A 96,915-nucleotide genomic window follows, 5' to 3' on the forward strand; every position below is an offset into this window, starting at 1 on the left:
TTTGCCTTCGCTACCTCCGCACCCATCCTCACGGACTGAGCACTATGCGTCAGCTATGCACTTCCGCCACCTCGCGGCGTGCTGGAGACTTTCACTCCTTAGTCGATTGCGCTGCCAAGCGCACAAAGGGCCTCAACTTCCACTTTACAGTGGAAGTTGAGGCCCTTTTGGCGTGCAAAACGTGTTCAGCTGCGCATGGTCGAATCGCGATCGTCTACAACTTATATTTTTGAAGCAGTTCCTTGCCGAAGCCGTTCAACAGCTTGTCCAGCAGCGCCCAGCTTATGCGTTGACGGGCTGGCAGATGCCGGTCGTAGACGGCGCTGTATTCGATATCGGCAACCGCCCCACGATTCCGCTTAAACTGGGGAGCGCCCGAGCTTTCGTGGAGCAGCAGCCCTCTCTGTCCGGCGATTCCGATCAAGACGGCCGACAGCATCCGGTACAGTCCGGTCTCCTGGGGCAAGGCCGTATCGTAGCCGAACACCGGAGTCGTCATCACGCCGCTGCGGCAATAAAAGCCGAGCACCGCATCGATCCGGCCCGTATCGATATGTCGGATGGCGTGCAGCTCCAGCAGCTTTTGTCTCCAGGCCAGCTCCAGAAACGGCGCTCCAAACTGGGGATTGTAGGTAGAGTATTTATCCAGATACAGAAGGCGGTACAGCTCCGCCAGACGAGGCATATCGGCTTCGGTCAGCCTGTCCGGACCGACCGTCTCGTATCCGTGTTTCGCCAGCAGGCCGTAATCCCGCTTCACCAGCCAGCGGGCTTTGGAATTCGTCGCCGCCGGATCAGACGGATGGAGCAAATACACTTGCCGGCTGGGCACCATCCGAAAACCAAGCCCTACGAGCAGATCGATCAGCGGGCCGTTCGTCGTCCGGTTTAACGAGCGGAAAACCAGCGAATGCCCCGGATATTCGCGGAGCAGGAGACGGACGGCTTGCTCCACCCCGCTGTCCGGAAGCGGACCGTACAGGTTGGTCGATAACAGCCAATTATTGATATGGACCGTCCGGTTAATCCGGCTGAACCGCATCAAAAACCCCAGGGCGTGAAGCAAGCCCCCTAACGCAATCCGCGCGAATCGGGAGTTCAGCACGTACAGCTCTTCTCTGGCGTAGCTCACATAATGCGTGTATGGGGAACAAACGTAGCAATTTCCATATTCTTTATCGTTCACCGTAACGGGAAGCACGAGATCACCGACTTGCAGCACATGAAGGCTCGTATTCACATTCGGAATAAGCCGGTCTACCTGCTGCTCCAGCAACGAGACGATGTAACGCCTGGCGTAATCCCCGTCCTCTGTGGACGGCCAGTGTATTTCACGGATGGATTTCGGATCGAATAAACGTATGTCGCGGTTCAAGCTGGCAATCTCCTCCCTCCCACTGCCCCGTCCGCCGCCGATTGCTCGGTTTCTTACAGGCGCTTCTGTTCGCCCCAGTGCTCCATAACGCCGGTTTCGTATAACGTTTTTCCGTTTTTATCCGTTGCGCGAATCGTTATAGGCAATTGGGGCTGATCGTCCAGGAACGAAAACCATATCGTTGTCGAACCGTTTCTAATAATCGTAGCTCCTTTGCTTCGCTCGCTAATCAAAATAACTTGCGTGACCGCCGGATCGTATACGATCCCGTGCAGCAGATTAGGGTTCTCCTTGCCGTCTCCTCCGTTGCCGTTCCAGCTGATGGCTTTTGACTGCATCTCGTTCAATTCGTGTTTTAATAAATACTGGGCGATTTCATAGCCAAGCATCTTCTTGTGAAGCAAGACCGCCGCTACTTTATCGTTCGTCCGGTAATAAACGACCAGTTGATCCCCCCATGCCTGGAGGTGGATCATTTCCTGATAGGACGGATCTTGTTCGCGAATGCTCCGCTCCGCCAACTGATTGACCGGCGGCCGGACCCATTCGAAATAAGTCCAGAGAGCCGCCGCAAGGATCAAAACACTTACGATACCTAATCTACTCCGCTGTCCGATTCCGTTCACTCCTTTCCCGCTTCTTTACCGTTATTCAACAAGCAGATATTTTGTTGGCTCACAGCTCCCAGTCTTCCCGAAGCTGTTCATACATAGCGACAAGCACGTCCTCCGGAGGCAATGCCGGCAATTCGCCCGGCGCCAGCTCCAGCTTGGCGGTAAAATGAGCGACGATCTGAGGCGCAAGCGTCCGCAGCGAATAACTGTCCATCCATTCCAGCCGGTCGATAAACGTGCGCAGCAACAGCCAATCCTCACGGCCGACGAGCCGTTTGCAACGCTCATCCAGCGTAAAAGCCGGGAGATTCACCCTTTTGCGCTCAATCACCTTGTTAGTCCTTTTGTTGCGCCGTCCTCGCTCTCCTGCCGTATCGTAGACGACCACCGTACCGGCCAGCAAATCGCCGAGCCGCTTATCGGAAGGATGGAGGAAGCTGACTATCGCCCCCAGCGTGTAACCAACAGGCAAAAAGTCAAATATCCGAAGCAGGTTGCGAATCAGCGACGACAATACCGTAACCGGCTGACCGTTGTCCTGCAGCACCCGAAGGCCGACGATCCGCTTGCCGATCGTCCGACCGGCAACGTACTCGCTGACCGTAAAATATCCGTACTGCAGCAGGAAGGCAAGGACGATCGCTCCGGCCAGCGCGTATTCCGTCAGCAGACTCTCTCCGGTCCGGACTAGCACTTCGCCGAACAACGCGTACACGAGCAAAATAACGAGTCCCAGCAGCAGCATATCGATCGCTTGCGCTCCCGCCCGGCTACCAATGCCTGCCGTCTGAAATTTTAGACGGACCTGCTCGGGGGTTACAACATCCATTTCCCTTTGAAACGTTTGATTCATGTTGCCTCGATCTCCCTTTTGGAGCCTTAATATGGTAGCATTGGAGTATTGGATTGCTATAGCATACAATTTCATCTTTGTATTCTAAAAATCGAATGAACGAAAGGAAGTACATATGGACCTACAACAAAAGCTGCTGCGTCAACGCGGGAATTGGAAGCAGCTGGAGAAACTGATCGAGCTGTTCGACAAATCGCCGGGCCGGGTAAACGCAGAGAGCATTGAGCGGCTAACCGTCCTGTACAAGCAAGCTTCCTCGCATCTGGCCGTGATGCAGACCGAAGATCCCGGCGGCGAGCTTACCGCCTACTTGAATCAACTCGTCACCCGCGCCCATCATATGATGTACAGGCAGCAGCATAAAAGCAGCGGACAGCTGAAGCAGTTTTTCGGAACATACTTTATACGGCTGATCCGGGAAAGGCGGTGGTTTATCGTTGCGGCCGCCCTCTTATTTGTATTCGGCGGAGTCTCCGGATTTGCCTCCGTCCTGGTGGATGAACAAAATCTGTACGCCATTCTACCGCAGCAAATCGCCGGTCATATCGATCCGTCGCAGACAGGCAAAGGGCTCGAGGACGCGCCCCACTCCGTCCTGTCCACCCAGATCATGACCAACAATATTCGGGTCGCGATTCTCGCGTTCGCCGGCGGCATTACTTTCGGCATCTGGACCGTCTACCTGCTTGCTTATAACGGCATCATCATAGGTGCGCTCGCAGCCGTATACTGGAAAGCCGGGCAAACCTATTTATTTTGGGCATACATCCTGCCTCATGGGGTCATTGAACTGGCCGCGATCTTTATCGCCGGCGGCGCCGGCCTGTATATGGGTTACCGGATGTTCGTACCCGGCCGTTACGTATGGAGGCTACAGCTGCTCCGCTCGGCCAAGCAGTCCGTGCAGTTGCTGCTCGGAACCGTTCCATTATTCGTCATCGCCGGGATCATTGAAGGATATATAACCCCTTCGGCCCTCAGCCTCGAGATGAAATACGCGTTCGCCTTGCTCACCTTGCTCGCTTTGGCAGCCTACTACGTCTACGGCAGGCTGAAGCGCAATCAGATCGACTCCCTCGATTTGAGTTCCAGATAATGATTCACCGCCGCCAGCGCCAGCCTGTCGGCGGCTACATCCAGGACAGGAACGCCGATCCCGGCCATCCGGGCGGCGAACCGTCTCCGTTTCAGCTCGAACGACTGCGCCGTGCTGCGCACGTAAGCTTGCTGCACCGTCCGGATTTCGCTTCCGGCCCACCCGGCCAGAAGCGGGTCCTGCAGCGACAGCAAGACGAGCGGATGAATCCGCCGCAGCTTTAGAAGGTAAGGAGCAAGCTCCTCTTCGAACAAATAATTTTCCATATCCGAGAACAGCACGATCAAGCTTCGCTTGCGCTGTACGCGCAGCAGGTGGTCAAAAGCTCTGGCGTAATTCGTCTCCGCAGAGTCTCCCTTCAAATTGTACAAAGCTTCGAGAATCGTCTGCACATGCGCCATTCCACCCCCGGGAGGGACATACGCTTTCAAGCTGCCAGAGAACGCGAGCGCTGCGACCTGATCGCCTTGCCGTAATGCGACGGCCGCCAAGGTCAGCGCCGCCTCCAGCGACCGGTCGAGCACGGTCCGGCCGTCCAGCTCGACGGTCATAATCCTTCCGCAATCGATCAGTAGCGTGACGATTTTGCCCTTCTCCGGCTGCCGGATCGTCGTCATCATCCGGCCCGCCCGCGCCGTAGCTGCCCAGTTGATCGTGCGCGGGTCGTCATCGGGCGAATACTCGCGTATCGCGTGCAGCTCCATGCCCGACACCGTCTTGCGATGCAGCTTGCGCCCGTCCAGCACGAGACTGTCCTGCAAGGAAGCCATCACCCCGCGGACATTGGACAAGTCCGGGTAGACGCTCACGACTTGCTCCGCCTCCACCCTCGCCTGCTTGTACCAGAGCCCGATGATGCCGCCATATCTGACGTATATGTAACGCAGCGGAAAATCACCCCGTTCCGACGCTTCGGTCGTATACGGCAGCTGCAAATCTTCTCCTTCGAACCGTCCCTTCAACGGAGCGTGATCCCGGAAGGTCAGGGGCAGATCGTCCGCGACTTCGACCGATACCGGGAACCGCGGAGCCTGGCTGAACGATACGTCGATGCGAACATCGAACGGCCGCTTGTGTTCGGCCCGATCCGGCAGTATACGGCGGACGGCGAGCTTCCGCCGCTTCGGCAGCGTAGCCAGATCAACGATCGATACGGCGGCGAACAGCCCGTTGTAAAGCCAAAACCAGATCATCCCTCCGCCCCAGGCATAACCTGCGGGGATAATCGCAGCGCCGGTCAGCAGCACGGCAACCGCACGACGGGAAGGCAGCACGAACTGCCAGATCAGCCGGTCAACGAGGGACCGGAACGGACGCGAGCGCTTCCCGGACGGCTTCGTCACCGCTCATCCCCTCCAATTCCGCCTGCGGCGACAAGATCAGCCGATGCCGCAGCGCAGGAATGGCCACCAGCTTCACGTCGTCCGGCGTGACATAGGTACGGCCTTCCAGCACGGCCCATGCTTTGCTGGCCGCGAGCACCGCAATCCCCGCACGAGGACTCGCCCCGAGCCGCACGGACGACAGCTCGCGGGTCCGCCTGACGATCCGGGCGATATAGCCGAGCACCGCTTCCTCCGCGGTTACACCCGCCGCTTCCGCACGTTTGCTTCGAATCTCCTCAATCGTACTTACCAGAACCGGCTTATCCGGGCTTTGCACAGAAAGGGGAACATGCCCGCGCAGAATCGCCGTTTCCGCTTCCTCGGACGGATAATCCAGCGTCAGCTTGAACATAAATCGGTCGATTTGCGCTTCCGGCAGCGGATACGTTCCTTCGTACTCCACCGGATTCTGAGTGGCGACGACGAGGAACGGATCGGGTAGCGGGTAAGTGTGTCCATGGATCGTCACCTGTCGCTCCTCCATTGCTTCCAGCAAGGCCGCTTGCGTCTTCGGCCCGGCCCGGTTAATCTCATCGGCGAGCACGAGATGGGCGAATACCGGCCCTCGAACTGTGTCGAACTCACTCGTACGCGCATTCCAGACGACGTTGCCGGATATATCGCTCGGCATCATATCGGGCGTGAACTGAATGCGCTTGAACTCGCCCTCGATATTCTCCGCCAGCGTGCGGACCAGCTTCGTCTTGCCCAGTCCGGGAGCCCCTTCCAGCAGCACATGGCCGCCGGCGAGCAGTGCAGTTATTAGAAGACGGACGTTCATCGGCTGGCCGATAATTGTCTGTTCCATGCTTGCGATCAGTCGTTCCATAGTTAACGCGATCTCTCCTTATCCAGCTTCTCGATCCATTCAGCGATTTTTCCGCTTTCTTGCAAAAATTCGCGATCCGGAACGCTGTCCGAACCCGACAAACTCTCCAGCTTCTCCAAGATAACCTGCAGTTCCGACGCAGCCCGTTTTCCGGAGCGGGACCGCACCGTTTCCACCCATTCGGAGATGGATGCTTGCGCTCGTACTCCATACCGGTCCTGCAGCAGTTGTCTGACGTACATTTCCTGCTCGCGGAGCAAATGCCCGTTCAGCCGCCGTTTCCGGAACCAGCCGGATACCGCAAGCAGCGTCTCGTCCCCGCGCCGCACGATCCATTCCCTCGGCGTATGGACCGGGCCGAACCGTTTCCCGCGAATCCAGAGCCAGCCGAGAAATGCCAGCGCCAGCTGAGCGTAAACGGCCAGCAGCCAGCCCGGGTATACGGCGAACAGGCCGGGCTTTGAGGTGATCCCGTGATGATACTCGTCGATCCATACCGTCCGTCCGGCGGACAGCTCGCGCAGAATCGGCCATACTAGCTCGAAGTGACCGTGCCGGTCGATCGTATCGTTGCGCAGCCATTCCGGCGTCAGGACGATTGTGATCGTTCCTTCGCCATAACTGCGGCTCGCCGCCAGCGTGCCGAAATCGTCGGTCAGCAGTCGCTCCGACGGCTCCGCTCCCTGTAGTCTGTATCTCGTAACCGGCTTGTCCGTTAACGCTTCGACGGCTGGCGATCCGGGACGAAGCCGATTGACGGGAAAAGCACCGTCTGCGGTATCCGGAGTTTTCTCCAATCGCTCCCCGTTCATGCCGGCCCATTCGTCGGGCCGCTGCTGAAATAGCAGCAGATGGTTCCCTCGCTCCACCCATTGAAGAACCGAATCCCGCTCTTTCGGATCGATGCCGCCGGCCGCCGGCTGAATCGCCGCCAGCACGCCTCCGGTCACCGTCTCCGGCAGCTGCGTCCAAGGCTGCCGCCACTGGCGCACGTCGGCCGCGACTCCTTCGATCATCTCGGCAGTTGCCTTCGTTCCGTCCAGGTCGGCGGAGAGCGATAGATACGGAGCCTGATCCGGCGCCTTCTCCCGGACAAGAAACAAGCCGGCTGCGAGGAAGAGGACGACGGCTGCGGCCATAGCCGCTAGCGGGGACCACGGTTTGAGCCTTCCCCCTCCGCTATTCGCCCGTAGCATATTCATCCGCCTCCCCCGCCGTCAGCCTTGCTTCGATCTCCAGCCGCAGACGGACGACCGAATCTCGATCCGCCTCCATGCTGCCGTACCAGACACGCTCAAACAAGCTTGCCGTGCTGCGGAACAGCGGAAGCAGCTCCGGCTTGCTCGCCTTCAGCTCCAGCGCGTATTCACCGTTCGCTTTCCACCGTTCTGCCCGCAGCCATCCGCGTTCGTTCGCATCGATCAGCAGTGCGAGAAACAGATATCGCAAGCATTCTTTGTAGTCGGACGACCGTTCCGCTTGCAGCGCCTGTTCCATATATCGGCTGGAAGAAGCTCCTTTCAGCTCCTTCTCCGATAGCCCGATTTTACGCAGAACGGTACGGTTGCCGGCCAGCGAACGGCCAATCCACACCAGGAGCCAGATAAGCAGAGCCAGTCCGCCGAGGATTACCGCATAAGCGATCACATCGGCAAACGTACGGGGGACTGCCGTATCGGGCAGCCATCCCCGGATCGCTTCCCACAATTTGAGGAACAGCCGCTTGAGCGCATTTTCCCCTTCTGCCGCCACAGTCCGGTACGCCTCGTATTCGCTTCCCGACAAAATTTCATTCAGCTTCTCCCGGTCGGCGGCCAGCTCGGCAGGCGTTATCGCTCGTTCACTCGACAGTTCGGACCCCTCCATCCGGCTCCGCTTCACGCATCCGGGTAAGCATCGATTCCAGATCTGTGCCTTGCGTCCGCAGCGTCATATCGTAATAACTGACGGCATACACGGACAAAATCAGCGGCGAGAGCAAAATATAAAACAGCGCAGACAAAAGCACTTGCAAAATCGTGACCGGAATGAAACCGATCAGCAGCAAATTCAAAAACGAAAAAGCGGTCATGACCAAGCTAAGCACCAGGTATACGAAAAACAACCTCCAGAAGCTGCCTTTCGTCAGCCGCCAGCTCGGACCGAGTCCGATTCCTTCCCCTTGAACCGTCACCGCCGGAATGAAATAGCCCCAGCGGATCAGGAAAAACGAGATGGCCGCATAAACGAGCAGAATGACAGCGATGTACATCACGACCGCGGCAAAAATAAATCCAGCACTGCCGTTGAAACCGGCGCTGGACGTTAATCCGCCCATTATTCCAAGTACAAAAACCAATACGACGACAAGCATGACGATTGCAAAGACGAGCACCAGGTAGATGCCAAGCATAATAAGACCAAACAGCGCGCTGTTGCCGAATAGCGGCCAAAACCGGCGGAACGTTTGTTTGAAGGCTGTGCACAGATCCGGCGAATCCCCGTCGTACACTTGCCCGATAAGAAATACCGACGTAGAGAAAGCGACCGGCGTAAGGATGAGGAATGTGACGGGCAGCAACAAAAACACGAAAAACAATATAGCTCCAACACTGATGTTCTCGCCGATCTCGCTGTCCATTGGAGCGGTGAAGGAGCTGCCGAAATTGTCAAACGAAAAGCTCGGATTCGTATCGGCAAATATCCAGGAATACATCAAATACAAAGGACCGTACATCATCAACGCGAGCAGGGCGAACTTCGCGAAATGGCGTCGGTACAGTTGGAAGCTGCGGTCCAGCATCCGGCCGAAACTAAGGGGTTGTTGATGTGGCGTCAATTGGAATATTCCTCCTATAGTTCATGATCCTGATTATTATACCATCCGGTTACGAGGAAGCCGAAGCTTTTTTCTGAAAATCGATCGCACCGCCTGTTATACCAGACAAGCGGGAACGGAAACCCGCGATCCCGGTGCCGCCTCGTTCGCCTTGTAGTCCTTGAACAGCCACAGCTCCGGCGTATCCCGAATACCCGGGATCAGCAGCTCGAACGGACCCGCCGGGAATATCGGAGAACGCACGTAGAGCCGGTTGCCGTCCGTCTGCAGATGACTGATACCGGCAGGTCTGTGCTCCCCGGCCTCATATACTCCAAATAATTGCTGCAAATTTGTGCAGCTGTCGGGATCGATCCGCTTGTTAAAGGAGATCATCACCTCGGATAACGAGATCCGGATCGCTTTCCACGGAACCGGCCTCGTCTCGTACATCGTCCCGCCGATATGATATTCGTACGCGGTCCAAGTCGCGTAACCAAGCTGATTCGCCGTACCCGCAAACGTATGCAGCCATCTCCGGTCCTTGATCATCGTCTTCGCCGAGCCGATATCCGCTTGAACGCCAAGCGGCAATAAGGGATGCGATGCCCGGATATCACGTACGAACGGTTCGTAGCTGCGGATGTAATCGCCCGGCAGGCGGGCCTTCACCCAATCCGGCCAATGCGTCTGCAGCATATGCAGATCGGGACGCACACGGGCGATCATCGCAGGAGCGTCCAATCCCTGCATCTCTCTCAGCCGGTACGCGGAATCCGGGCCGTCGTCTACGGCCAGCGACCAGGTCGCGGTCCGGATATCCGGGCGTACGTCGCGGGCGCCCCCTTCCCCGTTGATCATCTCGTCGACGAACCCGTTTACCGCATCGACCCGGAACTCCACCCATTTGGTATAAGTCGCGGTATCTCTTTTGTAATATCGCGGCGATAACCGGTTGACAAAATCGGGCATCCGGCAGCCACACCGCTCCATAAACGCTTCCTGCGCCATCGGCCCCACATCCCCGTATACACCTCTGCGGATGCCGTCCCATTCCGGAAAATAAGGCTCGGCAATCTCGATTCCGTCGAAAGGATATCGCACCAGCAGCTCCGCGATCGTACGCTTTTTCCACCTTACATAGTCCCTGCTGAAATAAGAGAATCGCCGGTAGCCGTCCTCGACCGGCTTCAGCAGCTTCATCTCCCATTGCGTCCACTCCTTCGGATACCCTTCCGTGGAAAACGTTCCGTTGCCGAGCACGAGCGCCCATACGAATATGCCGCGCCGATGGAACGCCCGGATCAGTTCGGCGTTTATGTTGTTTTCGTTGACTACAAAATAGTGTACGATCCGATACCCCGCCAGTAAAATTTCCTCGGCTATACTATCCGCTGACCGGTCGGCGTAATAGGGAAACAGCGGGTCTACCTGAATGCTGGGTCCATATATGCCGTCTGTGATGCCGCTGCGGTTACTTCTTTCGTTCTGCTTTTCATTTTGCCTTTCGTTCTGTCTTTCGTTCATTCCTGCACCTTCCTTTCGGATTTGTCCGCTTGAAGGCAAGTGGCGCGATATCTAATGTTATGTACTCACCCATCTGTTCATCGTATGTTCGCTTAACCAAACATATAAATAAGAGACGTTGGTGGAGGCTGTCGATTCATTGAGTAGAAGTGTTAGCAGTCCGTTCCAAGTGAAAAGTTACCTTCTTCTGCCCAAACAGGTTGTCCGGAATCCCTTGATTGAATAAGGATTGTAAGGTAGGGGATTCCAGACAAAACTCGCCAGAAGGTAATCTTTTCCCTTTCCACTTGGTTGTCCACATTGAATCGACAGCCTCGTTGGTATGTTCTATTTTTGGTATAAATAGAAGACAGAAGTAAATAAAGGTGGTTTTATGCTCTCTTTTTTCCGTCCGGTACGTTATAATAATACCGACCAAGTTATTAAGGAGAGCCTATGTCAGACCACAAACGGATCGATTGTATGAAATGCGTCCACTATTATGTCACCTGGGACCCCCAATTTCCGAAAGGCTGCAAAGCGTTCGGCTTCAAGTCGCCGCAAATGCCGAGCGTCACCGTGCTGTCCTCGTCCGGCAAGCCTTGTATGAATTTCGAGGCGAAGCGAGTTTCCGGAACCCGGTAAGGACGCACCATAAGCCGAATCTGATCATTTACTTACTCGTCTCCCGAAACCAGATCGGAGGTCCCCCGTCGGCAAAATCGTGTCCTTCTATCGTCGTTTCAATTTTTTCAAGCGCTTGTTGAACGTTGCCGTTTGACAAACTTCCAAGCAGAGTAGCGTGCTGATTCAGGGCCACGAACAAATTGTACTTCTCCCAGAAACGATCGGATATTTTTCCATCGAAGTAACCGCTGATTTGACCTGCAGCAAATAATCGGCTGACGGCGCATGTGTATTTGGGCAGCTTAAAAAACTCTTCCCACGGGTCGCCCCAGTCAAACCGGCTGAAATCGATTACCCCTTTGAGTCGACCGTGCCGGAAGATCAAGTTCGACGGATGATAATCGTCATGCTGAAAACAGACCGGACTGTCGCGAAGCAAACCGAAGCTCCGCTCGATATAAGCTTCAAGCTCCGACTGCTTGTGGAAGCGAAGACCAAGCTCAGATCCGCAGTAAATAGGCCGGCAGCCCATCCCGGAATAAAGCCAGCTTCACCGCATCCGAGTGCCCTTTCGCCAAGTGTTCATGCCGGTCAAACTCCACTTGCTGACGGAGATGCTTCAGCAGCTTCCGAATCCGTTCCTCCATCATAACCTCACCCGCTCGTCTTTTCTCGTCTCCCCATCTATTCCCCCATCATATCAAAGACCCGCAGAAGTGTCTGCTTCTCCCCTTGCCCTGCCCTTTTCAAGGACATGAATCTCTCAAAAGGGAAAATAATTATACTCATCTTCCCCCTTGCCCCGGCCGCTTCCCTTGAGGACAATAGGATGTGCTGCAAAAAATCCATCGTTCCATAAAGGAGGCATGAGGTCAGTGATATCCGTAGAAGGTTTGCACAAATCGTTTAAAGTCGCCAAGCGTTCCACCGGACTGATGCAAGCGGCCAAAGCGTTGTTCGTCCGCGAGTTTACCGAAGTCCACGCCATAAACCACGTATCGTTTACGATTCAACCGGGCGAAATCGTAGGGTATATCGGACCTAATGGCGCCGGAAAGTCGACCACAATCAAAATGTTGAGCGGGATTCTCGTCCCGGACGGCGGCACCTGCAGCGTCATGGGGTATACGCCATGGAAGGAGCGCGTGCCGTATGTGAAGCACATCGGTGTCGTGTTCGGCCAGCGGACTCAATTATGGTGGGACGTTCCGGTGATGGACTCCTTCGAACTGCTCCGGGATATTTACAAAGTGCCGCAAAAGGAATATAAGGACAACGTCGAGCTGCTTATCGGTACGCTGGAGCTTCACAGTATCGTCCGGACGCCCGTCCGGCAATTGAGCCTCGGCCAGCGGATGCGATGCGAAATCGCCGCTTCCCTCCTGCACAGCCCCCAAATTTTGTTTCTCGACGAACCGACCATCGGGCTTGATGCCATTTCCAAAATCGCCGTCAGACAGTTCATCAAAACGATCAATAAAGAAAAAGGCGTGACCGTCATCCTGACGACACACGATATGAACGATATCGAAGCGCTGGCCGACCGGATTCTGCTCATCGGCAAGGGCAGCCTGCTGTTCGACGGCAAATTGAACTCGTTAAGAAGCCGGTTCGGCACGCGCAAAACGATCACCGCCGATTACCGGGAAACTTCCATACGGCCGGACATTCCGGGAACGGAGATCGTGTCCTGGACGCCCGAACGGGCAACGCTAAGCGTGAATACGGAGCAAGCGAACATCTCCGAAGTCATCGGCCAGCTATCCGCTCAAGTCGAACTGCTTGATCTCGCCGTGGAAGCGTACCCGGTCGAAGAGATTATCGTGCAGCTGTACCGGGAGTATCAAATATGAAGCCGTACTCGTCCGTATTAAAACTGCGGCTGCAAAACGGGATGCAATACCGGGCGGCCGCAATGGCTGGAGTCGCTACCCAATTTTTCTTCGGTTTCGTCTTTATTATGATATTTTCCGCGTTTTACAGCCAGTCCGTTGAAGTGCAGCCGATGTCTCTGCCGCAGCTGGTTACGTATGTTTGGCTGCAGCAGGCCTTTCTGGCGCTCGTCATGTTATGGTCCCGCGACAACGAGCTGTTTCAGCTTATTACAACAGGCAATATCGCCTACGAGCTGTGCCGGCCGGCCGGCATCTATGAATTTTGGTATTCCAAGCTGATCGCGCAGCGTCTGGCCAGCGCGATGCTTCGCTGTTTTCCGATACTGGCCGTCGTCTTTTTTATACCGGAGCCCTACAACTTGTCGCTGCCGAATGACGGCGCGGCCCTTATCTATTTCCTCATTACGATGATGCTCGGATTGCTGCTTGTCGTGGCGATTTCGATGCTCATCTACATTTCCGTATTCGTTACGATGTCGCCTACCGGCTCGATGATTATGTTCGGAATCGTCGGCGAATTTTTCTCGGGGCGCATTATCCCGATTCCGCTCATGCCGACCTGGCTGCAGGAAGTTACGTACCTGCTCCCGTTTCATCTGACGGCGGACTTTACGTTCCGGGTGTATACCGGTCACATCCCGCATGACCAGGCGCTGATCGGGATCGCCACGCAAATCGGCTGGCTGCTCGTACTGGTCGCGCTCGGTAAATGGCTGTTGAGCCGGGCGATGCGGAAAGTTATCGTACAAGGAGGTTGAGCGGGCGATGAAGCTGTATTTCAAATATATGGTAATCTTGTTCAAGTCTCAGATGCAATACCGCGCGTCGTTCTGGATGCTGACCGTCGGCCAGTGTCTCACCCCGTTTATGATGTTCGCGGGATTGTACTTTCTGTTCGAACGGTTCGGCCAGTTGAAGGGATGGACGTTTTTCGAGGTGGCGATGATCTTCGCGGTCACTCATATCGCCTTTGCCATCAGCGAATGTTTCGCCCGGGGCTTCGATACGTTCTCCTCGCTGGTTGCGGGAGGCGACTTCGACCGGCTGCTCGTCCGCCCGAGAAGCACCGTCGTGCAAGTGATGGGCTCCAAATTCGAATTCACCCGGGTCGGGCGGCTGACCCAGAGCCTGATCGTGCTGATCTGGGCGATTGTCAGCTTGCCCGTCGATTGGACCGCCTGGAAAATCGTTACGCTGATCCTGATGGTCGCGTGCGGCGTTCTCGTATTTACGGGAATTTTTATCCTTGCGGCCACCTTATGCTTCTGGACCATTCAAGGGCTGGAGGTCGCCAATATTTTTACGGACGGCGGCAGGGAGATGGCTCAATATCCGCTTAATATTTACGAGAAGTGGGTATCCCGTTTTTTTACGTTCGTCATTCCGTTCGCATGTATCAATTATTTGCCGATGCTGTACATTCTCGGTAAAACAGAAGGCAACGATCTGCTGTATATGATCTCCCCTTTGGCCGGGGTCGTCTTTATTATCCCGTGCCTGCTTGTGTGGCATTTCGGCGTGAAGCATTATCGTTCGACAGGCTCTTGATGGCTTCATGGGTGCGTTTCCGCGAACGGAACGTTACCGGCTGGGCAAAAAAAACCGATTACGGAACCGGCGGCGGCTTGGTTCTGCAATCGGTTTTTGCCGTTTATGGCGAAGTCACCGTCTTTTCACCTGATCGTGCATAATCCGGCGATCGCCAGCAGCCACTCTTTCTCGGCTTGGCGGGCTCGGATCTCGTATTGAAGCGGATAACCGGAAGCCGAATCTTCCTCAACCCAGATCAATTGATTCTGATACCCATCCGACAAGTAGAGGCCCTCTTGTCCGTTAACCGCCACCCGTTCGATGCGATGATCTTGTATATCCGGCACGTGTATCCGGCTTTTGGTTGTCGTCAGGATGTGATACTCAAATGATTGGCCACCGTACGTGTAATCCAGCTGTGCGCCTACGAGACGATCGTTCGGAACCAGGTCTCTGACGACTACCCTCTGTCCGGTATGTTCGCTCCGTTCGATCATTTCCGCTATTTCGTCGTCGGTTAAGTTATCGAATCCGTACATCACACTCGCTCGGATCAACTCGGCTCCTGCTGGCAATCGCGGATCATACGGCGAGGCTGCCGCCAGTAGCCCGTTCAGACTCCCTGTCCATTCGACCGGTTTGTAGCAGGTTTGCTGGCTGACTGCACCGTCTGCCGTACCGGCTATATACACTGCAATTCCCATGCCCGGCTTCAACTGCTGCAAGATCCGATCCATCGGATCGGACTCGTCCCACGAATCGACCCGTATCGCGGATACGGGATTTCCGCTTGCGCCGCGCAGCACCAGCTGCATCACTTTCCCTTTTAGCTCCGAAGGCGGTTCAATGGCGGCTGCTTTGTCGAGTATGGACCGGATCAGCTCGTCCCGGTTGCGCATCGGTATCCCTCCTTCCCAGTTCCCTTAGCTGTCTTAACGCCAGATTGATTCTCGACTTGACGGTACCGACCGGGATGCCCAGCAGATCGGCCACTTCCTGTTGAGTCAGGTCGCTTAGATAATGCAGGACGATTACCTGCCGAAGCTTATCCGACAGCAGGTCCAGCTGCTCCTTGATTTCTTCAGCCGGCGAATGGGATGCCCCGTCCGCGGCGATGATCCGGTCCGTGTCTCGAACCGAGCAGAGCCGCTCCCTCCTGCGCCGTTCCTTCCACTTTTGCCGTTTATAAGCTTGCTGCTGCCGCACAGTAATTCCCGACAACCACGCCGTGAATGAGCTGCACCTGTTGTAGTTCGACAGACAGCGGTACAGCTCCAAATATACATTTTGGACGATATCCTCGACGTCGCCCCGGTCCGCACCGCATAAGAAATATAAGATCCGGTATACGTTTCGGATCGTTAGGTTGTACAGCTGCTCAAAGGCACGGCCATCCCCATTCAGCACCCGATCGATTAATTCCGGTGTCGGATCGATTGCGCTCTCCTCCCTCCTTTTGCCTACACTATATTGGTCTTTTTTAGTGAAATCGTTCGGTTATTCTAAAAAAATCTAGATCAGGAAGATGCCGCAGCTGCACCTACAACCGTTTTTTCAGAAAATATTGCTTGATCCCGTCCGGGTACTCGTCCAATACGCCGAACACCTCATAACCCATCTGTTGGTAGAAATGAGGCGCCTGATAGCGTTCAAGTCCCTGTTTCCTCAGGTATCCATCCCATTATACATTTTTTGGGTATCCCAACAGAAACAACGTTTTTAATCAATTAGTATTGCCGCATTGTGGGAAATATAGGTTTGACAAAAAACGAAATGCGACATATCATATGAACATATAATCATATGTTATCGGAAAGAAGGTTTCGTCATGGCCGAGTACAAAGTAAAGGGACTTTCCTGCGGGGGCTGCGCCCAAAGACTCGAGGATGAAATCCGGCGGCTGGAGCACGGCAGCGATGCTAAGCTTAGCTATAACTCCGGCAAACTTACGCTTCATCCGCAAATCGATCTCGCCAGGGTCGAACAAATATTAAAAACGGACGGCGCCGCCTTGATCAGGCCGCAGCCCAGACCGCATCAACACGATCAAAATCACGCATCCGGCGGACATTCGCATAGTCACGGACACGATCACTCCCATGGTCACGACCACAGCCACGATCATTCGCACGGGCATGATCATCATGATCACGACGATTCGCAAGGGCACGACCATTCGCACGGCGGCTCCCATTCGCGAATCTGGGGGCTGCTGATCACATCGGGCGCTTTGTATGCGGCTGCCCTGCTGCTCGGCGGACAGATCGACGAACCGTATCTGATCGGCATGTATTTGCTGGCGACTGTTTTGAGCGGGTATACCACGTTTATGCGCGGCTTGAAAAACTTGTTCCGGCTCCGGTTCGATATCGACACGTTAATGACGGTAGCCTTGATCGGAGCGGTTTCAATCGGCGAATGGAAGGAAGCGACCCTGGTCGCCATTCTCTTCGGGTTAAACGAGCTGCTGGAAGGCATGGGCATGGAGAAAGCCAGGCGGACGATGGAAACGCTGCTGCAAGTCGCTCCCAAGGAAGCCGTCAAAGTGTTCAACGGCGTAGAAACGGTCATCCCGATCGAGGCGCTGGCGGTGGGCGATATCGTTCTGGTAAAGCCCGGCGAGAAAATTCCGTCCGACGGGACGATTGCGGAAGGAAGAAGCTCGGTAAACGAAGCGGCGATTACCGGAGAATCGATGCCGATCGAGAAAACGGCCGGCGAGTTCGTATTCGGAGGCAGTCTCAATAACGACGGCGTCCTGCGGGTTCGCATCGACAAGCCTTATAGCGATTCGTCGCTTGCAAAAATATTGCATTTGGTCGAAGAGGCCCAGGAGACGAAAACTCCAACGGAGCTGTTCATTAACAAATTCGCCAAAATCTATACGCCGCTTATTATGATCATCGCCGCACTTGTTATCGTCGTCCCTCCCCTGATGCTCGGGGGCGACTGGGGGAAATGGCTGTACCAGGGCTTGGCCGTATTAATCGTCGGTTGCCCGTGTGCGTTAATCTTGTCTTCGCCGATTGCGATCATCTCGGGAATTGCGCGGAACGCACGGAACGGTATTCTCGTCAAAGGCGGCGTGTTTTTGGAGCAGCTCGGCAAAATCGACATCCTCGCCTTCGACAAAACCGGAACGCTTACGAAAGGCGAGCCGCATGTGCAGCGTACGGTCGTATACGCCGAGGAACGTTTTTACCGGGTTGCGGGGGCTATGGAGAAATCTTCCTCCCATCCTCTGGCCAAAGCCATCATGAAGGAACTGGACCGATTAAGCATCGTGCCGCCTGATGCCGAGGAGATGCAAAATCAGACTGGAAAAGGCTTAACCGCAAAAGTGGAAGGTAGGACGTACTGGATCGGCAGCGAAAAAGCGATCGATCATATTACGCTTAACGACACCGTACGCGCTTCGATCGAGGAGTTAAAAAACGAAGGACTTACCCTCGTGCTGGTGGCGGATGCGGATCACATTCTGGGTATATTCGGAATCGCCGACGAGGTTCGCGAGGAAAGCCGCCATACAATCGCCGCCCTTCACCGGGCCGGCATCCGTGAAACCGTCATGCTAACCGGAGATCACCGGAAAACGGCCGAGAAAGTGGCGGCTGCCGTAGGCGTCAGCAATTACTACAGCAATCTCCTCCCGGAGGATAAGGTCGCTAAGATCAAGGAGCTTGAACAGTACGGCCGCGTAGCGATGATCGGGGACGGCATGAACGACGCTCCCGCTCTCGCCGCCGCCCAGCTCGGAATCGCCATGGGGAAAGGAACGGACAGCGCAATCGAGACGGCGGACATTGTCCTGATGCAGGACCATTTGGGCAAGCTGCCCGAGGCGATCCGCATCTCCAAAAAAGTGAACCGGATTATCAAGTTCAACATCTCCGTCTCGCTCGGCTTGAAGCTGCTGGCGATTCTGCTCACCATACCCGGCTGGCTGACCCTATGGATCGCCATCTTGTCCGATATGGGAGCGACGATATTCGTAACTATCGTCAGTTTAACGATTCTGCTCCAAACCAGACAGAAGCAGCCGAGCTAACGGCTTTTCATTGGAACCCTCCAGGAATTCGATTCCGGAGGGTTTTATGTTGTCAGCCCCGCCGCCACAAGCCCGACTCGATCTGTTCCTTTAAACAGCGGCTCCGATCCGCGAGAAACCGGGTCATGTAACGCTCCAGCACGACGAAATTGAAACACTTCCCGATGATTCCATACGGGGAATGAAACTCCAGCGTATCCTTCATCAGCGTTCCTTCCGGATGCTCTATAAAATCGTGAGCATGCCGGAGGTAAGCGAACGCTCCTTTCTGCATCTCGTCAACAAACCGATACGGCCGATCGAATTCCACGATCTTCGAAGTTAACCGCTGCCGGATGCCGAAGTGCGTCGCCTCGAACGTTACCGTCTCGCCGCAGCCGATCAGCCCGGACGTCACACCTGCTACCGCTTGTTCCCGCGTATGTTTCCATACCGTCTTCGTATGCAGGCCAATATCCCTTGAAGCATCAAAGCAGCTTTCCATGTCGCTGCGCACTACAATCTCCACATGAACGATTGGCATAATTCCTCCGGTCCGATAAAAAGCATCATCTATGTTCGTTTTCCGGATATCACTTCGCGCTCCACCGGCTGTCGCACAAGACGACGGACGTCTCGATTTGCCGTTCCGGCACGTTCCAGAACCGCTGAAGCAGGTTGCGCTTCTCATCCGGCGACACCAGCGCGAACCCGTTTTTCTGGTAAAACCGGATCGCCCACTCCGCCGCTTCCCAAGTTCCGATCAGCACCGGCTTCTCCGTCTGTCCCATCAAGTGCGACAGCAGTAGGGTACCGATCCCGCCGTTCCGTTCGGTCGTGCGGACATAAGCATGGCGGATTAACGCCACCTCTCCCTTGTCCTGAATACCCATTACACCGACTAAACTTCCGTTCCGCTCGACGCCCCAAAACAAGACGCCGTCCGCGATTTCCGCTTCCAGTTCCTCTACCGGCATATACGGCTCCCGATACCGGTCCTCCGGGATCGTCCCTTTATAGGCTGACGCGGCATCATTAATAATCTCATAAATCGTCGCAGCATCGTCCATCGTACACAATCGGATCAATGTCAGACCTCCTTCAGCCCCATAATCTTCTCTTCGCGATCAGCTCACCTTGCATGTCAAATTCAAGCTTGTAAATATCCGGCATTGTCGTGCTTTGCCAAAATTCGAAATCGCAGGACGGGTCGTACGTCTGCAGCATTAAAGTCATAATATCGCCATGAGTGCCGATCACGATCCGTTTGCCCGTATGCCGCTTCAGCAAATCTGCAATAACCGGACTCGCCCGCCGCCGCGCCTCGTTGCTCGATTCGCCGCCGGGGTAGGCGAAGTCTTGCTGCTCGAACAAGGTCCGCTTCGCATCGAAAAAACGATCCTTGCCCATTTCCGCACCTGACAATGCACGTTCACGCAGATCCTCCTCAAGCCGGATCTCGCATCCGCATGCTTGCGCCAAGGGTAGAATCGTATCGACCGCCCTCCGATAAGGGCTCGACACGAACAAGTCCGGCTGTTCGCCGGTCAGTAAATCCTTGACCCGCTCCGCGTCCCGTTTCCCCTGCTCCGTCAATCCCCGCGTCCGTTCGGAGCCTTCGACATATGCCGATTGGGCGTGCCTCACAAAATATATTATCGTATTGGGATTCTCCAAGCCGTCACCCGCCCTTCAAGCGAGAAATAGAATTCTTCTTTTATATAGTAGAATATCGAAAGCACATACCGATTTATACGTCGCAGCCTAACCGCTGCCCTGTACGACCAGCGGCTAACTCAACCGGCTGGTCGTGATCGCTTCCACTTCATCCAGCCAGGCGATCCGTTCCGGCTCCGTGCTTGAAGCTATAACCCGGAACACTTTCCGGTGTACGTTCAGGACACCGCAATATTTAAAGATGCAGTTTTTCCAGATCGTATCCAGCGGGTCGTGAAATTCCGCCCGTTCCCTTTCTTCAGGCGTGTCGGAAGTGTTCAAAATTTGAACAACGCCGGCTTGCAGCAGCCCTACCGGAACTCCGCCACCGTCCACTCCTTCCGGGAACTTATACGCCACACCTTCGAACAATACTTTATCGACCCAGCCTTTCAGTATGGCAGGTGGCTGCCCCCACCAGTTCGGATGAACGATAAAAACAGCGTCTGCTTCCTTCATATGACAGCGATGCCGAAGCACCAGCTCGTCCTTCTCATTTTCATGTTCGTTTATAAAAACAGGGTTGAATTTCTCTTCGTATAAATCGTGAAAAAACACTTCATGTCCGTTATTCTCCAAGGTCTGACGGACTCGGCCTGCAATCGCGTGATTAAAGCTGGCTTTGTTCGGATGAGCTACAATAACTATGGCTTTCATAACAATTCCCCCTCGAATAGTAAATTTTGAACCAGTACCGGACCGAACCGGTTATACGGGTAAAAAGACCGAGAATCGGCTTCCTTTCCCTGGTGTCGAGGTTACCTTGATGTAGCCGCCCTGCCTGGTAATCATTTTCCGGGCCAAATATAAACCGATACCGGCCCCTTCGACGTTCCTGGCGTTGTCTCCCCGGTAAAACCGCTGAAACAGCCGGTTTATCTCGTCTTCAGTGATCCCTTCGCCGTAATCCCGGACGTCTACTCTCGCAAAAAACTCATACACGTCGATTCCGACCTCGATGATTGCACCGGGCGGCGAATATTTTACGGCGTTGTCGATAACATTGTAAACCGCCTCACCGGTCCATTTGACGTCGTGACGGATCACGACCGGCTGTTCGCACTGAAACCGGATCTCCATCCCTTTCGACTCGGCGCCCGGGTAGGCCTGTTTAATCGCCGACAACACCGTATCGGCAAGACTTGCGCTTTCCTTGCGGATCTCGATCATCCCGGCCTCAAGCCGCGACATTTTGATCAGACTGTTCATAAGCCAGGTCATTTTCTCCAGCTGATTTTGCATGTGAAGCGTAAATTGTTCGCGTTTGCCGTCATCCAGACTTTCATCCAGCAGCAGACTATTGTACAAGTTCAGATTGGCCAGCGGCGTCTTCAGCTGATGGGAGATGTCGGAGATGAGCGCCTTCATTTCATCGCCTTCCTCCTGATACCGCTTCCTCTGCGATTTCAGCACGCGCGAGAGGTTCACGATTTGGGATTGAAGCTTCGACAACATCGTATCTTCCGTGACGGGAAACAGCTCCCGTTCTTCCAGCTCGATCAGCGATTGTATCGTCAGCGACAACTGGTGCAAAATCGTCGTCATCCGTTTGCGGATCGCCAGCACATAGCCGGTCCATATAAGCGCAGAAATCGCCATAAAGCCGGCCGTCAACACGATGACCCCACGTCCCGGTTCGAACAGCACGATGAGTATGATGAAGTAAACGGTACCGGACAGCAGAAACGCGCCGTAACAAAAGGCGATCATCCGAGTGAAAGCGCTTTTCATCCCGCTATTCTCCCCACGTATAACCGATGCCGAATACGGTTTTGATATAATCCGGGTTTTTGACGTCGTCCTCCAGCTTGTCCCTCAGCCTTTTGATGTTCACGCTCAGCGTGTTTTCGTCGACGAAGTTGCCGTCCAAATCCCACAGCTTCTCCAGGATGATCTGGCGGGTAAGCACCTGTCCGTTATGCCGGGTCAAAATCTCGAGCAGCTTGAATTCGTTGGCCGTCAGCTTCACTTCCCTGTCTCGTTTGTACACCTTCATCCTGGCATAATGCACCGCAATATCTCGGTCGGTAAACGTGTCGTCCGCGCCATCTTTACCGCTTCGCCGCAATATCGCTTTGACATGCTGACACAGTACCGCCATACTGAACGGCTTCGACACATAATCGTCGGCTCCCAGTTCGAAGCCTTCGACAATATCCCGCTCGCTGTCATTCGCCGTCAAGAAGACGATCGGAACCTGGGAGGTTTGCCGGATCGCCAGGCACAGCTCGGTCCCCTTCCGGTCTGGCAGATTAACGTCCAGGATGAGGAGATCCGGGGCAAACTTCCGAAAGGCGGACAACCCTTCGTCATAGCTGAACGCGCCGATTACGTCGTAATGCTGCTTGCCTAGCGCAAAGGTTAATCCTTCGTTCAGCAGTTTGTCGTCTTCCACTATGAGAATGGTGGTCATCCCTTCTCCCCTTCCTATAATTCCATTATAAGTATTATGGTCTGCATCGTCTAATCGGTCCGGCTGCACAGCATAACCAAAGAGAGGTACGCAGGGATACCTCTCCTCTTGCCCGTGGTCAGGCCGCTTCTCTTAACCGCTCCACGATCGTTTTTGTTTTCAATATTCGATAGAAAACGAGTGGAACAACCAGACATACCGCAAAAACAAGCATTAGCGATACTAGGAGCGGTACGAACGGAAATGTATATACCGCATACGTCGCTTCGATCCGGAACAACCGATAAGCTCCGTAGCTGATCAGCGTCCCGAGCGTCGAGAGGAGGAGAGCCGTCAACACGGCATACCAGACTCCTTCGTAGAGCAGGATCGTTCTCAACTGCTTCTTGCTCAACCCGATACTTTCCATAACCGTCAGCTCCTGCTGCCGGACCGTTATTCCCGTCAGCATCGTAATCATAAAGTTGAGTATGCCGATAAATGCCAGGATCACTGTAATACCGCCGCCGAGTATATAGAGCATTTGCTTGCCCGCTTTCAGATCCTCCGCCTGCTCCATTCTCGATTCCATATACCAGGCGTGATCTCCGTCAATAATCGCCTTGAGACGATCCTCGATTTGCGGATGCTTGGCGGGATCGGCTTGAATGTTCAGCTTGTAAATGAGCGGATCGGCCACCATTTGCTCGAAAGCCCGATGACTGACATATACATTCGGCGCCAGACTGCCGTAAGGAGCTTGAAACATCCAGTCGACGAACCCGCCGATTTGTACGGTTCTTTCGGCGTTATTCCCGGGCAGGCGAAACTGGATCGGACTGCCTGTCTCGTAATTTTCCGGCGAACCGCCGATCAAAGCGACTTCTCCTCGCTCAAATCCCCCGATATCAATCGGCTTCTCCAGCTTCTGATTCATCTCCCTTACATATTCCGTATCCAGCCCAATAAGCAGAGAACGGAACAAATCGTTCTGGGTGATAGCTTCGTCGCTCGGCCGTTCCGATTTGGTTTTCTCTACAAAAGCGTCGATATGTTTGCCGAACACACCCGGGTCATAGCGGATCGCCAGCTTGGACATGTACGTTGTTCGGATTTGACGTATCCCTTCGATCGATAGGATGTCCTTCAGCTTGTCCTCCGTTATTACGGACTTTACTTCATCCGGGTAGCCGATCCTCGTCGTATTGTTGTACAGATCAAAATCGTTTTCCGTGTAGCTGGCCAGAAAATGGTCCGTATCCATACTTAAGACGAGCGAATTCACGGTCAAAAACGTAGTTAGTCCGAGGAAAAGCGACAGGAACACAACCGCCGCGCGTTTCTTGTCCCTGAAGACGTTGCGCAGCGCCATCCGATACAGCTTCGAGCCTCCGGTGCTTTTTTTCACTTTCGTATTCATCGTTAATCCGGTATATTTCACCGCTTCGATCGGCGAAATGCTGCCCGCGATCGCGGCCGGTTTCATGCTGCTTGCCATTGTCGTCAGCCAAGTAAACAAGGCGGTTCCTATGAAGATGAACGGACTAAAGGACACCTCCACCCCGGCTTCCATGTCTAGACTGCCGAGCGCCAGCGGTACGGCCGCGAACGAGGTGACGGCCCCAAGCGCCATTCCGGCCGGTATTCCGGTCCATGCGAGCCTGTGAGCTTGACCGGTAACGATTGTACGAATCTGCCTCGGCGTCATTCCGATCGTTTTTAACAACCCGTAAAACCTCGTATCTTTGGATACGGATATATACAGCACATTGTAAATAAGCAGGTAGCCGCTGAATAAGATGAACCCGATCATCCCGGCGAACCCGGCACCCGTAGCCAGACTGCCTTCCGTTCCGCGCTCATACAGCGGGACGACTTTAACCTTCTGATCGCCAGTCAGCCCGATATCCCGCTCCAGCCTTTCCGCTAACGTTGAAATTCGCTTCTCGCTGCTGAAAACGATCGAGGCGCTGCCCGTCGTCCAGGGATAAGCGCCCAGCGACTCGGCAAATGGAGCAGAGATGAACATCGACCCGATATTGCCCGAACGGATATGCATCGTCTCCGAATACCAACCGCTTAATACGAAGCCGCTCTGTATCTCCTCCGACAGTTCCGTTCCCCGTATCGTCCTGTAAGCAAGCTCGATCGGCATCCCGAGCTGCGGATTCCGAATTCCCATCTTCTCCAGAATCCAGGTCGGCACTAGTATTTCGTTAACTTTCTGCGGATAAGTACCGGTGAACGAATCGACGAGAGGTTTTCTCATCTTCTCCCATTCCGTCTTGTCGTACCAATGCAGATTCACGGATATATGGCCCATTTCGGGCGTGTTGACCACATGTGCAACACTTGCGGACAAGCCTGCATCATCCACATAATCGAGCTTGCTCAGCTTATCGATCTGATCCTCCCTCGGGAGCGTAAGCGCGGCATGGCTTTTCGTCCCCATCATCTTCAACTGCTGCCTATCGATCGTTTTGACGTAACTCATTCCGATGCTGAATACCGAGGTAACCAAAAACGCCGTAAGAACGATCGCCAGCCATACAAACCGGTTGCGGAGCCGGTTTTGCTGTAACGAACGGATCGTCAGCCGTTTGACGATGCTGGAATTCGAGTTGGGGAACATCATAGCCGTTCACCGCCGGCGACGATGATGCCGTCTTCGATCCGGATGATCCGGTCGGCAAGCTGAGCGATTTCCTCATTGTGCGTGATCATCACAATCGTCTGATTATAGCTGCGGCTCGTTACTTTCAACAGCCCGATCACTTCCTGGCTTGTCCGGCTGTCCAGATTTCCGGTAGGCTCGTCGGCCAGAACGATCGACGGCTTCGTCGCCAGCGCCCTGGCGATCGCAACGCGCTGCTGCTGCCCGCCGGACAGATGGTTCGGCAAATGATGCAGCTTGTCTTGTAGCCCGAGCGTCTTTACAAGCTGTTCGATGAACGGAGTGTCGACACGGTTGCCGTCCAGCTCGATCGGCAGCACGATATTCTCGTAGACGTTTAAGATCGGAACCAGATTGTACTGTTGAAATATAAACCCGATTCTCCTTCTTCTGAACACCGTCAGCTCATCGTCATTCATATCGAAAATAGGCTTGCCGTCGACATACACCTGTCCGCTTGTAGCTCTGTCCAGGCCTCCCAGCATATGCAGCAGAGTCGATTTGCCGCTGCCGGAAGAGCCGACGATCGCAATGAATTCGCCTTCCTTGACTTCCAGACTAACACCGCCCAGCGCGACGACCCGGTTCGAATCGCTGCCGTAAATTTTCGTAATCTCCACCGTTTGTAATATGAGCATCCGTCATCACCACTTTCGTTAGCTTGAACGTATAAATTGGATTATAAACGGGACATCTTACAATCTGGTGACATCAGTGACAAATTACCTGCCGCTAAGTACTGGACTTATTTCTGTCGTCTGGTAAGATTTGAAGTAGACCTCTCCCGGGAGGTCTATTCGCACAACATCTCAAAGGAGGAGATTGTCTTGGAGTACTTAAGCGGTTGCGCAACTATTGTTCACAAAACTTGCATAGGAGGCGTTTCGTACAATGACCCATAGTTTTCATCACGAGATGTACCGCTTCTCCAGCAATCAGGAAAGGAGGGGCGCATCTTGAACATTAGAGAATCGGACTTGCCGGGGATCGGCCGTAAATTTTGCCTGGATACCCGCAGCGGCGACAAGCTCGTTATCGTTATTCATAATGACGACCGTCGCGAACTGTATCACTTGAATCCGGACGACCCCGACGAGGTCACATCGATGATTACGCTTGATGATGAGGAGGCACGGACGGTGTCCGGGATCTTATCCGGAATTACCTACAAGCCGAAACAGTTGGATACGCAGGAAATGATGCTGGACGGACTGCTGATCGAGTGGCTGCGGATCGAACCGTTGTCGTTATGTATCGGGAAGCGGATCGGGGAATTGGATATTCGGCGGAGAACAGGGGCAACGATCATCGCCGTCATTGAGAAAAATCATCAAAAATGTATGAATCCCGGGCCGGAGTATATGTTTGCAGCCGGATCGACCTTGGTCGTAGCCGGGGAACGGATGCATTTAAAGGAACTTAAGCAGCTGCTATTGAACGGGAGCTTGTAACGTATGGATATGCTTATTTTCGAAGTGGGTCTTGCCGTTGCCCTGATCACACTTGTCGGATTCATATCCACCAAGCTGCGCTTTTCCGTCATCCCCTTTTATATTCTGGTCGGGATGGCCGTCGGCCCGCACGCTCCGCATTTTTGGATTATCGACCTGAGATTTATCGAGAGCTCGATGTTTATCGATTTTATGGGGCGTCTCGGCATTTTATTTTTGCTGTTTTATTTGGGGCTTGAATTTTCCGTCGCCCGGCTGCTCAAGTCCGGCAAAGCGATTCTCGTCGGCGGCTCCTTTTATGTCGGGCTGAACTTCGTATCCGGCCTTCTACTTGGCTGGATGATGGATTTGCCGCTGAAGGAAACGCTGGTCGTCTGCGGGATTATGACTAGCTCTTCCACCGCCATCGTCGCCAAGGTGCTCGTTGATTTGAAGCGAACGGCCAATCCGGAGACGGAATTGATCATGGGCATGATCATGTTTGACGATTTGTTCATCGCCGTCCATATTTCCATCCTGACCGGTCTGGTCTTGAGCGGGGCGACCTCGCTCGGCGGAGTCGTGCTGATCTCCTTATCGGCCCTCCTGTTTATCGTCGTCTTTTTGATCATAGGAAGAAAAGTGATCAAATATCTCGATATTGCGCTTAATATCCAATCCTCCGAGCTATTTCTGCTCATGGTGATGACGATGCTGTTTCTCGTGGCCGGCTTCTCGGAGACGCTCCATGTAGCGGAAGCGATCGGAGCGTTAATGATCGGACTGGTGCTCGGAGAATCCGCCCATGTGAAGCGGATCGAACATCACGTATTGCCTTTCCGCGATTTTTTCGGCGCCGTCTTTTTCTTCGGATTCGGACTGACCATCGAGCCAGCAACGCTGGGCGGTGCAGTCGGCATGGCGTTAATCGCCGTCGTCCTGACGATCATCGGCAACCTGCTCGCAGGAGCGATTGCCGGACGACTATCCGGCGTTTCCCCGCGCGCATCGCTGAACGTTGGCTTTACGCTCGTATCCCGGGGTGAATTTTCGATCATAATGGCTAATATTGGAAAGGCCGGAGGGCTGATGCCGGCCATCCAATCCTTCGCCGTGTTATATGTGCTAATACTAGCTGTATTAGGACCTTTATTGACGAAAGAATCGAAATCGATCTACCTGCTGTATCAAAAATTAAAAACACGCTTCAACCGCGAGAAAAAGGAAAAACAGAAAGACACCGGGTAATCCCGTCGTTATCCGCCTCGCCAAACCGAAGAGGAGCTCCGGCTCCGTCCTGCCCGGACGGAATCAGAGCTCTTCTTTTTGCGCAGCGGCAACGCCGCTCTTCCTGCCGACGAACCGATCCGCTGCTGCCGCATATCCTGTTGGAAGAACAATTCCAGCTCCGAACGAGCTCGCCCGCTTGTCGGACAGACAGGAGAAAACTCTCGATGAAACCGAAACTCGATTATCTTTATAAGGACCCCCGGTATGGTTTCACGGTTCGTATACCCGGCTGGTGGGAACCGTATACCGTAATCGACCGATCGCGAAACGGCGGGGAGACCGAATACGACGTTCGCTTTCTCTTCAAGTACCGGGGCAAAACATACGGCGACGTGCTGACGATCTCCGTATTCAAGATGTCCCGCCGGGAATGGATCAGACAAGGCTATGACAGCTCCCCGTTTATTTTGATCGGGGAACGGAACGGCCGGCTGTTTGCCTACAGCACGCCCGGCGAGCTGCCGGACGAATTCCTTAACAAAAACAAGGACGATTACGACTACGTAAAATTCGGCCGCCCGATCCGCTTCATGAAAAGAATGGTTAACGACGATGTTCCCAAAATCATCGGCACGTTCCGTCTGCCCGGATTAAAGCCGGCCGCTCCCGCCCCCTATCTGGCGAAAGGCGTTGTCGGCATAATGGCAGGATGCGGCTGCCGGAATCGGATGACCCGGAGACGGATGAAGCGCGTCAATTGAAAATAAGCCCCATTGTCCGTTCAATCCGGCGATAACGGGGCCACGGCCTCAGGCTTGACCGGCTTGACCGCAGCGCCCGGTTCATCCCTGCCATCCGCTTCGACCAGATGTTTCAGTACGGATAGCCTGTTATCCCAGAACCGGTCATAAAAGGACAGCCACCGCTTCAGTTCGAGGAGCGGCTCGGGCTCCAGCCTGTAGCGGGTCTCCCGCCCGACCTTCCTCTCCTTGACGAGCCCGGCATCCGATAATACGCGCAGATGCTTCGACACCGCAGTCCGGGACATCGGAAAATGGCCGCTGATTACGGTGACCGGCATCTCCTGATCTACCAGCAAATGAAGCAGTCTGCGCCGCGTCGGATCGGCAATCGCCTGGAACACATCATGCTTCGGCGAAGTACCGGTCATCTCAGGACCCGACGTAAGCGCCGAGCTTCTGCACAATGCCCGTCCAGCCGTTGTTCATCCGGTCGCGCACGATCGTATGGGCTTCGCCGAATTCGGTTACTTTATTTAGATCCCATCCGGAGTGAACGAGCGTGAACTCGGTTTTGTCTCCTTGCTCGGCCAGTTCGAACGTAACCGACCATTGTTCGCCCCAATGGAACGTCAGCCGGTTCGGCGGGTCGATCTCCGTCACTTTGCATGGCGAACGGCCGAAAGGACCGGCCTCCAGATGAAATTCGTAGCCCATCTCCGGCTTGAAATCGTTAGGCATAAACCAGGCCGCGATTCCTTCGGCTGTGGCCACGGCGTCCCATACTTTGGCGATCGGCGCGTTCAACACCAGCGTTTTGCGAATGTCGGGGATGGATTCCGGTGTAAGATCACTCATTATTCAATTCCTCCTGGATAAACCGTTTATTTGGTTTGGATCAGACAAACTCGATGTTCAGATGCGAAACCGTTTGGTTTCGCATCTGATTATACGACACCGTTTGGTTTCGTGTCAAACGTACAAAGCTTCGCCGGACAAGACGGCCGGCAAAGCCGGGGAGCCGACAGACTCAAGGTCTTCTGCTCCCCTTTTTCATTTTGAAAATAACGAGTACAGCGATCAGGATGACCGCTACAAGCACGATTACGGCTCCCATCACCAACACGGGACCGTTCGCCTTCTCCGGAGGTACGGCCATTCCCGGCTGCTTTACCGGATCGGCAGACTGAGGCGATTGTGCCGGCGGCTGCTGGGCTTGATTTTGTCCGGACGCTTTCATCGTAAACGCGAATTTATTTTCGACCGGATGACCGTCTCTGCCTACAATTTTCCATACGACGGTATACTCCCCGTCGGCCAATCCCGCTTCCGGCTTGCCGCTCATCGTGGCTCCGTCCACCTTGCGGTCGGCGATTTTGACGCTTGTTCCGTCCGTAGCACGCAGCTCGAACGAGCTTAGCGATCCGATCTCGGTGTTAAACACCATCCTGATTTCGTTCAGAGGTTCGCTGACTGTCGCCCCGTTCGCCGGAGAGGACGACTGGAGGCCGGTGTGGGCGTACACGGCAGACGGCACCAGCAGCAGGACAAGCAGCACGAATAGGCTCATCGTTTGTTTCATCTTCGTTTGTTCCTTCCTCATCGATTCTTTTTCCCGGTTGATCCGGGAATACGTTCCCAGTATACCAAAACACGCTGGTTCTCCCTCTGCAAAGGATGGACAACTTTTCGAACTTTTGTCATATGAGCATACGATCAGATATCATTTGTGTGATATGATGGGGATTGAACGATTCCCTTACCGATTCTTTATAATTAAACGAGGTGCAGGATGAAGAAACGAACTATCGGCGTTCTGATCGCCGCCGCATCCCTGTTCGTCACGACCGCTTGCGGCAGCGGGGACAAGCCGTCATCGGCCGGAGAGCACGACGGTCACGATCACAGCACGGTCGTATCCGGGGATATTCAGGAGAAAACCGCTTCGCTTCAGCAGCTTCCTTCCTTTCTGGACAAGCAGCGCGAGGAGATCCGGATCGCTTACCGGGTAGCGGCGCAGGCGGCCGATGTGCTGCGGTCGATGCCGTGTTACTGCGGCTGCGGCGAAAGCGTCGGACACAAAAGCAATGAGGACTGCTTTATCCAGGAAATCGACAGCGACGGCTCGGTCGTGTGGGACGACCACGGGACGCGCTGCGGCGTCTGCATGCAGATCGCCGTCACGTCGTATCAGCTGAAGGAGCAGGGCAAGTCCGTGAAAGAAATCCGGCAGATCATCGACGAGACGTACCAGAAGGGATATGCCAAACCGACCCCGACACCTATGCCAAGCTGACGGCAAACAGCCGTCTCTATCTATTGGAGTGAAAACCGACCATGATCGTATATATTTCGGAAACGCTGCTGTACCTTTGCTTCGCGCTGGTTTGCGGAGCGATCCTGCTGAACTTCGTTCCCGTTTCTGCCAAGCCCGATATCCGAATACCGGGCTCTCTTTTGTTCAATGCGGTGATCGGGATTGCGGTATTATCGTTTGTGCCGGTCATCAAAAACACGATCTTTCTGACTCAATTCGCCGGGCCGTTCTGGGAGATTTTCGACGACGTGCTGCTCGATCTGGAATTCGGCAAAGCGTGGGTCTGGATGTTTATTTTGTGCACGCTGTTTCTTGCGCTGCTGTCGTTTCGCGATCCGGCCCGTTATCCGCTGGCGAACGCGGCGGCGGCTTTATTGACCCTCGGGCTGCTGTTTTCTTACGGCTGGGCCAGCCATGCCGCCGGACAATCCGAATCGTGGGGCTTTCTCGCCCAATCGTTTCACTTGACGGCGGCGAGCGTTTGGATCGGACTGCTGATCGCGGCGGGATGGTTCGCTCACGGTACGGCACGCTGGAGCGAATTTTTACGCTGGTTCCATCCGCTGGCGATGATTTGTGTGCTTGTCATTGTCGGCGCGGGATTCGTCATGATGGCTTTTATTGTGACCGACTATACGAATAGCTGGGTTGTCTCGTACGGCCAGGCGATGCTGATCAAACATCTGCTAATCATCCCGGTCGTAGCGTTCGGGATTTTGAACGGCTTCTGGTTCAAAAGCAAAGTCCGTACGAACCCGGGCTTCGATCCGCGCGGATGGCTTCGGGCGGAAAGCGTCATCCTCCTGCTCGTCTATGCCGCTACGGCGTTTATGGGCATGCAAAGACCGCCGCACGACGACCCGGAAAATCCCGAGCTTCCCGTTCCTTCCGCATTGTTCCGCATGATTCACGGCGATGGCGTCAGCGTCGACATGCAGGTGGGTCTCGGCTTCCAGCCGCTGGGGATTGGTTTGGCCGCTTTATCTTTGTTGTTACTGTATTTCATTTTCCGATCCGGGAAACGCAACTCGCCATGGGCGGCCGTATGCTTCGGCGTCTCGTTTACCGTAACGGCTTATTTGGCTGTCATGTTATCGATCCGATAGGACGAAGGATGCCTATGCCGAGATAGAAGTAACGGACGGTAAAGGGGTAGTCAAACAAACGTTAATACCTGAATTGCCTAACCGATTTTCCTCAAAAAAAAGGACCTCAACCCTCCACGCTGCAGTGGGATTTGAGGCCTTATTTGTAAAGCGGGACGTTCCCATGTCATGCTGACATTGGCGCTTTCGGGACATCCCCATCGTTATATCAGCGGGTTATTGCAGCACAGCCAGCCCCATCCCGCCCAGCGCCCCTGTTACGACAACGATCCATGGCGGTACTTTCCAGTAAGCAAGCATCGTGTACAGAACCGCAGCCCATGCGAAATCAGCGGTCGAGCCGATCGCCGACGTCCAGAGCGGATCATACAAGGCGGCCAGCAGCAGCCCTACGACCGCGGCGTTCACTCCGGCAAGCACTCCCTGCAACGCGGGACTCGTCCGTATCACATTCCAGAACGGAAGCGTCCCGGTGACGAGTAAATACGCGGGAAGGAATATTGCGAACGTGGCAACTGCCGCCCCGATCCATCCCCCGTCGATAGCCCCCAGATAAGAAGCGAACGTGAACAGCGGACCCGGTACAGCCTGCGTTGCCCCGTAACCGGCAAGAAACGCTTCCTTCGACACCCAGCCCGCTGCCACCGTCTCTTTCTCCAAAAAGGGAAGAACGACATGCCCGCCCCCGAATACGAGAGAACCGGACCGATAATAGCTGTCAAAGACGGCCAGCCAGTGAGAGGAGATCCATCCCCGAAGCAGCGGCAGTGCTGCAAGCAGTCCCAAGAAAAGGACCAGACAGACGATCGCCGTCCGCCGGCTTACCGGAACATCCAGAACCGGAACATCCGCCTCCGCTTGTCGCCGGAACCAGATCCAGCCGCACGCAGCAGCGAGCAGCAGCACGATAATTTGACCGGCTGCATTCGGAACAAGCAGGGTGACGACCGAAGCGGCTACCGCAATCGAGATTCTGCTGCGATCCGGCGTCAGCTTTTGCCCCATCCCCGCTATCGCATGAGCGACGATCGCTACCGCTACGATTTTCAAGCCGTGTATCCAGCTCTCGCCAGCCAGATCGAACGACTGGAGCAGCATCGCGAACAAAGCCAAAGCGATGACCGACGGCATCGTAAAGCCGATCCAGGCGGCGATTCCGCCAACGAGCCCTGCACGGACCGTCCCGATTCCGATTCCCACCTGACTGCTTGCAGGTCCGGGCAGAAACTGGCATAAGGCGACCAGGTCCGCATAGCTGCGTTCGTCCATCCATTTCCGCTTACGAACGTATTCCCCATGAAAATACCCTAAATGGGCGGCCGGTCCGCCAAATGAAGTAAGTCCCAGCTTCAAGGACACTTTTAATACTTCCAGCCACGAATTTCGTGTGCCGCTCTTACTGCTGCCTGCCATGTATCCTGCCTCCGCTGATTTCCCAATCTTCCCTTGCTCCATTATAGAAGATCGCCAGGAACTCTAACAATCCCGGCGATTGTTAATTTCTTGTGAATGCATAAGATTTCGCTTCCCGGTAATAATCTGGAGAGACGTTTCGTTCCGTATATCTTCCAAGAGAGGTAGGTTCTCCATGCCGAATTCCAATCAAGATCGGCGTATCGCCAAGCAAGAGAAGCGGTTGATCGTCCTCTGCCTTATTGTCGCTGCACTTATGCTGCTCTCGCTGTCCCGCCACCTGTTCGCCTGAATACGCTCAAGATGCAGTAACGAAGGGAGTATTGCTATGTCCGGCACGATCTACGATCCTGTCCTGCTAAGCCGACTGCTGACCTCGCTTACGCTCGGCTTTCATATTTTATTTGCCACCTTGGGAGTTGGCGTCCCGCTGCTGATCGCGCTCGCGGAATGGACCGGCATCCGCAGAAACGACCCGCACTACCTGCTGCTCGCCCGCCGCTGGGCCCGCGGGTATGTGATCACGGTTGCGGTCGGCGTCGTTACCGGAACGGCCATCGGCTTGCAGCTCAGCCTGCTGTGGCCGAGCTTCATGCGCGTCGCAGGCCAATCGATCGCGCTGCCGCTGTTTATGGAGACGTTCGCGTTTTTCTTTGAAGCTATTTTCCTCGGCATCTACTTATACACCTGGGACCGGTTCAAAAGCAAAACGGCTCATATCTGGCTGCTTGTCCCGGTCGTTATCGGCTCGTCGGCTTCCGCCCTGTTTATTACGATCGTCAACGCTTTTATGAACTATCCCGTCGGCTTAACGATGGAAGGCGGCACGATTACAAGCGTTCATCCGATCGCCGCCATGCTCAGTCCGGCGATGCCGACCAAGGTGGCGCACGTGCTCTCCTCCGCCTTCGTCACATGTGCCTTCGTGCTCGCTGCGATCGCGGTCTGGTCACTGATGAAAGGACGCCGACACATTTATTACAAAAAAGCATTAAAGCTGACGATGGGCTGCGCGGCCGTATTTACGATGTCCACCGCCCTGATCGGCGATTTGTCCGGAAAATATTTGGCGAACTACCAGCCGGAGAAGCTGGCGGCGATGGAGTGGCATTTCGAGACGACCGGACATGCGCCTCTGCTGTTCGGCGGCGTGCTGGGCGACGACAACGAGGTGAAGTACGGATTGACCGTCCCTTATGCGCTCAGCATATTGGCCCACGGCATCCCGAGTGCGGAAGTAACCGGACTGAACGACATTCCGAAGGACGAGCAGCCTCCGCTGTGGACCCATTATATATTCGATATTAAAATGATGTACGTCGCTTACATGACCCTCGTGGTGCTGCTGTTTCTTTGGTATATGTGGCAGGGAAAGGGGCGTTTGTACCGTAGCCGAAAGCTGCTGGCGCTTATCGTCGTCGCGGCTCCGGTGGCGATGCTGGCGATCGAGCACGGCTGGATCTTAAACGAGGTAGGCCGGCAGCCCTGGATATTGCGGGGGATTATGCGAACCGCCGAAGGCGCCACGACGTCCGGGCATGTCGATACGATGCTGATCGTATTTGCGCTGTTATATCTCGTGCTCGGCATCACGACGGTCCGCGTATTAAGCCGGATGTTCCGCTCCAACCGGGCGGAGGACGAGCTGCGTGCGCTCGGCATGGAAGGAGGCGATCATAGATGAGCTACGAAACGCTTGGAATTGGGGTATTGTGGCTATTTCTGTACGGCTATCTGATCATCGCCTCCATCGATTTCGGAGCCGGATTTTTCAGCTATTACAGCTCCGTCACCGGTACCCGCCATCTGATTCACAACGTTATCGAACGTTATTTGTCCCCGGTATGGGAAGTGACCAACGTTTTTCTCGTTTTTTTCTTTGTCGGGATCGTCGGCTTTTTCCCGGATACGGCTTATTATTTCGGGACGGCTCTGCTCGTTCCGGGAAGCATTGCGATCGTGCTGCTGGCGATCCGCGGCTCCTATTATGCGTTCAGCACGTACGGCTCCCGCTCCAACCGGGTCTATATGCTGCTGTACGGCGCGAGCGGTCTGCTCATTCCGGCCTCACTGTCCACTGTGCTTACGATATCCGAGGGCGGATTTATCGAGGTAACCGGCACCGGCGAAGTCCGCTTCCTGTTCGCAGCATTGTTCAGCAGTGCCTATTCATGGGCCGTCGTCCTGCTTTCACTTGTCAGCGTGCTGTACATCTCCGCGATGTTTCTCAGCTACTACGCCCATAAAGCCGGAGACCGTCAAGCGTTCGAGATTGTCCGCACCTACGCCCTGGCCTGGAGCCTGCCGACGATCTTCAGCAGCTTGCTTGTCTTCTTCGCCATACGCAGCCACAACTACGAGCATTATCAGAACATGTTGTCGCTGTCGTGGATGTTCGCGGCTTCCTTCATCTGCTTCGTAATCGCGATTACGCTGATCGCACGGAGAATCCGGCTCGGCTGGGCGTTTCTGTTCGTCATGCTGCAATTCGCTTTCGCCTTTTTCGGCTACGGGGCGGCTCATTTGCCGTACATTTTGTATCCGTTCCTGACGATCCACGATCATTTTACGAGCGACGCGATGGCGGCCGGGCTAATTACGGTATTCGTCCTCGGACTGCTGCTGCTGATTCCGTCGCTGTATTTGCTGCTGCGACTGTTTCTGTTCGATGCGTTGTACGTCCAGGGCAAACGAAGCAAGCATTAAATGTAACGGAAGGAGCGTTGCCGCATGATCTCGTTTCTCATAATGGGAGCCCCGCTGCTTGTCGTCGCGGCAGCCGTCGCCGGCGTGTTCGTCTGGGGGGCGTGGGGGAACGTAACGGTCGAGCCGGGGGATGACGAGGCGGCAAGCTGACCGTCAACCGGCGGCTGCGGATGCAGGAACAATGTCTACTTGCGCTGCTGGGCCGCTATTTCTTGATCATCCCTTTCTCGAACGCGTATCTCGCGAGCTGGACCCGGTTGTCCAGATGCAGCTTGTGTAAAATGTTTTTTAAATGGTTTTTGACCGTATGCTCCGAGATGTCCAGCCTGCCGGCGATGTCCCGGTTCGACATCCCTTTGGCGACGAGTCCAAGGATCTCCTGCTCCCTCGCCGTCAGCGGCGTCTGAACGGCTGCCGGTTCTTTGTGTTGGGAAAATTCGTGCAAAATCCGCAGCGCAAGCTCGCGGCTAAGTGGCGCTTCGTCCACCGCTACCGCCCGCAAGTAATGGTGCCATTCCTCGGGATGCAGATTTTTCAGCAAATACCCCTGCGCCCCTTTCTTAAGCGCCTCGAACAGATGAGTAATGTCGTCGGATACGGTGACCATGACGATTTTAATATACGGGTATTTGTCCTTGATCCACTTGGTCGCCTCCAGCCCGTCCATCTCCGGCATATGGATGTCCATCAGGATCATATCCGGCATATACCGGTCGGTCAGCTCCATCGCCTCCCGGCCGTTTTGCGCTTCCGCCACGATCGCGAAAGCCGGGTCCAGTTCGAGAATTGTCCGAATCCCTTCCCGGGCATGCTTATGGTCGTCTACGATCAATACCCGAAACGGCTGAGTCATCCATCTTCCCCCTTTCGTATGCGGACTACCGTCTCTCCCTGCTCCCTGACGATCTCAAACGTCCACCCCATCTCGTCCGCGCGGTCCTTCACCATGCTGAGCCCGAATTTGTTATCGCGCCTCAGCGGATCGCCCTCGAAGCCCTGGCCGTCGTCGCTGACGGCGCATACCCAGCCCCCGCCTCGTTCCGCAGCGTCGATGCTTACCCGCTCGGCCTTCGAATGTTTGCGCACGTTCAGCAGCGCCTCGCGTATGGAGGCGAACAGCTCCACCTTTTCCTTCGCCGTCAGCTTGTCCTCGGGCAGCTTCCAGCTCCACTCGACGTCGATCCCCGTATTCATCGTCAGATCTGCGGCCAGCGACTTCAGCATGTCCATCCAAGGGAGCGAATCCGATTCGGCCGGATAACGCAAGTTCGCGATCGCCTGCCGGACGTACCCGTTCACTTCATAGACCGTCTGCTTGAACCCCCGGATGTCGGCGGCTTCCCCGGCGTAACGCTTGTCGAGCTGATCCGCCTTGACCGATAGCAGAAACAGCGACTGGGCGATCCCGTCGTGCAGCTCGCGGGCGATTTTCTCGCGTTCCTCCAGCGCGGCTTTGGCGGCGCGGGCTTCCTTCAGCTCCTCCTGCATATCCTCCAGCATCGAGAACAGCTGCGTCAGGAAAATCATCGTCACGAGAAATACGATAACCGGAGCAAGCAGATTGCCCAGATCCATCGAAATGTACGGCAGCAGAAACTGGTGTCGGATATATTCCCACAGTCCGATCGTGACGGTAGGCAAAATCAGAATCAGCCATTTGATTTGCTTATAGGACATAGGCCCGTCTCTCCTTGGAAGCGATTCGTAAATGGTAACCGTCATGCCTTCCGCGCCGGGCATGACTATTTGGAGCTATATACAAGCGCAGGTCCGCTCTGGTATTGTACGGTTGAAAGGAGGTTGTCCACATGCAAAAATGGATCATGGCCGTACTGTTTTTCGGTGCCTGCACCTTCGGGCTCGTCATGCTGATCGTAACGTCGGCCCAGCCGAAACCCGAAGCGGAGCCGGAACCGCAAATCGCCGTACCTGCCGTCACGCTGGACAAAGTCGCTGCCGAGACGGTGTATAAGCAATCGTGCCTGTCGTGCCACGGCGACCAGCTCCAGGGCAAGATCGGCCCGAACCTGCAGAAGGCGGGAACCAAATTTACCGAGCAGCAGCTGTACAAGCTGATTCTGAACGGCAAAGGCGGAATGCCCGCATTCAAAAGCTCCTTGAAGGAAGAGGAGATTGCCAACCTGTCGTTATGGCTGGCCGAACATAAATAAATCGAGGAAACAAACGGCAGCCCGGTATCGCAGATGCCGGGCCGCGCTGCGTGCGGAGCAATCCAGCGGTCAATTCGCCGCCCTCTGAATGCCAAACATGGAAGCGAACGCGTCGTGAAGTCCCTTCGATCCGAGCCGTGTACGGATGTCCTCCACCGCTCCCTCCAGCTCGATCTGGCCTTGACGCAGGAAAGCTACCCGTTGGGCCAGCGCCTCGGCAATCTCCAGCTGGTGCGTCGAGAAAATAACCGCTTGGCCGGCCTCTCCCGCCGCCTGCACGAGCTTGACGAACGAATCCATCCAGTACGGGTCCAGCCCGTTGGTCGGCTCGTCCATGATCAGCACGGGCGGGCGCGCCAGCAGCGCTTGCGCGAACAACACCCTCTGCCGCATCCCTTTGGAGAACGATGCGACCGGCTTGCGTCCGGTTTCGGTCAGTCCGACGTCGGCGAGCACTTCCTCCACCCTGCTCTTCGGCAGACCGCGCAGCGACGCCCAGAACGTCAGCGTCTCCATGGCGGTCAGCCCGGGACCGAACCGGTAATCGTCCGGCATATAACCGATCTGCTCGGCGTATCGTCTCCGGTTCTCCTTCCACTTGATCCCGTTCACTTCGATCGTCCCGGAGGTGGGCTGCGTCATCCCCGCCACCATCCGGAGAATTGTGCTTTTGCCGGCCCCGTTCCCTCCGCATAACGCGAGCACCTGACCGGGCTGCACCGACAACTGCACCTGCTGTACGATCGTTTGTTTGCCAATCGTTTTCGCCACATCTTTCAATACTACCATCGGCTTATCCACGGGCGCGCCCCCTTTCCCAGATCCGGTTCGCCAGTCCGATCGAGATCACGATCCAGACGAGGCATATGCCAAGGAATGCCCATGTGCCGGAAGGCTCCCGAATCCACTGCACCCAATTGTAATACTCCGGTCCGAGCACCGCTCCGCCGCCCAGCTTGACGACGACGAACAGACGGACGAGCTCGGCCGGATTCAGGAAGGTCAGCACCGTAACCGCAGGTTTGATCCACATATAGGGGAGCATGCCTAATCCGGCAATCAGCAGCGCCTGCCAGCCGATTATCGCGAAAAACCAGATCGCCACCGCATACGTAAGCGCCTGCCAACGGTTGCCCGCAATTGTCCCGATCCCCAGAGCGACAGCCAAAAAGAGTAAGATAAGTCCGGCGGAGAACACGAGGAACAGCGCGCACGTGCCAGCGTCGAAACTTTGGCCCGCGATCGCGCCGAGCAAGCCGGTAATCCCGAAGCCGAAGGCGACGATCGTCAGCAGGACGACGGCAAGGCCGGCATATTTGCCGGAGATGAACGAAAACGTGCTCATCGGATACGTCGATAGCAGCTGCCAGCTCCCTTCCTCCTTCTCCGCCGTCAGGGAGAACGAGCCGAGCAGCAGCGTCATTAGCGGCAGCAAGTACAAGATCAGACTCAGCATCGTCCCCGTCGCAGCGGAGTAGCCCCGTACAACGTTTTGCGCCTGGATGAGCAGCAGCGCGAGGCTGAATACGGTAAAAAGGGCCATGAAGGAATAGGCCCAAGGATTGCGGAATCCGATCTTGACTTCCCGCAGCGCAACATGGATGACGTGGCTCAATGCGAGCTTCCTTTCTTGTCCGTCTCGGAATGGGCTTTCTGCTCATGTCCTTCGCCATGATGCATGTCCATGCCCGCCTTGTTCCGTTCCCACGCATGCGATTTCAGATCCGCTGCGCTCAGCAGTTTGCCTTTGCCCTGCTCGCTGATATACTTCTCGGCCGAAGCCTTATCCTTGAACGAGACAAGCCCGTATGCCATCGGCGTCTTGAATGAAGCGTCATAGGCGAAATACGCTTTCTCCAGGTCGATCCACATTTTGCTCGCATGATCCCGCACGAACTCGATCGTAACCGGTACGGAGAGGTTTTTCGTCTTCCATTCGTTCATGCAGCCGATGTCGTCGAACTTGTAAACCTTCCCTTCCTTGGTCAGCAGCTGCACTGCAAATTCGTCGTCCTTGATCAGCATATTGCAAATCTCGCATTTGTCGACCCCTTCTTGAATCGGGACTGCTTCATAGGTTTTCCCTCCGCAAGCGGCAAGCATCAGCATCGCGAGAATAATCGCAAGCGCCGTAAATCCGTTTTTTTTGTTCATGATCATGATCGTCTAACCCCCGTATAATAAATGATTACCAGCGACGCGGCCAGCAATAACGACGCCAGAATGCCCGTGGCCGCCGCATGCGGCGCTTCGCCTGCCTTCGTACCGTAAGAAGGCGGCTTCATAAGCGGTGCGGCATCCGTCGTCCACTCCTGGCGGCCGCCCTGAAACAAACTTTCGAGAAATGTCATTCCCGGAGACTGAAAAAACAATTGATACGCAGGCTTAGCCTTCGCCATTGCCTGAAAAAACGGATTGATGGCATACGCCGTATCGCTGCGCCCGTCACCGTCCGTATCGATTCCACGGAACGAATCCCAGTAATTGCCCGACACTGCATTGTTCCGGCTGTCCCTCGCCTCTGCGTCCACCACGCTGCCGATCAGCTCGTTCCCGCTAATCCGGTTGTTCTCGGAGTCTAGCAATTGAAAGCCGATAAAATTGCCTGTAAGCACATTGCCGGACAACTCGTTGTGCTGCGACTGTTCGACATAGATCCCGACGCGGTTCCCTTCCGCCGCGTTGTCAACTACGCGCGTCGATTGCACGTCGAACATCAATATGCCTTGCGAGTGGACGTTTTCGCTTTGCTTTGCAAACGAGTTGCCGGACAGCTCGGAATTTTTGACGCTCATGATCATCGCGCCGGTTACATTGTAGATTCCCGTATTGCCGCGTATAGTCGTACGGTCCGCGTACATGCAGTGAATCCCGTAGCGGGACTTTTCCACTTGATTGCTCTCGATCTTGTTGCCGTTGCTGCTCTCCAAGTAGATCGCGTCATGCATCGAGGATATCGTGTTGCCTGTCATTACGTTGTCGTCCGACTTGTATAAGTCGATTCCGTTCCGCTTCTCGGTCAGCTTCGCCGATTCCGGGCCGCCCCATGTAATATCCGCATTGCGGATCTCGGAGCGGTTCGCTCCCTCCAGCTTGATGCCAAAAGCCGATGTCCGGATTATTAGCCCGTACAGCTTGGCGTCATTGGCTGTCACGAGTACGGCGGACGAATCACCGGACGATTCGTTGACCAGCTGCAGCTCTCCGATCTGAACGCCGTCGGCGGTTATATGCACGGCCGGCTTGCCGGACCTCGCGACGATCGTTACGTCCCCGTCCGCCTCGATCCGAAGCGGCTTGTCGATGACGATCGAGCCTTCATACGTGCCCGGCGGAATCCGCACCGTCTCTCCGGCACGCGCCTCGTCCAGCAGCCTCTGGATAATCGCCGCTTCCATCGCCGCGTCGGCTGCCCGTGTCCGCTCCCCGGAAGCGATTCCGAGTCCAACCGAAAGGCATACAATCGCGAGAACTTTGCCAATTGCGGACATCCTCATGATACTTCCAGCTTTTTCAGTTTCGTCACGTGAAAATCTCCCTGGTACAGATGCACGTAGATGTCATAGGTCCCCGCCTTCGGGAACGTGAACTTGGCGGCGTAGCCCCCTTCGGGCGTCTTCGGCGCATCCACCAGCTTCATGCTGCCGTCGACCCGGATTTCGAGCACCGCCTTCGCCCATTCGGCCGGCTCCACCCCGCCGAACGTCGCGGTCAGCGTTACCGGCTGGGACGCTTTGGCAGGCGACGGATCGGACTTTAATCCCACTTCCACATCCGCCGGGTCGACAGAACGGATATCGCTTCCCGAACAGGCGGACAATACGCCTACGAGAAACACAAGCATCAACGCTGTCATTTTTATGGACCATCTGATTCTCATGTCGGCCGACTCCTTCCGGCTAGTCTTTTTCTCTGCTTCCTTATCTATCATATCCGACCAGGCCGATTTTAAAATGACTATAACGGGCTATAAACGGTCCGCAAATGTGAGCATTAGTTGACAAGTGGATCTCGACAACACAAACAGCCCGACTCTGCGAAGAGCGGGCCGCCGGATGTAAGCTGAATTTATTCAACTTTTATTGCTGACGCACTTACTGGCCGGGCAGCTTTTTCGGCTTACTGCCGAACCATTTCATATATAACGTTTCGTAGGTGCCGTTTTTGGATACTTGTTCGATGGCGCTGTTAATGTTGCCGATATATTTGTTTCGTTTCTTGGCGGCGATCGCATAGCTTTCTTTGTTCAGAACGTCGCCGACGATTTTGATTTTGCCCTGGCCTTTGGTTTGGATATAATCGTGAGCGTTCCGCTCGTCGAAAATGACGCAGTCGACTTTTTTGTTGGCCAAATCCTCATACGCCTGATTGATATCGGGATAACCCCGAACCTCCTTCAGCTTCGGCAGCATGCCCGCGTACGTATAAGCCGTGGAGCCGATACGCGTCGCCACCGTCTTGTCCTTCAGTTTATCTTTGCCCGTTATGTCCGTATTATCCTGCGCCGTCAGCATCACGAGCCCGGTCTGAAAATACGGATCGGAAAAAGCCAAATTGTCTTTGCGCGCTTTATTAACGGTCATGCCGGCAATGACTAGATCAACGTCACCGGATTTTAGCGCTGTGGACATATTCCCCATCTCCATCGGGACAAGTTCGTATTTGATATTCCCCTTCTTCGCGATCTCTTCCCACAGTTCGACCTCGAACCCTTTGTTTTCCCCGCCTTCCGTATAGGTGAACGGGCGAAAATCGCTTTCGATTCCGACCTTCAGCGTTTTCTGGTTCGCACAGCCGGATACCGTCAATGCAGCTGCCACCAGTCCCACACCCAAGCAGTAACGTATTGCACCTTTCACGAAGCGGCCTCCTTTTCCTTGCCAAACCTGTAGAATTAAAGGTAGTGTTTGTCGCAGGCCGGACGGTTATGCAGGTCCGGGAAATCCCGGCGCCTCTTTACAACAGCGGCCTATTCGGGATAAGTTTGTATAGGACAGGGTTGTACCCGCAAGTCAAGGAGGTTACCGGATGAGCCAAGCTCCGAATTTATATTTTAATTCCAGCACCGAAAAGCCTTATCTGATCATAACCGCCGTCGAGGCGGAAAAAGAAGCGCTGCAGCGCGGATTGGGCGGCGACAACCGGTTCGTACTGGCGGCGGCAGGCGTCGGAACGGCGGCAGCGGCAGCGGGAACGGCCGCGGCGCTTGCAGCGGGCGACTACCGACTGGTCATCAGCGCCGGAATTGGCGGCGGTTTTGTAGGCCGGGCGCCTGTCGGGTCGCTTGTCGTAGCCGACGCTCTGATTGCCGCCGACCTCGGCGCCGAGACGCCCGACGGTTTTATCAGCGTGGACGAGTTAGGATTCGGTTCCTCGCGTATTGCTGCAGAACCCGAATTATCTACGCGCCTTGCCGAAGCTTTGCACAACGCCGGACATCCCGTGACGACAGGTGCCGTCCTGACCGTGAGCACCGTTACCGGGACGGCCGAGACGGCGGAGAGACTCGTCCGCCGCATCCCCGGGGCGGCTGCCGAAGCGATGGAAGGTTACGGTGTCGCGGTTGCGGCTGCCGGCCGCGGACTGCCAGTGCTGGAGATCCGCGCCATCTCCAATCCGGTCGGGCCCCGCGACCGCTCCGCCTGGAATATCAAAGACGCCATGAAGACGCTGGAGTCTGCCGGCGCCCTACTAACGGAGGTACTGCCATGAAGATCGCTTATTCGCCTTGCCCGAACGATACATTCGTCTTTCACGCATGGGCGCACGGTTTGCTGCCCGGAGCGCCCACGCTCGATGTCACCTATGCGGATATCGACATCACCAACAATCTGGCCGCCGCTTCGAGCGGACCGGAGGTGCTTAAAATATCGTACGCCGCCCTCCCCTGGGTGCTGAACGACTACGCTTTGCTGCCTTGCGGAGGCGCCCTCGGCAGAGGCTGCGGCCCTCTCGTATTATCCGCCGGAGGCGATCGCGGCATTACAGCTCCGGCCGAACTCGCCGGCCGGCGCGTAGCCGTGCCGAGCGAACGGTCTACCGCGTATTTGCTGTTCCGCTTGTGGGCGGCCCAGCAAGTGCCCGGCGGCGTCAAGGACATTGTCGTAATGCCGTTTCATGAGATTATGCCGGCGGTCCGCGACGGCCGGATCGATGCCGGTCTGGTCATTCACGAGGCCCGCTTTACGTATCCGTCCTATGGGTTAAACATGCTGAGCGATCTCGGCAGCTGGTGGGAGACCGATACGGGACTTCCGATCCCGCTCGGAGCGATTATCGCCCGCCGTTCGCTCGATCTGGACGCGATCGCGCGCTGGACCCGCGCTTCAGTCGAATACGCCTGGGCGAACCCGGACGCGTCGCGGAGTTACGTCATGCAGCATGCCCAGGAGATGTCGCCGGAAGTCGCGAAGGCGCATATTGAGCTGTATGTAAACGAGTTTACGGCCAATTTAGGGGAAGACGGGTATAACGCCATTACCGCTTTGCTTACACGGGCCGCCAAGGAGGGGCTCGTGCCGGAGATCGATCCGGCTCTGCTGCGGTAATTTCTTTGCGCCGGTTCGTTTAAGCCGGTCAAGGAACGCCGTCGGGACGGCCTTTTCGGTGCGCGCTAATCCATTCAAGGAAGTGCGGGAGGGAACGGACGCCTTCGCTGCGGACGCTCTCTCATTATGTGGATCGTTTGGGCGGCAGCAACCGGCAGTAACCGGCGGCAGCAGCTACAGCCGCGACTTCCTTTGCAGCCCGAATAGCTTTCTTGCCAGCGGTTTATGCTCAGCCTTCGCTGGGAACGACGTGTGCGGCCCAATTGTGGATTACGAAATTGTTCGTACCGCAACGTAATTTCCAGCCCGTTGTTTCGCAACGTGACGATGTGACGGCGGTCGGTCGATCCCCATAAGGGTCTTTTGCCCCCTCTATTTTCGGCCTATTCGCAAAACCGAGGCGAATAAAAGCGGTTTGTACCTCCTATTTTCGCATACCGGCGGGGGCTGCACGCTTTTCACCGATTTTAACAGCTCCAAACCGCTCCTATTTCCCCATTCAAGCGGGTTTCGGACAAAATAAAGGCTGCAAACATATCTTATACGCTGCTCCATCCTCAAGCTATCCTATACAAACATACAAAAACGCCGCAGGCGCTGTCGGTTCCGAACTACCGACTTGCCAGCAGGCGTTTATTAATCGGGAGAGAACGCGTAATTGATTTGTTCCATCAGCCAAAGGCACCGAGGCATGTTCTCGCCTTTCTCGCCCCCTCTTTATAGATTACAGTCCATCAGTTGCTTTCTGTTTCCGAGTCATGCGCTTCCCTCCAATGAACTGCTGGATAAGCGGCAATGAGCAGCAGCGTCAAGAAAACGGAATGTACAAGCGCCATCCTGAATTTTTCTATCGACCATCGATCCTCGCCGATAATCCAATAAGCGACCGGATTTGTAATGCCGATCCCGTCTTGCGCTCCGGGAACTTGATTGTTCATATGGTTTTGCGCTTTCGAATAAGGTCTGGAAACACCGGCTCTCCGAATCGACAAGGTGAACGCCGCGACGAGAAACAAGTTAACTATAACGTAAACCAACTTCCCACCCGCCCCCTTCCCGCGTCCCCGCTTCTTTACAAATTAAGACTATAATAATCGACATTATGGAGTGCATCAATGTTCTCAAGCTGATGTATGGCTAATAACTCGGCAATATTCCACTGTTCGTTTATGGAACGGTTCCTGCGGGTCAAAACGTGTCCGCTAACTATGAAAAGCTTCTAAACTAAGCCTTTTCCACGACGAATGCCCCTTGTAAGAAACAACTTTTCTTGCAAGCGGATTATATTTGCTCAGCTCTAAGCTCCAAGCTCAAAGCAAAAAAACCGCCCGGCTGTTAACCGGCGGCTCTCTGCTTTTGCGATCCTATATCATTCTATGAAGTTTTCTTCCTCATTCTGCGAATCCAGAAGTAGACGACCGCCAGACCCGCGACGGCAATCAACGCATAAGCGACATTGGAGTACACGTCCATGAAACCGACGATATCTTCCCACGATTCCCCGACAGCGGCGCCTACCGAGACGAGCACTACGTTCCAGATCAAGGTCCCGATCGTGGTGAACAGCAGGAACAGACCGAACTTCATCTTGGCCATACCGGCCGGAACCGAGATCAGACTGCGGATCAGAGGAATCATCCGGCAGAAAAATACCGTGCGGTACCCATATTTGTCGAACCAGGCGGCCGATTTATGCAAATCTTCCTTCTTCACGCGAAGCAGCCGTCCCCAGCGGTCAATGATCGCTTCCAGCCGGTCTACGTGCAACAGGCGCCCGATGCCGTAAAGGGCAATAGCTCCCGCGATGCTTCCTGCCGTTGCCGCTACGACAACGCCTGTTACCGTAAGCTCCGAATAAGTGGTCATGAATCCGCCGAAGGTCAGAATTACCTCGGACGGAATCGGAGGAAACAAATTTTCCAGTGCTATCATCAGAAAAATGCCGATATAACCGTACTCGCTCATAAAGTCCGTAATCCAGCTTTGCATCCTTAGCCTCCCAGTTGGTCTCGTATCCATCTATACCATACGAAAACCGCGAAAGCAAGTTTTGGAAGCTGTTTTCATAGATTTTACAAGTTGATTTTACAGCTGCAGCAGCCGTTCCAGCAGTTCGTCCAAAGGCAGCGGTTGTTCGCTTGTCACTAGAACGCCGTTCTCCTCCAAATAAGCCAGCGCAGCATCCCGGTCCCGGGTGATCAAGTGCGGTACGGGAGCTTCTCTCCACTCTACCGCCCCCGGTACCGCCGACATATCGAGAGTCGCCGGGGCGGTTAGCCACAATCTCCGCCAGGACATCGACAAGCTGTCCTTATCGTACGGCCCTTCTACCCGCCCCTCTTTTAGCAGCAATATATAATCGGCAAACTGGCGGATATCCTCTACGGAATGCGTAGACATCAGGACGGTGCGTTCCATCGTCTCGGAATCTTCTACGAGCATTTGCTTCAATTGGCTGCGGCTTGCCAGATCGAGCCCGTTCGTCGGTTCGTCCAGCAGCAGCAGCGGCGCCCTCGTGCTGAGCGCAAGCGTCAAGGCCGCCTTCTTGCGGTCTCCTTGCGACAACCGACCGTACGGTTTGTGAAGCGGGATTCGAAACCGTTCCGCGCGTCTGCGGTAGTCCTCCCCGTCCCACCGCTCGTACCACCTGCCGATAAACTTCTCCATCTCCAGCAATGTAAACGATTCGCAGCCTTCGAGAGGGTCCGGGACGAATGCGGCATAGGTTCGGATCTCCGCCTCCCCGGTCTCATAGGAGCGGCCAAACAGCTCCACCTTACCGGAAGTAGGCCGCGTCAAGTTCATGCAGCAAGTCAGCAAGGTCGTCTTGCCGGTTCCGTTCGGGCCTACCAGCGCGTAGGTGTATCCATGCTCCAGCGCCAGATCGACCGGTCCAAGACAGTAATCGGCACGCCGCTTCACCAGCCGCTCCGTCCGGAGCGCAATCGTCGAGTTCATCCTTGCTTCCCCCTTTCCTTCAACATATCTTCCAGCACCTGCTCAAACGTTTTGCGGGTCGTATCCGGGTCCATCTGCAGCCTGAAGCTCATCTCGACAACGGTTCGGAACGCCTGATACAAGCTGGCGTCCGCCACCTGCTTTTGCTGCTTAGCCTCCATCTCCGCGACAAACGTCCCCTTGCCTTGTATCGTCTGGATATACCGCTGCTGCTCCAGATTCTGATAGGCTCTACTGACGGTAATGACGCTGCAGGCCAGATCACCTGCGAGCGCCCGGATCGAGGGAAGCGGCGTGCCCGGCTTTAGCTGGCCGCTGACGATACACGAAAGGAGCTGCTGCTCGATCTGATGATAGATCGGCTCCCGGCTTTGTTCGGATATTTGAATCGGCAGTCGGATGGCCCTTTCGCCTCCTTTCTCAGGGAAGATCGATACGTTCCAGCCGCCGAACAAGCCCCCGCTGAAATGCGATGATGCCGATAACACCCGCGCACAGCGAAATGGCGGCAGGCCAGAACGGATTCCTTTTCACCATATCGAGCACTTGCAAAATCACCGTCTTATTCAGCAAGTAGTTCAGCAGCAGATCGGCTCCGATAATGACTACGACCATTCCGATGGAGACCACGTGGATCATCTTGGCCTTCGCCCCGTACTCCAGAAAGGGATGCAAGCCGCAAATCGCGGCCGCATAACCAGTCCAGACAAGCGCGAACGACAATAAATGAGCAATCGGTCTAGTATCCGATAGCACCGTCCAGCCCACGGCAACGAATACGATAACAAAAACGGTCATCGAGACTACAAAACAAAACAGCATATACAGCATGCGGCTCCAAGCAATAACCGGCAGCGGGATCGCCCACATCCGGTAAAACCGCAGCCTTTTCAGAAACGGTTCATCGGTCAGCGAATTCCAGGACATGTATTCTCTGGAGAACGAAAGCGCTCCGAGCGCCGGAAGAGCGGCAAGCAGCAGCAAATCTGCGACATTCAAAAACGTTAGAACGTTATCCAGTGACAAGTCGTCCCTTTCAAACCGCATCAGCGCCTCTACAGCCACAAGCGCAATCAGTACGGAAGCGATCATATTCATCGCCAGCGAAAGATAACGCTGTTTGAATTCATACCAGGCTATCGGCCAAGCATCGCGCAACATGGCTCTCCCTCCAATTATACGGTACCGCGGATAAAGCCGACCGCATCGATCCCGAAATAAGCGGCAACACAGGCAACCACAGTCCAGAACACCAAAGCGATCGTCATCCAGAACATGACGGCTCCACGCGGGGCTTTAAACGCCATAGCGAAAGCGGCGGCAATCTCCGTTCCGATAAACAGCGGACCGATAACGGCAAGTCCGGGCAGACCGTACTTAACGAAAATGTGATAGGCGCGCTTTCTCTTCTTGCTGTCGGCCTCTTCATTCAGAGCGGCTCCCTTTCTGCGGTTGCGCCATACGTTCAGCTTGTCAAACAGAAACACGACCAGAACGACGACGAGCCAATTGCCCAAAAACGCGAGAATTCCGGATGCTACAGGGTTAAGCCCCAACATAACGGCGAAAAACGCGACGATCGCCGACTCGACCCAGGGCAGGGCCGACAGGACGAATACTGCCAAATAAGACCACTTATCCAAATACTCCATAATCATGTGAAAATCCTCCTCGGTTTGCGTAAGTGATATACTGTGTATGTGTACATGTGTTTATATCTATATACACAGTACATCACAGTTCAGCGATTGTCAATCGTCCGTACCCGGTTGTTGCAATTTTTTTCACTTGCCGTATTACCTGTCGTTCCGGAAGCACGCAAAAACCTCCAATCCCGGCCAACGCCTAAAGATTTGGAGGTTCTCCCCACTTCGTATTTATTCACGGCCTGTCATCCGCCGGATCACCGCTTTCACCTGCGCTTCGTAAATGCCGTTCCCTCCGGGCATTCCGAGATGCGCATCGTCCATACTCCACTTCGCGAGCGAAGCCGATACTTCGATCCGGGCCCCGGGGGGAGGCACATCGCGGGTGAAGACGAGCCTCGACGGAATGAAGCGGTACCCGACCTTCGGATTACGGCCTCGCCCGTTCCAATCCGTGATCGTAAGCTGCTCCGGCTCCGTGCCGGGCAGGAACGCAAGCGCGTAGCCGCCTTCGATCCGGCAGCCGTCGCCGTACCTCTCCCGCCCGTCTACGAGAACGGACCAGTTGCGCAGCTGGTAACGTGCAGACTCCGCCATGTCGCTGCCATCCGGGGTAACGAGCGAATACTCGGAAGAGCCGTCGGAACTTTGCTGCTCTCCAGGCCCTATGTACCCCTGGAAGTCGTGAGGCTGTTCATACTGCCACTGCATCAGAGGCCGATACACGTTCACCGTTTCCGCTCCGTTACGTATCGCGATATCCCGGATCACTTCCGGGTAACCCATCAGAAGCCGGGTGTTATAGTTGCTCAGCCCGGTCTCGATCAGAGCGAGCCTCGTTGCGGGAGAGGCTGTCCGGATGACGGCGAGCATCCGCTCCATCGCCGTTACGAAACCGTCCAAACGTTTGATTCGTACCGCCTGGCCAGCATAATCCCGTATGTGCGGCGTGAGCGGCGTAGGTTCGAGCGGCTCTGCGAATCGGGCCGTGCGGGTATCCGGGTCCCAGCTTTCGATCAGCCGGCTCTGCACATTGCGGTTGTCGCCGTAATAATCGCCGACGACGACAAGATCCCCTTGCTTCACGGAGTCGAACGAAGCTCCCTTACCATCGATGACGACGCATCGCTGTTCGCAGACCGCGACGATAAGCTCGGCCGTATCGACGCTGTACCGATCCGGCCCGTCATACCGGCAGTTCTGAATAAGCAGAGTAGGCAAGCGCCTTACGCCCGCTTCGCTTAGTCCTTCGATCCGCCGAACCGCGGCAAACGTATTTCCAGCCTCCCAGTCGTCGTTCGTACCGAGACCGATAAAAAGAATATCCGGCTTCCAGTCGCACAGACGGTTGACGTTTCTCAATCCTTTGTCGCTCTTATACAGATTAGCTGTCCATCCTCCGATTCCCGCGTTCATGATCGAATGGAACCGGTTCGTCACAAAATTGACGATCAGATAAGGATCTCCGGTCTTGCCGCCCAGCGGATCGAAACCGCGTATTTTCAATTCGAACGTTCGTCTCCTGGTATCCGGGAACGTCCAGGTCCGGACCGCCCGATCGTCGGTTATGCGGTAATCGAGTCCGCTGCTCACCGCGACGGGCCTCGCCGGGTCGAAAGCGACGCCGCCTTCGCCGTAACGGCTCTCGAGCGGGGAGCCGAGACGCTCCTCTGTCTCGCCGACGGTCGTTTTCGCATAAGCGATCGTTTCGCCGTAACGGAAAGAAGCTTCAATGACAGTCCCCTGTGCGGGTGTCCGGCGAAACTGCAGCGCATGATGCACTTCGGTCTCCCCGTGCGCATCCGAACCGTAGATTCGAATTACCCGGTAGTCTTGATCCGCCGGAAAAACCGCTCCGTAACCGCCGCGATTCAGCCCTCCCGCGGCTGGCCTCCCATCCGCGCTGACCGAATGGGCATAAGTAAACGGACGTCCCAAATCGAACGTATTGCCCGCACCGTCCGCGACGAACCGGATCGTCTCTTCCCCGCACGGGGCTTCGTTCCGGTTGGAGAACGTATCGAACAACGCGCCGTCGACATACACATCGATCAGCGAAGCCGAACCGTTCCCCCGCTCCATCGCCTGCACGACGGTAAGTTCGTCGCCTTCCAGCTCGAACGACACCGCGCTGCCGGCTCCCGTCAGTCTCCAGGCGCGGCCGCCATACAACTTGCGGCTGCTGAGAGCTTCCGCCGTCCCGGAAACGTTCAACTGCAACTGCTCGCTGGCGAGCGTCTCGGCATACGTCTGGCGGATATAACGGTCCGCTTCTCCGACGAAGCCGTCATCCAGCATCCCGTCTCCCCAAGTAATGCTGTCTCCCGCAAAAGCGACTCGCATCTTTCGCGGACATTCGCCGCGTGTACATTCCAGATTCATAGATCCCCGACTTTCTCCGAAGCGCGGCAGCTTTCAGCGTTTGATGTGTTGATGTGCCCGAAGCGGAATTACACCGGGCTGCCGTCCAGATCGCCTGACGGAACGCTATCCTTCATCCGCAGCGCGCCGGAGGCGTCCACCCACAGATGATACGTCCCCATGATCAGGTGAGGGCCGTTCCAGGCTCCGCCTATCTTGACGTTTCCGCTGAAAGAGTGGTCGAACTTGCCGGCGTAAACGGCCCCGCTTTGTCTGCTCTGGATGCGCACCTTCGGCTGGAAAGCCGTCTGGTTGACCACCTCGCGGCCCGCATAGGACACATAAGCACCGCCGCCTTCGATCATATTGTTATCCAGTATAATCAGGTTGTCGTCGCTGTCGAGCTTCGTAATCCGGACCGCCGTCCACCAATTCGGCCACAGGTTATTCGGATCGCTGGCGAAGACGCGGCTGTTCTGGATCGATACATATTGAACCTGATCGTCGATGACGACGACGTTCGAGCAATTCCCCGCATGAACGCTGTCAAGCGAGATCAGCCCGAGATGATTGCTTGCAAGCAAACCGACGTCGTATCCTTCGAAATGCCCCACGTTCATCCGCACCTCCTGAACGTTCCAGCCGCTAAGCACCGCCACCGTTCCTTGCAGCGCCGTGTCGCCGGGCAGGACGGATACGTCCCGGTCAAGCGTAATCGTACTGCCGCCGATTGCGCTTATATATGCCGGCGTAAGCCGGCTCTCGCTGCCGACCAGCACCAGCTGGCCGCTCTCGAAACCGCTTGCGTTCGTTAAGGTCACCTGATTCGCCGCAGGCGAGGACGCGATCGTCGTTTGCGCATATTTCACTTTGCCGTCCCGAATATAATGGCCGCCTTGCCAAGCGACGAACTTCGGATTGGAGAGCAGCGTCGAATTGTGCATCGAGCTGCCGCCTCTGCCGATCAGCAGCCCGTGACCGCAATACATCCACAAGCAGTCGAGGAAATGATGGTTGCCGACGTTCATGCTCTGGCAAGGCAAATCGACGGCGTATCCTTTCAGAAAATGACTGAACACGCAGTTCGTAAACGTAAGCTCAAAACCGTTTAATATTTTCAGACCCGATCCGTTATACCCGCTGCCGCCTTCAAAAGCGTTCGAATTGCGGAAGATGACGTTTGTAAACCGGGAGGACACCATTTGTCTCGCGTACACCAACGGGCGATCTCCCGGCAGCCGGTTCACATTGTTTTTGATCATCAGATCGCGCATCTCGAAACTATGCATCGAACTGGTCACGTTCGCCTCCCGCTGAATATCGAACATGGCCGCCGAATTCGAGTAATTCATCAGGATCGACGAACCGCTGCCTTCCCCTTTGATCGTTACGTAAGGCTTTCTCACCGTCAGCCCCGTCACCTTGTATTTCCCCGGAGGCACGTAGATTGTCCCTCCGGTTTTGTCCACCTCGTACAACTCCTGCACCTTGTCGATCGCCGCCTGAAATGCCGCGCTGTCGTCCGCCGCATTATCGCCTTTTGCGCCAAACCAGCGTACGTTGTATACGTTGGCCGGAAATCTCCCCGACGACCGTTTGTAACGCTTCCCCGAGCCGGACACGAAAATGGTACCGTTGTCGTCCGCTGACGACGTATCGCCGGCGTCATAATAAAACTCCCCTTCGCGGCCCGCATCCGTTACGTAGTAGAAACCTCCGGACGAGTCGGGCGCAGTGTCGGTCCGCAACTGGGCGATCGTCACATTCGCGGCCCCGCAACAACTTTCGCCGCCGCCGTACACAGCTCCTGCTACCGTTTGGCCCATTGCGATACTTTTAGGGAGCAGCATGGCCGCTCCTGCCGCCGCCAGCGTCCCTGTGCCGATCGCCGCGATCGCCGTCCGCCGGCTGACCGGGCGGGCTCCTCCCTGATTTTCCTGCGACTTGCCGCTCGACTTGTTTTCCATTCGACATGCCCCGCTTTCGCCAAAGTTTCGAACGGGATATTCGGACTGCCGTTCGGACACTGCCGCATCCTTTACCCCAGACCATAGACGGTTCGAACCCAAGCTGGCACGCCTGGTCCCCTATCGGTGATTCATCATCGGCCTATTTGCCGAGCTTGGTCTTGATCGCTTGGTTGATTTTTTCCTCCGCGTCCCGCAAGGCGCTGTTGACGTCTTTTTTGCCGGCCAGATAATCTTTGTATTCGGCGGTGACGACGGCGTTGGCGTCCGAGTAGAATCTGGAGAATTCGGGCGCTTCCGCCGGCTTGCTTTTGAAGATCGCTTTGACGTTTTTCCCTTTCAGCCCGGGCTGGTCGGCGCCGTAATTGTCCTTGAACTTCTGATCCTTCAGCGGCGACACCCGTCCCGTCACTTTGACCGAATCAAGCTGCACTTCGTCGGACATCAGCACCTCGATCACTTTGAACGCGTCGTCCTTCAGCTTGCTCGTCTTCGGGACGGCCATCACATGGAGATCGTACATGCCGTACACGTTCGGGCGCTCCTTGTAGCTCGGATATTGAGCGATATCCCAATTCAAGTTGGGAACGTCGCGGAAGAACGACGTAAAATTACTGGTGGCCAGCATCGCAATCGTCTTATCTTTCGGAAACACGTTCAGGAAAGAGCCTTGCTGCTCGTTGCCGGGTATGTCGTGAATCGTTTTGCCCATTTCGAACACCCGCTTCAATTGATCGTTCGCATTAATATTTGCCGTGTTCGTCTTCGGATCGACCAGGTTCAGCGAGAGCGGGAACATCATGCGCACATGACCGTCGGGATCAAGACCTTTGTACTGGACTCCGCCTTCGCTTCTCGTCAGCTTCTTCGCCAGCTCGATCGTTTCGTCCCAAGTCATCCCGTCTTTCGGGTAACCGACTCCGAACTTATCGAAGATGTCTATGTTATAATACAACGCATTAAAATTAACGTTGTATGGGATGCCGAACAAGCCCCCGTTCGAAACTTTGCGAACCGCATCGAGCGCATTCGGATCGAATCGGCCGAGATCGAACTTGTTTTTCTGGATGAGCGGCGTCATGTCCTCCAAATAGTCGAGCAAGTTTTGCGAAGGCAATCCGCCGTGCCATAAGGTGGCCAGGTCGAACTGCTGCTTCGTGGCGATTACGTTGTCGATCGGGTTGTTCGCTTTTGCGATCCGCTCGATCGTAATATGCGGGTATTTCTTCTTCACCGGTTCCACGATTAACCGATTGAAATCGTCGTCCGTAAATTGCTGCACATCGTACATTTTCAAGGTGACCGGATCAGGCGCCTTCTCCACGGGCTTGGACGCTTCCGGCTGGGGGGTATCGGTGCTTTTCGCCCCTCCTTGGCCGCCTGCGCCGCATCCGGTGAGCACCAGCATAGCGCCGAGTGAAACTGTAATCGCTTTCTTAATCATCGTAAATATCCCCTTTCTGATCAAATAACTATAAGTGAACCATTATAATCTGCATTATTTGTTTGTTAGCATTTTTTGAAGTTCTGGTTCACTTATGATTATATTTCTCGTTGTTAACGCTGTCAATGCTTATTTATCAACTTCAGTGAGTTTCGTAATCATGGACTAACTTGTAGATTCATTCCGTTTCAGCTGCGAAATCCGGTTCACTTCTCCATGCAAATCGCTCGAAAAATTTAAATATAAGTATACCAGAACTTTCTTCACGCGATTGAACCATGGATCTGGCCCCGTTGCACTAATAAAGAAAAGAGGCTGTCTCCAAAGCGATTTTTTCGGGCTTTTGGTGCTCGCTTCGAACCGATTTTCCCGGTGAAAAAGGACCTCAGCCTCCACTTTACCGTGGAAATTGAGGTCCTTATGATAAAACAGAGGAACGTTCCCCTGCCATAGGAGCACTAATGGAATAGCCCTTCCTTTAACGTGCAGCCCCAACTGTGGTGCATGTGAGGAAATGGTGGCCTTCGCCCCGGCCGCTCTTATTTCCCCAGCCAAGCCGGTTCCGGACAAAATAAACGGTACAAACCGCTCTTATGCACGCTAATGCATTCGATGCATTCGATGCATTCTAATTAAATAAACCCGCACCAAAGTGCGGGTCGCCTACTTATTTATACAAGCATATCCTTTATTCCAAAAAATCTTTCAGACGCTTGCTGCGGCTCGGATGTCTCAGCTTGCGCAGCGCCTTCGCCTCGATCTGGCGAATCCGCTCGCGGGTAACGCCGAACACCTGCCCCACTTCCTCCAGCGTACGGGTCCGCCCGTCATCCAGGCCGAAGCGCAGACGAAGCACGTTCTCCTCCCGCTCCGTGAGCGTATCGAGCACGTCTTCCAGCTGCTCCTTCAGCAATTCGAAGGCAGCCGCATCCGGTGGTGCCAGCGCATCATGATCCTCGATAAAGTCCCCTAAGTTCGAATCGTTTTCTTCGCCGATCGGCGTTTCCAGGGAAACCGGTTCCTGGGCGATCTTCATAATCTCCCTGACCTTTTCGGCCGTAAGATCCATAGCTTTCGCCACTTCCTCGGGCGTCGGCTCGCGGCCGAGCTCCTGGAGCAACTGCTTGGACACCCGGATAAACTTATGGATCGTCTCGACCATATGTACCGGGATCCGGATCGTTCGGGCCTGATCGGCAATAGCGCGGGTAATCGCCTGACGAATCCACCATGTGGCATAAGTGCTGAATTTGAATCCTTTGGAGTAGTCGAATTTCTCGACCGCTTTCATAAGCCCCATATTGCCTTCCTGAATCAAGTCGAGAAACAGCATGCCCCGGCCGACATACCGTCTGGCGATGCTGACTACGAGTCTAAGATTCGCTTCGGCCAGCTTCTGCTTCGCTTCCTCGTCGCCTTGGACGATTCTTTGGGCAAGGTCGATTTCCGCTTCGGCAGAAAGGAGCTGAACACGCCCGATTTCTTTCAGATACATACGAACAGGATCGTTGATATTCGTGCCCGGCGGCAGTGTCAGGTCGTCTGCGAAGTTCGTCTCTTCCCCGGAAGAAGCAAATCCCTCTTTCACCTGTTCCAGCGTAATCGCTGTCTCCGGTCCCGGTTGACGATCGTTGTCTGTCATACGGCTCCCCCCAACCTGGATAGTTCATCTTGCCAACTAGGAACTGGGATCGTTCTCCATTTCCGGTATTGACAATTAATTTAGCATATGGTACTGTAAAGTAGAACAGTAATGAAAATTTGATGATCCCAATCAGCTATACCCTTGATAATAACATAGTTTCCAATCGAAATCAACCATAAACTTTCAGCCTTCTTCCTGTTGCAGGAGGGAGGCTTTTTTAGATGCCTTTTAGCTGCCGGTTCCCTCTATTTCACAAATCGAAAACGGGCTCAATCCGCTTCACAGCTTGTCTTTCCTTATGAAAAGCTTCAAGTCGAAATCGTTTCTGCGATGAAAAACAAAAAAACCATAACCATACAAGATGGTTACGGTTGAGCTTCGCTTCCTGCGCACGTTCCATCACTTTTGGATTATTCCGATTTCCCGCCGCTTTCGGCTACGATTTTATCGGCAAACCCTTTGATCGTCGAACAGCCCAGCAGCGGAGGCTTGGATACGCACTTCAGCATAAGCTGACCGGTTTTTCCGTCCCAGGCGTATTGGAAGCTAACCTGCATCCCCGCAACCTTTACCGTAAACGTCCCCGAGGGCGTGCTCGGGATCGTAATGCCTTTTTGTTTCCCCAGCGTCTGGAGCGAGCGGAACACAGCAGGCGTCACGTTTTTGTATTTCCATGGAAGACAAGATGCCATCGCAGTTCTTCCCCCTCATACCGAATATTAACCATCATATGAGGGGCCGCTTGTTCAAAGTGACACTTGTTTCCGTTATTTTCTCCGATTGTTCATAATATAGCCGTTTCCCGGCTGCAGCGGAATGACTCTCGATTGCAGCTGGCGCGCGATCTCCTGCAAAGGAGCGCTGCACGATCCGCATAACCTGCGTTCCCGTACCGGGGCGCCGCAGCATTCGCACGGGTAGGTAAGCTTGCGGTAAAACCGCGAGATCCGGCCTTCTTTAATAAAGCTATGAAGGGACGCCAAAGGAACCTCAGCCATGCGGCTGACTTCTTCGGTTGCCGCATCGGGATATTTCCATAAATAATCGAGACAGCGGCTCAAATACGTATCTTGAGCGGCGCTGCAATCGCTGCAGATGTTGCGGAAATTTTTCCGGTAGACGGAGCCGCAGTTCGGACAATGATCCACTTGTACACTCACCCGGCATCATTCCCTTAGCAATAAGTAAAAGGTCCTGCTACTATTTTACTATATGGACAGTCATCCTACAATAGAACTTATGAACAGACACGTTTTCCGGATATAATAAATCCTTGCTTGGCGCGCGTTACAGCGGCTCAGCAAGGATTTCTTCTTATCCGTTCTTATACGTTATGTATGCCGTGCAGTGCGGCAACGGAGGAGACTCCGTTTTATTGGCCGCCTGCGTAGCCCTTTACCGCCTTAACTTCATACAGGCTGTGGGTCCGGTCGATAATGTGGTCCGGCTTCGGCTGGCCTCTGCTCTGACGGTGGCCCTCGATATGAACCTCGCTCGTCTCCCAGCCTTTCCACGCCGCTTCAGACTCCCAGCGGATCAATATCATGACTTCCTCGTCGCCCCGCCGGGTCTTCTTCACCGTAATGCTCATATCGATAAAACCTTCCGACTTCTCGATATGTCCCGGTCCGCTGAAACGGTCGACGACCAGCCCGGACGTCCCTTCTTTCACCGTAATGGTTATTGTCTCAAAAAACATTGCTTCACTCCTCACCCAAGTCAGCTTGCTTCTTTTCTATTATAATGACAATGATATTCATTTTCAACAAGATGTCTACTGCGGTTTTACCGCGATTTCGATTTTCTCGATGCGAACCTCTTCCGTCGGCTTGCTCGGTTCGCCGTATGCCGTCAGTTCAACCGGCGTGGCGGCGATGGCTGTAACGACTTCCATGCCTTCCGACACTTTGCCGAAGATCGAATAGTTCGGATTTTTATTCAAATTATCGCAGTTCGCTCCCGTACATACGAAAAACTGGCTGCCGTTCGTATCCTCTCCGGCGTTCGCCATCGCGACGGTCCCGATCTCATATTTGTGGCCGTTGTCCAGCTCGTCCTCGAACTCGTACCCCGGTCCGCCTCTTCCGGTTCCGGTCGGGTCGCCGGTCTGAATGACGAACGATTGGATAATGCGATGGAACAAGACGTTGTCGTAAAATCCGTCCTTGGCCAGGAAAACGAAGTTATTGACCGTTTTCGGGGCGTCTTTCGCAAACAGCTCCACCTTGAAGCTCCCTTTGGTCGTTGTGATCGTCGCCTCGTACGTTTGCTCTTGATCGATTGTCATTGCCGGAGGAGCGTCGTAAATTCGCCCGATCCGGATCGTTTCCGTCTCGCCGAAGTATTTGACAGGCAAGCCCAGCGCTTCGCTGACGAAACGGATCGGCACATAAGTCGTCCCCTCGTAGATAAAGCTGCTTTGCTCCGTTTTCTTCTCGACGCCGTCAAACAGAAAACGCAAATTTTTAAAATACACGTCGATCGATGTGCTCGTTCCGGACGCCGATACGAAAGTGAGGGAGAATACGACGCCGATGATAATGCCGATTGCGATTCCTTGCAGCTTGTTTTTCATTCCGATCCACCTTTGATCCTGTTTTGTTCCATTACGGACATCTTTGGTATTCTTCACGAGCGGCCGACTTCCCTGCAGTCGACTGCATGCGGACGCAAAAAAGCCGCCCTTGTCAGCAAAGGCGGCATACCGGCCGGCCGAGAGCCCTGCCGGTATCTAGAACGTATTGTAAATATTATCACATTCGCCCGGCTTGGGCTCGTAGAAGCAGTGCAGCTTATATCGGCCGACGAGAGGCTGATTGTACCAGGTAGGCGGACAGTCGCCCTCCGGTCTGAAGTACCACAAGCTGAACTTGCCCGGCCAGCTCCGCTCCCCGTTAACCGACCGTTGCGCCAGCCGCTTCTCGCGGTCTCTCGCCCGCTGATAAAAATATCCGTGCTGAACCGCTTCAAAGGCGTGGGGCTGGTAAATCATTTGCGGGATCGTCCGCAGCCCTTTAAAATCGGAACAGTTCGCCCGGATCCGGTTGATGCCCACATTGCCGACCAGCATCATGCCCTGCTCGCCTTCCCCTTCCGCTTCGGCGCGCAGAAGTCTTGCAAGCAGATCGATATCGTTGGCCCTTGCTTTGACGACAGCCATTCGTACACCTCGCAGACGTTTTTATTCTACAACCATCATATTACGCGAATCGCCCACGGGTGACTGCCTATCGGCCGAAAGCGGCGGAAATTGCTTCGCGCCTTGTGTCAAACTGCTGTGTCCGGGTAATTTATAAGCAGCGATTATGACCAGGTACTAGAGAAAGTTAGTACTTAGAAATCCGGAGCCAAGCGGATACAATAAGATCAAGAGGACTCGATATGTTACTCCACTAAAGCTTCAGGGAGGAATCACCATGAAAACCCAATCCTTCGGCTACAATGCAGGATACATGCTCGGCTGCAGCTCGCTGCTCGCTTCTCTCGTCTATTTCTTCGCCTCCAATTGGGGCTCGCTGGACCGCTGGCAAAAGTTTGCCCCGATCATGATTCTGCTTGCGGCCTTGTACGGCTTGTCCGTCTATTTGGCCGGGCGTCCGGGACGGCAGTTTCTAAGCCGGCTCTCCCTGTTCTCCTGCTGCATCACGTTCGGCGTCGCGCTTTTGGTAATCGGGCAAACGTACAATTCGCATGCCGACAGTTACGCCCTGTACGCCGTCTGGTGCGCAGCATCGATCGTATTCGCCTTACAGGTCAATTGGCAACCATTCACCGTACTCGCTTATATTCTCGGTACGCTGGCCTACTGGCTGTACTTTTTTCCGAATACCGGTTTTGTCGATTACGAGGACGTTGAAGCGATCGGCATCTTGTCTCTGCTCGCTTTCATTAACGGACTGCTCTACTATCTCGTCCGGACGAACCGGCTCCGGGGCGCATTTCTGGCAGCGACCGCTTTTACGGTATTAAACGGGATCGTCATCCTGCTCTCCAACTCGTTTGCGTTCGAGGATTACGCACAGATATTCAATGTTGCGGCGGTTGTTTTGTTCGTCGTATGGGTCCGGCTTTACATCCGGGAAGCGAACCAGCCGTATTTGCTCGGAACCGGATTGTTCGTGTCGGTGTATCTCATTATGAAATATATCGAGCTGCTTCTACATTTCGAAGCCGGCGAATCGTTTTTCATCCTGTCGCTTCTGTTCGCCGGGCTGTTTATATGGGGCAGTGCGAAATGGATACAATACGTCAAATCACTCGTTCCTCCGGACGATGCCGAGGGCGATGAGGAACAGAAGGAAAGCGGCAAAGCGCTCCGGCATTGGATCGTCAGAGTGCTTTCGATAACCGCTATTTTCGTCGGAACGGTGATCGGGGCCGTCAGCTTGATCGGTTTTCTGATCCTCGTCTTCGATCTCGATGAGCCGTTAAATGTATTAAACAGCGCCGGGTTGTTTCTGACGATCGCCATGACGGCCGCGCGTAAGCTGAATCCGGTAATCCGCTACTCGTTATTGTCGATCGGATTATGCATCGGCGTAGGCTCCGCCCTGTTCGACGAATTTACGCTGCTCCTTCTCGTCTACCTGGTTGTTTGCGCTCTGATGTTCACATTCGCGACAGGACTGGCAGAACGTTCGATGTTTTTTACGGCAGCCGTTACGATCGCGGGACTGTGGCTGTTTATGCTGCTTGACGATACCGTGCAGGTGCTGCTTCTCCTAACTTGCGTCATGCCGGTTATCTCCTGGCTGCATCGCTTCGTACCGGTCGGCACGTTCCGGTCCGCCATGCGCTGGTGCGGGTATTACTCGTTTTTGACCTTGTTCCTGCTGCTGACTTTTGCTTCACAACGTTACGAGTACGACCTGCTCTATTTTATCGTTCTGCTCGCCTGTATCGTCGGTGCGCATCGGTTGGGCGAAAGGGCGGCATACCGGGTCACCTTCGGATTTTGGACGTTGTTCGTCTTCTGGAAATATTACGATACCGCGTGGAAGCTGCTGCATAAGTCGTGGAGCCTCGCGCTCATCGGCTGCCTCCTCCTGCTGGTCACCTACTGGCTGGAGCGGAAATTCCGGAACGCTCCCGAGGAACGGTTGTCTGATATCCGACCGCGTGTCCGCTCGTTCTGGATGGCGGCCGTAGTCGTTTCCTGCCTGATGCTGTTGTCGGTCCAGATCGGCCGGAGCGAAACGATACTGGCGCGCGGAGAGACCGTATATCTGGAGCTCCTTCCTTTGGACCCGCGTTCTTTGCTGCAAGGAGACTACGTACAGCTGCGGTATACCGTTTCCGAGCCGTTCGGAAGAGATTGGACCGACAATACGCCGGAGGAAAGCGGCAAAGTATCCGTAGTGCTGGCCAAGTCGCCGTCCGGAGTGCATCAGTTCAAACAGCTGTACGACAAGTCGTATGCGCTCCAGCCGGGCGAAGTGGTGCTGAACGGCAAATGGAGAAGCTGGCGGACGATCGAATACGGCATCGAGCATTTCTTCGTTCCGGAAGGAACGGGCATGGACGTGGAACGGACGGCGAAATATGCGGAAGTGAAAGTCGCAAGCAACGGCGACGCGCTGGTCGCCCGGCTGCTTCCGAACTTGCCTTGATCGAATACCGGTAATTCAGGGAGGGCCCAAACATGCTCAAGCAAGCGAAGTTTTGGCTTCCGGTCGTGTACGCCGCTGTCATTTTGTTTAATCTATCGGGTGCCGACGATTACAACATCGTGTTATTTCTGACAAGTCCGCCGCTTTGGTTGCATGAAGCAAGCGTAACAGTACGATCCTACGTCCGAATTCCGCTGGCCGGTTATTACTTGATTACACTGCTGTTCTGGCTGATCGCCGGATGGGGCATAGACGGAATCGCAAACAAATGGAGGAAAAGAACCAACACCGGAAACGAATAGGCGCAACACCCTGCCGGCCGTATAGAAATACGTCAACGACAGCCTAACCGACAAAAGACGCAGCTATCACCGCTTCTCGCAAGCGATGATGGCTGCGTCTTTATTTAGGCGCGTCCGGTACGTCAGTGGTCCGAATGATTACTTCTTCGCCCCTGCCTCGATCAGAATGCGCTCGATATCTTTATACTTTCGTTTGACGGCGTGTTCCAGGGCAGTTACTCCGTCTTTGTCGGGGATATTCACATCCGCTTTATGATCGATCAGCAGCTGCACGATCTGCTGGTGCTTGACGCCCCCGTTGCCCAGAACGACGGCTTCCATCAGAGCCGTCCAGCCGAGCCGGTTAATGTGATTGACATCCACATCCGTCGTCGTCAGCAGCTCCTTCACGATGTCCACATGACCGCGCTCGGCCGCCGGAATCAATGCGGTGCCGCCGTACCGGTTGGTCAGCTTCGTATCCGCTCCGGCTTCGATCGTCAGCTTCAAAATATCCAGCAGTCCTTCGGCGCCTGCGTACAGAAACGGGTTGTCCTGCCGGTCGTCCTGAATATGGATGTTCGCTCCGGCACCGATCAGCGCTTTCACGGTCTCCGGTTTATTGCCGTGCGTCGCAGCCATAACGGCCGTACGGCCTCTGTCGTCCCGGCCGTCGATAGCCACTCCTTGCAAAATTAATGTTCTTACAACGCCGGTATCCCCGCGTTCCGCCGCTTCGATCAACTGTTTGCTCAATTCGCCGGCGCTCCTTTCATCTTGTGGTGTTGCCGCAGGCTGTGCGGGCGTTTCGCTCGGCTGCGGCTGCGTTTCGTTCGGCTGTTGGGACGTTTCGGTTCGCATCTGTTCTCCGTCACCCTGTCCGCTTGGCGCCGGCGCGGCCTGACAGCCTGCCAGCATGGCGGATATTAACGTTATCAACCCTATTTTATACCAAATATCCATCTAGACCTACCTCCTCATCCTGATGAAAAAGGACCTCCGAGGAGATCCTTCTTCCCGAACGTTGCCCGGTCGGTTTTATGCTTTTATTTCGTAGCAAACGTTACCTGATCTGCGGAAGCCCAATCGCCGGAAGCCGTCACTTTGTAAGTCGTGTTCGGCGCAAGCTTCGCGCCGTTCGTCAAATCGAACGTACCCGCCGCACCTTTGCGGCTTTGGAACTTGTACATAGCGGTAACCGCGGTTCCGTCTTCGGCGGTAAGCGTTACGCTGCGAAGCGCGAACAGCTCGTCCTTCGGATCGGCATTCAGGACGACTTCGATCGATGTCTCGTTTATCGCGCTTGCCGATTGGATCGCGAGCGGAGCTACCGATTGAGCCTTGAAGGATGGCACTTTAATCGTCGACCAGTCGGACGACACCGTATAGATTACGCCGGGCTTTAACGTTTCGCCGGCAGGAAGACGGTATTTCGGAGCTTGACGTCCGTCGGTCGCCTGTGTAAACGGCACGTACTTGGCCACGATCGGCTGTCCGCCCTCCGGCGTGATCGTTACGGATTTATCCCGCAGCGAGGAGATGATCGCATACGTTTTGCCGTTTGCCCGGTTATTTTCGTCCAGAGTCAGCTCCTGGCCGTTGCGGCTGCCGTAGTATGCTTCCACCACATAGCCGTAATCTGCCGTTCCGTCTTCAAGCAAGGTTTCGATCTCGAACGTGTCGCTGGTCACCTGACGAGCCGTACCGGTCGGAATTTTGTTCGTTACCGCTTCGAACGTACCGGCGGTTTTGCCTTTATACGACATCGTATACGTCTTTCCGGCCGCTTGTACCGTTACGGGAACGATATAGGTGGAGACGGCTCCGGTTTTTAATTGTGGTACATTCAAGAGCATCATGTCATTGTCGAAGGTGAAATTTTTCTTCGCCTGATCCAGGTTGACGTCAGCAGCCGTGAGCGGTGCGGAGAACGTGACTTCAAGCGTCACCGGGTTGAGCGCCTTCACGCTCGTCACTTCTGCATTCGCGGAAGGAAGGTGCGGGATCGACTTCCAGATCAGCTGTGCCGCCTCCCCGCGGGTTACCGCCTTGCCCGGGGTATAATCGGTCACCCATTTTTGAACGATTGCCGGTTTTTTATTAAGCGATGTTGCCACAATCGATACAAGATCCTGCTGAGTCACTTGCACCGCAGGTGCGAACTTGCCGCCCGTGCCAAGCTTTAGTCCGTTGTGGAGAAATGCCTGTACATACGACGCATACCATTCGGATTCGGAAATGTCGGAAGGCAGCGGAGCTCCGTCCGATTTCGGCTGCAGGCCGAACGCTTTTACCGCAATTTTGGCGATCTCGGCGCCGCTCAGCTCGCGGTTCGGCCTCAAGGTTCCGTCCTCGTAGCCGGACAGCACGTCCAGCTTGATCAACCCTTCAATCGCGCTGCGGTAGGAGCCCACTTCAGACAAATCGCTAAGTGCGGCAGCGATGGTCGTGTCAACGGCTGCAGCTTGGGCATGATAAGGAATAAGCGACGCGGAGCCGATGACGGCGGCCGCGAAAAGAGTCATAAGTGGTTTCTTCATCTTGAATTCCTCCCGGATTATAATGATTGCGACTTCATGCATTCATCATAACGGACAATTCTAAACTCGAAAGAAACCGGAGATTAAATATTTATTAACTGTTAGTACGAGTTCAAAAAGTCCGGTTTTCAGCACCGAGAAGATGGGATGAAGCTAGGAAATGAGGAGCGGAGCGTAGTGGCAGCTTTTGTGAGCACCGGAAGTTCCGGCTGAATTCCATATTCGATGTCGAGCAGGCTTATGGATCGACTTCGTGATCAAAAGTGGACTTTTTGAACAACCTCTGTCAGACGGAGAACCGGTAACCCGCGCCCCATATGGTCTCGATGAACTGCGGAGCGGACGGGTCGGACTCGATTTTTTCGCGGATCCGACGGATATGGACCGTTACCGTGTTGTTGTCGCCCAGCGAATCGGCTCCCCATATGCGCTCGAACAACTCGTCCTTGCTGAACACCCGGTCCGGATGAATGGCCAGAAACGTAAGCAGGTCGAACTCCTTGGCGGTAAAGGTCACTTCCCGTTCCGCTACGAACACGCGGCGCGACGCCGTATGAATCGTCAAATTGCGGATACGGATCTCGTCATCGGCCCGTTTTTTGCCGACCAGTCTTTCGTATCGGGACAGATGGGCTTTGACGCGGGCGACGAGCTCACCCGGGCTGAACGGCTTGGTCATGTAGTCGTCGGCGCCTGTGCCGAAGCCGCGTATTTTATCGATTTCCTCTTTCCTCGCCGACACGATGATGATCGGAACTTCTTTGGCGCTTCGGATGCTCCGGCATATTTCAAAACCGTCGATCCCCGGCAGCATCAAGTCGAGCACGATCAGATCGTAATCCCCTTGCAGCGCCTTCTCCAGCCCTTCGCGGCCGGTATGGCACATGTCGACGCGGAAACCGTTTAATTCGAAATAGTCTTTCTGGAGCTCTGCTATGCTCGTCTCGTCCTCAATGATCAATATGTGCTTCATCGTGATCGACTCCTACGTTTCTTCGTAAACGTGAAATGTGATTGAAACAACCGTTCCTTCACCCGGTTCGCTTGCCACGCCGATCGAACCTTGATGGCCTTCCACGATTTGCTTGGCGATCGACAGTCCGAGACCGCTTCCCCCGGTCCGCATATTGCGCGACGATTCGGCTCTATAAAACCGGTCGAATACGGAGCGGACCGCATCTTCGGCTATGCCGGGCCCATTATCCTCGATCGTCAGCTTGAGCTTGCCGGCTTCCTCCGTTAACGTAAATCGAATTTTTTTGTCCGGCTTATCACAGAATTTGATGCTGTTCTCGACAATATTCACAATCGCGCGTTTCATCTTGTCCGGATCAAGCAGAACGTAGAACGGAGCGCCGCCCTTGCCTGCCCATTCCACCTGAAACCCTTGCTGCTCCAGTTCGAAACGCAGCTCTCCCACGAGACCGTCGATAAACGCCCGCAGGTCGGTCCGGACAAAATCGAACGGCACCTTTTTCAAATCAAGCTTCGAGTACAGAAACAGCTCGTCGATCAGCCGGTCCATCGCTACCGCCTTCGTGTAGATCGTATCGACGTACTTGTCCATCTTTTCTTTTGTGTTCGGCACGCCGTCGCGTATCCCTTCAATGTACCCTTTGATCGTCGTAATCGGCGTTTTCAGATCATGGGAGATGTTGGAGATCAATTCTTTGCGGTTGGCCTCGTACTGGAGCTGCAAATCGACCGATTCCTTCAACTTGCGGCGCATATCTTCGAATTGCTGGCTGAGCATGCCGATCTCGTCCTGGGACTGGGCCTCAACCCGGAAATCCAGGTCGCCCTCCTTGATCCGGGCGGCGGACATACGCAGCGTATCGAGCGGCTTGATGATCCGCCGGGTGATAAAGAAATACAGCATCACATTCGCCAGCACCAATACGACAAACAGCAGCGAGATAAGCAAAGGCAGCAATTTGCTGGTCAAAGCCGCAAACGGGCTGAGCTCGCGGATGACGAACAAGCTGCCCCGCGACTGGTCAGGCAGAACGAAGTCGTATTTGGCATAGCCGTAAAACCGGTCTCCGATGTTGACCGAGCTGCGGATTCGGATATTGTCCAGCTCGTAATCGGGCAGCACCCGCTCCACGCCGGTTCCTTCCAGCTGCGGGGAGGCAAAGTCGACATCGCCTTCCTTACGGATCAGCAGCGTCGATTTCGCTACGCGGAGCTGAAACTCGTAATCTTTCTGAAGACTATCGTCGTACAGCTTCTCCGGGCTCGTCTTCGCGATATATTTTAAATCCATGTACAAGCTTTCCTGCTCCGGCGTTAAAGGCTGCAGCGTAAAATGGATCGTATAAAACGGCTTGAAGCTTCTCGCGTCGCCCGTGACCGCCAAGGCGACCAAAAAAGCCGTCGTAATAAAAATGAGGATCGTAACGACGAGCACGAGCGTATAGGAAACGATAATTTTGGAGCGTACGGACATGGCGGACCTCCCTTGCTGTAAGAGGTTGTTCAAAAAGTCCGCTTTTGATCACGAAGCAGATACAGGAAGCTGCTCGACATCGAATATGGAATTCATCCGGAACTTCCGGTGCTCACGTAGTTTCCACTACGCTCCGCTCCTCATTTCCTAGCTTCATCCCATCTTCTCGGTGCTGAAAACCGGACTTTTTGAACACGTACTGTTAGTTAGCTATTACATTAGCACAAGGGAGGGGAGGAAGTATAGAGAGGGGGATCGTTCGGGTCGTTACAGATGTTTCGAAAGGCTGATTGTTGTAAGTCCGTTCCAATTGGGGCCGCAATGATCGCGGGCAAATCCGCACGGATCTAAACGATCCGTGCTTCTGCCTCCTCGACGGCTTGCTCCGTGCCGGTCTCATGAGAGCGGTACACCGCGGCGACCGCGGCAGCGACGCTTTGGCTGTATCGGCCGGATATTCCCGGCTCATGACCGCTTCCGATCGCATCCAGCAGGTCGTCCCATTGCACCTGGAACGCGCCGGGCTGATGATCCGTTAGAATCGGTTCAAACGATTTGTTGTATTTGTCGCTGATCCACAGCCTGCGGCTGCCCTCAATCTTTAATTGACCGTCCGTAAACAGCAGCTCCGTTTCGTTCGTCATCACGTTGCGGTAACCGCTCAGCGATAGGTTCGCGTCAACGCCCGAATCGGTCTTCAATTGGAGACTGGCGCTTCCCTCCACATCTCCCCGGTCTCCGAAATACGTCAGGCTCGCCTTGACGCTCGTTACCCGGCTGCCGGTCAGCCATTGCAGCTTGTCGATCGAATGGCTGCCGATATTGATGACGATCCCGCCTCCGGACTGCGCTTTGTTCAGAAACCAGGACGGGCGGTCATCGGTAAAATAATCGCTCCATCTCCGGTCGATCACCATCACGAGCTTTCCGAGCTTCCCCGACTCGATAATCTCCTTCGCCTTCCGGTTCACCGGATAATAATGCTGCATATGTCCGACCGCGAGCATAATGCCGCTGGCGCGCGCCGCTTCGTTCATCTCGATACATTCCCGGACATTCATCGCCATCGGCTTCTCTACCAGCACGTGACATCCGTGAGAGGCGCACCAGATGGCAGATTCCTTGTGCAGGAAATGAGGCAGCGTGATGACCGCAATATCCGGCTTCTGCGTCAGCACCATCTCTTTATAATCCGTATACATGGGAATTCCGTAAGCGGAAGCAGCAGACTCCGCCTTGCTTGGGTCGATATCCGCTACGGCCGCAAGCTCGGTTCTTCCGTTTTCATGCAGCGTCTGCAAATGAATGCCCGCAATTTTCCCCGCTCCAATGACGACTGCCCGATAGGGTTTCATAATCTCGCTCCCTGTTCTCCCAGTAGTGTTGAGAACGGCCGGAAGCCGCCAGCAGCGCTGACTTCCCCGGCCGATTCAGTGAAGACGGTTCTGTGCAAAGGCGAACCGCCGAACTTCCTGTTATCGATTCAACCGCTCGATATTCGGTAAAGCAAACGTATGCGTTCCCGGCCCCGTCCACGACTGTCCGGGATAAAACATTTGACGCGACGAGCCGTCCTCCGCCATCTCGAACCCCGGGTCGTGCTCCGCCGGGACAATCAGCGTCTTCCCGTCTTGCCGGCGCACGTCCCCGATTTTGAACCCGGACTTGCTTCCGTCCGGGTGACGGATGAGGATATAGCGGCCTTTTGCCTGTTCCGGTACGTCCTGATCGGTCACAAACGCATCGGACGGATCACCCTTCGCTTTGCGCCATATATCACGGATCGTGCCGGATACGGCGCCCGGACCTGTCACCTTCCGATCGCCTTTTTGAAGCAGCGTGCCGCCTGCGAGCGACATATCCCGCACTTCTCCGCCCGTCAGTCGGATCAGGCCCATCTCTCCAACCATCGTCACATCACCGGTCGTCAGAGGTTGCTCCGGGTGATTCGGATTGCTCAGCAGGATGTCTGTCGTGTCCCCGTAGGTGACTCGGACCGCTACAGCGCCCTCGGGCGCCCCGTTCAGCGGCAGCCGCTCGACTGATTCGATCCGGGCAGCCCGATCGCTGTACGGCTCCATCACGGTCGTAAAGGTGCTGCTCAAGTTCACGCCTTCGCGCCTCAGCACCAGCTTCGGCATCGTGTACTTCACCGCTTCGTCGTTATTGTCCTTGCTGCTGCCAAGCATGCGGATGGACCGAAGCGAAGGGGAACGCCCGAGATACAGCTCGTTATCCCCCGGTTCCAGCAACCCGAAAATGTTCAGCTTCGATTGCGGAGTCCCGTTACGCTCCGTTACGAGGGTCACCGCGTATTGATCGCCGTCCAACTGCGCCTGCTTCACGTCGCGGACGTAGATATACCCGGGATAGAAACCTTCCGCGCTGCCGCTGTCACTGTTGCTCACCGGCAACTCCACCTTCGTTCCCGGAGGCAGCAAATACGGACCGTAATCGGTAAGCGGCATACCCGTCGCAAATTCCGCATCGCGGTTCGCGTCCCCCTGCAGCGTATATTCGTGACGGCTTCCTCCCTTGACGCGGAACAGATCCAGCACGTAGCCCTGCTCCCCGCTTCCGTCCGCGAACGGCACGAACCACGGCTCCCGGCTGTACGCCTCCGTCACCCCGTACGCCGAAGCGTAATCGGCGCGCATCGCCTGGAACAAGCCGCCCTCCGTCACAAAAGTCTCGACGTTGCCGCCTTGCTTCGCCTGCGCGCTGTTCACCATATTCGCGCTGTCTACCACAACCGTGTTATGTCCCATCGTGGATAACGCGAACCAGCGGTAAAACGTATTGTGCGTGTAACCGAGGTCAGGAAGCAGCTCTTGGCCTTGTGCATATAAGCTCAAGTTCAGCGGGTCGAGATGCGCGTGGCCGTATTTCGGCTGAAAACCCATATACAGCTGCGTCTGACCCGGTCCCGCTCCTCCGGTCAGACGGCCGATTTTGGCCGCCGGCAGCAGGAACGAGCCTCCGTTGATTATCGGATTGGCCGGCTTGCCGCTTGCCCACGTATCGGTGACCGGCAGCACGTTCCCGTCCGGGTAGACCAGCCTGTTGCCGTTCTCGACCGCCCGGCGAATGATCGGGAACTGCTGCTCCATATCGAGATTGTCAAACCGGATGCCGGTACGCGGCGATACGTAACCCGGCGGATCGCTCCAGCCTTTGAGCTGATCCGCCACCTGCTTCAAGCCGTTCACCGTCTGCAGGTGGTAGCTCGGCGTTACTTCCTGCCAGTAGCCGTCCGACAGGAACATTTGCGTCACAAGGCTTTCGATCAGCTCGACGACCCGGTGGATATAGTCCGGCTCCCCGAGCGCCTTGCCAACGTCGATCAGTCCTTTCCAAGGCTGAAACGACATATTGCCCAGGTAGTCCGGATACGTCAGCACGAAATCCGCCGACGGAACGATCAGTCCCTGCACGATTCGTTTCTCTACGTCTTCTCCGGCTTCTTCGTTTAGAAGCGCAAACGCATTCGTGCGCTTCAATTGTCCATACGCCTTAATGAGCGGAGTGAACTGCGTCAGATCGTTGTACCACCAGCGGTCCCATATGCCGCCCCAGTACGCGTACGGGGGACCCGAGCGTTTGTCAGCCGACAAGTTCGCATGCAGATTGCCCGCCACCCGGTCGACGGTCGGATTGTAGCCTTCATACGCCTTGGCGAATTCGTAGAGCAGACGCGCCGCACCCAGCGGGTCGGTCCTCACGAGCGCCGCCGTCTGGCTGATCGCCCGGGATTTTTGCAAATACCACAGATGCGCCGTAATGAAGTAACGTTTGCCGGAAGCATCTTCGTAGTACGGGATCGAGACGGTTTCGCCTTTCGCATTCGTAAGTACAAGCTCCTTGTCTTCCTTGAACCGGTCGTTCGGATACACCGTACCGGTGCGCGGCGCCGTCAGCTTGAGCCCGTCCGCGGATAACTGGTACAGTCCGCCGCCCGGATACAGTTCCGGCATCTCCGGCAAGCCGACGAAGATAAACCCCGGCTGCGGCGGTATCAGCGCCTTAATCCGCTGAACCTCAGCCGACGGCTCGCTCCACGGGACGGGTTCGGCCAATGAATCCTTCGCCGCGCCATTCGCCGGAGCGGAAGCGGCATACTTTGCATCGCCGGAGGCGGTCAGCATGTCGCGGTCGAACGTCAGCACCGTCGTCCGGCCGGAGGATGCGGCAGGCGCCAGAACGAGCTGCAGATGATACAGTCCGCTTTTTTTCGGAGCCGGATGCCGGAAGTCTACCGAATAAGCGGAGCCTTTCCGGCTGACATCCGCGTCGTTCAACTGCTGCCACGAGCCTCCCGGCTCTTTCCAGTACAGCTGCACGTCGGATGCGGACAGCTTCGTCTCCTTCCACGTGAACCTCAACTGTTTGGCGGTAAAACCGTTATCCATCAACAGAGCGTCCTCCGGACGCCATGCGGCGAAACTTCCCGTCCCGGCAGCCAGACGGTCCGGCAACCGGCCCAGGAAGATGCTGCCCAGCCGATCCTGGTCCACCAGACTGACGCGCAGATTGGCCGTCGTCCCGTTCTGATGCCAATGATCCGACTGACGGACCGGCACCCAGGAGCTGAGCGGCTGCGTGTACAGATGGTGCACATGCACGATGTTCAGCTGCCATTCGTCACCTTCGGCAGCACGGCCGCCGGCAGGCAGCAATTCGGAGAACGGGATCGCCGTCTCCACGACCAACGGATCGCTTGCGGCCGGCCCTCGGTCCGGCGTTGGTCCGGCGCCGCTTCCGCCGCTTTCTTGCCCCGATACGGCGTAGCGGAACGAGCGGATCATCCGCTTGCCCGTATCGGCGGAAAGGTTCGTGACATCCGGAGACGGATTCCAGATCGTGGATAAAGCGACCGGCGCATTGGCCGCCACCGGTATACGCGCGACATAGAAACCGTCATCCCGGCCAGCCGGCCGGACGATGACTTCAATATGCGACAGCGTATCCGCCTCCGAACGGGCGATCCTGCCGCCGATGTACAAATAGTCTTTGTCATAAACGGCCCGGTACTCTACGGCGCGGGACAGCGGGCGTGCATAGTAGGCGGTCCTGAAGTCTCCGAGCACGGCCGCCCCGTTCCAGACCGGATCATCCCGGTTTCCGTCTATCGACGGAGCTTGCCCCGCCGGGGGAACGATCGCCCATTTATCCGTGTAAGGCTGGAAAGCGCCGTCCGGCACCCGTCTGCCGGCTGTACGATCGTTATACGACCCGATCGCGGTTGCGAGAACGATACCAATCACGAGCCATCCCCCGATTGCGGAGAGCAATCTCTTCGACATCCCGATCCTCTCCTGTCTGAAATCCCCCCAAAAGCAAGTTCGTTTCCGTTGCTGGGCGACATACTTTTGGGGGAGGCTTCAACCTTTCTTACAAAAAGCCGCGAAACAGGCTTGCGCCATTTCCTAGTTCGCCGATACCTTTAACGCATCAAACGGTATCGTATAACCCGTCGAGCTGGCATGGTGCTGCCACAACGCCTCGATCCGCAGAACATGCGCCCCTTCCGCCAGCGTCCCCGTCTGGAACACTTCCTGCTTGTAACGGATCGGAGAGCCGTAAAAATCGAGATTCCCTGCAAATACGCCGTCGACGTACACCGCGCCTTTGCCGCGCGCCGTATGAAGGTCGGTGACCAATACAGCCGATGTGCCGTAAAACGGAATTTCCACATATGCGTTTTTCTCGAAAGCAAGCTTCATCGTACCGCCCGAATAAGCCGTGTAGGTGTACGTTCTCCAATCTCCCGTATACCTCACCATCGGATCATGATCTTCCATAACCGCCGCTTGCTGCTGCGGGTCCACGATAGCGATCGCAGCCGATCCCGGGGATACTTTGCCTTGCGCATCGATCGCGTACACTTTATACCAGCCGGCAGGCAATCCGCTCGTATTCAGCGACCCCGGAATGCCGGCCGCTGCAGGAGACATCCTCCCGCCCGTGCCCGCGCCCGCCTGTTCGATTGCGTTGCGAGTGGTTGCCGTATCAGCCGGAACAAGGTACAACGTCCCGTTCCTCGAACTCGAGGCAGTTACTGCCTCGCCTTGTACGAGCGGCCCCTGCGGTACTCCCGTGAGTAGAAAATCAGACGGAACAATGTGAAGCGCGTCGAACGAAACGTTGTAGCCGGTCGAGCTCGGCTGTTTCTCCCAGAGCGCCTCCAACCGGATCGTATGAATCCCTTCCTCCAGCGGACCGGTATCGAACACTTCCTGCTTATAGCGGATCGGAGAGCTGTAGAAATCAATCGTGGCGGCGTATTCGCCGTCGACGTATATGTTTCCTTTGCCTCTGGCCGTATGAAGATCGGCTATGAGTTTAGCCGACGAGCCGTAGAAAGGAATATCCATGTAGGCTCCTTTCTCCCGGCCCAGCATCATGGTGCCGCCGGAATAGTTGGACGAGTTGAACCGTTCCCATCTGCCGACATAAGAGATGAACGGACTTGTGTCTTCCATCCTCGTCAGATTGGGGGGCAGAACGATAATTTCTTGGCCCGGAGACACCAGACCGCTGTCATTGATCAGGAACACTTTGTATTTGCCGCCGCTTATCGCTTCCGTGCTTAGAACTGCCGGTACGTTCGCCATCGCTTGCGCTCTCGTTCCGTACACGCTCGCGGTCACCGTTTCGATCGCTTCCTTGGTCGGCGGCGTATCCGCAGGCACCAGATGGACGTACCCGTTGCTGTTGCCTGTCGCCTGCACCGGATCTCCTTCCATCAGCAAGGCAGGCGTAACCTCAATCAGCTCCGGTGGCAGACTCTCCATAAAAAGCGTAACATGAGCTGTCTGACCGGGAGCCGCAACGATCGCATCCGATACCGTCTTGGCATACCCGCCTCCGAACGCCGTCACCCGCTGGGTTCCGGACGGGATATGGGGGATCGTAAACGATCCGCCGGCATCCGTAACCGCCGCAAGATTCGTATAACCGGTCACATGGACCGTCGCCCCCGCTACCGGTCTGCCGTCCATCCCGTATACTGCGCCGGTGACCGAACTGGTCAGCGAAGGCGGACCTCCGTACACTTGGGCGCTTACCGTGCCGGACAAGGAAAACGTATGATTCGCGGTCCAGGTGCGGCCGGGGTAAAAGGCTTGCCGGGACGAACCGTCCGCCATTATTTCAAAGCCCGGGTCATGCTCGGCAAGCATCACAATCGACTGCGATCCTTCCCGCAGCACCTGCCCGACTTTAAAACCGGTTGTGGTTTGGTCGGGATGATTCACGACGATCGTTTGGCCTGCCGCCGTTTCAGGCACAGCGGCGTCCACGACGAGCGCATCGTAGGCGTCGCCCTTTGCCGCCCGTTTCGTACCGCTGACGCTTCCCGTCACAGCTAGACCCGGTCCAGCGATTTGCTGATCGCCTTTCTTAAGCAGCGTACCGCCGACGAGCGACATCTCCCGCGCTTCCCCGTTAATAAGCCGAATCAAGCCCATCTCTCCGACCATCGTCACATCGCCGGTCGTGAGCGGCTGCTCCGGGTGATTCGGATTGCTCAGCAAAATGTCCGTCGTATCCCCGTAGGTGACGCGAACCGCCGCCGCGCCTTCCGGCGCCTGATCGAGCGGCAGCCGGTCGATCGCTTCGATCCGGGCTTGCTTCCCGCGGTAAGACTCCATCACGGTCATAAATGTGCTTTGCAGATTCGTTCCGTCCCGCCTCAGCACCAGCTTCGGCATCGTGTACTTCACCGCTTCGTCGTTGTTATCCCTGCCGCTGCCTCCAAGACGAATCGAGCGGAGCGACGGGGACCGTCCCAAATACAGCTCGTTGCTGCCCGGCTCGAGCAATCCGGTTATGTTCAGCTTCGCCTGCTCTTCACCGCCGGTACTCGTCACCATCGTCAGTTCATACCGGTCTTCCTCCAATTGCGCCTGCTTCACGTCGCGGATGTAGATATAACCCGGATAATGGCCTTCCGCGCTGCCGCTGTCGCTGTTGCTTACCGGCTGCACCACGTTCGTTCCCGGAGGCAGCAAATACGGACCGTAATCGGTGAGTGGCATATCCGTCGCAAATTCCGCATCGCGGTTCGCGTCCCCCTGCAGCGTATACTCGTGCCGGCTTCCTCCCTTGACGCGGAACAGGTCCAGCACGTAGCCCTGCTCCCCGCTTCCATCCGCGAACGGCACGAACCACGGCTCCCGGCTGTATGCCTCCGTGACCCCGTACGCCGAAGCGTAATCGGCGCGCATCGCCTGGAACAAACCGCCCTCCGTTACAAAAGCTTCGACGTTGCCGCCTTGCTTCGCCTGGGCGCCGTTCACCATATTCGCGCTGTCCACCACAACCGTGTTATGTCCCATCGTCGAAAGCGCGAACCAGCGGTAAAACGTATTGTGCGTATAACCGAGATCGGGCAGCAGCTCCTGGCCTTGCGAGTACAAGCTCAGATTGAGCGGATCGAGATGAGCGTGACCGTATTTCGGCTGAAAGCCCATGTACAGCTGGGTTTGACCCGGTCCCTCGCCTCCGGCCAGACGGCCGATTTTGGCAGCCGGCAGCAGGAACGAGCCTCCGTTGATTATCGGATTGGCCGGCTTGCCGTTGGCCCACGTATCGGTGACCGGCAGCACTTTTCCGTCCGGGTAGACGAGCTTGTTGCCGTTTTCCACCGCCCGTCGGATAATCGGGAACTGCTGCTCCATATCGAGATTGTCGAACCGGATACCGGTTCGCGGCGACACATAACCCGCCGGATCGCTCCAGCCCTTCAGTTGGTCTGCTACCTGCTTCAAGCCGTTTACGGTCTGCAGGTGATAGCTCGGCGTCACCTCCTGCCAGTAGCCGTCCGACAGGAACATCTGGGTCACAAGGCTTTCAATCAGCTCGACGACCCGGTGGATATAGTCCGGCTCCCCGAGCGCCTTGCCTACCTCGATCAGCCCTTTCCAAGGCTGAAACGACATATTGCCCAGATAGTCCGGATACGTCAGCACGAAATCCGCGGACGGAACGATCAGACTCTGCACGACCCGCTCCTCCACGTCTTCCCCGGTTTCCGCCTCGAGCAGATCGAACACATTCGTTTGCTTCAGCTCGGCGTAAGCTTTAATCAGCGGAGTCAGTTGGGGTAGATCGTTGTACCACCAACGGTCCCATATGCCGCCCCAGTATGCGTACGGGGGACCTGACCGTTTGTCCGCCGACAGGTTCGCGTGCAGATTGCCCGCCACCCGGTCGACGGTCGGATTGTAGCCTTCGTACGCCTTGGCGAATTCGTACAGCAGACGCGCTCCGCCCAACGGGTCCACCTTCGCAAGGGCCGCCGCCTGGCTGATCGCCCGGGATTTTTGCAAATACCACAGATGCGCCGTTATGAAATAACGTTTACCGGTGGCATCCTCGTAGTACGGGATCGAGACGGTTTCGCCTTTCGCGTTCGTGAGCACTAGCTCCTTGTCTTCCTTAAACTGGTCGTTCGGGTACACGGTCCCGGTTCGCGGAGCCGTCAGCCTGAGCCCGTCTGCAGAGAGCTGGTACAGTCCGCCGCCCGGATACAATTCCGGCATCTCCGGCAAGCCGACGAAGACGAATCCCGGCTGCGGCGGAATAAGCGCCTTAATGCGCTGAACCTCGGCCGAAGGCTCGCTCCACGGGACATTGCCGGCAGGATTTTCCGGTTCCGGTATTCCGCCGGCGGCATACGCGGCTGTGCCCGCCGATACGAGTGCATCCCGGTCGAACGTCAGCGTGGCAATTCCTTTCAGAAACGCCAGCTTGGGCGAGAGCACCATTCTCAGCTGGTACGTTCCGCTCTCCAAGGGAGCCGGGTGCTGGAAATCCAGAAGGAAGGAGCTTCCGTCCTCGCTCCACGTATAATCGCCCAGACTTTGCCAAGACTTGCCGGGTTCCTTCCACAGCAGCTCGACCGTGGACGTTTTCAGCGCCTGGCTGCCCAGCTGGCCGAGTGCTCCGCTTTGGAGCTCGGGCAGCGTCAAGGTCAGCCTCTTCTCCGTATGCCCGCGGTACAGCAGCTCCGTATTGGCTTCCTTCGGATGCCAGGGCAGCATCACCTTCCCGGCCTCTACGATCACTCGCGGAAAACGGGAGAAATAAATGCTTCCCATCCGGTCCTGATCGATCACGCTTGCGCGAATCCGCGCGCCGGGGCCGCTCTCATGCCAATGGTCGGATTGCCGGACCCCCACCCAGGAGCTGAGCGGCTGCGTGTACAGATTGTGCACGTGCATAATGTTCATCTGCCACTCGTCGCCTGCGGACACACCCTCCGGCACGATTGAGGAGAGCGGAATGGCCACTTCGACGATTCGTCTGTCCTGCTCAACCGTCGTAGCGTGCGTAAACGACTGGATCACGTGCTTGCCCTCATCCGCCGATAAATTGGTCACGTCGGGAGACGGATTCCAGATCGTCGTCAAGACGGGAGCTTGTGCGGTCGGGAGCGGAATTTTAACCGTATAGAAATCGTTACCGCCTGCGGCCGGACGAAGAAGAACCTCGATAAACGCCAGCGTATCCGCTTCCGAGCGGGTGATACTGCCGCCGATATACAGCTGGTTATCATCGTAAGCGACCCGGTATTCCGCATCCTGCGACAAGGAATGGCCGTAATAAGCCGTTTTGAAATCTTTGAGGCTCGCGGCGAGCCCCCACATCCATTCGTTCATCTGGCCGTCGATTACAGGAGCCGAATTCCACTCCGGCAGTACGGCCCACTTGTCGGAGTCGTAACGAATCGGCTGGGGGACTGCAGCGCTTTGGCCTCCGCCTGACGAATCCGCATACGCGGCCGGAGCGGGGAACACCATCGATGACAGAAGAAGAGCGATTACGAGACAGACCAAGGTTTGGACTTTAAACCGTTTTCCCATGCCTCATCCTTCTTTCATTCCTAATTTAGGAAAGTGCGGTAGTGCAGACCGATCGCGTTACTTGAACAGCTCCGCCAGCTTCTGATCGAGCTTCTCCCCCTCGCTCCGCAGAGCCGTGTTCATATCCTCCAGCCCTAGAACGGCTTTCTGGTACGCATTGAAAAAGAACGTATGGCCCGGAGATTGCGACCTCACCACATCCACGGACGTAAATTGCGAAGGAGCGAACTTCTCCGGAAGCAGCGCCTTTACGTTTTTGTCTTTCAGATAGGGCACCTCTTGACCGAACTCGGCCATCCCGGCCACACGGTTTTTGAGCACAGGCAGCATCCCTTTGCGGGCCAGATGATTTTGGAACTCCTCCGACGTCAAATAAGCGATCGCCTCGAAAGCCTGCTCCTTATGCTTGCTCGTTTTGGTGACGTAGAAATAAGTCGGATACGTCTGCGCGCCCATGCCCGGCTTATCCTTGAGCTGCGGATACGAGACAACGTCCCAGTTCAGCGTATCTTTGTAAAACGACAGTCCGTACACGACGAAATGCAGGAACATCGCCGCCTTGCCTTCCGGGAACAGCTTTTGTTGATTGCCCAGCGCCCAGTTTTGCGCGGTCAGTCCATTGCCCGGAATATTCGAGACGCCCGCCAGCAGCTCCATCGTTTTCCGGAACGGCTCGGACGTAAAGGCCGCCTTCCTCGTTTTCGGATCGATATACGAAGCGCCGAACTGGTTCAAGGCGAAGTTCGCCGACGACGACATCGCGAGACCGTAATATTGGACCCCCCCGTCCGTGCGGGACATCCGTTTCGCCAGATCATACACTTCGTCCCAGTTCATGCCGTCCTTCGGCGGGGTTACGCCGAATTTGGCGAACAGGTCTTTGTTGTAGAACAGCCCCAGCGTATTCGTAAATACCGGCAGCCCGTACATGCCGCCGCTTGCGAAGGAGCGCTGCAGCTCGACCGCCGTCGTCTCCAGCCGGTTCAGATCGAATTTTTGACTGGAGATCATATCCGAAATATCGTTCTGCAAACCGTACTGAATGAGTGTATCGGCCTGGCCGATCGACATGAACATGACATCGATCGTATCGCCATTCGTAATCAGACTGTCAATCTTATTGCTCCCTGCCTTCAGATGTTTGACGGTCATATGAGGGAACTTGGCCTGGATTTTGTTTCCGAACGTCTCCATGAACGACTCGTCGTAGTCCGGAACCTGGGAGTAAAACACAAGCTCCACCGGCTCTTTTTTCTCTGGCGGCTTGCTTACAGTCGGGTCAGCGGCAGCAGGGTCCCCCTTGGAACCACTTGAGCAAGCGCTTACAATTAAACTGGAGCAACCTACTACTAAAACTGCCGCAAGCCAAGCAAACTTTTTTCGGACTCCCATTTTCTTCTCCTCCATTCAATAAGCTTCCGTTCGCAGTGCTTCGCTTAACCTGTCGCACAACTCGTCCTCATCGATCATATTCGCCCAGTAGGGCTTCAGCAGATTGGCCAGCGATACAAAAGCGGCGGACGAGATGTTCAGCTCCGCATGCGTTCGAAACGACCCCATCGTTTCGCGGAACAGCATATACCGGTCCGGGGAATAAACCGACCGTTCCGTCTGCTTCATCGGCAAAGTCGCCAGCCCGGGCACGCTCAGCGTGTGCTGATACATGTAAGACTGCGCCTCCGGCGATGCCAGATAATCCGCGAACAGCTTCGCCTCCGCTTTGTGCGCGGAACTGCCGTTTACCCCAACCCCAAGCGTAATCAGAAGCGTTCTCAGACTGTCCATATAAGGGACCGGCGATATATCGTATTCGATCTGCCTCTCGGTCCAGCCGTTCAAGCCCATGTAAGTGTTTAGCGCCATGGACAGCTTCCCTTCCATGAACATCCGGTCGATATCGTCGTTGTTTTCCGATAAATATAGCGGGACCGCCTTCCGGTTATGCAAAATGTCTTTGCACCGCTTCAAGCCGTCCAGCAGCCGGGAGCGGCGTATATCCCTGAGCTGCGCCCCGTCCCACTCGAACCGCTCGCCGCTCTGCATCAGAAACAGCGGCCACCTGTACATCGATTGGATATGGAAGGCGAACCCGTACCGCCCCCTGCCGTCGTACAGCAACTCCGCATGCCGGATCAGATCGTCCCAGGTCCAGCTGCCGTTCGGCTCCGCCAAGCCGCTTTCCCGGAAATGCGCTTTATTGTAGCAAAGCACGAGCGGCGACAATACGATCGGCAGCAGCAGCAGCCGGTCTTCCGCGCTGAAATGCGCTGAGAATTGCGGATATAAATCATAGGAGCCCGCAAAAGGTTCGAAGACGTGAGTGAGCTTGCGCTCCAATAGCTGCTGAAACTGAACGTTATCCATCAGGGCCAGATCGTCCGTGAGCACGCGCTCCGTCAGATCCACTCCGGGGACCGAACCGCTCCAGGACCGGACTTCCACCGTTATCCACGGATACAAACGCCGAAATTGCTCAATCAGCCCGGCTAACTTCAAATTCCGCAGCATGACGTGGTTGCAGGCCACCGTCAGATGGACAGGAGGGCGGTCGGCGACGACCCGGTTCCCTACACTCGGAATTTTCTCGATCCACCCTTCCTGCACCAGCTGCTCCAGCCCGAGCCGGATCGAGTGATTGCTCAGCCCGAACCGGATTTCCAGCGATTTCTCCGGCGGCAGGAAGCTTCCGGGAGCCCACTTTCCCGTTATCATTTCTTCACGCAATTCCTTTGCGAACTGTTCCAGCTGTTGTCCGAATTGTTCCTTGGTCGGTCTTTTTCTCAACGTGATGCACCCCGGCTCTGTATAGTCAACCATCGATTCGCTTCAGCTCAGCCTGCGATCACCTCCGCTTTCACAGGAGTTCCTGCGCATTTTATGCCGACTCATAAAATTAATTATTTTATGAGTCACAATATGGTTTTTCTGTAAGATTTTCTCTATGATTCGAGTGTATAAGGGAAGTAAAGCGCTGTCAATTGTTATTTAACGAGTTAAATAAAAAACAACTTGTAATTTTACGAGTCACATTACTGGAAGAATGCTCCATGCCGTGCTGCCCCTTGCTCCTTTTATCCGCATTCCTTCTTCTTTCTTTTTTTCCCTGGTAATTGGACTTGCATTACGAAATAGCCGCTCCTTGACAGATCTCGCTTCGTTTTCCCGCTCAGCGCAGCTCCTCCCTGATAAGAATAACCGTCAGGGGAAATCACCCTGACGGTCCATTGACGTGGACACCGCATCCTGAAGAGCCTGTGGGATCGATTGGACTTCTTTCTGCTGCTTACTCAATCCGGCATTATGAAACGAAATGGCACTCCTTCATGGTTACTTTGCTTCCTATATGTTGTCGATCTCGCTTCCAATTGCTCCTCCATTGGATTCGACTATATTCAGGGATTTTTAGTGTCCGTGATCGTTGTTCCCTTTGGGAAGCCTCCTCGATACCTGGGTCTCGGTTCCCGGCTCGACAATGACAAATTGACCCATCATTCCGCTATCTTCATGATAAAGCAGATGACAGTGATACATGTAAGGCGTGTCGGGGTCGGGATAGATTCCGAAATCAACTGCTAGTCTAACGGTGGTTCCTTTTGGGATAAAAACCGTATCTTTTCTCCCTCATTCATACAACGGCGGATCTTTCCCGTCCTTATCCAAAATCGTGAAGGCGGCATCGTGAATATGAAAGTTATGGTCCCATCCTTTATTCGTAATCACCCACATCTCCCGCGCACCTGCTGGAATGACCTGATCGATGCGATACATATCCATCTTCTTGCCATTGATTGCCGATTGGGTTGTCAATAAAAATTTACGTACATCCGCTCGATTCGGCACTTCAATTAGCGGCTCCTTGGTAAGTTGTTTGGGTAGTGGCGGAGAATCGGTTAGATGTTGACCTGCGATCATCTTAACCAATTCAAACTCTCCGCTTAGTATGCCATCTCCCCCTTTGAAGCTGCGCAGGATCGTTTCCTCGCCAGGTTTGAATTCGACAACGACCTCCGCACGTTCGCCTGGACTTAATATCAAACGATCTACATAGACCGGCTCGGGTAGAAGGCCTGAATCATTACCGATTATTTGAAATGATCGATTATCCGAAAAGCCGATTGTATAGCCTCTGGCATTTGAACCATTCAGCAACCTAAATCGGATTTGCCTTGAAGCGATCTTCAAATATGGATCGTGTGTGCCGTTAATCAAGATCTGATTGCCCAATAAACCAAACGGATCCATGTCCACCTTTTCGCTTAGAGAACCGTCACTGTTGAAAAGCTTATCTTGAATGATAATCGGGATGTCATTCACCCCGTACTGGGAAGGCAGCTTAAGAGATTCCTCATCTTCGATCAAAAACAATCCTGCAATTCCGCGGTATACATGCAATGCAGTCTTTTCGTGTAAATGAGGATGATACCATGTAGTCGCTGCTGACTGCTCGATTGTCCAGTAAGGGTTCCAGGTCTCACTCGCCTCAATCATTTGGTGAGGGCCACCATCCATCTCCGCGGGCAATCTCATTCCGTGCCAGTGCAAGGTGGAGGTTTCTTTCAGGTTGTTCTTCACCTCGAATGAAACTTGATCTCCGCGTGAGACACGGATCGTCGGTCCCAAATAGGAGCCGTTGATCCCCCATGTCGGTGTATCCTTCCCCTCAAAGAATTCGGTTGTGCCAGACTGCATCGTCAAGGTAAAGTGCTTCTTGCCATAGTTATCAATTGTCGGTTCAAGGATGGGCGGAATTTTCATAGGATTCTTATACTCAAGTGCTCTGACATCCATTGTATCGTCCGAGCATCCGCCCAAACTGAATGCCAGGAACAGTAACAAGAACGGCATTAGTTGAAAGCAACGTTTCATCGGGATTTCACCTTTCACTCATTTTTATAAATCGACATGGCGAATCCAGCCAATCTGCAATCCCCTCTGTATAACGATGCCGGCAACAGAAATAACGCCCGATGCTGGAGCACCAAGATGTTCGCCCAAAACCGATATAATAGAATTATCCATATCCCGCTTCATTAACGTTCACCGTCGTCAGAAACATTGGAGGAAAAAATCAATTTGATTCGCATAGAACTGTTTGATTACGCATTTCCGCTTGTACTCCAACAATATCGCCATCTAGTGCATTCCACTAATTCGTCAATAGTTTCATCCTTTTAATTACCGGACAACCACTTTCTTCTTCCTGTTCTACGAAGGCGTCCACCTGAAATACATCCCGCAGCATTTTCGGGCAAATCACCTCGCTAGGTTGTCCCTGGGCATATATGGTGCCCCGCCTCATGACTGTAATGCAATCGGAAAATGCTGCGGCATGATTCAATTCGTGTAGCACCATAATGATCGTCATTTGCTCAACACGATTTAAATGGGCAACGAGTTCCATAATTTCGAGTTGATGACAAATATCCAAATAGGTTGTTGGCTCATCCAACAGCAGTACCTTGGGTTGCTGGGCGACTGCCATGGCGATGCGGGCCCGTTGACGCTCACCGCCCGATAATTCCTGCACGCTTCTGGTTGATAAGGCACTCATCCCAGTTAACTGAAGCGCCCAATCAACTACTTGACGATCACCTTCGTCCAGCCTTTGCATGAAGCCTTTGTGCGGAAAGCGCCCGTACGAAACAAGATCATATACGCTAATATCCGTCAACCGTTCCTGGGACTGCGCAAGCATAGCCAACTGCCGGGCAAACGGCTTCATCCCCCACTCTTTGGCATCTTTCCCGTCTACGTAAACTACTCCATTCTCCACTTGCAGTTGCCGGGAGAGTACCTTCAACAACGTGCTTTTCCCGCAGCCGTTTGGACCGAGAATACTATGAACGAGCCCCGGTTCGAACCCGATGCTCACATCGTCCATCACTTTATTTCCGTAATACCGGGCAACGAGATGTTCAGCATGAATCATTCCTTGTTTCCCCGCTTTCTCAGCAAATACAGAAATAATGGAGCGCCGACCGCTCCCATAATAATCCCGACGGGCAGCTCTACTGGTGCAAATACAATTCGAGAAATCGTGTCGAAAATGGTTAGCACGGCGATGCCAAGCAGCATGGTAGCCGGTAGCAGCAGCCGGTAATCGTTGCCGACGAGCAGTCTTGCGGCATGGGGGACAACAAGGCCGACAAAAGCTAGCAGACCCACCACGCTGACTGCGCTTGCAGATAGAAGGGCTGCTGCAGCTGTAACACCAAATCTCATTCTCTGGACATTCAAACCTATTCCTTTCGCATCCGAATCACCGAGCGCCAAGATGTTTATACGCTGTGCGCCCATCAGCGCGAACATAACGCCTACTATCGTGTAAGGCAGCAACAACTGAAGATGCGGCCAACTCTTTGCCGAAAGCCCTCCGACCATAAAAAGCAATGCTCCGTCCACTCGATCGCTGTAAAATACGAGCAACCCCGAGATGCCCGAACTGAAAAATGCGGAGACGGCTACCCCGGCCAAAATGAGACGGCCTGGACTGACGCCGTTTTGCCAGGCGAGTGCATAAACAATCATGCATGCGACCATCGCCCCAACAAACGCTATTGGTGTCATTAAATAGGAATATGCAGGGAACATGACAAGCGTGGCGATTCCGAATAAACCCGCGCCCGAAGAAACGCCAATAATGTGCGGATCCGCCATCGAATTTCTCATGACACCCTGCAATAAAGCGCCTGCCAGCGAAAGGTTAATGCCTACGAGAGCGGCGATTAGCGTTCGGGGCAGTCGGACATTCCATATGATCGCATGAACGGAGCTCTGTAGATCGCCCGTAAATACACGGTAAATATCCGTTAAGCCGACATGGACCGCGCCGCTGACGATGCTGAAGACGATACCCACTAAGGCTATTAGCGCGAGTATAGAGAATACAGTCATCCGCCATGGCAAGGATGTTCTTAAGTTCGATATCGCTTTAGTTTCCATAGATCTCCGGGTAAACCAGCTTGGCCATATGTTGGAACGTCCGATCGACATTCAACCCGGCTGGATTAACAAAATCCGATGTTAGAAACGCCATCCTGCCATCCTTGACAGCCCGAAGTGAAGCCCAAGCCGGGTTGCTCTCAAGATCGCTTTTAAGCTTCTTCTGGCCGAACTGCTCGGTACCGTGCACGCTGATGAACAAGTAATCCGGATCCGTTTCAATTAACTTTTCGACGCTGTAAGGAACGGAGCCAGGAATGTTCCCAGACGGCTTAATCATTGCCGCATTCTTCATTTTCAGTCGTTCGGCGATGTCAAGCGCAAGGCTGTCACTAGTTACGATCGATATCCCCATGGGCATAATCGTAAGAATAGCAAACGTAGGCGAACGGTCGGGCACTTTTTGGACTACTCTCTGGATTCTCTCGTCAGTCTCTCTCAGCGCTTTTTCGGTCTCCGTTACGTTTCCGATAATACTCCCGAGCAGCTTACCCTTGTTTATAAAATCGTCGTAACTTTCTATTTTAAGAAAGGCTAACGGAATATTCCCGACTGCAAGTGCGTCAATCAAATGTGTATGAAAGAATGGATGCCCGATCACTAGATCCGGTTCCAGGCTTGTGATTTTTTCCAAACTTACCTGATTGATCTGCCCGACGTCTACGGCAGTCTTGGCTCCCTCCGGTACGGTAACGTCAGGTGCGGTCGCTCTACCGACCACTTGGCCCCCAAGTTGGTAGAACAATTCCAGCGACTCATTCAGAATAACTATCCGTTTGGGCTTCGACGGCAGGACGACTTTCTTTCCGATGTCGTCAGTAAAGGTCAAGTACGGCTCTTCCGCATCGCCCGTATTCGCGGCGCTATCATGATTATGGATATCATTCGTACTGGAGTTCGAGTTACATCCCAGCAGTGTCAGAACGAAGATGAGGCTCATCAACGTGATAGAGATTTTACGGTTCAATGTTCAGTTCCTTCTTTCTCGCTTCGTTTTGATATGATTGAATAACATTCGAACTTTAGGACGACTATGTCGGCGTCTCCAATTGATCCAGCCATACGGCCAGTGAGTTAATATCTTCCTTGGTCAACTAGTTCGAGAACGCTCTTGCTCCTGCCTTCCGCGATTTTTCCAGAGATCTGCTCCTTCGAGATGCTAACTTCGCTCCCATTAAGCTTGTTTCGAACTCTACCTTCCAAATCGGAGGCATGGAAGACTATAAACTGTTGTTAATAGAAATCGCAACGGCCTCACTGTTGATCGAGTCGAAAAGAGGCTGTTGCTCCTCAACTCCTAGTATATTTTTTTCATTGAACCAACCAACTCACCCCTTTTTTAGCAATTCTGACGGGCACTGGACCTCATAACCCTATTGACATACATACTGTTTGTATGTAAAAATGCAAGTATTCACTGAAAGGAGTGATTAACAATGAAAACAGCAAGTTTCTACCCAGTCATAATGACCGAACAGGTGGCGACAACCGCAGAGTTTTACCGAAAGCTGTTCGGATTTGAAACAGTATTCGAAGCGGATTGGTACGTAAGCCTGCGGTTGACTAAAGAGGATCAAACCGCGTTCGAATTGGCGGTTCTCGAAGCGGGGCATCCCACCGTGCCAGAAGCTTATCGCAATTCTGTTAGGGGGCTTATCCTAAATTTCGAAGTAAACGACGTCGACGCGGAATACGAGAGGCTGATAGTTTGCGAGAAACTCCCCTTACGGCTCGAGCTCCGGAACGAAGCCTTCGGACAACGGCATTTCATCACGAGCGATCCGAACGGGGTATTGATCGACGTTATCAAGATCATTCCTCCTTCCTCCGAATACAGCGATCAGTATCATGAGAAGTTATGGGATTAACGGTGCGTGAGCGGTGAGATGATTAAGCCCTCACTTTAAACACTGCTTTTGAATGGAGCTCGCCCAGTGTCTCTCCGGATTGATCGCGCCGATCCGGAGTTTCCCGCTGCGGCATTCACCGCAGACGTCGCTGATCGAATGGCCTCTCTTAAACTCATTAAGCAGGTCGCCGTCATCGCGTAACAACTGTGCGATGCTTGCACGCGAGCATTAACTAAGCCTTAGGAGTTAGCTTGGCTTCTGGAACGAATCGAACGACGCAGAATGCACAAGGAATAGATGGTTCGCCGACCTGTTAACACTCGGCCGGATATCGATGTTTGGTCAAGTCAGAAGCGGCGTCCGCGCCGTCGATCTCAAATCTAGCTTGCCCGATATAACGTTCAACCACGCCGAGGTCATACATGATGGCGGATAGATACAGTAACTCCGCGTCGTATTTTTGTTCATCCGATTTCCAATCGACGCGCCAAACAGGTAGCTCCGAAGAACATGATTGAAAATGAAAGCTGGGGATGCTTCTCGAACTAGCTCAGTCGCTTCTCTCGCCAGCTTCGTGTCAGGCAAAACGATTCCCGCTATTTCTTTGATCATGACCTGCACCTCACAATCCTGATATTGTAATTATCGTTCGGCTTTAGATACCGTTCGATATCAGTATCGTAACAAAGCGTTTCCTCACCGTCAACACTGGACACTCTAGTTCACAGAATCGCTAGATTACGCATGAAAATAACCCAATTTAGCTATTGATGCAGAAAATTTCATTCGCATAACTTATTAATGATACCGTTCGGAATCTATTTTGATGAAACGAATCCGAACACGACTTCTGCTCATAAGGGGGTAAGGAAGACCGTGTGGGCTTGCTGGATCCTGAATTTGAGTTGGCGGAAGCAATCATACGAAGAAAGTCGTTAGCATGTCAGCATACGGAAGCGGGTTCCGACGACTCCGATCGCAGCTACGCTCCAGTACCCCCATCGCTTCTCCGCCCGTTTGTCTTTTACTCGGGGAAGCAAATAAACGTATAGAAACAGCGGGCAAAACCATCCGTCCACCACGAAAGAGTAATGGCAGGAACGAACAATTGGACGCACCTGGCCAGTACATCGATCCCTTTCCGGACTGCCCAGATGCATAGCAGGATCATGCTGCCCAACATGATAACGACAGGAGTTTGGAAATAATAATTCAAGACGATAAACTCGCCGTAATCGCGAACTATGTAGAATATGCAACTGAACAAGAGAAACAGCAACTGCAACGCTTTTCCCGCCAATTGAGTCGTGATCGAAGCATCAGCAGTATGGACGATCCCAATACTGACTGAAACTATAGAATCTTTATCGGAGTTATCCAGAATACCTTGGGATTTAGAGACTACCAGGATCTCTGCATCAGGAACTCTGCATTATATAAATTCTTGCGATAACAGAGTATTAATTGTATAATATTTACATTAAACCGCGGGAGGAAATCACATGCATCCAAAAAAAGTACCCCGTTAAGCCCGAGGTCCACCATTCATGCGTTAGTGAATATTTATCCTAAATATAAAAAGGAGATGTACACTAATGCACATGAATGGACCTGGAAATATTTCTCGAAACGAAAGACTTGAAACCTGCCATGAAATTGCTTCGAGATTGCACGAGGTATACCGAGATAAAATTCTTGCCATCGGGGTTTACGGTTCTATTTCCCGGGGTGCAGACGGCCCCTTCTCTGACATTGAGATGTTTTGCGCGTTAGTCGAGTCAAGCGAATCAATCGAATATAGCTATGAATGGTCTGCCGGGCCTTGGAAAGCTGAAGTGAACGTCTGCAGTGCGGACGTTCTTCTTGAAACCGCGTCTACTGTTGAGGGGGAATGGCCGTTGACGCACGGTCCGTTCTTTTCTCCACTCAGTCTATACGATCCTAACAACTTTTTTCCAACATTAAGGAAAGCCGCCGAATCACCGACTAAAGAGGATTTCAGTCGTGCGATTAATGAAGTCCTTGTAGGGGAAATGTACGAGTTCATCGGGAAACTAAGAAATATCAGTCATAATGGCCAACATACCTACTTGCCGTATTTAGCAATGGAGTTTGCCCAATACGGAGCTATGTTAATCGGGTTACACAATCAAAAACTTTACTCGACTGGCTCAATGGTTCTACCAGAGTCACTAGAACAGCCAAGTCGTCCAAACGGATTTGACACTGTTGCTCGAATGGTCATGTCAGGACAGCTTGGAGAGCCTTTAAAAATTGTTTCGGCTTGTGAAAAATTCTGGAGTGGTCTTGTGAATTGGGCGGCTCAACACGACTACGTAATAAGCACAAAACGAATTCCTTTTTGACCCGGTAAATTCGGCACTTTCAATAACATATAAGATATTATAGACCAAAGACCCCATTAGTTTGGGGTCTTTAACTTGCGAGGCCATCGAGAGAATCGAATCCTCCGTTGTTGGGCTGAACGTTGCCCGCTTCGCTAAAAGCAGTGCAGTTCCCGAAAGCAGCCACAATGTTCACAGGTTCTAGAACTGTATGCCACCCCTCAGCCCAGCAACCAGAAAAAGTATATCCACATTATGCTAACGCTTACTCATCCAGCCTTGCTCGTAGGCATAACGCGCAAGCTGAACTCTGTTTTCCATATGGAGCTTATGAAGTATATTTTTCAAATGGTTTTTTACAGTATGCTCGGAAATGTCTAACTTGCTCGAAATATCCTTGTTGCTTAGGCCTTTGGCGACAAGCCCTAATATTTCACGTTCCCGGTTGGTTAGTGGACTGGCCTGCGCCTTGTTGGCGCTCATAGGAGACAATTCTTTCAAGATGCGAAATGCGAGCTCACGTGTCATCGGCGCCTCATCGATCGCAATCGCTTTCAAGTATTCGTGCCATGCGTCCGGCTTCAGATTCTTCAGTAAATAACCTTGAGCACCCTTTTTCAGGGCATCGAATAGGTGCGCAATATCGTCCGAGACCGTTACCATGACCACTTTGACATACGGGTACTTTTCCTTCAGGCGTTTGGTCGCCTCCAGCCCGCCCATTCCCGGCATTTGAATATCCATCAGGATCATATCGGGCATCCACACTTCGCTAAGAGCGAGCGCCTCTTCGCCGCTGCTCCCCTCCGTCACCACTTCAAAAGCTGGGTCGCTCTCCAGAATCATACGAATCCCTTCCCTGGCTATTTCACTGTCGTCTATAATCATTACACGGAATGTTGACACTTCACTTTGCCTCCTTTACAATCGTAACCCTCGTTTCTCCATCTTTCCTTTCGATATGAAACAGCCAGGACATATTGTTTGCGCGATCCCGCATCATTTTAAGACCATAGCGTTTTCCTCCAACCGCTGTCTCGGGATCAAAGCCTTTCCCGTTATCCGCGATCTGACAAGTCCATCCCGTCTTTGTAGTCAGCGCTTGTAATCGAACAAGGGTGGCCTCCGCATGTTTGTGAATATTGAGCAGTGCCTCCCGAATAATCGCCAATAGTTCCACTTTATCTTTAGAGGAGAGTACAGCCTCCGGAATATCCCATTTCGTATCAAATTGTAAATCGCTTTCGCAGCGCAGCTCGTCAATTAAGCTCTCCACCCCCTGCAGCCACGGATTTCTGTCCACATCGGCCGCTTGCCGCAAATTCGCTATGGCTTGTCTTACGTAATCGTTGGTGTGGCGCACGCTTTCCCTCAGCTTGTCAATGGGCAATTCCTCTGTCTGCTTCATCCGTTCCATACGCGATACCTGGGCACTTAAGAAAAATAATGATTGTGCGATGCCATCATGCAACTCCCGAGCAATCTTTTCACGTTCCTCCAGAACAGCTTGCATAGCTTTCGCCCGATTCAGTTCTTCCTGATTATGCTCGATCATCGTGAACAACTGTGTCAGGAACAGCAAGGTAACTAATAACACAAATACAGGCGCAAGCCAGTTTCCGAGCTCCATGGAAATATAAGGTAGAAGAAACTCGTGCCTTACATATTCCCATATGCCAATGGTTAAAGTAGGGATGATCAGAATTAGCCATTTGATTTGTTTGTATGTCAAGCTTAGTCTCCTCCCCAGGTAAGTTCGTATCATTTATTTTACCTCGAAACAAACCAAACAGGTATGACTCCAAATGGCTACTGTGCTCGACTTCGTGTTAATTAAATGATGATCTTACAGGAGCGGAGGCTGCCTGACCATGAATCAATTCAATCTTCCCTCACATTGATTATTAACAAAGAACAGCATGCGCGTGAAAAACATCGCAAATGTTTACCACGCCCAAGGAGAGGGAATGAATCCTGCCAATTCCCAAACTTTGTTCCACATCGTACGAGCGACTGGTTCCATCTTCTCGGCGGTGCAAGCAGACTCGGGCCGGTAGCCTTTTTCTATAACTTTGTTCCAGGTTGTTTCCGTTAAATAATTGGTCAAAACCGCACCATTAAAACATGGTGGAGCCACATACACTTTATGCGTGTGGTCAAGGATCATCCTTGTATTGCCCGGCGGTTGAAAAGGCAGGGGAACAAGGAACACAAACAAGAGAAGAATCATCGTTCCTGCGCTTAACCCCCATATTCTTAGTTTAATCACTGTGAAACCTCCCCATCGAACTCAGACTTTCTGCCACTTCTATTGCCTCCCTTTGTTACCCTTTGTTATATTGTGCCAGAACGTATACGGCCTCAGCATCGTGGCAGATGACATCGACATACTTATGTCAACTTGTCGCCACAGTGGCCCTAAGGAGTCATAGAAAGCGTCTCTCATATCAGGTAAAATGAAGAACGTTATCAACCAAACCTTGGTATGCGGGAGGAACAACAAATGACCGAAGTCCGAAAGCCATCTTCGAAGAACCCTTTTCTGATTCCACTGTTGATTATTTTCATCATTGTTGTCGCATATTGGTTGTATCAATCCTATTTCCGCCAAAACTCGCTTGCGGTTAAGATGGATTCCCCTGCGTTTTCTTTATTCGATTTAAACGGGGAAACCGTCACTCAAGCGCGTTTTGATGGAAAGGTGCGAATAACTTCTTTCATCTTCACTCGTTGTCCGGATATTTGTCCCGCCACAACCGCCAATATGATTGCACTCCAATCAGAGCTTCGAAAACAAGGATTATTTGGGAATGAGGTCAATTTCGTTTCAATCACATTCGACCCGGTTAACGACACCCCAGAGGTATTGCAACAATACGCCGAACGAATGGGGATTGACCAAAGCGGTTGGACATTGCTTCGGGGAGAAGAAGGAGAAGTCATAGATCTCGCCACCAAGTATAATATTTCCATTGTTCCTCTCGACGACGGCTTATTTGCCCATTCAGTCACTTCGTTATTACTGATTGACAGCAAGCAGCGGGTGCGCAATATCTACAGGATGGGAGAAGAAATGGAGAACGAAAAGATTCTCTCGGATATCAAAACCTTGCTCGATGAGCAGCAGCGGGATTCGTAGATCCTGCTGCTGCTTGTCGCAATTACGGGATCATTTCGACTTTTTCGTAGGCAATCCGCTTTCGCTCTCCATCGGTTACAACTACCTTCATCGTCCATGCACCGCTTTCGGAGATAAAGCTTCCATCAGCTTCGTAAGTAAACTTATCAAACCCTTCATAACCATAAGGATCTGGGCCACCTTTCTTATAAGTAATGGGCACTTCCACCGCTTGTTCGCCACAATGAAGAGATACCTCAGCCGATATGGGTTCGCGCATCTCGCTCGGCAACCAAATATCCAATCGGACATGCTGCCTTCCGCTATTATTCTCGCGAATTCGAAGCGACATATGCGCTTCCTCTCCCATCACATGCCAATAAACCGGCTCCTTCAATGCTCTTCCGCCTAGAGCGGGAGATGAGATCATAGCTGATAACAGCAACACCAACATTGTCAAGCTTAATGAAAAACGTAGGCTTTGCTTGAAACGAAAGCGCATGCATCTCTCATCATCCCCCGCTTGCTTCCAGCGTCTGTAACCGTCTACTGTAACCCATACGATTACAAGGATTAACAGTAGCTTGAGAAGCATTAGATTACGGTTCGACCCGTTCCCCCATACCGCCGCTACCCCTGAAACTAACGATAGACGGATCAGACCTGAAACTGTAATCCCGCAACAGGCGATAGCGGCCCATGTCATGAATCGCGCAAGCAACAGTCTGAGTTGCGAAACCGGAAGCTCCGACTTTCGAGACAGCAACCCATAAATCGAAAGTCCACCGCCAAACCAAATTGCGCCTGACGCTGTATGGACACTTGCTACCCCTACACCGATCATCTCTTGGAATGACAAGATGACTCCCGCACCTTCTATATGCAAAAGTGGAATAATGGCCAACACGCATAGACCTTTAACGAACATTGAAATTTTAGGATGTGGAATCGCTTCCCAAACGGCAAGCAGCCATACGATGGCAACCGCCACTTTCATAAAAGTAAGTACGTTGTTGGAGCCAGCAAGGATCAGAGCATAGAGAGTGACAACTGACGCAGTCCGCTCGAACAGATCGATCGTCGGCCACGTTGCCCATCCTCCTGCGGCGGGCAAAAGAACGGTGCGGAATACAACAATGCCTATGAGGGTCATAGCAGCGCTTGTTTCCGCCAATCTCTCTAGTTTGCCGAGCAGGTTCGCCCATTCTCCGTCTGTCTCGGCGTGCATATGTCCATTTCCAGAGGCGAGCACCTCCCATCCTGGAGTTAATAGTAAAACCAGGCAGGCTGCGGCCAAGAGCATGACCGTAGCCAAATGCCTGATCAAAACGCGCATGTTTGTACTTCCTCCCTCTTGTTATCTATGATCAAACTAGCCTGCGATAGCGTTCATAACGGGACACGATACGCTGCCAGCCGTTCTATGTTCCATTTCCGTTTATTTTTGTTCCGCCAACCATGCGGCAATGGATGCAATATCATCTTCGCTCAAGCGTTTGCCGTATGCCGGCATTCCTCCTTTTCCATCGTTAATCAATTGAATCAGCTTTTCCTCGGTCAATCGGCTTCCTACCGTTTGCAAGTTAGGTCCGACTCGCCCTTGAAGCTGATTGCCGTGGCATGACATGCAATTCTGTTTATAGACAGTTGGAATTGAGAGCTCGGCTGACATCTCATTTGGTTGTTCACCACCCCCGCAGCCTGCTAAGCAACACGCCGTAGAAAGACCGATTAACCATATGGGCCACAGAAATCTCATCGCCTTAACTCCCTTCTACATCAACCTTTTCAATCTGTCTGCGTCACAGCTTATCTACCTCTTGACTCTGCATAGGTTGATTATCCTCTCTTCCGTCTGGTACTTCGTCCCGATCGCGCCCGGATCGTACTCAGCCCACTCTTGATCTTTTCTCGATCACCTCGGTCGACATGTAGAAGCGCAAGTCGACCACACAGTTTTCCGACTGCGTGACACAATAGTCGCACATGCCAATATCGGTTCTGCCCTACCGTAAGCTTTCCGTGACGGGTATGGATGTGGATTGACGGCGTTCCACCTTCATCCCTACCCAGACAAGATTGACGACTGTTAGAAAAGCTAATCCCATATAAACGGTTCCGAAGGTCGAAGGATCAGCTACCGCTGTCATATTGTACATGCTCCAGTCGAACTCGATTGCTTTCGTCAGCGCAGATCCGCTTATGGCGCCGGCGAGAAAGTTTACAAGACTGTAAACGCCCATACCGACGCCTATCCGTTCTTTCGGCAACGCGGTTGAAACGACTTTGGCAATAGTTGCCTGCAAGAAGGTGAACGGGATGTTGACGAGCGGCAGTACAAGCACGATGATCCATGGCGACAACCCGGTCACTGCGGACAATCCCAACAATCCTACGGCAAGCGCGATCAGAGCGATGAACAAAGTAAATCGGCTTCCACGGGTATCGGCCAGCCGCCCTCCAACTCTACCGAGAAGCGCAGCTAACATAGCAGCCGGAAACAGGACGAGCCCAATCGTCGAGGCATTCAAATGATACAACCCTCTTAACATGAGTGGGGACATCAGGAAAACACCATAGACAATGAAAGAGTTGATGAACCCGATACTCAGGCCGTTTGCATAACCGGATATACGGAACAATGACAACTGAACGAACGGATTGGGCGCTCTCCGCGAATGCAAGAAGAACAGCGTGAGAAGCACCGCGCTGACCAGCAGCCACCAAAGATTGAACTTTGTGACCGAAAGCATCAAGGCAGTTACGCCGACACCTAGTAAAGACGCTCCGAGCAAATCAACCTTCTCGCCGTCTCGAACCTGTTCTTGCGGAAGCGACCTACGGATCAGCGGCAGCATGATTGGAGCGGCGAGAGAAATGAGGAACAGGCTGTTCCAGCCGTATCGACCCGCAACAACTCCGCCTAGAATTGGTCCAATACCCGAGGAAAAAGCAATCGTCGATGCAATGATGCCCATCACTTTGCCCCGCTGATCCGGAGGGAAAAAGCGAACCGGGACAATCATAACGAGCGCCGGTACACAGGACGCCCCTGCCGACTGTACGAAGCGGGCTAGCAGTACGAGGGGGTATGAATCGGCGAAATAGCCGACGACCGAAGCCGCTGCGAACATAAGCAAGCCAATCGTGATGAGCCGCTTAAGCGGATATTTGTCCGCCAGCTTACCGTACAACAGCGATCCGAGTGCATACAACACCGAATAGCCGGTGATAATCCAACTGACGGATGAATGGCTCAAACTGAAATCGGACGCTATGTCAGGAAGAGCCACGTTAAACATCGTCGCGTTCGTAACGGAAAAGAAAAGTACAAAACATAGCGAGAGGACAAGGCGACTTGACGACGCCGATTTCTCAAATCTATGTGATGCTGCATCATCCTGGCTCATAGTCTACTCTCCAATCTCTATATAGATGCGACCAGGTCTCCCTGACAAACCAACTCTATATTACGATCCCTCATCATGTTCGCAAAAAAGACAGCCACCAACAAACGCCGAAACGCCGTTTTGGACAGTTACGATGGCAAGAAGCCCGTTATGAGAAGCTTCGTACACTTCCGAATAAAATAATTCCGCCAAGCGCAAGTTCTCCGTAGATCCTTCTATCATCATCTGCATCCTCCTATATTTGAGATTGCCTTTCGGCATTCGTTGAGGCAGATAGGACAAGGACCTCCCCATCTTACATCTGTTTCTCTCTTTGCCGTTGTAAGGGAAACGGGTAGTTCTGGAACTATAATTTCAAAATGCAGCATAATCCCGGGCAAACCAGCTCGCATACTAACCGGCTAGCGATTTTCTTCGAATGACCGCTTCCGCCAAGCTCAAATTCAATATCCAGCAAGCCCACACGGCTACCGTGTAAGAGAAGCCGTAGGGTTGGTCCATCGCA

General features: G+C 54.2%; 90 protein-coding genes and 1 pseudogene. 22 read left to right on the top strand and 69 right to left on the bottom strand.

Annotated elements, in window-relative coordinates; genetic code table 11:
• Positions 1-214: 214 nt before the first annotated feature.
• The 3 genes from AC3Y2E_RS23425 to AC3Y2E_RS23435 are packed head-to-tail and all read right to left on the bottom strand — an operon-like array spanning position 215 to position 2,842.
• Positions 215-1,375: a GNAT family N-acetyltransferase gene (locus AC3Y2E_RS23425; protein ID WP_379214678.1), complete on the bottom strand. Its 1,161-nt coding sequence runs from the start codon at positions 1,373-1,375 to the stop codon at positions 215-217.
• Positions 1,376-1,428: 53 nt separating this feature from the next.
• Positions 1,429-2,001: a hypothetical protein gene (locus AC3Y2E_RS23430; RefSeq protein WP_379214680.1), complete on the bottom strand. Its 573-nt coding sequence runs from the start codon at positions 1,999-2,001 to the stop codon at positions 1,429-1,431.
• Between the two features lie 49 nt (positions 2,002-2,050).
• Positions 2,051-2,842, bottom strand: coding sequence for an RDD family protein (locus AC3Y2E_RS23435; RefSeq protein ID WP_379214682.1), 792 nt, complete (start codon positions 2,840-2,842; stop codon positions 2,051-2,053).
• Between the two features lie 115 nt (positions 2,843-2,957).
• On the opposite strand from AC3Y2E_RS23435, the gene AC3Y2E_RS23440 reads away from it, so the two are divergent.
• Entirely contained in the window at positions 2,958-3,938 is a 981-nt protein-coding gene (locus AC3Y2E_RS23440) for a stage II sporulation protein M (RefSeq protein ID WP_379214684.1), read from the top strand.
• On the opposite strand, the gene AC3Y2E_RS23445 is transcribed toward AC3Y2E_RS23440, so the two are convergent.
• The 6 genes from AC3Y2E_RS23445 to AC3Y2E_RS23470 form a co-directional block, all read right to left on the bottom strand.
• Positions 3,905-5,281, bottom strand: coding sequence for a DUF58 domain-containing protein (locus AC3Y2E_RS23445; protein WP_379214686.1), 1,377 nt, complete (start codon positions 5,279-5,281; stop codon positions 3,905-3,907). The genes AC3Y2E_RS23440 and AC3Y2E_RS23445 overlap by 34 nt on opposite strands.
• The gene (locus tag AC3Y2E_RS23450) at positions 5,232-6,152 is read right to left on the bottom strand and encodes an AAA family ATPase (protein WP_379214688.1); all 921 of its coding nucleotides are present in this window, start codon (positions 6,150-6,152) and stop codon (positions 5,232-5,234) included. Before AC3Y2E_RS23450 ends, AC3Y2E_RS23445 begins: the two co-directional genes overlap by 50 nt.
• A gap of 2 nt (positions 6,153-6,154) precedes the next feature.
• Positions 6,155-7,354, bottom strand: a complete 1,200-nt coding sequence (locus AC3Y2E_RS23455) for a DUF4350 domain-containing protein (RefSeq protein ID WP_379214690.1) — start codon at positions 7,352-7,354, stop codon at positions 6,155-6,157.
• Complete coding sequence (locus AC3Y2E_RS23460) at positions 7,332-8,018, bottom strand: DUF4129 domain-containing protein (protein ID WP_379214692.1); 687 nt, start codon at positions 8,016-8,018, stop codon at positions 7,332-7,334. Before AC3Y2E_RS23460 ends, AC3Y2E_RS23455 begins: the two co-directional genes overlap by 23 nt.
• Entirely contained in the window at positions 7,993-8,970 is a 978-nt protein-coding gene (locus tag AC3Y2E_RS23465) for a hypothetical protein (protein ID WP_379214694.1), read from the bottom strand. The genes AC3Y2E_RS23460 and AC3Y2E_RS23465 overlap by 26 nt, the downstream gene beginning before the upstream one ends.
• Positions 8,971-9,066: 96 nt before the next feature.
• Positions 9,067-10,476: an N-acyl-D-glucosamine 2-epimerase gene (locus AC3Y2E_RS23470; RefSeq protein WP_379214696.1), complete on the bottom strand. Its 1,410-nt coding sequence runs from the start codon at positions 10,474-10,476 to the stop codon at positions 9,067-9,069.
• Positions 10,477-10,911: 435 nt separating this feature from the next.
• On the opposite strand from AC3Y2E_RS23470, the gene AC3Y2E_RS23475 reads away from it, so the two are divergent.
• The gene (locus tag AC3Y2E_RS23475) at positions 10,912-11,100 is read left to right on the top strand and encodes a uracil-DNA glycosylase (protein ID WP_379214698.1); all 189 of its coding nucleotides are present in this window, start codon (positions 10,912-10,914) and stop codon (positions 11,098-11,100) included.
• A 28-nt stretch (positions 11,101-11,128) separates the two neighbouring features.
• On the opposite strand, the gene AC3Y2E_RS23480 is transcribed toward AC3Y2E_RS23475, so the two are convergent.
• Together AC3Y2E_RS23480 and AC3Y2E_RS23485 are read right to left on the bottom strand one after the other, a co-directional pair.
• On the bottom strand, positions 11,129-11,614 hold the full coding sequence (locus AC3Y2E_RS23480) for a phosphotransferase family protein (RefSeq protein WP_379214700.1): 486 nt from the start codon (positions 11,612-11,614) through the stop codon (positions 11,129-11,131).
• Positions 11,583-11,732, bottom strand: a complete 150-nt coding sequence (locus AC3Y2E_RS23485; protein WP_379214702.1) for a hypothetical protein — start codon at positions 11,730-11,732, stop codon at positions 11,583-11,585. The genes AC3Y2E_RS23480 and AC3Y2E_RS23485 overlap by 32 nt, the downstream gene beginning before the upstream one ends.
• Before the next feature lie 225 nt (positions 11,733-11,957).
• On the opposite strand from AC3Y2E_RS23485, the gene AC3Y2E_RS23490 reads away from it, so the two are divergent.
• From AC3Y2E_RS23490 to AC3Y2E_RS23500, 3 genes are read left to right on the top strand one after another with little or no spacing between them, the layout of a single operon-like run.
• Entirely contained in the window at positions 11,958-12,935 is a 978-nt protein-coding gene (locus AC3Y2E_RS23490) for an ABC transporter ATP-binding protein (RefSeq protein WP_379214704.1), read from the top strand.
• Entirely contained in the window at positions 12,932-13,735 is an 804-nt protein-coding gene (locus AC3Y2E_RS23495) for an ABC transporter permease (RefSeq protein ID WP_379214706.1), read from the top strand. The genes AC3Y2E_RS23490 and AC3Y2E_RS23495 overlap by 4 nt, the downstream gene beginning before the upstream one ends.
• Before the next feature lie 7 nt (positions 13,736-13,742).
• The gene (locus AC3Y2E_RS23500; protein ID WP_379214708.1) at positions 13,743-14,525 is read left to right on the top strand and encodes an ABC transporter permease; all 783 of its coding nucleotides are present in this window, start codon (positions 13,743-13,745) and stop codon (positions 14,523-14,525) included.
• Positions 14,526-14,650: 125 nt separating this feature from the next.
• Here AC3Y2E_RS23500 and AC3Y2E_RS23505 read toward each other — a convergent pair whose 3' ends face one another.
• A complete protein-coding gene (locus AC3Y2E_RS23505; protein WP_379214710.1) occupies positions 14,651-15,406 on the bottom strand; it encodes a hypothetical protein in 756 nt (251 codons plus the stop codon).
• Positions 15,351-15,944: a sigma-70 family RNA polymerase sigma factor gene (locus AC3Y2E_RS23510; protein WP_379214845.1), complete on the bottom strand. Its 594-nt coding sequence runs from the start codon at positions 15,942-15,944 to the stop codon at positions 15,351-15,353. Before AC3Y2E_RS23510 ends, AC3Y2E_RS23505 begins: the two co-directional genes overlap by 56 nt.
• Positions 15,945-16,335: 391 nt before the next feature.
• Between AC3Y2E_RS23510 and AC3Y2E_RS23515 the strand changes: the two genes are divergently transcribed.
• Positions 16,336-18,555, top strand: a complete 2,220-nt coding sequence (locus tag AC3Y2E_RS23515) for a heavy metal translocating P-type ATPase (protein ID WP_379214712.1) — start codon at positions 16,336-16,338, stop codon at positions 18,553-18,555.
• A gap of 52 nt (positions 18,556-18,607) precedes the next feature.
• Here the strand turns inward: AC3Y2E_RS23515 and AC3Y2E_RS23520 are convergent, their stop codons facing one another.
• The 8 genes from AC3Y2E_RS23520 to AC3Y2E_RS23555 all read right to left on the bottom strand — a co-directional run bounded on the left by AC3Y2E_RS23520 (position 18,608) and on the right by AC3Y2E_RS23555 (position 25,954).
• Positions 18,608-19,078, bottom strand: a complete 471-nt coding sequence (locus tag AC3Y2E_RS23520; RefSeq protein WP_379214714.1) for an SRPBCC family protein — start codon at positions 19,076-19,078, stop codon at positions 18,608-18,610.
• 49 nt (positions 19,079-19,127) lie between these two features.
• Positions 19,128-19,622 carry a GNAT family N-acetyltransferase gene (locus tag AC3Y2E_RS23525; RefSeq protein ID WP_379214717.1) on the bottom strand — a complete coding sequence of 165 codons (495 nt, stop codon included), beginning with the start codon at positions 19,620-19,622 and terminating at the stop codon, positions 19,128-19,130.
• 13 nt (positions 19,623-19,635) lie between these two features.
• Complete coding sequence (locus AC3Y2E_RS23530) at positions 19,636-20,211, bottom strand: histidine phosphatase family protein (RefSeq protein ID WP_379214719.1); 576 nt, start codon at positions 20,209-20,211, stop codon at positions 19,636-19,638.
• A gap of 114 nt (positions 20,212-20,325) precedes the next feature.
• A complete protein-coding gene (locus AC3Y2E_RS23535; protein ID WP_379214721.1) occupies positions 20,326-20,907 on the bottom strand; it encodes an NAD(P)H-dependent oxidoreductase in 582 nt (193 codons plus the stop codon).
• A gap of 51 nt (positions 20,908-20,958) precedes the next feature.
• Complete coding sequence (locus AC3Y2E_RS23540; protein ID WP_379214723.1) at positions 20,959-21,981, bottom strand: sensor histidine kinase; 1,023 nt, start codon at positions 21,979-21,981, stop codon at positions 20,959-20,961.
• Between the two features lie 4 nt (positions 21,982-21,985).
• Complete coding sequence (locus AC3Y2E_RS23545) at positions 21,986-22,663, bottom strand: response regulator transcription factor (protein ID WP_379214725.1); 678 nt, start codon at positions 22,661-22,663, stop codon at positions 21,986-21,988.
• 118 nt (positions 22,664-22,781) lie between these two features.
• Positions 22,782-25,277: an ABC transporter permease gene (locus AC3Y2E_RS23550; protein WP_379214727.1), complete on the bottom strand. Its 2,496-nt coding sequence runs from the start codon at positions 25,275-25,277 to the stop codon at positions 22,782-22,784.
• Positions 25,274-25,954 carry an ABC transporter ATP-binding protein gene (locus AC3Y2E_RS23555; RefSeq protein ID WP_379214729.1) on the bottom strand — a complete coding sequence of 227 codons (681 nt, stop codon included), beginning with the start codon at positions 25,952-25,954 and terminating at the stop codon, positions 25,274-25,276. Before AC3Y2E_RS23555 ends, AC3Y2E_RS23550 begins: the two co-directional genes overlap by 4 nt.
• A 315-nt stretch (positions 25,955-26,269) precedes the next feature.
• Here AC3Y2E_RS23555 and AC3Y2E_RS23560 point away from each other — a divergent pair, with 315 nt between their 5' ends.
• The 3 genes from AC3Y2E_RS23560 (at position 26,270) to AC3Y2E_RS23570 (ending at position 28,737) form a co-directional block, all read left to right on the top strand.
• Positions 26,270-26,767, top strand: a complete 498-nt coding sequence (locus AC3Y2E_RS23560) for a cation:proton antiporter regulatory subunit (protein WP_379214847.1) — start codon at positions 26,270-26,272, stop codon at positions 26,765-26,767.
• A 3-nt stretch (positions 26,768-26,770) separates the two neighbouring features.
• Positions 26,771-27,994 carry a cation:proton antiporter gene (locus AC3Y2E_RS23565; RefSeq protein WP_379214731.1) on the top strand — a complete coding sequence of 408 codons (1,224 nt, stop codon included), beginning with the start codon at positions 26,771-26,773 and terminating at the stop codon, positions 27,992-27,994.
• 206 nt (positions 27,995-28,200) lie between these two features.
• Positions 28,201-28,737 (top strand): hypothetical protein, encoded by a 537-nt coding sequence (locus AC3Y2E_RS23570; RefSeq protein ID WP_379214733.1) that lies wholly within the window; start codon positions 28,201-28,203, stop codon positions 28,735-28,737.
• 20 nt (positions 28,738-28,757) lie between these two features.
• On the opposite strand, the gene AC3Y2E_RS23575 is transcribed toward AC3Y2E_RS23570, so the two are convergent.
• From AC3Y2E_RS23575 to AC3Y2E_RS23585, 3 genes are all read right to left on the bottom strand, one after another.
• Positions 28,758-29,147 (bottom strand): ArsR/SmtB family transcription factor, encoded by a 390-nt coding sequence (locus tag AC3Y2E_RS23575; protein ID WP_379214735.1) that lies wholly within the window; start codon positions 29,145-29,147, stop codon positions 28,758-28,760.
• 1 nt (position 29,148) lies between these two features.
• Positions 29,149-29,574, bottom strand: coding sequence for an SRPBCC family protein (locus tag AC3Y2E_RS23580; RefSeq protein WP_379214737.1), 426 nt, complete (start codon positions 29,572-29,574; stop codon positions 29,149-29,151).
• 172 nt (positions 29,575-29,746) lie between these two features.
• A complete protein-coding gene (locus tag AC3Y2E_RS23585; RefSeq protein WP_379214739.1) occupies positions 29,747-30,319 on the bottom strand; it encodes a copper resistance CopC family protein in 573 nt (190 codons plus the stop codon).
• 189 nt (positions 30,320-30,508) lie between these two features.
• On the opposite strand from AC3Y2E_RS23585, the gene AC3Y2E_RS23590 reads away from it, so the two are divergent.
• Together AC3Y2E_RS23590 and AC3Y2E_RS23595 are read left to right on the top strand one after the other, a co-directional pair.
• Positions 30,509-31,012: a PCYCGC motif-containing (lipo)protein gene (locus tag AC3Y2E_RS23590; protein ID WP_379214741.1), complete on the top strand. Its 504-nt coding sequence runs from the start codon at positions 30,509-30,511 to the stop codon at positions 31,010-31,012.
• Between the two features lie 41 nt (positions 31,013-31,053).
• The gene (locus AC3Y2E_RS23595) at positions 31,054-32,139 is read left to right on the top strand and encodes a copper resistance D family protein (protein WP_379214742.1); all 1,086 of its coding nucleotides are present in this window, start codon (positions 31,054-31,056) and stop codon (positions 32,137-32,139) included.
• 216 nt (positions 32,140-32,355) lie between these two features.
• Here the strand turns inward: AC3Y2E_RS23595 and AC3Y2E_RS23600 are convergent, their stop codons facing one another.
• On the bottom strand, positions 32,356-33,552 hold the full coding sequence (locus AC3Y2E_RS23600) for a chromate transporter (RefSeq protein ID WP_379214744.1): 1,197 nt from the start codon (positions 33,550-33,552) through the stop codon (positions 32,356-32,358).
• A 328-nt stretch (positions 33,553-33,880) separates the two neighbouring features.
• Between AC3Y2E_RS23600 and AC3Y2E_RS23605 the strand changes: the two genes are divergently transcribed.
• The 3 genes from AC3Y2E_RS23605 to cydS are packed head-to-tail and all read left to right on the top strand — an operon-like array spanning position 33,881 to position 36,408.
• Complete coding sequence (locus tag AC3Y2E_RS23605; RefSeq protein WP_379214746.1) at positions 33,881-35,236, top strand: cytochrome ubiquinol oxidase subunit I; 1,356 nt, start codon at positions 33,881-33,883, stop codon at positions 35,234-35,236.
• On the top strand, positions 35,233-36,258 hold the full coding sequence (locus tag AC3Y2E_RS23610) for a cytochrome d ubiquinol oxidase subunit II (RefSeq protein ID WP_379214749.1): 1,026 nt from the start codon (positions 35,233-35,235) through the stop codon (positions 36,256-36,258). The genes AC3Y2E_RS23605 and AC3Y2E_RS23610 overlap by 4 nt, the downstream gene beginning before the upstream one ends.
• A 24-nt stretch (positions 36,259-36,282) precedes the next feature.
• Complete coding sequence (gene cydS, locus AC3Y2E_RS23615; protein ID WP_263364813.1) at positions 36,283-36,408, top strand: cytochrome bd oxidase small subunit CydS family protein; 126 nt, start codon at positions 36,283-36,285, stop codon at positions 36,406-36,408.
• A 55-nt stretch (positions 36,409-36,463) separates the two neighbouring features.
• On the opposite strand, the gene AC3Y2E_RS23620 is transcribed toward cydS, so the two are convergent.
• Both AC3Y2E_RS23620 and AC3Y2E_RS23625 read right to left on the bottom strand, forming a co-directional pair.
• Positions 36,464-37,111 (bottom strand): response regulator, encoded by a 648-nt coding sequence (locus AC3Y2E_RS23620; protein WP_190928415.1) that lies wholly within the window; start codon positions 37,109-37,111, stop codon positions 36,464-36,466.
• Entirely contained in the window at positions 37,108-37,935 is an 828-nt protein-coding gene (locus AC3Y2E_RS23625) for a sensor histidine kinase (RefSeq protein WP_379214752.1), read from the bottom strand. The genes AC3Y2E_RS23620 and AC3Y2E_RS23625 overlap by 4 nt, the downstream gene beginning before the upstream one ends.
• Before the next feature lie 131 nt (positions 37,936-38,066).
• On the opposite strand from AC3Y2E_RS23625, the gene AC3Y2E_RS23630 reads away from it, so the two are divergent.
• Complete coding sequence (locus AC3Y2E_RS23630; protein ID WP_190928412.1) at positions 38,067-38,429, top strand: c-type cytochrome; 363 nt, start codon at positions 38,067-38,069, stop codon at positions 38,427-38,429.
• A gap of 69 nt (positions 38,430-38,498) precedes the next feature.
• On the opposite strand, the gene ccmA is transcribed toward AC3Y2E_RS23630, so the two are convergent.
• From ccmA to AC3Y2E_RS23660, 6 genes are all read right to left on the bottom strand, one after another.
• Positions 38,499-39,230 carry a heme ABC exporter ATP-binding protein CcmA gene (ccmA, locus tag AC3Y2E_RS23635; protein ID WP_379214755.1) on the bottom strand — a complete coding sequence of 244 codons (732 nt, stop codon included), beginning with the start codon at positions 39,228-39,230 and terminating at the stop codon, positions 38,499-38,501.
• Entirely contained in the window at positions 39,223-40,044 is an 822-nt protein-coding gene (locus AC3Y2E_RS23640; RefSeq protein WP_379214758.1) for an ABC transporter permease, read from the bottom strand. Before AC3Y2E_RS23640 ends, ccmA begins: the two co-directional genes overlap by 8 nt.
• Complete coding sequence (locus AC3Y2E_RS23645; RefSeq protein ID WP_379214760.1) at positions 40,041-40,589, bottom strand: nitrous oxide reductase accessory protein NosL; 549 nt, start codon at positions 40,587-40,589, stop codon at positions 40,041-40,043. The genes AC3Y2E_RS23640 and AC3Y2E_RS23645 overlap by 4 nt, the downstream gene beginning before the upstream one ends.
• Positions 40,586-41,920, bottom strand: coding sequence for a right-handed parallel beta-helix repeat-containing protein (locus AC3Y2E_RS23650; RefSeq protein WP_379214762.1), 1,335 nt, complete (start codon positions 41,918-41,920; stop codon positions 40,586-40,588). The genes AC3Y2E_RS23645 and AC3Y2E_RS23650 overlap by 4 nt, the downstream gene beginning before the upstream one ends.
• 2 nt (positions 41,921-41,922) lie before the next feature.
• Positions 41,923-42,309, bottom strand: a complete 387-nt coding sequence (locus AC3Y2E_RS23655; protein WP_379214764.1) for a hypothetical protein — start codon at positions 42,307-42,309, stop codon at positions 41,923-41,925.
• A gap of 214 nt (positions 42,310-42,523) precedes the next feature.
• Positions 42,524-43,288 (bottom strand): transporter substrate-binding domain-containing protein, encoded by a 765-nt coding sequence (locus tag AC3Y2E_RS23660; RefSeq protein ID WP_332073805.1) that lies wholly within the window; start codon positions 43,286-43,288, stop codon positions 42,524-42,526.
• A 169-nt stretch (positions 43,289-43,457) separates the two neighbouring features.
• Here AC3Y2E_RS23660 and AC3Y2E_RS23665 point away from each other — a divergent pair, with 169 nt between their 5' ends.
• The gene (locus AC3Y2E_RS23665; protein WP_379214767.1) at positions 43,458-44,141 is read left to right on the top strand and encodes a futalosine hydrolase; all 684 of its coding nucleotides are present in this window, start codon (positions 43,458-43,460) and stop codon (positions 44,139-44,141) included.
• On the top strand, positions 44,138-44,977 hold the full coding sequence (locus AC3Y2E_RS23670; protein ID WP_379214769.1) for a 1,4-dihydroxy-6-naphtoate synthase: 840 nt from the start codon (positions 44,138-44,140) through the stop codon (positions 44,975-44,977). The genes AC3Y2E_RS23665 and AC3Y2E_RS23670 overlap by 4 nt, the downstream gene beginning before the upstream one ends.
• Before the next feature lie 734 nt (positions 44,978-45,711).
• Here AC3Y2E_RS23670 and AC3Y2E_RS23675 read toward each other — a convergent pair.
• The 15 genes from AC3Y2E_RS23675 to AC3Y2E_RS23745 all read right to left on the bottom strand — a co-directional run bounded on the left by AC3Y2E_RS23675 (position 45,712) and on the right by AC3Y2E_RS23745 (position 60,158).
• Entirely contained in the window at positions 45,712-46,014 is a 303-nt protein-coding gene (locus AC3Y2E_RS23675) for a hypothetical protein (protein ID WP_379214771.1), read from the bottom strand.
• Between the two features lie 337 nt (positions 46,015-46,351).
• Positions 46,352-46,966: a DedA family protein gene (locus AC3Y2E_RS23680; RefSeq protein ID WP_379214773.1), complete on the bottom strand. Its 615-nt coding sequence runs from the start codon at positions 46,964-46,966 to the stop codon at positions 46,352-46,354.
• 96 nt (positions 46,967-47,062) lie between these two features.
• Positions 47,063-47,935: an ATP-binding cassette domain-containing protein gene (locus AC3Y2E_RS23685; protein ID WP_379214775.1), complete on the bottom strand. Its 873-nt coding sequence runs from the start codon at positions 47,933-47,935 to the stop codon at positions 47,063-47,065.
• Positions 47,932-48,336: a GntR family transcriptional regulator gene (locus AC3Y2E_RS23690; protein ID WP_379214849.1), complete on the bottom strand. Its 405-nt coding sequence runs from the start codon at positions 48,334-48,336 to the stop codon at positions 47,932-47,934. The genes AC3Y2E_RS23685 and AC3Y2E_RS23690 overlap by 4 nt, the downstream gene beginning before the upstream one ends.
• A gap of 19 nt (positions 48,337-48,355) precedes the next feature.
• Positions 48,356-49,096, bottom strand: a complete 741-nt coding sequence (locus AC3Y2E_RS23695) for a hypothetical protein (RefSeq protein WP_379214777.1) — start codon at positions 49,094-49,096, stop codon at positions 48,356-48,358.
• Positions 49,097-49,110: 14 nt separating this feature from the next.
• Entirely contained in the window at positions 49,111-49,593 is a 483-nt protein-coding gene (locus tag AC3Y2E_RS23700) for a small multi-drug export protein (protein WP_332073797.1), read from the bottom strand.
• 219 nt (positions 49,594-49,812) lie between these two features.
• Positions 49,813-51,963: an SGNH/GDSL hydrolase family protein gene (locus AC3Y2E_RS23705; protein ID WP_379214779.1), complete on the bottom strand. Its 2,151-nt coding sequence runs from the start codon at positions 51,961-51,963 to the stop codon at positions 49,813-49,815.
• A gap of 68 nt (positions 51,964-52,031) precedes the next feature.
• Positions 52,032-53,909, bottom strand: coding sequence for a glycosyl hydrolase family 28-related protein (locus AC3Y2E_RS23710; protein WP_379214782.1), 1,878 nt, complete (start codon positions 53,907-53,909; stop codon positions 52,032-52,034).
• A gap of 142 nt (positions 53,910-54,051) precedes the next feature.
• Complete coding sequence (locus AC3Y2E_RS23715; protein WP_379214784.1) at positions 54,052-55,353, bottom strand: ABC transporter substrate-binding protein; 1,302 nt, start codon at positions 55,351-55,353, stop codon at positions 54,052-54,054.
• Positions 55,354-56,041: 688 nt separating this feature from the next.
• Positions 56,042-56,995, bottom strand: a complete 954-nt coding sequence (rpoD, locus tag AC3Y2E_RS23720) for an RNA polymerase sigma factor RpoD (protein ID WP_190928382.1) — start codon at positions 56,993-56,995, stop codon at positions 56,042-56,044.
• A 413-nt stretch (positions 56,996-57,408) separates the two neighbouring features.
• On the bottom strand, positions 57,409-57,690 hold the full coding sequence (locus AC3Y2E_RS23725; RefSeq protein ID WP_190928380.1) for a hypothetical protein: 282 nt from the start codon (positions 57,688-57,690) through the stop codon (positions 57,409-57,411).
• A gap of 75 nt (positions 57,691-57,765) precedes the next feature.
• On the bottom strand, positions 57,766-58,158 hold the full coding sequence (locus tag AC3Y2E_RS23730; protein ID WP_379214787.1) for a flagellar protein: 393 nt from the start codon (positions 58,156-58,158) through the stop codon (positions 57,766-57,768).
• Between the two features lie 212 nt (positions 58,159-58,370).
• A complete protein-coding gene (locus AC3Y2E_RS23735) occupies positions 58,371-58,697 on the bottom strand; it encodes an antibiotic biosynthesis monooxygenase family protein (protein WP_332073795.1) in 327 nt (108 codons plus the stop codon).
• A 75-nt stretch (positions 58,698-58,772) separates the two neighbouring features.
• Positions 58,773-59,573 carry a peptidylprolyl isomerase gene (locus AC3Y2E_RS23740; RefSeq protein WP_379214790.1) on the bottom strand — a complete coding sequence of 267 codons (801 nt, stop codon included), beginning with the start codon at positions 59,571-59,573 and terminating at the stop codon, positions 58,773-58,775.
• A gap of 156 nt (positions 59,574-59,729) precedes the next feature.
• Positions 59,730-60,158: a cell wall hydrolase gene (locus AC3Y2E_RS23745; RefSeq protein WP_190928372.1), complete on the bottom strand. Its 429-nt coding sequence runs from the start codon at positions 60,156-60,158 to the stop codon at positions 59,730-59,732.
• Between the two features lie 256 nt (positions 60,159-60,414).
• On the opposite strand from AC3Y2E_RS23745, the gene AC3Y2E_RS23750 reads away from it, so the two are divergent.
• Positions 60,415-62,607 (top strand): GDYXXLXY domain-containing protein, encoded by a 2,193-nt coding sequence (locus AC3Y2E_RS23750; RefSeq protein ID WP_379214793.1) that lies wholly within the window; start codon positions 60,415-60,417, stop codon positions 62,605-62,607.
• Between the two features lie 32 nt (positions 62,608-62,639).
• Positions 62,640-62,909 carry a hypothetical protein gene (locus tag AC3Y2E_RS23755; protein WP_379214795.1) on the top strand — a complete coding sequence of 90 codons (270 nt, stop codon included), beginning with the start codon at positions 62,640-62,642 and terminating at the stop codon, positions 62,907-62,909.
• Positions 62,910-63,047: 138 nt separating this feature from the next.
• On the opposite strand, the gene AC3Y2E_RS23760 is transcribed toward AC3Y2E_RS23755, so the two are convergent.
• The 13 genes and pseudogenes from AC3Y2E_RS23760 to AC3Y2E_RS23820 all read right to left on the bottom strand — a co-directional run bounded on the left by AC3Y2E_RS23760 (position 63,048) and on the right by AC3Y2E_RS23820 (position 86,654).
• On the bottom strand, positions 63,048-63,851 hold the full coding sequence (locus AC3Y2E_RS23760; RefSeq protein WP_379214797.1) for an ankyrin repeat domain-containing protein: 804 nt from the start codon (positions 63,849-63,851) through the stop codon (positions 63,048-63,050).
• A gap of 83 nt (positions 63,852-63,934) precedes the next feature.
• Positions 63,935-65,428, bottom strand: coding sequence for an S-layer homology domain-containing protein (locus AC3Y2E_RS23765; protein ID WP_379214799.1), 1,494 nt, complete (start codon positions 65,426-65,428; stop codon positions 63,935-63,937).
• 286 nt (positions 65,429-65,714) lie between these two features.
• Complete coding sequence (locus tag AC3Y2E_RS23770) at positions 65,715-66,401, bottom strand: response regulator transcription factor (RefSeq protein WP_379214801.1); 687 nt, start codon at positions 66,399-66,401, stop codon at positions 65,715-65,717.
• Between the two features lie 12 nt (positions 66,402-66,413).
• Positions 66,414-67,877 carry a sensor histidine kinase gene (locus AC3Y2E_RS23775; protein ID WP_379214804.1) on the bottom strand — a complete coding sequence of 488 codons (1,464 nt, stop codon included), beginning with the start codon at positions 67,875-67,877 and terminating at the stop codon, positions 66,414-66,416.
• 347 nt (positions 67,878-68,224) lie between these two features.
• Entirely contained in the window at positions 68,225-69,232 is a 1,008-nt protein-coding gene (locus tag AC3Y2E_RS23780; protein WP_379214806.1) for a Gfo/Idh/MocA family protein, read from the bottom strand.
• 120 nt (positions 69,233-69,352) lie between these two features.
• Positions 69,353-73,180, bottom strand: coding sequence for a heparinase II/III domain-containing protein (locus AC3Y2E_RS23785; protein WP_379214808.1), 3,828 nt, complete (start codon positions 73,178-73,180; stop codon positions 69,353-69,355).
• Positions 73,181-73,303: 123 nt separating this feature from the next.
• Positions 73,304-78,745, bottom strand: a complete 5,442-nt coding sequence (locus tag AC3Y2E_RS23790; protein WP_379214810.1) for a carboxypeptidase regulatory-like domain-containing protein — start codon at positions 78,743-78,745, stop codon at positions 73,304-73,306.
• Positions 78,746-78,802: 57 nt separating this feature from the next.
• A complete protein-coding gene (locus AC3Y2E_RS23795) occupies positions 78,803-80,137 on the bottom strand; it encodes an ABC transporter substrate-binding protein (RefSeq protein WP_379214812.1) in 1,335 nt (444 codons plus the stop codon).
• A 15-nt stretch (positions 80,138-80,152) separates the two neighbouring features.
• On the bottom strand, positions 80,153-81,529 hold the full coding sequence (locus AC3Y2E_RS23800; RefSeq protein WP_379214815.1) for an extracellular solute-binding protein: 1,377 nt from the start codon (positions 81,527-81,529) through the stop codon (positions 80,153-80,155).
• A 618-nt stretch (positions 81,530-82,147) separates the two neighbouring features.
• A pseudogene (locus tag AC3Y2E_RS23805) lies at positions 82,148-83,611 on the bottom strand (multicopper oxidase family protein).
• Positions 83,612-83,891: 280 nt separating this feature from the next.
• Positions 83,892-84,674, bottom strand: coding sequence for an ABC transporter ATP-binding protein (locus AC3Y2E_RS23810; RefSeq protein WP_379214817.1), 783 nt, complete (start codon positions 84,672-84,674; stop codon positions 83,892-83,894).
• Positions 84,671-85,687 (bottom strand): FecCD family ABC transporter permease, encoded by a 1,017-nt coding sequence (locus AC3Y2E_RS23815; protein WP_379214819.1) that lies wholly within the window; start codon positions 85,685-85,687, stop codon positions 84,671-84,673. Before AC3Y2E_RS23815 ends, AC3Y2E_RS23810 begins: the two co-directional genes overlap by 4 nt.
• Positions 85,677-86,654 carry an ABC transporter substrate-binding protein gene (locus tag AC3Y2E_RS23820; RefSeq protein ID WP_379214821.1) on the bottom strand — a complete coding sequence of 326 codons (978 nt, stop codon included), beginning with the start codon at positions 86,652-86,654 and terminating at the stop codon, positions 85,677-85,679. Before AC3Y2E_RS23820 ends, AC3Y2E_RS23815 begins: the two co-directional genes overlap by 11 nt.
• 469 nt (positions 86,655-87,123) lie before the next feature.
• On the opposite strand from AC3Y2E_RS23820, the gene AC3Y2E_RS23825 reads away from it, so the two are divergent.
• A complete protein-coding gene (locus AC3Y2E_RS23825; RefSeq protein ID WP_379214823.1) occupies positions 87,124-87,555 on the top strand; it encodes a VOC family protein in 432 nt (143 codons plus the stop codon).
• Positions 87,556-88,561: 1,006 nt separating this feature from the next.
• On the opposite strand, the gene AC3Y2E_RS23830 is transcribed toward AC3Y2E_RS23825, so the two are convergent.
• Positions 88,562-88,837, bottom strand: a complete 276-nt coding sequence (locus tag AC3Y2E_RS23830) for a GerAB/ArcD/ProY family transporter (RefSeq protein ID WP_379214825.1) — start codon at positions 88,835-88,837, stop codon at positions 88,562-88,564.
• Between the two features lie 295 nt (positions 88,838-89,132).
• On the opposite strand from AC3Y2E_RS23830, the gene AC3Y2E_RS23835 reads away from it, so the two are divergent.
• A complete protein-coding gene (locus AC3Y2E_RS23835; RefSeq protein WP_379214827.1) occupies positions 89,133-89,903 on the top strand; it encodes an ANT(4')-I family aminoglycoside nucleotidyltransferase in 771 nt (256 codons plus the stop codon).
• Positions 89,904-90,140: 237 nt separating this feature from the next.
• On the opposite strand, the gene AC3Y2E_RS23840 is transcribed toward AC3Y2E_RS23835, so the two are convergent.
• The 3 genes from AC3Y2E_RS23840 to AC3Y2E_RS23850 form a co-directional block, all read right to left on the bottom strand.
• Positions 90,141-90,770 carry a response regulator gene (locus AC3Y2E_RS23840; protein WP_379214851.1) on the bottom strand — a complete coding sequence of 210 codons (630 nt, stop codon included), beginning with the start codon at positions 90,768-90,770 and terminating at the stop codon, positions 90,141-90,143.
• A 19-nt stretch (positions 90,771-90,789) separates the two neighbouring features.
• Positions 90,790-91,614: a sensor histidine kinase gene (locus AC3Y2E_RS23845; protein WP_379214829.1), complete on the bottom strand. Its 825-nt coding sequence runs from the start codon at positions 91,612-91,614 to the stop codon at positions 90,790-90,792.
• Between the two features lie 213 nt (positions 91,615-91,827).
• Entirely contained in the window at positions 91,828-92,151 is a 324-nt protein-coding gene (locus tag AC3Y2E_RS23850) for a hypothetical protein (protein ID WP_379214832.1), read from the bottom strand.
• Between the two features lie 234 nt (positions 92,152-92,385).
• On the opposite strand from AC3Y2E_RS23850, the gene AC3Y2E_RS23855 reads away from it, so the two are divergent.
• A complete protein-coding gene (locus AC3Y2E_RS23855) occupies positions 92,386-93,021 on the top strand; it encodes an SCO family protein (RefSeq protein ID WP_379214834.1) in 636 nt (211 codons plus the stop codon).
• A 22-nt stretch (positions 93,022-93,043) separates the two neighbouring features.
• Here the strand turns inward: AC3Y2E_RS23855 and AC3Y2E_RS23860 are convergent, their stop codons facing one another.
• The 4 genes from AC3Y2E_RS23860 to AC3Y2E_RS23875 all read right to left on the bottom strand — a co-directional run bounded on the left by AC3Y2E_RS23860 (position 93,044) and on the right by AC3Y2E_RS23875 (position 96,635).
• A complete protein-coding gene (locus AC3Y2E_RS23860) occupies positions 93,044-94,336 on the bottom strand; it encodes a hypothetical protein (protein WP_379214836.1) in 1,293 nt (430 codons plus the stop codon).
• Positions 94,337-94,438: 102 nt separating this feature from the next.
• Positions 94,439-94,759: a c-type cytochrome gene (locus tag AC3Y2E_RS23865; protein WP_379214838.1), complete on the bottom strand. Its 321-nt coding sequence runs from the start codon at positions 94,757-94,759 to the stop codon at positions 94,439-94,441.
• Between the two features lie 247 nt (positions 94,760-95,006).
• Positions 95,007-96,410: an MFS transporter gene (locus AC3Y2E_RS23870; protein ID WP_379214841.1), complete on the bottom strand. Its 1,404-nt coding sequence runs from the start codon at positions 96,408-96,410 to the stop codon at positions 95,007-95,009.
• A gap of 60 nt (positions 96,411-96,470) precedes the next feature.
• Positions 96,471-96,635, bottom strand: coding sequence for a hypothetical protein (locus tag AC3Y2E_RS23875; protein ID WP_379214843.1), 165 nt, complete (start codon positions 96,633-96,635; stop codon positions 96,471-96,473).
• Between the last annotated feature and the right edge of the window lie 280 nt (positions 96,636-96,915).

This window comes from Paenibacillus sp. MAH-35, assembly GCF_058135425.1.

Bases quoted from the DNA above. Each gene is read 5' to 3' on its own strand.
- AC3Y2E_RS23435 (WP_379214682.1), bottom strand. From the start codon at position 2,842: ATGAATCAAACGTTTCAAAGGGAAATGGATGTTGTAACCCCCGAGCAG.
- AC3Y2E_RS23440 (WP_379214684.1), top strand. From the start codon at position 2,958: ATGGACCTACAACAAAAGCTGCTGCGTCAACGCGGGAATTGGAAGCAG.
- AC3Y2E_RS23450 (WP_379214688.1), bottom strand. From the start codon at position 6,152: ATGGAACGACTGATCGCAAGCATGGAACAGACAATTATCGGCCAGCCG.
- AC3Y2E_RS23455 (WP_379214690.1), bottom strand. From the start codon at position 7,354: ATGAATATGCTACGGGCGAATAGCGGAGGGGGAAGGCTCAAACCGTGG.
- AC3Y2E_RS23460 (WP_379214692.1), bottom strand. From the start codon at position 8,018: ATGGAGGGGTCCGAACTGTCGAGTGAACGAGCGATAACGCCTGCCGAG.
- AC3Y2E_RS23470 (WP_379214696.1), bottom strand. From the start codon at position 10,476: ATGAACGAAAGACAGAACGAAAGGCAAAATGAAAAGCAGAACGAAAGA.
- AC3Y2E_RS23475 (WP_379214698.1), top strand. From the start codon at position 10,912: ATGTCAGACCACAAACGGATCGATTGTATGAAATGCGTCCACTATTAT.
- AC3Y2E_RS23480 (WP_379214700.1), bottom strand. From the start codon at position 11,614: ATGGGCTGCCGGCCTATTTACTGCGGATCTGAGCTTGGTCTTCGCTTC.
- AC3Y2E_RS23485 (WP_379214702.1), bottom strand. From the start codon at position 11,732: ATGATGGAGGAACGGATTCGGAAGCTGCTGAAGCATCTCCGTCAGCAA.
- AC3Y2E_RS23495 (WP_379214706.1), top strand. From the start codon at position 12,932: ATGAAGCCGTACTCGTCCGTATTAAAACTGCGGCTGCAAAACGGGATG.
- AC3Y2E_RS23500 (WP_379214708.1), top strand. From the start codon at position 13,743: ATGAAGCTGTATTTCAAATATATGGTAATCTTGTTCAAGTCTCAGATG.
- AC3Y2E_RS23505 (WP_379214710.1), bottom strand. From the start codon at position 15,406: ATGCGCAACCGGGACGAGCTGATCCGGTCCATACTCGACAAAGCAGCC.
- AC3Y2E_RS23515 (WP_379214712.1), top strand. From the start codon at position 16,336: ATGGCCGAGTACAAAGTAAAGGGACTTTCCTGCGGGGGCTGCGCCCAA.
- AC3Y2E_RS23520 (WP_379214714.1), bottom strand. From the start codon at position 19,078: ATGCCAATCGTTCATGTGGAGATTGTAGTGCGCAGCGACATGGAAAGC.
- AC3Y2E_RS23535 (WP_379214721.1), bottom strand. From the start codon at position 20,907: ATGAAAGCCATAGTTATTGTAGCTCATCCGAACAAAGCCAGCTTTAAT.
- AC3Y2E_RS23540 (WP_379214723.1), bottom strand. From the start codon at position 21,981: ATGAAAAGCGCTTTCACTCGGATGATCGCCTTTTGTTACGGCGCGTTT.
- AC3Y2E_RS23545 (WP_379214725.1), bottom strand. From the start codon at position 22,663: ATGACCACCATTCTCATAGTGGAAGACGACAAACTGCTGAACGAAGGA.
- AC3Y2E_RS23550 (WP_379214727.1), bottom strand. From the start codon at position 25,277: ATGATGTTCCCCAACTCGAATTCCAGCATCGTCAAACGGCTGACGATC.
- AC3Y2E_RS23555 (WP_379214729.1), bottom strand. From the start codon at position 25,954: ATGCTCATATTACAAACGGTGGAGATTACGAAAATTTACGGCAGCGAT.
- AC3Y2E_RS23565 (WP_379214731.1), top strand. From the start codon at position 26,771: ATGGATATGCTTATTTTCGAAGTGGGTCTTGCCGTTGCCCTGATCACA.
- AC3Y2E_RS23570 (WP_379214733.1), top strand. From the start codon at position 28,201: ATGAAACCGAAACTCGATTATCTTTATAAGGACCCCCGGTATGGTTTC.
- AC3Y2E_RS23575 (WP_379214735.1), bottom strand. From the start codon at position 29,147: ATGACCGGTACTTCGCCGAAGCATGATGTGTTCCAGGCGATTGCCGAT.
- AC3Y2E_RS23580 (WP_379214737.1), bottom strand. From the start codon at position 29,574: ATGAGTGATCTTACACCGGAATCCATCCCCGACATTCGCAAAACGCTG.
- AC3Y2E_RS23585 (WP_379214739.1), bottom strand. From the start codon at position 30,319: ATGAGGAAGGAACAAACGAAGATGAAACAAACGATGAGCCTATTCGTG.
- AC3Y2E_RS23590 (WP_379214741.1), top strand. From the start codon at position 30,509: ATGAAGAAACGAACTATCGGCGTTCTGATCGCCGCCGCATCCCTGTTC.
- AC3Y2E_RS23595 (WP_379214742.1), top strand. From the start codon at position 31,054: ATGATCGTATATATTTCGGAAACGCTGCTGTACCTTTGCTTCGCGCTG.
- AC3Y2E_RS23600 (WP_379214744.1), bottom strand. From the start codon at position 33,552: ATGGCAGGCAGCAGTAAGAGCGGCACACGAAATTCGTGGCTGGAAGTA.
- AC3Y2E_RS23605 (WP_379214746.1), top strand. From the start codon at position 33,881: ATGTCCGGCACGATCTACGATCCTGTCCTGCTAAGCCGACTGCTGACC.
- AC3Y2E_RS23610 (WP_379214749.1), top strand. From the start codon at position 35,233: ATGAGCTACGAAACGCTTGGAATTGGGGTATTGTGGCTATTTCTGTAC.
- cydS (WP_263364813.1), top strand. From the start codon at position 36,283: ATGATCTCGTTTCTCATAATGGGAGCCCCGCTGCTTGTCGTCGCGGCA.
- AC3Y2E_RS23620 (WP_190928415.1), bottom strand. From the start codon at position 37,111: ATGACTCAGCCGTTTCGGGTATTGATCGTAGACGACCATAAGCATGCC.
- AC3Y2E_RS23625 (WP_379214752.1), bottom strand. From the start codon at position 37,935: ATGTCCTATAAGCAAATCAAATGGCTGATTCTGATTTTGCCTACCGTC.
- AC3Y2E_RS23630 (WP_190928412.1), top strand. From the start codon at position 38,067: ATGCAAAAATGGATCATGGCCGTACTGTTTTTCGGTGCCTGCACCTTC.
- AC3Y2E_RS23645 (WP_379214760.1), bottom strand. From the start codon at position 40,589: ATGATCATGAACAAAAAAAACGGATTTACGGCGCTTGCGATTATTCTC.
- AC3Y2E_RS23650 (WP_379214762.1), bottom strand. From the start codon at position 41,920: ATGTCCGCAATTGGCAAAGTTCTCGCGATTGTATGCCTTTCGGTTGGA.
- AC3Y2E_RS23655 (WP_379214764.1), bottom strand. From the start codon at position 42,309: ATGAGAATCAGATGGTCCATAAAAATGACAGCGTTGATGCTTGTGTTT.
- AC3Y2E_RS23665 (WP_379214767.1), top strand. From the start codon at position 43,458: ATGAGCCAAGCTCCGAATTTATATTTTAATTCCAGCACCGAAAAGCCT.
- AC3Y2E_RS23670 (WP_379214769.1), top strand. From the start codon at position 44,138: ATGAAGATCGCTTATTCGCCTTGCCCGAACGATACATTCGTCTTTCAC.
- AC3Y2E_RS23680 (WP_379214773.1), bottom strand. From the start codon at position 46,966: ATGCAAAGCTGGATTACGGACTTTATGAGCGAGTACGGTTATATCGGC.
- AC3Y2E_RS23685 (WP_379214775.1), bottom strand. From the start codon at position 47,935: ATGAACTCGACGATTGCGCTCCGGACGGAGCGGCTGGTGAAGCGGCGT.
- AC3Y2E_RS23695 (WP_379214777.1), bottom strand. From the start codon at position 49,096: ATGTTGCGCGATGCTTGGCCGATAGCCTGGTATGAATTCAAACAGCGT.
- AC3Y2E_RS23700 (WP_332073797.1), bottom strand. From the start codon at position 49,593: ATGATTATGGAGTATTTGGATAAGTGGTCTTATTTGGCAGTATTCGTC.
- AC3Y2E_RS23705 (WP_379214779.1), bottom strand. From the start codon at position 51,963: ATGAATCTGGAATGTACACGCGGCGAATGTCCGCGAAAGATGCGAGTC.
- AC3Y2E_RS23710 (WP_379214782.1), bottom strand. From the start codon at position 53,909: ATGGAAAACAAGTCGAGCGGCAAGTCGCAGGAAAATCAGGGAGGAGCC.
- AC3Y2E_RS23715 (WP_379214784.1), bottom strand. From the start codon at position 55,353: ATGATTAAGAAAGCGATTACAGTTTCACTCGGCGCTATGCTGGTGCTC.
- rpoD (WP_190928382.1), bottom strand. From the start codon at position 56,995: ATGACAGACAACGATCGTCAACCGGGACCGGAGACAGCGATTACGCTG.
- AC3Y2E_RS23725 (WP_190928380.1), bottom strand. From the start codon at position 57,690: ATGGCATCTTGTCTTCCATGGAAATACAAAAACGTGACGCCTGCTGTG.
- AC3Y2E_RS23735 (WP_332073795.1), bottom strand. From the start codon at position 58,697: ATGTTTTTTGAGACAATAACCATTACGGTGAAAGAAGGGACGTCCGGG.
- AC3Y2E_RS23740 (WP_379214790.1), bottom strand. From the start codon at position 59,573: ATGAAAAACAAGCTGCAAGGAATCGCAATCGGCATTATCATCGGCGTC.
- AC3Y2E_RS23745 (WP_190928372.1), bottom strand. From the start codon at position 60,158: ATGGCTGTCGTCAAAGCAAGGGCCAACGATATCGATCTGCTTGCAAGA.
- AC3Y2E_RS23750 (WP_379214793.1), top strand. From the start codon at position 60,415: ATGAAAACCCAATCCTTCGGCTACAATGCAGGATACATGCTCGGCTGC.
- AC3Y2E_RS23755 (WP_379214795.1), top strand. From the start codon at position 62,640: ATGCTCAAGCAAGCGAAGTTTTGGCTTCCGGTCGTGTACGCCGCTGTC.
- AC3Y2E_RS23760 (WP_379214797.1), bottom strand. From the start codon at position 63,851: ATGGATATTTGGTATAAAATAGGGTTGATAACGTTAATATCCGCCATG.
- AC3Y2E_RS23765 (WP_379214799.1), bottom strand. From the start codon at position 65,428: ATGAAGAAACCACTTATGACTCTTTTCGCGGCCGCCGTCATCGGCTCC.
- AC3Y2E_RS23770 (WP_379214801.1), bottom strand. From the start codon at position 66,401: ATGAAGCACATATTGATCATTGAGGACGAGACGAGCATAGCAGAGCTC.
- AC3Y2E_RS23775 (WP_379214804.1), bottom strand. From the start codon at position 67,877: ATGTCCGTACGCTCCAAAATTATCGTTTCCTATACGCTCGTGCTCGTC.
- AC3Y2E_RS23780 (WP_379214806.1), bottom strand. From the start codon at position 69,232: ATGAAACCCTATCGGGCAGTCGTCATTGGAGCGGGGAAAATTGCGGGC.
- AC3Y2E_RS23785 (WP_379214808.1), bottom strand. From the start codon at position 73,180: ATGTCGAAGAGATTGCTCTCCGCAATCGGGGGATGGCTCGTGATTGGT.
- AC3Y2E_RS23790 (WP_379214810.1), bottom strand. From the start codon at position 78,745: ATGGGAAAACGGTTTAAAGTCCAAACCTTGGTCTGTCTCGTAATCGCT.
- AC3Y2E_RS23795 (WP_379214812.1), bottom strand. From the start codon at position 80,137: ATGGGAGTCCGAAAAAAGTTTGCTTGGCTTGCGGCAGTTTTAGTAGTA.
- AC3Y2E_RS23810 (WP_379214817.1), bottom strand. From the start codon at position 84,674: ATGATTCATGCTGAACATCTCGTTGCCCGGTATTACGGAAATAAAGTG.
- AC3Y2E_RS23815 (WP_379214819.1), bottom strand. From the start codon at position 85,687: ATGGAAACTAAAGCGATATCGAACTTAAGAACATCCTTGCCATGGCGG.
- AC3Y2E_RS23825 (WP_379214823.1), top strand. From the start codon at position 87,124: ATGAAAACAGCAAGTTTCTACCCAGTCATAATGACCGAACAGGTGGCG.
- AC3Y2E_RS23835 (WP_379214827.1), top strand. From the start codon at position 89,133: ATGCACATGAATGGACCTGGAAATATTTCTCGAAACGAAAGACTTGAA.
- AC3Y2E_RS23840 (WP_379214851.1), bottom strand. From the start codon at position 90,770: ATGATTATAGACGACAGTGAAATAGCCAGGGAAGGGATTCGTATGATT.
- AC3Y2E_RS23855 (WP_379214834.1), top strand. From the start codon at position 92,386: ATGACCGAAGTCCGAAAGCCATCTTCGAAGAACCCTTTTCTGATTCCA.
- AC3Y2E_RS23860 (WP_379214836.1), bottom strand. From the start codon at position 94,336: ATGCGCGTTTTGATCAGGCATTTGGCTACGGTCATGCTCTTGGCCGCA.
- AC3Y2E_RS23865 (WP_379214838.1), bottom strand. From the start codon at position 94,759: ATGAGATTTCTGTGGCCCATATGGTTAATCGGTCTTTCTACGGCGTGT.
- AC3Y2E_RS23870 (WP_379214841.1), bottom strand. From the start codon at position 96,410: ATGAGCCAGGATGATGCAGCATCACATAGATTTGAGAAATCGGCGTCG.
- AC3Y2E_RS23875 (WP_379214843.1), bottom strand. From the start codon at position 96,635: ATGATGATAGAAGGATCTACGGAGAACTTGCGCTTGGCGGAATTATTT.